This is a genomic window from Mitsuaria sp. GD03876 (assembly GCF_029840635.1).
Classification (GTDB): Bacteria; Pseudomonadota; Gammaproteobacteria; order Burkholderiales; family Burkholderiaceae_C; genus Roseateles.
The window spans coordinates 221,432-308,096 of sequence record NZ_JAOCCU010000001.1; the positions used below are offsets into that span (position 1 = coordinate 221,432).

The 86,665-nt window shown below is 68.1% G+C and carries 79 protein-coding genes (1 of these 79 only partly in view); 44 read left to right on the plus strand and 35 right to left on the minus strand.

The features are described 5' to 3' along the window. The 4 genes from N5D62_RS01035 to N5D62_RS01050 all read right to left on the minus strand — a co-directional run. On the minus strand, positions 1-763 hold the 5' portion of the coding sequence (locus N5D62_RS01035; RefSeq protein ID WP_279755487.1) for a sulfate ABC transporter ATP-binding protein. The gene continues 311 nt to the left of window position 1, outside the view; the window shows 763 of its 1,074 coding nt (coding positions 1-763); its start codon is at positions 761-763; its stop codon lies off the left edge, out of view. Then, a complete protein-coding gene (gene cysW, locus N5D62_RS01040) occupies positions 760-1,650 on the minus strand; it encodes a sulfate ABC transporter permease subunit CysW (RefSeq protein ID WP_279755488.1) in 891 nt (296 codons plus the stop codon). The genes N5D62_RS01035 and cysW overlap by 4 nt, the downstream gene beginning before the upstream one ends. Position 1,651: 1 nt before the next feature. Next, positions 1,652-2,533, minus strand: a complete 882-nt coding sequence (gene cysT / locus N5D62_RS01045) for a sulfate ABC transporter permease subunit CysT (RefSeq protein WP_279755489.1) — start codon at positions 2,531-2,533, stop codon at positions 1,652-1,654. 81 nt (positions 2,534-2,614) lie between these two features. Continuing rightward, the gene (locus tag N5D62_RS01050; protein ID WP_279755607.1) at positions 2,615-3,601 is read right to left on the minus strand and encodes a sulfate ABC transporter substrate-binding protein; all 987 of its coding nucleotides are present in this window, start codon (positions 3,599-3,601) and stop codon (positions 2,615-2,617) included. Positions 3,602-3,902: 301 nt separating this feature from the next. Here N5D62_RS01050 and N5D62_RS01055 point away from each other — a divergent pair, with 301 nt between their 5' ends. After that, positions 3,903-4,406 (plus strand): GAF domain-containing protein, encoded by a 504-nt coding sequence (locus N5D62_RS01055; protein ID WP_279755490.1) that lies wholly within the window; start codon positions 3,903-3,905, stop codon positions 4,404-4,406. Next, on the plus strand, positions 4,403-4,801 hold the full coding sequence (locus N5D62_RS01060) for a response regulator (protein WP_279755491.1): 399 nt from the start codon (positions 4,403-4,405) through the stop codon (positions 4,799-4,801). The genes N5D62_RS01055 and N5D62_RS01060 overlap by 4 nt, the downstream gene beginning before the upstream one ends. A 50-nt stretch (positions 4,802-4,851) precedes the next feature. Here N5D62_RS01060 and N5D62_RS01065 read toward each other — a convergent pair whose 3' ends face one another. Continuing rightward, entirely contained in the window at positions 4,852-5,664 is an 813-nt protein-coding gene (locus N5D62_RS01065; RefSeq protein WP_279755493.1) for a glycosyl transferase, read from the minus strand. Positions 5,665-5,892: 228 nt separating this feature from the next. Here N5D62_RS01065 and N5D62_RS01070 point away from each other — a divergent pair, with 228 nt between their 5' ends. The 4 genes from N5D62_RS01070 to N5D62_RS01085 are packed head-to-tail and all read left to right on the plus strand — an operon-like array spanning position 5,893 to position 9,657. After that, positions 5,893-6,846, plus strand: coding sequence for a TauD/TfdA family dioxygenase (locus N5D62_RS01070; RefSeq protein WP_279755494.1), 954 nt, complete (start codon positions 5,893-5,895; stop codon positions 6,844-6,846). A 44-nt stretch (positions 6,847-6,890) separates the two neighbouring features. Further along, positions 6,891-7,877 (plus strand): ABC transporter substrate-binding protein, encoded by a 987-nt coding sequence (locus tag N5D62_RS01075; protein ID WP_279755608.1) that lies wholly within the window; start codon positions 6,891-6,893, stop codon positions 7,875-7,877. Between the two features lie 2 nt (positions 7,878-7,879). Then, the gene (locus N5D62_RS01080) at positions 7,880-8,728 is read left to right on the plus strand and encodes an ABC transporter ATP-binding protein (protein ID WP_279755495.1); all 849 of its coding nucleotides are present in this window, start codon (positions 7,880-7,882) and stop codon (positions 8,726-8,728) included. Next, positions 8,725-9,657: an ABC transporter permease gene (locus tag N5D62_RS01085; RefSeq protein ID WP_279755496.1), complete on the plus strand. Its 933-nt coding sequence runs from the start codon at positions 8,725-8,727 to the stop codon at positions 9,655-9,657. Before N5D62_RS01080 ends, N5D62_RS01085 begins: the two co-directional genes overlap by 4 nt. On the opposite strand, the gene N5D62_RS01090 is transcribed toward N5D62_RS01085, so the two are convergent. After that, positions 9,632-10,066, minus strand: a complete 435-nt coding sequence (locus tag N5D62_RS01090) for a type II toxin-antitoxin system VapC family toxin (RefSeq protein WP_279755498.1) — start codon at positions 10,064-10,066, stop codon at positions 9,632-9,634. The two genes, N5D62_RS01085 and N5D62_RS01090, sit on opposite strands and share 26 nt — an antisense overlap. After that, positions 10,063-10,266, minus strand: a complete 204-nt coding sequence (locus N5D62_RS01095; protein ID WP_279755499.1) for a type II toxin-antitoxin system VapB family antitoxin — start codon at positions 10,264-10,266, stop codon at positions 10,063-10,065. The genes N5D62_RS01090 and N5D62_RS01095 overlap by 4 nt, the downstream gene beginning before the upstream one ends. A gap of 481 nt (positions 10,267-10,747) precedes the next feature. Here N5D62_RS01095 and N5D62_RS01100 point away from each other — a divergent pair, with 481 nt between their 5' ends. From N5D62_RS01100 to N5D62_RS01120, 5 genes are all read left to right on the plus strand, one after another. Continuing rightward, entirely contained in the window at positions 10,748-12,097 is a 1,350-nt protein-coding gene (locus N5D62_RS01100; protein WP_279755609.1) for a pyridoxal-phosphate dependent enzyme, read from the plus strand. After that, on the plus strand, positions 12,094-13,296 hold the full coding sequence (locus N5D62_RS01105) for a PLP-dependent aspartate aminotransferase family protein (RefSeq protein WP_279755500.1): 1,203 nt from the start codon (positions 12,094-12,096) through the stop codon (positions 13,294-13,296). The genes N5D62_RS01100 and N5D62_RS01105 overlap by 4 nt, the downstream gene beginning before the upstream one ends. A gap of 289 nt (positions 13,297-13,585) precedes the next feature. Beyond that, a complete protein-coding gene (locus N5D62_RS01110; RefSeq protein ID WP_279755501.1) occupies positions 13,586-14,524 on the plus strand; it encodes a LysR family transcriptional regulator in 939 nt (312 codons plus the stop codon). 108 nt (positions 14,525-14,632) lie between these two features. Beyond that, the gene (locus N5D62_RS01115; RefSeq protein WP_279755502.1) at positions 14,633-15,343 is read left to right on the plus strand and encodes a Bax inhibitor-1/YccA family protein; all 711 of its coding nucleotides are present in this window, start codon (positions 14,633-14,635) and stop codon (positions 15,341-15,343) included. A 27-nt stretch (positions 15,344-15,370) separates the two neighbouring features. After that, on the plus strand, positions 15,371-15,772 hold the full coding sequence (locus N5D62_RS01120) for a hypothetical protein (protein WP_279755503.1): 402 nt from the start codon (positions 15,371-15,373) through the stop codon (positions 15,770-15,772). A 7-nt stretch (positions 15,773-15,779) separates the two neighbouring features. Here the strand turns inward: N5D62_RS01120 and N5D62_RS01125 are convergent, their stop codons facing one another. Genes N5D62_RS01125 through N5D62_RS01135 form a run of 3 tightly spaced genes read right to left on the minus strand, consistent with a single transcriptional unit; the run spans position 15,780 to position 18,070 of the window. Then, entirely contained in the window at positions 15,780-16,421 is a 642-nt protein-coding gene (locus tag N5D62_RS01125) for a glutathione S-transferase (RefSeq protein ID WP_279755504.1), read from the minus strand. A 31-nt stretch (positions 16,422-16,452) separates the two neighbouring features. Beyond that, positions 16,453-17,013, minus strand: coding sequence for a GNAT family N-acetyltransferase (locus N5D62_RS01130; RefSeq protein ID WP_279755506.1), 561 nt, complete (start codon positions 17,011-17,013; stop codon positions 16,453-16,455). 13 nt (positions 17,014-17,026) lie between these two features. Then, the gene (locus N5D62_RS01135; protein WP_279755508.1) at positions 17,027-18,070 is read right to left on the minus strand and encodes a Gfo/Idh/MocA family oxidoreductase; all 1,044 of its coding nucleotides are present in this window, start codon (positions 18,068-18,070) and stop codon (positions 17,027-17,029) included. Positions 18,071-18,236: 166 nt separating this feature from the next. Between N5D62_RS01135 and N5D62_RS01140 the strand changes: the two genes are divergently transcribed. The 3 genes from N5D62_RS01140 (at position 18,237) to N5D62_RS01150 (ending at position 21,437) form a co-directional block, all read left to right on the plus strand. After that, positions 18,237-20,456 carry a M3 family metallopeptidase gene (locus tag N5D62_RS01140; RefSeq protein WP_279755510.1) on the plus strand — a complete coding sequence of 740 codons (2,220 nt, stop codon included), beginning with the start codon at positions 18,237-18,239 and terminating at the stop codon, positions 20,454-20,456. Between the two features lie 138 nt (positions 20,457-20,594). After that, positions 20,595-21,245, plus strand: coding sequence for a hypothetical protein (locus tag N5D62_RS01145; protein ID WP_279755512.1), 651 nt, complete (start codon positions 20,595-20,597; stop codon positions 21,243-21,245). A 9-nt stretch (positions 21,246-21,254) separates the two neighbouring features. Continuing rightward, positions 21,255-21,437 carry a hypothetical protein gene (locus N5D62_RS01150; protein WP_279755514.1) on the plus strand — a complete coding sequence of 61 codons (183 nt, stop codon included), beginning with the start codon at positions 21,255-21,257 and terminating at the stop codon, positions 21,435-21,437. A gap of 9 nt (positions 21,438-21,446) precedes the next feature. Here the strand turns inward: N5D62_RS01150 and N5D62_RS01155 are convergent, their stop codons facing one another. Both N5D62_RS01155 and N5D62_RS01160 read right to left on the minus strand, forming a co-directional pair. Continuing rightward, positions 21,447-22,067 (minus strand): DUF2242 domain-containing protein, encoded by a 621-nt coding sequence (locus tag N5D62_RS01155; RefSeq protein WP_279755516.1) that lies wholly within the window; start codon positions 22,065-22,067, stop codon positions 21,447-21,449. A 107-nt stretch (positions 22,068-22,174) separates the two neighbouring features. Next, positions 22,175-22,459: a hypothetical protein gene (locus N5D62_RS01160; RefSeq protein ID WP_279755518.1), complete on the minus strand. Its 285-nt coding sequence runs from the start codon at positions 22,457-22,459 to the stop codon at positions 22,175-22,177. A 201-nt stretch (positions 22,460-22,660) separates the two neighbouring features. Here N5D62_RS01160 and N5D62_RS01165 point away from each other — a divergent pair, with 201 nt between their 5' ends. The 3 genes from N5D62_RS01165 to N5D62_RS01175 all read left to right on the plus strand — a co-directional run bounded on the left by N5D62_RS01165 (position 22,661) and on the right by N5D62_RS01175 (position 23,764). Further along, positions 22,661-22,855 (plus strand): hypothetical protein, encoded by a 195-nt coding sequence (locus N5D62_RS01165; protein ID WP_279755520.1) that lies wholly within the window; start codon positions 22,661-22,663, stop codon positions 22,853-22,855. 37 nt (positions 22,856-22,892) lie between these two features. Then, positions 22,893-23,207, plus strand: a complete 315-nt coding sequence (locus tag N5D62_RS01170) for a BON domain-containing protein (RefSeq protein ID WP_279755610.1) — start codon at positions 22,893-22,895, stop codon at positions 23,205-23,207. A 140-nt stretch (positions 23,208-23,347) separates the two neighbouring features. Then, positions 23,348-23,764 (plus strand): response regulator transcription factor, encoded by a 417-nt coding sequence (locus tag N5D62_RS01175; protein ID WP_279755522.1) that lies wholly within the window; start codon positions 23,348-23,350, stop codon positions 23,762-23,764. Here the strand turns inward: N5D62_RS01175 and N5D62_RS01180 are convergent. Continuing rightward, positions 23,742-24,374 (minus strand): response regulator transcription factor, encoded by a 633-nt coding sequence (locus tag N5D62_RS01180; protein ID WP_279755524.1) that lies wholly within the window; start codon positions 24,372-24,374, stop codon positions 23,742-23,744. The two genes, N5D62_RS01175 and N5D62_RS01180, sit on opposite strands and share 23 nt — an antisense overlap. Before the next feature lie 45 nt (positions 24,375-24,419). Here N5D62_RS01180 and N5D62_RS01185 point away from each other — a divergent pair, with 45 nt between their 5' ends. From N5D62_RS01185 to N5D62_RS01215, 7 genes are all read left to right on the plus strand, one after another. Next, positions 24,420-25,916 carry a CHASE3 domain-containing protein gene (locus tag N5D62_RS01185; protein ID WP_279755526.1) on the plus strand — a complete coding sequence of 499 codons (1,497 nt, stop codon included), beginning with the start codon at positions 24,420-24,422 and terminating at the stop codon, positions 25,914-25,916. A gap of 163 nt (positions 25,917-26,079) precedes the next feature. Continuing rightward, complete coding sequence (locus N5D62_RS01190) at positions 26,080-26,526, plus strand: BON domain-containing protein (protein WP_279755528.1); 447 nt, start codon at positions 26,080-26,082, stop codon at positions 26,524-26,526. Positions 26,527-26,778: 252 nt separating this feature from the next. After that, positions 26,779-28,905 (plus strand): esterase-like activity of phytase family protein, encoded by a 2,127-nt coding sequence (locus N5D62_RS01195; protein WP_279755529.1) that lies wholly within the window; start codon positions 26,779-26,781, stop codon positions 28,903-28,905. A gap of 212 nt (positions 28,906-29,117) precedes the next feature. Beyond that, complete coding sequence (locus N5D62_RS01200) at positions 29,118-29,573, plus strand: universal stress protein (protein WP_279755530.1); 456 nt, start codon at positions 29,118-29,120, stop codon at positions 29,571-29,573. A gap of 108 nt (positions 29,574-29,681) precedes the next feature. Next, positions 29,682-30,500 carry a hypothetical protein gene (locus N5D62_RS01205; RefSeq protein ID WP_279755531.1) on the plus strand — a complete coding sequence of 273 codons (819 nt, stop codon included), beginning with the start codon at positions 29,682-29,684 and terminating at the stop codon, positions 30,498-30,500. Positions 30,501-30,608: 108 nt separating this feature from the next. Next, entirely contained in the window at positions 30,609-32,696 is a 2,088-nt protein-coding gene (locus tag N5D62_RS01210; RefSeq protein ID WP_279755532.1) for a M13 family metallopeptidase, read from the plus strand. Positions 32,697-32,989: 293 nt separating this feature from the next. Next, positions 32,990-33,679, plus strand: a complete 690-nt coding sequence (locus N5D62_RS01215) for a GntR family transcriptional regulator (protein WP_279755533.1) — start codon at positions 32,990-32,992, stop codon at positions 33,677-33,679. A gap of 7 nt (positions 33,680-33,686) precedes the next feature. Here the strand turns inward: N5D62_RS01215 and N5D62_RS01220 are convergent, their stop codons facing one another. Continuing rightward, positions 33,687-34,142 (minus strand): Lrp/AsnC family transcriptional regulator, encoded by a 456-nt coding sequence (locus tag N5D62_RS01220; protein ID WP_279755611.1) that lies wholly within the window; start codon positions 34,140-34,142, stop codon positions 33,687-33,689. 101 nt (positions 34,143-34,243) lie between these two features. Here N5D62_RS01220 and ilvB point away from each other — a divergent pair, with 101 nt between their 5' ends. From ilvB to N5D62_RS01275, 11 genes are all read left to right on the plus strand, one after another. Further along, positions 34,244-36,040: a biosynthetic-type acetolactate synthase large subunit gene (gene ilvB, locus N5D62_RS01225; RefSeq protein WP_279755534.1), complete on the plus strand. Its 1,797-nt coding sequence runs from the start codon at positions 34,244-34,246 to the stop codon at positions 36,038-36,040. An 89-nt stretch (positions 36,041-36,129) separates the two neighbouring features. Further along, positions 36,130-38,442: an ATP-binding protein gene (locus N5D62_RS01230; protein ID WP_279755535.1), complete on the plus strand. Its 2,313-nt coding sequence runs from the start codon at positions 36,130-36,132 to the stop codon at positions 38,440-38,442. Further along, entirely contained in the window at positions 38,429-39,367 is a 939-nt protein-coding gene (locus N5D62_RS01235; protein WP_279755536.1) for a hypothetical protein, read from the plus strand. The genes N5D62_RS01230 and N5D62_RS01235 overlap by 14 nt, the downstream gene beginning before the upstream one ends. 208 nt (positions 39,368-39,575) lie before the next feature. Then, on the plus strand, positions 39,576-42,719 hold the full coding sequence (locus N5D62_RS01240) for an FG-GAP-like repeat-containing protein (protein WP_279755537.1): 3,144 nt from the start codon (positions 39,576-39,578) through the stop codon (positions 42,717-42,719). 126 nt (positions 42,720-42,845) lie between these two features. Then, positions 42,846-46,427 carry an RHS repeat-associated core domain-containing protein gene (locus N5D62_RS01245; protein WP_279755538.1) on the plus strand — a complete coding sequence of 1,194 codons (3,582 nt, stop codon included), beginning with the start codon at positions 42,846-42,848 and terminating at the stop codon, positions 46,425-46,427. A gap of 6 nt (positions 46,428-46,433) precedes the next feature. Next, the gene (locus N5D62_RS01250) at positions 46,434-46,778 is read left to right on the plus strand and encodes a hypothetical protein (RefSeq protein ID WP_279755539.1); all 345 of its coding nucleotides are present in this window, start codon (positions 46,434-46,436) and stop codon (positions 46,776-46,778) included. A gap of 31 nt (positions 46,779-46,809) precedes the next feature. Next, positions 46,810-47,145: a hypothetical protein gene (locus N5D62_RS01255; RefSeq protein WP_279755540.1), complete on the plus strand. Its 336-nt coding sequence runs from the start codon at positions 46,810-46,812 to the stop codon at positions 47,143-47,145. Positions 47,146-47,149: 4 nt separating this feature from the next. Then, positions 47,150-47,605 carry a hypothetical protein gene (locus N5D62_RS01260; protein ID WP_279755541.1) on the plus strand — a complete coding sequence of 152 codons (456 nt, stop codon included), beginning with the start codon at positions 47,150-47,152 and terminating at the stop codon, positions 47,603-47,605. Positions 47,606-47,613: 8 nt separating this feature from the next. Continuing rightward, a complete protein-coding gene (locus tag N5D62_RS01265; protein WP_279755543.1) occupies positions 47,614-47,865 on the plus strand; it encodes a hypothetical protein in 252 nt (83 codons plus the stop codon). Between the two features lie 49 nt (positions 47,866-47,914). Further along, entirely contained in the window at positions 47,915-48,259 is a 345-nt protein-coding gene (locus N5D62_RS01270; RefSeq protein ID WP_279755544.1) for a hypothetical protein, read from the plus strand. Continuing rightward, positions 48,256-48,459 carry a hypothetical protein gene (locus N5D62_RS01275; RefSeq protein WP_279755545.1) on the plus strand — a complete coding sequence of 68 codons (204 nt, stop codon included), beginning with the start codon at positions 48,256-48,258 and terminating at the stop codon, positions 48,457-48,459. Before N5D62_RS01270 ends, N5D62_RS01275 begins: the two co-directional genes overlap by 4 nt. A gap of 75 nt (positions 48,460-48,534) precedes the next feature. Here the strand turns inward: N5D62_RS01275 and N5D62_RS01280 are convergent, their stop codons facing one another. The 4 genes from N5D62_RS01280 to N5D62_RS01295 form a co-directional block, all read right to left on the minus strand. Further along, positions 48,535-48,867 carry a hypothetical protein gene (locus tag N5D62_RS01280; protein WP_279755547.1) on the minus strand — a complete coding sequence of 111 codons (333 nt, stop codon included), beginning with the start codon at positions 48,865-48,867 and terminating at the stop codon, positions 48,535-48,537. A 70-nt stretch (positions 48,868-48,937) separates the two neighbouring features. Continuing rightward, positions 48,938-49,426, minus strand: coding sequence for a hypothetical protein (locus tag N5D62_RS01285; RefSeq protein ID WP_279755549.1), 489 nt, complete (start codon positions 49,424-49,426; stop codon positions 48,938-48,940). Further along, positions 49,427-50,482, minus strand: a complete 1,056-nt coding sequence (locus tag N5D62_RS01290) for an XRE family transcriptional regulator (RefSeq protein ID WP_279755552.1) — start codon at positions 50,480-50,482, stop codon at positions 49,427-49,429. A gap of 64 nt (positions 50,483-50,546) precedes the next feature. After that, positions 50,547-51,224 carry a GntR family transcriptional regulator gene (locus N5D62_RS01295; protein ID WP_279755554.1) on the minus strand — a complete coding sequence of 226 codons (678 nt, stop codon included), beginning with the start codon at positions 51,222-51,224 and terminating at the stop codon, positions 50,547-50,549. A gap of 212 nt (positions 51,225-51,436) precedes the next feature. On the opposite strand from N5D62_RS01295, the gene pcaC reads away from it, so the two are divergent. From pcaC to N5D62_RS01315, 4 genes are all read left to right on the plus strand, one after another. Continuing rightward, positions 51,437-51,835: a 4-carboxymuconolactone decarboxylase gene (pcaC, locus tag N5D62_RS01300; protein WP_279755557.1), complete on the plus strand. Its 399-nt coding sequence runs from the start codon at positions 51,437-51,439 to the stop codon at positions 51,833-51,835. A 9-nt stretch (positions 51,836-51,844) separates the two neighbouring features. Next, positions 51,845-52,732 (plus strand): NAD(P)-dependent oxidoreductase, encoded by an 888-nt coding sequence (locus tag N5D62_RS01305; RefSeq protein ID WP_279755558.1) that lies wholly within the window; start codon positions 51,845-51,847, stop codon positions 52,730-52,732. Positions 52,733-52,736: 4 nt separating this feature from the next. Then, positions 52,737-54,128, plus strand: a complete 1,392-nt coding sequence (locus N5D62_RS01310; protein WP_279755560.1) for an NAD-dependent succinate-semialdehyde dehydrogenase — start codon at positions 52,737-52,739, stop codon at positions 54,126-54,128. 89 nt (positions 54,129-54,217) lie between these two features. Then, the gene (locus N5D62_RS01315) at positions 54,218-55,201 is read left to right on the plus strand and encodes a tripartite tricarboxylate transporter substrate-binding protein (protein WP_279755564.1); all 984 of its coding nucleotides are present in this window, start codon (positions 54,218-54,220) and stop codon (positions 55,199-55,201) included. Positions 55,202-55,258: 57 nt separating this feature from the next. Here the strand turns inward: N5D62_RS01315 and mmsB are convergent, their stop codons facing one another. From mmsB to N5D62_RS01340, 5 genes are all read right to left on the minus strand, one after another. Continuing rightward, positions 55,259-56,167: a 3-hydroxyisobutyrate dehydrogenase gene (gene mmsB / locus N5D62_RS01320; protein ID WP_279755568.1), complete on the minus strand. Its 909-nt coding sequence runs from the start codon at positions 56,165-56,167 to the stop codon at positions 55,259-55,261. Positions 56,168-56,293: 126 nt separating this feature from the next. Then, positions 56,294-57,511, minus strand: coding sequence for an enoyl-CoA hydratase/isomerase family protein (locus N5D62_RS01325; protein WP_279755570.1), 1,218 nt, complete (start codon positions 57,509-57,511; stop codon positions 56,294-56,296). Positions 57,512-57,521: 10 nt separating this feature from the next. Then, positions 57,522-58,325, minus strand: coding sequence for an enoyl-CoA hydratase (locus N5D62_RS01330; RefSeq protein ID WP_279755571.1), 804 nt, complete (start codon positions 58,323-58,325; stop codon positions 57,522-57,524). 182 nt (positions 58,326-58,507) lie between these two features. After that, on the minus strand, positions 58,508-59,668 hold the full coding sequence (locus tag N5D62_RS01335; protein WP_279755572.1) for an acyl-CoA dehydrogenase family protein: 1,161 nt from the start codon (positions 59,666-59,668) through the stop codon (positions 58,508-58,510). Between the two features lie 7 nt (positions 59,669-59,675). Next, positions 59,676-61,184, minus strand: coding sequence for a CoA-acylating methylmalonate-semialdehyde dehydrogenase (locus N5D62_RS01340; protein ID WP_279755573.1), 1,509 nt, complete (start codon positions 61,182-61,184; stop codon positions 59,676-59,678). 171 nt (positions 61,185-61,355) lie between these two features. On the opposite strand from N5D62_RS01340, the gene N5D62_RS01345 reads away from it, so the two are divergent. Then, positions 61,356-62,870, plus strand: coding sequence for a short-chain fatty acyl-CoA regulator family protein (locus N5D62_RS01345; protein WP_279755575.1), 1,515 nt, complete (start codon positions 61,356-61,358; stop codon positions 62,868-62,870). Here N5D62_RS01345 and N5D62_RS01350 read toward each other — a convergent pair. The 7 genes from N5D62_RS01350 to N5D62_RS01380 all read right to left on the minus strand — a co-directional run bounded on the left by N5D62_RS01350 (position 62,860) and on the right by N5D62_RS01380 (position 71,896). Beyond that, on the minus strand, positions 62,860-64,797 hold the full coding sequence (locus tag N5D62_RS01350; RefSeq protein WP_279755576.1) for an AAA family ATPase: 1,938 nt from the start codon (positions 64,795-64,797) through the stop codon (positions 62,860-62,862). The two genes, N5D62_RS01345 and N5D62_RS01350, sit on opposite strands and share 11 nt — an antisense overlap. Next, a complete protein-coding gene (locus N5D62_RS01355) occupies positions 64,790-64,972 on the minus strand; it encodes a hypothetical protein (RefSeq protein ID WP_279755577.1) in 183 nt (60 codons plus the stop codon). Before N5D62_RS01355 ends, N5D62_RS01350 begins: the two co-directional genes overlap by 8 nt. Positions 64,973-65,340: 368 nt before the next feature. Further along, the gene (locus N5D62_RS01360; RefSeq protein WP_279755578.1) at positions 65,341-66,204 is read right to left on the minus strand and encodes an isocitrate lyase/PEP mutase family protein; all 864 of its coding nucleotides are present in this window, start codon (positions 66,202-66,204) and stop codon (positions 65,341-65,343) included. A 96-nt stretch (positions 66,205-66,300) separates the two neighbouring features. Beyond that, positions 66,301-67,512 carry a 2-methylaconitate cis-trans isomerase PrpF gene (gene prpF / locus N5D62_RS01365; RefSeq protein ID WP_279755579.1) on the minus strand — a complete coding sequence of 404 codons (1,212 nt, stop codon included), beginning with the start codon at positions 67,510-67,512 and terminating at the stop codon, positions 66,301-66,303. A gap of 34 nt (positions 67,513-67,546) precedes the next feature. After that, positions 67,547-70,192: a Fe/S-dependent 2-methylisocitrate dehydratase AcnD gene (gene acnD / locus N5D62_RS01370; protein ID WP_279755612.1), complete on the minus strand. Its 2,646-nt coding sequence runs from the start codon at positions 70,190-70,192 to the stop codon at positions 67,547-67,549. A 68-nt stretch (positions 70,193-70,260) separates the two neighbouring features. Further along, positions 70,261-71,433 carry a 2-methylcitrate synthase gene (gene prpC, locus N5D62_RS01375; protein ID WP_279755580.1) on the minus strand — a complete coding sequence of 391 codons (1,173 nt, stop codon included), beginning with the start codon at positions 71,431-71,433 and terminating at the stop codon, positions 70,261-70,263. A gap of 79 nt (positions 71,434-71,512) precedes the next feature. Beyond that, entirely contained in the window at positions 71,513-71,896 is a 384-nt protein-coding gene (locus N5D62_RS01380; protein ID WP_279755581.1) for an acyl-CoA thioesterase, read from the minus strand. A 275-nt stretch (positions 71,897-72,171) separates the two neighbouring features. Here N5D62_RS01380 and N5D62_RS01385 point away from each other — a divergent pair, with 275 nt between their 5' ends. From N5D62_RS01385 to N5D62_RS01400, 4 genes are all read left to right on the plus strand, one after another. Continuing rightward, entirely contained in the window at positions 72,172-72,693 is a 522-nt protein-coding gene (locus N5D62_RS01385) for a VOC family protein (protein ID WP_279755582.1), read from the plus strand. Between the two features lie 16 nt (positions 72,694-72,709). After that, positions 72,710-73,615 (plus strand): LysR family transcriptional regulator, encoded by a 906-nt coding sequence (locus tag N5D62_RS01390; protein ID WP_279755584.1) that lies wholly within the window; start codon positions 72,710-72,712, stop codon positions 73,613-73,615. Between the two features lie 91 nt (positions 73,616-73,706). Then, the gene (locus N5D62_RS01395; RefSeq protein ID WP_279755585.1) at positions 73,707-74,888 is read left to right on the plus strand and encodes a lipid-transfer protein; all 1,182 of its coding nucleotides are present in this window, start codon (positions 73,707-73,709) and stop codon (positions 74,886-74,888) included. Between the two features lie 179 nt (positions 74,889-75,067). Beyond that, a complete protein-coding gene (locus tag N5D62_RS01400) occupies positions 75,068-75,250 on the plus strand; it encodes a CsbD family protein (protein WP_279755586.1) in 183 nt (60 codons plus the stop codon). A gap of 297 nt (positions 75,251-75,547) precedes the next feature. Here N5D62_RS01400 and N5D62_RS01405 read toward each other — a convergent pair whose 3' ends face one another. From N5D62_RS01405 to dnaA, 5 genes are all read right to left on the minus strand, one after another. After that, complete coding sequence (locus N5D62_RS01405) at positions 75,548-75,934, minus strand: hypothetical protein (RefSeq protein WP_279755588.1); 387 nt, start codon at positions 75,932-75,934, stop codon at positions 75,548-75,550. A 437-nt stretch (positions 75,935-76,371) separates the two neighbouring features. Beyond that, a complete protein-coding gene (locus N5D62_RS01410; RefSeq protein ID WP_279755589.1) occupies positions 76,372-80,979 on the minus strand; it encodes an AAA family ATPase in 4,608 nt (1,535 codons plus the stop codon). A 762-nt stretch (positions 80,980-81,741) separates the two neighbouring features. Next, entirely contained in the window at positions 81,742-84,267 is a 2,526-nt protein-coding gene (gene gyrB, locus N5D62_RS01415; protein WP_279755590.1) for a DNA topoisomerase (ATP-hydrolyzing) subunit B, read from the minus strand. A gap of 106 nt (positions 84,268-84,373) precedes the next feature. Continuing rightward, positions 84,374-85,498, minus strand: a complete 1,125-nt coding sequence (gene dnaN / locus N5D62_RS01420) for a DNA polymerase III subunit beta (protein WP_279755591.1) — start codon at positions 85,496-85,498, stop codon at positions 84,374-84,376. Positions 85,499-85,568: 70 nt separating this feature from the next. Beyond that, the coding region (gene dnaA / locus N5D62_RS01425; protein ID WP_279755592.1) for a chromosomal replication initiator protein DnaA at positions 85,569-86,665 on the minus strand (1,097 nt) is incomplete at its 5' end.

Consider the following 86,665-nt stretch of genomic DNA (forward strand, 5'->3'; position numbering starts at 1 on the left):
CGACGCGCACGATGCCACTGTCGACGCGGCCCTCGAAGCGGTTGACCGCGCCGAGGAAGCCGTAGACGAAAGGCGTCGCCGGACGCTGGTAGACCTCGGTCGGCGAGCCGACCTGCTCCACGCGGCCGTGGTCCATCAGCACGACGCGATCGGCGACTTCCAGCGCCTCTTCCTGGTCGTGGGTGACGAAGATGCTGGTGATGTGCAGCTCGTCGTGCAGCCGGCGCAGCCAGCGGCGCAGCTCCTTGCGGACCTTGGCGTCGAGCGCGCCGAAGGGCTCGTCCAACAGCAGCACCCGCGGCTCCACCGCCAGCGCGCGGGCCAGCGCGATGCGCTGGCGCTGGCCGCCGGAGAGCTGCGGCGGATAGCGGTCGGCCAGCCAGTCCAGCTGCACCAGCTGCAGCAGCTCGTGCACCTTGCGCTTGATCTCCGATTCGGACGGGCGCTGCTTGCGCGGCTTGACCCGCAGGCCGAAGGCGACGTTGTCGAACACCGTCATGTGGCGGAACAGCGCGTAGTGCTGGAACACGAAACCGACCTCGCGCTCGCGCACGTGCGTGTCCGACGCGTCGGCGCCGTCCAGCAGCACCTGGCCGCGGTCGGCGGTCTCCAGCCCCGCGATGATGCGCAGCAGCGTCGTCTTGCCGCAGCCCGACGGGCCCAGCAGCGCGGTCAGCTCGCCGGTGGGGAAGTCCAGGCTGACGTCGCCCAGCGCGGTGAAGCTGCCGAAGGACTTGTGGATGTTGCGGACCTGGATGCTCATGCTTCTTCCTTCACGATGCTGCGCGTCGCTTGCCACTCGATGAACTGCTTCAGGCCGAGCGTGACCAGCGCCAGCAGCGCCAGCAGCGAGGCCACCGCGAAGGCGGCGGCGAACTGATATTCGTTGTAGAGGATCTCGACCTGCAGCGGCAGCGTGTTGGTCTGGCCGCGGATGTGACCCGAGACCACCGACACCGCGCCGAATTCGCCGAAGGCGCGCGCGTTGCACAGGATCACGCCGTAGAGCAGGCCCCACTTGATGTTGGGCAGCGTCACATGCCAGAAGGTGCGGAAGCCGCTGGCGCCGAGCACGGTGGCGGCCTCTTCCTCGTCGCGGCCTTGGGCCTGCATCAGCGGGATCAGCTCGCGCGCGACGAAGGGGAAGGTCACGAACACGGTGGCCAGCACGATGCCGGGCACGGCGAAGATGATCTTGATGTCGTGCTCGGCCAGCCAGGGGCCGAACCAGCCCTGCGCGCCGAAGATCAGCACGTAGATCAGGCCCGCGACCACCGGCGACACCGAGAACGGCAGGTCGATCAGCGTGATCAGCAGCTGCTTGCCGCGGAAGTCGTGCTTGGTGATGGCCCAGGCGGCGCTGACGCCGAAGACGATGTTCAGCGGCACCGAGATCGCCGCGGCCAGCAGCGTCAGCTTGATCGCGGAGACGGCGTCGGGCTCGATGAGCGAGGCCAGGTAGGTGTCCCAGCCCTTGCGCAGCGCCTCGGTGAAGACCGCGGCGAGCGGCATCAGCAGGAACAGCGCGAAGAACCCGAGGCCCAGCGTCAGCAGCGTCCAGCGCACCCAGCGCTTTTCCGCGGTGGCGGGGTTGCCCTGGTAGTGGCCGGCGCCGCGGGCGCGGCCGAGGGAAGCGGCGGATCCGGCCATCTCAGCGCCTCCCGTCCAGACCGTTGCGGCGCAGGCTCCAGGCCTGCAGGCCGTTGATGCCCAGCAGCAGCAGGAACGAGAACACCAGCATCACCACCGCGATCGCGGTGGCGCCGACGTAGTCGTACTGCTCGAGCTTGGTGATGATCATCAGCGGGGTGATCTCGCTGACCATCGGCATGTTGCCGGCGATGAAGATCACCGAGCCGTACTCGCCGACCGCGCGCGCGAAGGCCAGCGCGAAGCCGGTCAGCAGCGCCGGCGTCAGCATCGGCAGCACCACCAGGCGGAAGGCTTGCCAGCGGTGCGCGCCCAGCGAGGCGGCGGCTTCCTCCAGCTCGGTGTCCAGGTCCTCGAGCACCGGCTGCACCGTGCGCACGACGAAAGGCAGTCCGATGAAGATCAGCGCCACCAGCACGCCCAGCGGCGTGAACGCCACCTTGATGCCCAGCGGCTCCAGCCACTTGCCCATCCAGCCGTTGGGCGCGTACAGCGCGGTCAGCGCGATGCCGGCCACCGCGGTGGGCAGCGCGAAGGGCAGGTCGATCAGCGCGTCCACCAGCTTCTTGCCGAAGAAGTCGTAGCGCACCAGCGACCAGGCCAGGATGAAGCCGAAGATCACGTTGATGAACGCGCCCAGCAGCGCCGCGCCGAAGCTCAGCCGGTACGAGGCCAGCACGCGCGGCGAGGTCGCCGCGGCCCAGAAGGCCTCGGCGCCGTGGCCGGCGGACTTCAGGAACACCGCGCACAGCGGGATCAGCACCAGCAGCGACAGGTAGAAGAGCGTGAAGCCCAGCGTCGGCGCGAAGCCGGGCAGCACGCGGCGTCGCTTGCGGGCGGGCGCCGGGGCGGCCTGCGCGGCGGGGAGCACGGCGGTGTTCATTCGGGTCGGGGGGCGTGAAAGTCGGCGGGAATCGGGTCGGCGCAGCCTAGCAGCGCCGCCGGGGGCGGCGCATCGGCATCTTCAGCGGCGGGCGGCCATGATCTGGTCGTAGGTGCCGCCGTCGGCGAAGTGCGTCTTGCCGACCTTGGCCCAGCCGCCCAGCGTCTGGTCGACGCTGAACAGCTTGATCGGCGCGAAGCGCTTCTCGTGCTTCTTGAAGACCGCCGCGTCGCGCGGGCGGAAGTTGTTCTGGGCGATGATTTCCTGGCCTTCCGGCGTCCACAGGAAGTCCAGGTAGGCCTTGGCCAGCGCGGCCGAGCCCTTCTTGGCGACCACCTTGTCGACCACCGCCACCGGGGCGTCGGCCTCGATGGAGATGCTGGGCGCGACGACCTCGAAGTTGCCCTTGCCGAACTCGTTCTCGATCAGCTCGGCCTCGGACTCGAAGGTCAGCAGCACGTCGCCGATGCCACGCTGGGTGAAGGTGGTGGTGGCGCCGCGGCCGCCGCCGTCCAGCACCGGCACGTTGGCCAGCACCTTGGTGACGAAGTCCTTGGCCTGCGCGTCCGTGCCGCCCTTGGCGACGACGCTGCCCCAGGCGGCCAGGTAGCCGTAGCGGCCGTTGCCGGTGACCTTGGGGTTGGGAATGATCACCGAGACGCCGGGACGGGCCAGGTCGGCCCAGTCCTTGATGCCCTTCGGATTGCCCTTGCGGACCAGGAACAGCATCGTCGAGCTGTACGGCGCGGCGCCGTTGGGGAACTTGGTGCGCCAGTCGGCGCCGGTCAGGCCCTTCTCGGCCAGCGTGTCGACGTCGGTGGCCTGGTTCATCGTGACCACGTCCGCCTCCAGGCCGCCGATCACCGAGCCGATCTGCTTGGACGAGCCGCCGTGCGACTGGTTCACCGTGACGGTCTGGCCGGTCTTGGCCTTGTAGGCGGCGACGAAGGCGGGGTTGACCTGCTTGTAGAGCTCGCGCGCCACGTCGTACGAGACGTTCAGCAGCGTCGCCTGCTGCGCCGAGGCCAGTACCGGCATGCCCAGCAGCGGGACCGCGGCGGCCAGCATCAGCGCCTGGCGGCGGGAGACGGAGAACAGGGAGCGGGTCGTGGAAGCGGCGTTCTTGGACATGGCAGGCAGGGCAAGCAGGCGGGGGCCGGCGACGTTGGGGTCGGGCTGCGCAGCTTGCCAACAAGTCCTTATTCCAGGAACGATTGTTTGAGCATTTGCTTATTTCGCATAACGCATATGCAAAGAACGGGAACCGATGTCCGGCGCAGGACCACGCTCCCTCCGAAGGGCGGGCCGGGTGGCGAGCCGGGAGCAACTCCGCTAGGCTGCATCGGATCGAGTGGGAGGACCCGCGTCCATGATGACCGCCCAGATTCCCGGGAACGAGGCTGAACGGATCCAGGCGCTGCGCGAGCTGCTGATCCTGGACACGCCGCCGGAAGAGCGCTTCGACCGCATCGTCGAGTTCGCCGCCGAGGAGTTCGGCGTGCCGATCGCCTTGATCAGCCTGGTCGACGACCACCGCCAGTGGTTCAAGGCGCGCTTCGGCCTGGCGGTCTGCGAGACCGGCCGCGACGTCAGCTTCTGCGGGCACGCGATCCACGTCTCCGAGGTGATGGTGGTGAACGACGCGACGCAGGATCCGCGCTTCGCCGACAACCCGATGGTGCTGGGGCCGCCGCACATCCGCTTCTACGCGGGCGCGCCGCTGGAGGTGCGCCCCGGCGTGCGCATCGGCACGCTGTGCCTGATCGACCGCCGCCGCCGCGCGCTGGACGACACCGACCTGGCCATCCTGATGAGCCTGCGCGACCTGGTGGTGTCGGAACTGGTGGCCGACGTCGAGGAGCCCCGCGCATGACCGCCGCGACCCACCCCCAGCTGCTGCTGGTCGATCCGCATTCGTTGTTCCGGCGCACCGTCGCGATGGTCGCGCGCCAGCTGCAGATCGCCGAGGTCCACGAGTCCAGCAGCCTCGAGGCGGCGCACCGGCTGCTCGAGCACCAGCCGATGGACGGCCTGCTGCTGGACATCGGCCAGGGGCTGGACGCGCTGGCGCTGCTGCAGAGCGTGCGCGCCGGGGCGCTGCGCTGCCCGGCCGGCACGCCGGTGGCGCTGACGGCCGAGGCCTGCGACCTGTCCACCGCGCAGCTCTACAAGGAGCTCAACGTGCGGCGGATCATGCTCAAGCCGTTCAAGGTGAAGACGGCGCTGGAAGTGATCCAGGACCTGGCGCGGCCAGGCGTGCCGCAGTAGCGACGACCCTCAACCCTCCGGGCCCGCTCCCGCAAGCGGGAGCAGCGGGGTTACTCCACCCAGTGCTGGGCGACCCAGGCGGGCGGCAGCACGAAGCTGCGCAGGTGGCGCCAGCGGTGCTTGACGCCGCCGGCGAAGGCCGCGCGGAAGTGGTCCCAGGGCTTCTCGTGCGGCGGATCCTCGGTGTTCCAGCGGCCCAGCATCACGTCGGCCGGGTTCGGGCCGCCGGGGAAGGTCACGATGCGCGCGCCGGCCGGCAGCCGGGCGGTGCGGAAGTAGCGCAGCGGGAACGGCGGCAGGCAGTGCAGCCGGAAATGGCGCGTCCACAGGTGCGGCCAGAACTTGATGCCGCCGGGCACCGACGCGGTCACCCAGTGCTGCTCGAAGCCATGCTTGTCGGCCACGGCCTGCGGGTTGGCGCGGAATTTCTCGATGATGTGCGGGTACTTGCCGACCGGGAAGCGGAACACCGAGGTCTGGCCCAGGCGCTGCATCGGCTTGGCCCAGTTGCGGGCCAGGATCACGTCGTCGGGGTTGCCGTAGCTGAAGTAGCCGTCGATGTTGTCGACGATCACCGAGTCCAGGTCCACGAACAGCACCGGGCCGGACAGCCCGGTCTTCTCGCCCATGTCGGCGCTCCACATGACCAGCTTGCGCCACTTGCCCATCGACCGCTTGGGCCATTCGCAGCCCAGCTCGGGCAGGTCGTAGGCGTCGACCTCGGGGCGCAGGCCCTCGGCGTTGTCGGTCAGGCAGACCAGGCGGAAATCGCCGGTGATGTGCCGCCGCAGCATGCCGTACAGGCGGTTGACGTATTCAGGGCCGTAGGCGGTTCCCCACTTCACGCAGATCACTTGTTTCATTGGGGCTCCCGCTCCTTATTCGTTGTCCCTGCTTCCGATAGGGAAGGGCGTCACTATACGCAGGTGTGTGTAACTGAATTGCAAACAAGGCTATCCCCTGGGTGAGGAGCGGCGCGCAAGGCCGGATGGGCGAATGGCGGATGAACGGCCGGGATATGCGGAAAGCCTGCTAGGACATGCCAGGAGCTTCGTTCCGGCCTGCCAAGCCGCTGCCTAGAGTCGGCCGCCATGACCACCCTCGCCGCGCCCTCCTCCGCCTCGCCGTCCGCCGCGCCCGTCGTTCCCGTCGCGTCGTTCTCGGCCGCCCTGTCCGACGACGCCCCGCCGCAGGACTTCGAGATCCGCGCCTTCGACGCGCCGCTGGGCGCCGAGGTGCTGGGCCTCGATCTCGCCCGGCCGCTGGACGACCGGGACTTCGCCCGGCTGCACCGGGCGCACCTCGACCACCACGTGCTGGTGTTCCGCGACCAGCGCATCACCCCGGCCCAGCACATCGCGTTCAGCCGGCGCTGGGGCCCGCTGCAGATCCACGTGCTGCGCAACTTCCAGCTGCCCGGCCATCCGGAGATCCTGCAGGTCTCCAACGTTCGCGACGCCGAAGGCCGGCCGGTCGGCCTGGGCGACGCGGGCCAGTACTGGCATTCGGACCTCTCCTACAAGGAGCGCCCCAGCCTCGGCTCGCTGCTGCATGCGCAGGAGCTGCCGGCCGAGGGCGGCGACACGCTGTTCGCCAACCAACACCTGGCCTATGACGGCCTGCCGCTGGCGCTGAAGACGGCGATCGCCGGCAAGCGCGCCGAGCACAGCTACCTGGCCCGCTATGAGGAACTGCGCGCGCGCAACCCCTGGCGGCCGGCGCTGACGCCGGCGCAGATCGCCGAGGTGGCGCCGGTGTCGCAGCCGGTGGTGCGCACGCACCCGGAGACCGGGCGCCGCGCGCTGTTCGTCAGCGAGCACTTCACGACGCGCCTCCTGGACGTGCCCGAGGACGAAAGCCGCGACCTGCTCGCCCAGCTGTTCGAGCACTCGAGCCGCAAGAGCATCGTCTACCGCCACCGCTGGCTGCCGCACGACCTGGTGTTCTGGGACAACCGCTCGCTGCTGCACCTGGCCGCCGGCTGCCCGGAGCACCTGCGCCGCCACCTCCACCGCACCACCATCGAAGGCGACGTCCCCGCATGAAGCTCCTTGCTCACCCCACCCGGCGTTCCACGATCCAGGCGCTGATGAGCGGCGCGCTGGCCGGCGCCCTGGCGCTGTCGGCGCTGCCCGCCCGCGCCGAAGGCCGGATCCGCATCGCCGAGCAATTCGGCATCGTCTACCTGCTGCTCAACGTCGCGCAGGACCAGCAGCTGATCGAGAAACACGGCAAGGCCGCCGGCGTCGACATCCAGGTCGACCGCGTGCAGCTCTCCGGCGGCCCGGCGATCAACGAGGCGCTGCTGTCCGGCAGCATCGACATCGCCGGCGCGGGCGTCGGTCCGCTGCTGACGCTGTGGGACAAGACGCAGGGCCGCCAGAACGTGCGCGGCATCGCCTCGCTGGGCAACTTCCCCTATTACCTGACGAGCAGCAATCCGGCGGTCAAGACGATCGACGACTTCGGCGACAAGGACCGCATCGCGCTGCCGGCGGTGGGCGTGTCGGTGCAGTCGCGGATCCTGCAGCTGGCCTCGGCCAAGCGCTGGGGCGACGCGCAGTTCAACAAGCTCGACCGCCTGCAGGTCGCCCTGCCGCATCCCGAGGCGACCGCGGCACTGATCAAGGGCGGCACCGAGATCAACGCGCACTTCGGCAATCCGCCGTTCCAGGAACAGGGGCTGGCCGCCAACCCGAACGTGCACATCGTGCTCAACAGCTACGAGGTGCTGGGCGGGCCGGCGTCGGCGACGGTGCTGTACACGACCGAGAAGTTCCGGCGCGACAACCCGAAGACCTACCAGGCGTTCATCGGCGCGCTGGCGGAGGCGGCCGACTTCATCGCGAAGAACCCGGAGCGCGCGGCCGACATCTACATCCGCAACGAGAACTCCAAGGTGCCCAAGGAGCTGCTGCTGAAGGTGATCAGGAACCCGGAGGTGCAGTTCAAGATCACGCCGCAGAACACCTACGCGCTGGCGGCCTTCATGCACCGGATCGGCGCGATCAAGAACAAGCCGGCGTCGGCGCGGGATTACTTCTTCGACGACCCGCACAACGCGGGCGGGAGCTGAGCATGAGCGCGGTGCTGGAGCGGCTTGACGCGCAGGACACCGTGCCGGCCGCCGAGGCCTGCCTGGCCTGCGAGGGGGTGGATGCCCGGGTCGACGCGTCGCGGGTGCGGTTGCGGGTGGACGGCGTCAGCCTCGACTACCGCGGCGAGCGCGGCATCGTGCGCGCCACCCACCGGGTCGGCTTCGACGTGCTGCCGGCCGAGCGTTTCGTGCTGCTGGGCGCGTCGGGTTGCGGCAAGTCGTCGCTGCTGAAGGCGGTGGGCGGCTTCGTCGCGCCGGCGGAGGGCCGGATCCTCGTCGACGGCGTGCCGGTCAGCGGGCCGGGACCGGACCGCATCGCGGTGTTCCAGGAATTCGACCAGCTGCCGCCGTGGAAGACGGTGCTGGAGAACGTGGCTTTCCCGCAGGTTGCGTCGGGCTCGGCGCCGCGCCAGGAGGCGCTGGAGCGGGCGCGCGACTGGCTGGCGCGCGTGGGCCTGGCCGACTTCGCGTCGGCGTATCCGCACCAGCTGTCGGGCGGCATGAAGCAGCGCGTGGCGGTCGCGCGGGCGCTGGCGATGAAGCCGCGGGTGCTGCTGATGGACGAGCCCTTCGCGGCGCTCGACGCGCTGACGCGCCGGCGCATGCAGGACGAGTTGCTCGCGCTGTGGGAGCAGGAGCGCTTCACGCTGCTGTTCGTGACGCATTCGATCGAGGAAGCCTTGCTGGTGGGTCACCGGGTGCTGGTGCTGTCGCCGCATCCCGGCCGGGTGCGCGCCGAGCTGAATGCGCAAGGCCTGACGGCGGCGCAGCGCGCGGCGCAGGCACAGCGAATCGAACGGTTGCTGTTCGGCGAGGAGCGTGCCGCATGACCGTCACCGCGCTGCCGACGGCGCGGCCGCTGGAGCCGCCGCGGAATGGCGGTCCGTCGAGCGCCCTGCCGCTTGCCCCGCCGCCGCGTGAGGAGCGGGAGATCGCGCTCCCGGACTACGTGCCGCCCGAGGCCGCCTCGTCATCGCCGTGGCGTCGCGCGCTGGACTCGAGCGCCTGGCGCCAGGCGGCGTTGCTCGCGCTGCTGGCGGCGTCGTGGGAAACCGCCGCCCGGCTGGCTGACAACGACCTGCTGCTGCCCACCTTCGGCGCCGCGGCGCGGGCGCTGTGGGAAGGCCTGGCGGGCGGCGAGCTGCTGCTCCGGGCCGGCCTGTCGCTGAAGCTGCTGCTGCAGGGCTACGCGCTGGGCGTCGTGCTGGCGTTGGGGCTGACGGCGCTGGCGACCTCGTCGCGCTGGGGCCGGGACCTGCTGTCGAGCCTGACGGCGATGTTCAATCCGCTGCCGGCGATCGCGCTGCTGCCGCTGGCGCTGCTGTGGTTCGGGCTCGGCGCGGGGAGCCTGGTGTTCGTGCTCGTGCACGCGGTGCTGTGGCCGCTGGCGCTGGCGGCGTCGGCGGGCTTCGCGTCGGTGCCGGAGACGCTGCGGATGGCCGGCCGGAACTACGGCCTGACGGGACCGCGCTACGTCGCGCAGATCCTGCTGCCGGCGGCGCTGCCGTCGATCCTGTCGGGGCTGCGCGTGGGCTGGGCTTTCGCGTGGCGGACCCTGATCGCGGCGGAGCTGTTCTTCGGCGCCTCGTCGGGCCAGGGCGGGCTGGGCTGGTACATCTTCCAGAACCGCAATGAACTGCAGACCGATCGCGTCTTCGCCGGCCTGGCGCTGGTGATCCTGATCGGCTGGCTGGTCGAGCGGCTGGTCTTCAGCACCATCGAACGCGCGACGGTCAGGCGGTGGGGCATGCAGCGGTGAGCGCGGCGGGCGCCGGCCGAGCCCCTCTTGGCGGTGCCTCGACATACGCGACACCGAGTCGTCCGGCCAACGCCGCCAGTCGCCTGTCGGCTGCCCAGAGTTGTGCCCCCGGGGTCTTGAGGGTCGACATCAACAGCGAGAGGTCGACCAGTCCGCAACCCTTGCCGAAGATGCGCTGCTCCTCGATCAGATCGATGACCTCATCGACGTCGACAGGAGCGCTCAGTTCCAGATCCTCCAATGTGGCGAGCGCCGTGGCACGTGGCTCCGGCAGTGAGCCGCAGCGGAGCTCGCCAAGGATCATGGGATGAGCGAGGATCACGTCCAACTCGAGGAGCGCCAACAGCGATGGGTTGTGGCGACGGAAGTGGTCGATCCAGACGGAGGTGTCCACGACGACTTTCATCATTGCAGCGCTTCCTCGTCCGCTGGATCTTGGCGGCGGCGCGGAATGTCCGGCAAGTGGGGCGCGATGCCGCCCATGGCCGCGAGGCGCAGCTGGGCCTGGCGGGCGATGAACCAGCGCAACGCCGTATTGATGAGTTGCTCGCGACTCATCGGCTCGTCCGCCACCTCGAGGGCGCGTTGATAGAGGGCTTCGTTGACCATGACCGTCCTGTGGATGCGGTGGGAGGGGCGACAGATTGATCCTCGACACGCGGGTCGTCATTGACCCGTATCGATGCCGATCCCGTCGACGCCCACCGACTCCAGTCGTCGCGACCCCAAAAACAAACGCCCCGGCCGAAGCCGGGGCGCTGCTCGCATCGGATGACAAGGTTCAGTTCATGGCTGGGTCTTGAGGTCCCTCGTGCTAGACGACATGGACGAAGGGTAGGCCGCCCCCCGCGTCGCGGGAACGAATCGAAGCGGATAAGCTGCTGCGGCAACCGCGCTTGAGACTCTCCCTCGCCCGCCACCGCGGCGATAAGCTGCGCGGTTTGCCCGGCGCCGGCGCCATCCTTGCCGCGCCCGGGTCCGAGACCCACATCCCACCAGGATCGAAGGAGCGCGCATGAGTGCCACGGAGACGACTTCCACCGCCACCACCGCCGTCAACACCCCCCCGCGGTGGCCCGACCGCCCCGCCGTGCTGGACCTCATCGGCAACACGCCGCTGGTCCCCGTCAACCGGCTCGACACCGGCCCCTGCCAGCTGTTCCTCAAGCTCGAGTCGCAGAACCCCGGCGGCTCGATCAAGGACCGCATCGGCCTGTCGATGATCGAGGCCGCCGAACGCGACGGCCTGCTGCCGCCCGGCGGCACCGTCGTCGAGGCCACCGCCGGCAACACCGGCCTGGGCCTGGCGCTCGTCGCGCGCGCCAAGGGCTACCGCGTCGTGCTCGTCGTGCCCGACAAGATGTCCGCCGAGAAGGTGCTGCAGCTCAAGGCGCTCGGCGCCGAGGTGCACATCACCCGCTCCGACGTCGGCAAGGGCCATCCCGACTACTACCAGGACCGCGCCGCGCGCCTGGTGCAGGACCTGCCCGGCGCCTGGTACGCCGACCAGTTCAACAACCCCAACAACCCGCTCGCCCACGAGACCACCACCGGCCCCGAGATCTGGCAGCAGGTCGGCCACCGCGTCGACGCGCTGGTCTGCGGCGTCGGCTCCGGCGGCACGCTGACCGGGCTGTCGCGCTTCTTCGCCAAGGTGCGCCCGGGCCTGGACCTGGTGCTCGCCGATCCGGCCGGCTCCATCCTCAAGGACTTCGTCGAGAAGGGCAGCTACGGCGAGGCCGGCTCCTGGGCCGTCGAGGGCATCGGCGAGGACTTCGTGCCGCCGATCGCCGACCTCAGTGGCGTGCGCCACGCCTACGCGATCACCGACGAGGAAAGCTTCTCCACCGCCCGCGACCTCTACCGCGCCGAAGGCATCCTGGCGGGCTCGTCCACCGGCACGCTGCTGGCCGCGGCGCTGAAGTACTGCCGCGCGCAGACCACGCCCAAGCGCGTCGTCACCTTCGTCTGCGACACCGGCACCCGCTACCTGTCCAAGGTCTACAACGACCCGTGGATGTTCGACCAGGGCCTGCTCAAGCGCGCCACCAAGGGCGACCTGCGCGACCTGATCGCGCGCCGCGCCGAGGACGGCGCCGTCATCAGCGTCAGCCCCGACGACACGCTCGCCACCGCCTTCTCCCGCATGCGCCAGGCCGAGGTCTCGCAGCTGCCGGTGCTCAAGGACGGCAAGCTCGCCGGGCTGCTGGACGAGTCCGACCTGCTGGCCCAGATGCACATGGACGCGCGCCACTTCAAGGACAGCGTGGACAGCGCGATGAGTCATGATGTGCAGACCCTGCCTCCGGGCGCGCCGCTGTCCGAGCTGATCGCGCAGCTGCGCAAGGGCCTGGTGGCCGTGATCGCCGACGATCGCGGCTTCTACGGCCTCGTCACCCGATTCGACCTGTTGAACCACTTGCGAAAGGGCTTGTCATGAGCCAGTCCCCGAACAACGACAACCACCCCGACGACGCCGACCTGCGCTTCGACACGCGCGCGATCCACGGCGGCCAGCATCCCGACCCGCTGACCGGCGCGGTGATGCCGCCGATCTACGCGACCTCGACCTACCGCCAGCAGAGCCCCGGCGTGCACCAGGGCTACGAGTACGGCCGCACCCACAACCCGACGCGCCAGGCCTATGAGCGCGCGATCGCCAGCCTGGAAGGCGGCGTGCAGGGCTACGCCTTCTCGTCGGGCCTGGCCGCGATGGCCACGGTGCTGGACACGCTGGACGCGGGCTCGCACATCGTCGCGGGCGACGACCTCTACGGCGGCAGCTACCGGCTGTTCGAGCGCGTGCGCAAGCGCAGCGCCAACCTGCAGGTCACCTACGTCGACAGCAGCGACGCCGAGAACGTCCGCGCCGCGCTGCGTCCCGAGACCAAGATGATCTGGATCGAGACGCCCAGCAACCCGCTGCTGAAGCTGACCGACCTGGCCGCCGTCGCCAAGATCGCGCGCGAGCACGGCGCGCTCGCCATCGCCGACAACACCTTCGCCAGCCCGTGGTCGCAACGGCCGCTGGAACTGGGCTTCGACGCGGTGATGCATTCGGCCACCAAGTACCTGAACGGCCACAGCGACGTGATCTCGGGCGTGGTCGTCGTCGGCGGCGAGCCGCGCCAGGCGGCGCTGCGCGAGCAGCTCGAGTTCCTGCACAACGCCGTCGGCTCGATCGCCGGGCCCTTCGACAGCTTCCTCGCGCTGCGCGGCCTGAAGACGCTGGCGCTGCGCATGGCGCGCCACAACGAGAGCGCGCTGGAACTGGCCCGCTGGCTCGAGGCGCAGCCCAAGGTGCGCCGCGTCCACTACCCGGGCCTGGAAAGCCATCCGCAGCTCGCGCTGGCCCAGCGCCAGATGCGCGGCGGCGGCGGAATGATCAGCGTGCAGCTCGACACCGACCTGGCCGGCGCGCGCCGCTTCCTGGAACGCGTGAAGATCTTCTCGCTGGCCGAGAGCCTGGGCGGCGTCGAGAGCCTGATCTCGCTGCCCGCGCTGATGACGCATGCGTCGATCCCGGTGGAGACGCGGGCGCGGCTGGGCATCACCGATTCGCTGGTCCGGATCTCGGCCGGCATCGAGGACGTCGAGGACCTGCGCGACGACCTGAAGGCGGGCCTGGCCGCGATCTGATCCGACCCGCCGGACGAACCGGAGTCGCTCCGGATCGAACGCGCCGCGACCGGGAGGTCGGCGGCGCGTTCTGCTTTTCCGAACCGCTTTCCGCACAAGAAACGAAGTGACTCGTGAAGAATGCGTGAAGATGTGCGCGCCAAACGCGCGGCGAACCGAACCGGCAGGGGCATGGACTGCACCCGGACCGGTCGACTCGCTGTCGAAAAAACCTTCGCTGGGACGTCGTTAACTTCCGTTTAAGCGAAGCTGGTTATCATCCCGGTTCGTCTTTTTCGGAGGCCCTGCCATGTCCGCCCTCAATTACCGTCATCTGCATTACTTCTGGGTCGTCGCCAAGGAGGGCGGCTTCGCCCGGGCGGCGGACCGGCTGGGCATGGCCGTGCAGACGATCAGCGCGCAGGTGCGGGAGCTGGAGCGCTCGCTGGGTCACCAGCTGCTCAAGCCCGAGGGCCGCGGCCTGGTGCTGACCGAAGCCGGCCAGGCCGCCTTCGCCCGCGCCGAGGAGATCTTCCAGATCGGCCAGATGGTGCCGCACGAGGTCCACGAGGCCGCCACGCAGCGCGTGCAGCGGCTGTCGGTGGGGCTGTCGGACGGCCTGTCGAAGCTGGCCGCGCACGCGCTGCTGGCGCCGGTGCTGGACACCCCGCAGCTGCGCCTGGTGTGCCATGAGGGCGAGGTCGACCAGTTGATCGGCGAGCTCGCGCTGCATCACCTGGACCTGGTGCTGACCGACCAGCCGGCGCCGGTCAACCCGACGCTGCGCATCACCAGCCAGCTGCTGGCCAGCACGACCGTCGACTGGTACGGCCCGGCCGAGCTGATCGAACGCGCCCGGCGCGCGCCGAACAAGGGCTTCCCGTACGTGCTGGAGACGCTGCCGGTGCTGCTGCCCACGCGCCACGCCTCGCTGCGCGCGAGCCTGGAGCGCTGGTTCGAGCAGCACCACATCCGGCCGCAGATCGTCGGCGAGTTCGAGGACAGCGCGCTGATGAGCGTCTTCGCGGCCCGCGGGCTGGGCGTGTTCCCGGTCAGCCGCCTGGGCGCCGACGACCTGTCGGTGATGTCGGGCCTGCACCTGCTGGGCCAGACCGAGGTGGTGGAGGACGTGCACGCGATCTTCTCGCGCCGCGGCCAGAACCATCCCCTCGTCGCCAAGCTGCTGCAGCGACGCGGCATGCAAGTTCAGGGGATTGACAGCGAATCGGAAATTGCTTCAGCAGAATGAGCAAGAACCAGGTTTCTACGAAGTCAAAGCGGCGTTAAGGTCGACGCCTCGTGCGCGCGCGAGCGCGCTTGCCGTCCAACGGCTCACACGGATCCAGGAGCACCTCTCATGAGCGACACCCAACGACAAGCCACGTCCACGGCGTGGACGCCCGCCACCGGCCACGGCGGCGATTCGGTCTTCACCCAGCGCGCCGACGTGGCGCGCGTGCTGCGCAACACCTACGCGCTGCTGTCGATGACGCTGCTGTTCAGCGGCGCCGTCGCGGCGGCCGCGGTGGCGTACAACCTGCCCGGCCCGGGCATGATCCTGACGCTGATCGGCTACTTCGGCCTGCTGTTCGCGATCCACAAGACGCAGAACTCCGCGGCCTCGGTGCCGCTGGTGTTCGCGCTGACCGGCTTCATGGGCTACACGCTGGGCCCCTTGCTGAGCGCCATCCTGACGCTGCCCGGCGGCGGCACGACGATCGCCATGGCGCTGGGCACCACCGGCGCGACCTTCCTGGTGCTGTCGGCCTACGTGCTGGCCACGAAGAAGGACTTCAGCTTCATGGGCGGCTTCCTGTTCGCCGGCATGATCATCGCGATCCTGGCGTCGCTGGCCAACTTGTTCTTCCAACTGCCGATGCTGGCGATGGTGGTCTCGGGCGTCGTGGCGCTGCTGTCGGTGGGCATGATCCTGTTCCACACCAGCATGATCGTGAACGGCGGCGAGCGGAACTACGTGATGGCCACCGTCAGCCTGTTCGTCTCGCTGTTCAACCTGTTCACCAGCCTGCTGAGCATCTTCGGCTTCGCCGGCTCCAGCGACGACTGACGGTCGCCGGAACAAGAAGGACACGCGATGAAGACCTTCCTGTGGTCGGTGACCGGGTTCCTGGCGCTGATCTGGAGCGGGTTGGCCTGGGCCGCCGCCGGCCTGGTGCGCTGGACGGTGGAGGCCCTCTCCACCGGCCGCGCCGCCGAGCTCGGCAAGACGGCGGTCGAGTTCAAGTTCCCCGCCTGGCTCGAGCCCTTCCTCGACACCGGCCTGCTGGAGGCGGCGCAAGCCGTCGTCCAGTGGCTGCTGGAGATGGCGGGCACCGGCGCGCCGATGGCGGGCACCGCGATCGGCTGGCTGGTGCCGCTGGTGTGGATCGGCTGGGCCCTCGGGCTGACGGTGCTGGTCGTGATCGCGCTGGTGCTGCACCAGCTGATCAAGCGGCTGCCGGGCACCGGCGGGCCGGTCGCGCCGGCCTTGCGCTGAGCGCGGCTCAGCCCCCGCAGGGCTGGACGATGCCGTCGCCGTGAGGCGCGGCGCGGAACTCGGGCAGCTGCTCGACCTCGGTCGCATAGGCGATGAGCGTCTGCAGCTGCTCCGCCGGCGGCAGCAGCTCCGGCGTCATCTCCCGCACGAATTCCCACATCACCCCGATCGTGACGCCGGCCAGCCCGATCGCGTCGCGCTCCGCGGACAGCGGCGCCTTGCGCATCTCCGCGTCGAGCTCCAGCAGCGCCGCGCGCACCTGGCCGCCGACGCGGTCCAGCCACGGCGCATGCTGCTTGTCGTCGGGGCGCAGCTGCTGCTCGTAGACGGCCTGCACGCTCTTGTCGGTCGCGGCCAGCGCCAGCCCGGTCAGCCGCAGCGCGCGCTTGAGCGCCGGATCGCTGGGCGGCAGCAGCGCCCGGCCCGGCGACAGCGATTGCGCGTACTGCAGGATCAGCGTCGAGTCCATCAGCACCGTGCCGTCGTCGCAGACGAAGGTCGGCGCCTTGACGACCGGGTTGATGCGGCTGAACTCGTCGAAGGTGCGGAACACCGACAGCGAGCGGTGCTCGAAGCGCAGCCCGAGCAGCAGCATCGCGATCGCCGAGCGGCGGACGTAGGGGGAGTCGAGCATGCCGATGAGCTGCATGGCGGTTCCTTCGGTCAAGGGGACGTGGGGGTCAGGCGCCGGGCGGCAGCGCCACGGTGAAGCGGTAGAGGCAGCACTCGTCGCCGTGCAGCGTGCGGACCTCGCGGATGATCTCGCCGGCGGCGCGGCCGCGGATCACGCCGGGCCAGAACTGCGCGGCCGGCGTGTTGGCCATCAGGTGGTAGACCTCCCAGCGGCCGGGGAAACGCGCCAGCACCTCGCCGGCGGCGCGCGCCGCCAGGCCGTGTCCGCGGTAGCCGCGCGCCAGGAAGAAGTAGCCCATGTTGTGGTCGGCGTCCGGCGTCTCCCGGTCGCCGTCGACGACGGCGAAACCCGCCAGTTCCTCGCCGACCCAGATCACGAACGGATGCACGTCGGGCTGCGCCCAGTACGGCGCCTTGGGCCGCAGCTGGTAACGACCCTCCGGCGCGAACGCGACCGGCGTCCACTCGCTGAGGTCGTAGTTGTAGAACTGCATGAGGTTCTCGATGCGCGGCAGGTCGTCGGGCGCGGCGCGCTCGATCCGCAGCGGCGGGCTGTCGGGCAGCGGCACCGGGATCGATTCGGTGAAGTCGGCGGGTCGTGTCTCCATCGGGGGCTCTTTTCTAGTCGTTGCCGAACGCGTCGTCGAAGGGGTACCGCACGCCGGCCAGCGCGCGGATGCGGTCCATCCAGCCCAGCACCGCCAGCGTCTCCGCGTGCGACACCACCGGGCTCTCGATCTCGCCGGCGCGCGCGCACCGCATCGTCTCGCGGATCTCGTTCTCGAAGCCGTTGATCTCGAACGGGCGCTCGATCGTCTCGGGCGTGCCGCGCGCGGGCAGCCACTGCGCGCGGGTCGCTTCCCAGAAGGTCTCGGGCAGCACGATCGCGCCGGTCTCGCCGAGGATGTGCATCGTGTTGGGCGCGAAGGTGTCGATCGCGCACTGGAACTGCGAGACCAGCCCGTCGCCGAAGTCCAGCGTCACCGCCAGGCCGGCGTCGACGCCGGTCGGCGCGAGCCGCGCCTTCACCTGCAGGTCCGCCAGCGGCGGCACCTTGCCCAGCGCATGCTGCAGCACCCAGCGCGTGGCGGTCAGGTTGTAGATGCCGACGTCGAGCAGCGCGCCGCCGGCCAGCGCGGGATTGAAGATGCGGCCGTCGGGGTCGTAGGGCGCAGGGAAGCAGAAGCTCGACTGCATCCCGCGCAGCGCGCCGATGCGCCCGGCGCGCAGCCAGGCGGCCAGGTCCTGGTACAGCGGCAGGAAACGTGTCCAGACCGCCTCCATCAGGAAGGCGCGGTGCGTGCGCGCGGCCTCGACCAGCACGCGGCCCATCGCCTGGTTGGGCACCAGCGACTTCTCGCACAGCACCGCCTTGCCGGCCCGCAGCGCGGCGAGGACGTAATCGAAATGCTGGCCGTGCGGCGTCGCGACGTAGACGCCGTGGACGGCCGGGTCGTTCATCACCGCCGCGGGATCGGTGTGGGCGAGCACGGCGGGCTCGCCGGGCCGCGACCAGCGCTGCGCGAACTGCTGCGCGCGGTGGACGTCGCGGCCGCAGACCGCGTGCAGGCGACAGCCGTCCAGGCGCGCGACGGCGTCGGCGAAGCGGTGCGCGATCGAGCCGGGGCCGATCAGGGCCCAGTGGAAGGTGGTGGTGTCGGACATGGGGGAGGAAGGATCGGCGACGGCCGGCCGCCCCGCCCTCAGGGTTGTCCCGCATCGGGTTCCCCACAGGGGCGGACGGCGCCCGTGGCGACCGGCTTTCGGGGGCGCATCGGCTAAGGTGACGGCCTTGCACAACATGAGGCCCGTCCCAGGCGGGCTGTCTCCCATGAGGATTCCCTTCGTCCTGGCCGCCACCGTGGCCTTCGCCGCGCCGGCACTGGCCCAGACGGCCGCGCCCGCCGCCGCTCCCCTCGCTTCGGCCGCCCAGGCCGCCGAGCCCTCCGCCGTCAACCTGCTGCTCGCGCCCAGCACGCTGCCGCTGCAGTACCCGCCCTTCGACCGGATCCGCGATGCCGACATCGGTCCCGCGATCGACCAGGGCATGACCGAGCAGCTGGCCGAGGTCGCCGCGATCGTCGGCAACACGGCGGCGCCGAGCTTCGACAACACCATCGTGGCGCTGGAGCGCAGCGGCCGCACGCTGGGCCGCGCGACGACGCTGCTGATGAGCCTGACCGGCGCCGACGCCAATCCCGCGCGGCTGAAGCTGCAGGCCGACTACGCGACCCGGCTGGCCGCGCACCGCGACGCGATCCAGCTCGATCCGGCGCTGTTCGCGCGCATCGAGTCGCTGTACCAGCGCCGCGCGTCGCTGGGACTGGGCGCGCAGGAGCAGCGCCTGGTCGAGCGCCAGTACAACCAGTTCCTGCGCGCCGGCGCGAAGCTGGACGAGGCCGGCAAGGCCCGTATGAAGGCGATCAACGCCGAGCTCGCGCAACTGGGCGCGCGCTTCAACCAGAACGTGCTGGCGGAGGTGAACGACTCGGCGGTGGTCGTCGACAGCGCCGACGAGCTCAAGGGCCTGGGCGACGAGCAGATCGCCGCCGCCGCGGCCGCCGCGAAGGAGCGGGGCCAGGACGGCAAGTACCTGATCGCGTTGCTGAACACGACCGGCCAGCCGGTGCTGTCGCAGCTGGAGAACCGGGCGCTGAGACAGCGGATCTACGAAGCCTCGGTGGCGCGCGGCTCGCGCGGCAACGCCTACGACAACACCGCGCTGGTCTCGCGCGTGGTCACGCTGCGCGCCGAGCGCGCGGCGCTGCTGGGCTTCGCCACGCATGCGGACTTCGTGCTCAAGGACGAGACGGCCAAGAACCAGCAGGCCGTCAACGGCATGCTGCGCCAGCTGGCGCCGGCGGCGGTCGGCGCGGCGCGTCGCGAGGGCGCGGAGCTGCAGGCGATCGTCGATCGGGAGCAGGCGGCCCGGCACCAGCCGGCGTTCAAGCTGGCGGCCTGGGACTGGAGCTTCTACAGCGAGAAGCTGCGGGCCGAGAAGTACGGCTTCGACGAGTCGCAGCTCAAGCCCTACCTCGAGATGAAGAACGTGCTGGAGAACGGCGTGTTCTACGCGGCGGGCCAGCTGTACGGGCTGAAGTTCAAGCAGCGCCGCGACCTGCCGGTCTACCAGCCCGACGTGCTGGTCTACGACGTGTTCAATGCCGACGGCTCGCAGCTGGCGATCTTCATCGCCGACATGTACGCGCGGCCGTCCAAGCGCGGCGGCGCGTGGATGAACGCCTACGTCGACCAGAGCGGGCTGCTGAACCAGAAGCCGGTGGTGGCCAATCACCTGAACATCCCCAAGCCGGCGCAGGGCAAGCCGACGCTGCTGACCTGGGACGAGGTGACGACGATGTTCCATGAGTTCGGGCATGCGCTGCACGGCATGTTCTCGAACGTGAAGTACCCGAGCATGGCCGGCACGAAGGTGCCGCGCGACTTCGTCGAGTACCCGTCGCAGGTCAACGAGATGTGGGCGGACTGGCCGAGCGTGCTGGCGAACTACGCGAAGCACTACAAGACCGGCGAGCCGATGCCGCGCGCGTTGCTGGACAAGGTGCTGGCGGCCAAGCAGTTCAACCAGGGCTTCGCGACGACCGAGTACCTGAGCGCCGCGAGCCTGGACCAGCGCTGGCACCAGCTGCCGCTGGCGCAGATCCCGGACGCGGACGGCGTGATGGCCTTCGAGGCCAAGGCGCTGCGCGAGGAGGGCTACGACTACGACGCGGTGCCGCCGCGGTACCGCACGCCCTACTTCAGCCACATCATGGGCGGCTACGCGGCGGGGTACTACGCGTACGTGTGGTCGGAGGTGCTGGACGCCAACACGGTGCAGTGGTTCCGGGCCAACGGCGGCCTCAAGCGCGAGCTGGGCGACGCGTTCCGCGCGAAGCTGCTGTCGCAGGGCGGGAGCCAGGACGCGCTGACGCTGTTCCGCGGCGTGGTCGGCCACGAGCCGCAGATCCAGCCGCTGCTGGAACGCCGCGGGCTGGCGATCGACAAGACCCGCACCGCGGCGAAGCCGCAGGGGGAGACGTCGCAGTGATCGCGGCGTAACCCACCCTTCGGTGGGTTGTCGGTTGTAGTTCGTCAAAGGGCGCCCATCGAGGCGCCCTCTTTCGTTTTTGGGAGGAACCCGCGGCACCAGACTTTCCGCCTCGTTGTCGAGGTGGAGCAGTACCGCATGGATGAGATCACGAGGAAGTGGTTCGATGCATCGACGGTCCAGGTGCGTCGCGCGCCGGAGTTGCACGGCTGGTATTCGGATGAGGAGTTGATCCGCTTGTCCGGTGCGCCGATAGGAAGCCGATTGGATGTGGAGCCGTCTCCTGACGGAGCGATTGATCTACGTGTCGTCAACCAGGACTTGCTTTGCGAACCTTTGGTCCGACGGATCAGCCAGGACGAGAGCGGCGACTATGTCTTCGAAATCCACAATGCGGCCTTTGTTCTCCGACCGCAGTTCCGTCGGCAGGGCATAGGGACACGAAGCGTGGCCATCGAGTTGCATGAGGCCCTGCGGCTTGGGCATTTCTCCAAGGTGACAACGAGCGCGGTCGGAGACTGGAGCAGCAGGAGTGGGCCGCTCGCCATGGTTGGCTACTTTGCCTGGGCCCGAATGGGATTTAATGCTCGCTTGCCCGCCGATGTGCGGCAACACAACGAACTCCCGGCAAGCTGTCGCATGTGCGAAGACCTGATTTCACTGTTGGCTTCCCGAGAAGGCGAAGCGTTCTGGTTGCGCCATGGTCATTCTCTCGACATGGAGTTCCACGTGGTTGAACCATCTTCCAGCTGGGAGCACTTTCGTCGCTACGCAGGACCGGAACATTGAGGTGACCCCATGAACCCTCGGGAAATTGCCGCGCGGATTTGTCGTCCGATGTCTACCGAAGAAGCCGTCAGGCTGACCAGGGAGCGGTACGGCGTCAGTGAGTTTCCAGACATCGATCCATTGATCGAGGCTCAGGTCCGCTCGCTGACGGAAAAGATTCAGCGCGAGGAGGCGGTACTGAAGGCGAAGTAGCGGACGCGATCACCCGCCGGTCTTGTCCTCGGCCGGCGATTCCACGGCGCCCTGATCCTTCAGCAGGCGCTGCATCAGCGCGAAGAACCGGTCGTAGAACTGCCCGGCCGGGATGGTCTCCGAGGCGATCTTCACCAGCGATTCCGACGTCGACGACAGCGGCACCGAGATCGAGCCGATCGCGCTCACGCCCAGGCTGGTCGAGTTGGCGCTGCGCTTGACGTTGTAGCGGTCCTGCAGCGCCGACACATACGCCGTCGCCACGCGCCCGCTGCCGCCCTCGGGCACGCACACCACCGTGAAGCTGATCTCCACGTGCTCCTCGCCGCCGGGCTGGAAACGCTTGGCGCCGGTGATCGAGTCCGGCATCGCCGTGTTGATCACGTAACCCTGGCTCAGCAGCGCGCGCCGCGCCGCCTCGCAGGTGTCCTGCACGCTCGCGTCGAACAGCCGCGAGAAAGTCTCGTCCGCCGCGAAGCGTTCGTTCTGGTAGACGGAGTTCTTGCGCGCGGCACTGGACCCGAAGGTGCCGCAGCCGGCCATCAGGGCCGTGGCGGCGGCGATCGCCAGGATCGCGGCCAGGCGCGCGCGGGGGAATTCGGAGAGGGCGGGAGTGGGGCGTCGGATCATCGTCGTCATCGGGCCGTGTCGGCCAGCGACGGATTATCCGCGCCCGCTCCTGGAGGACGTTGAGGCTTGCGTTAAGCCGAAGGTCGCGGAAGCGGTCAGCGCCCCGCTCAGAGCGTCGATTGCGCGGTCAGCAGCGTGCGCCACTCGCCGTCGATGCAGATCTCCAGCGCGCGCGCGCAGCCGGGGCAGCGATGCCAGTGCTCGCTCGCCGCGGCCATCAGCGCCGGCCAGGACGGGCGGTCGCCGACGCAGCGGCTGCGCGGGATCACCAGCGCGAGTTCTTCCTCCCGCGCGGTGCCGTCGGCATCGACGAAATCCAGGCGCCCCCGCACGACCACCGTCAGCGGCGTCGACAGCAGGAGCTCGGCATTGACTCGTTCCAGCGTTTCCATGGCCGGCATCCTAGGCAGGCCTCGTGCCCGGCGATGTCGGGAGGCCCCGCCACCCCGTGTAGGACAACGCCCCATGCGACCCCCCCGGATCGCCATCTCCGCTTGTCCTACAACACGTCGCGGACGCGGACGACAGGGCCCCCTGTTCGGCATGCGTAGAGTCAATTCCAGCGCGCCACGGGGCGCACAAGGAGCCGACAGATGGGTATCGCCGACCACCATTCCCTCGCCCTTCACGTGCATGAGATCGCCTGCCAGGTCCAGTGGACCGCGGTCGGCGACCATGAATCGGTGCTGGGATGCGAAGCGGCGCTGCCCTATCTGCTGGACCACGCCCCCGCGACGTTCGCCGAGCCGGCCCCTGCCGTCGTGTCGACAGACCGCCACGCCGCGTGAGTCCGAGCCCTGTCATCAATCCAAGGAGATCAACATGATGATTCGAGCCACCGTTCTCGCCCTGGCCACCGCTGTGGGCGCCATCACGATGCTGCCGGGTTGCGCGGTCACGCGCGGCCAGTCCTCGGTCGGCGAGTACGTCGACGACGCGGCCGTCACCACCGCGGTGAAGTCCAAGTTCGTCGAGGCCAAGAGCGTCGACGCCAGCTCCATCCACGTCGAGACGCTGCAGGGCGAGGTGATGCTGTCGGGCTTCGCCAAGAGCGCCACCGAGAAGGCCGATGCCGAGCGCCTGGCCCGCGAGGTCAAGGGCGTGAAGCGCGTGAAGAACGAGATCGCGATCCGCAACTGACGCGCTTTCCCGATCCGCGCCCGCCGGCGGCTTGACCGACCGCCCCAGGGCGCCCCGCGCGAACGGACGGCGTGCGCACGCATCCCGTCCGTTCGCGCGCACCCGCCTGTGGTTTCGTTTCGAGCAGTACGCGAGCCCCCATGGACGCCCATCCCGCCAGCGCCGCCCTCACCTGCTTCCTCGTCGAGGACAACGCCGTCATCCGGGAGAACCTGGTGGCGACGCTCGAGGAGATGGTGGACCTGCGGGTGCTGGGCCACGCGGTCGACGAGCCCGGCGCGCTGCGCTGGCTCTCGGGCGAGCACCCGGGCTGCGACCTGGTGATCATCGACATCTTCCTGGCGCAGGGCACCGGGCTGAACGTGCTGCGCGCGGCCCAGGAGCGGCTGCCCGGCGCGCGCCGCGTCGTGCTCAGCAACTACGCCACGCCCGACATGCGCCAGCGCTGCCTGGCGCTGGGGGCGGACAAGGTGTTCGACAAGTCGGCCGAGCTCGAGGACCTGCTGGCCTACTGCGGCGGACTGGCCGATGCGGCTACTCGATCAGCCCGTTCTTGAGGGCGTAATACGTCAGCTCGCTGTTGGTGTTCAACGCGAGCTTCTCCAGCACGCGCGACCGGTACGTGGACACGGTCTTGACGCTCAGCGACATGCCGTCGGCGATGTGGCCGACCGTCTCGCCGCGCGCCAGGCGCAGGAAGACCTGCAACTCGCGCTCGGACAGCGTGTCGTGCGGGGCCTGGTCGGCCGGGGCGCCCAGGCCCTCGGCCAGCAGCTCGGCCACGGCGGGGGTGATGTACTTGCGGCCGCGGAACACGGTCCGGATCGCCGTGGCGATCTCCTCGGGGTCGCATTCCTTGTTCAGGTAGCCGCTGGCGCCCTGGCGCAGCAGCGTGGTCGCGTAGTGGGTCTCGGGGAAGCCGCTGAGGATCAGCACCGGCAGTTCGGGCTTGCGGGCCTTGATGGCGGCCAGCGTCTCCACGCCGCTCTGGTCGGGCAGCGAGAGGTCCATCAGCATCACGTCGAGCTCGCCGGCGCGGACCAGGTCCAGCGCCTCGCGGCCGGAGCTGGCCTCGCCGGTGACGCGCAGGTCGACTTGTTCGGAGAGGAATTGCCGCAGCCCGGCGCGGACAATCGCGTGGTCGTCGACGATGGCGATTCGGATCATGGTGGCGATGGTCAAGTGAGCGAAATCGCTCGGGGAGTGTAGAGGATGAGCCTGAAGGACACCGTCACGAACCTGGGTCGCAAGACCTGGGCGATGCCGCTGGGTGTGTTCGTGGCCCTGTTGATGATCCTGATCAGCGAGCTGGCCTACTTCGGCGCCGTCTCGCAGATGGACCGCCTGGACACGCTGGGCCGGGCCCGGATGGAACTGCTCCGGCTGATGGCCCGCGTGACCGACGCGGAGTCAGGGCAACGGGGATACCTGATCACCCGCCGCCCCGAGTACCTGGACCCCTACCGCTTCGCCGCCGAGGACGCCTCCCAGGGCCTGAGCGCGCTGCAGCGCATGTACGCGCAGGTCGGCGCCGCGGACGCCGAGCACCGCAGCCAGGAGATCGCCGGCGCCGTCGGCGCCAAGCTCAGCGAGCTGCAGGAGGTGCTCAAGCTCTACGAGAACGGCCGCGAGTCCGCCGGCCGCGAGCTGATGATGACCGACATCGGCCGCGACCAGATGGAGCAGATCCGGCGCCGCTCGGCCGAGCTGCTGGCCGATGAGAACCGCCGCATCGCGCTGGGCACCGGCCAGGTCTATGACACGCTGATGCTCAGCCGCATCGGCGTGGCCGGCATGACGCTGCTGAGCCTGATCGTGTTCGTGCTGTTCGTGCGCAAGAGCCGCGCGCTGGACGAGCAGCGCGCCGAGCAGGCCCAGGAGGTGCGCGCCGAGCGCGACCGGCTCGAGGTCGAGGTCGCGCGCCGCACGGCCGAGCTGACGCAGCTCGCCCGCCACCTGCAGACCGCGCGCGAGGACGAGCGCGCGCGCCTGGCCCGCGACCTGCACGACGAGCTCGGCGCGCTGCTGACCGCGGCCAAGCTCGACGTCGCGCGGCTGCGGCCCAAGCTGCAGGCCGGGGCGCCCGAGCTGATGCAGCGCCTGACCCACCTGACCGAGACCCTCAACAGCGGCATCGCGCTCAAGCGCCGGATCATCGAGGACCTGCGGCCGTCCACGCTCGACCAGCTCGGCCTGGTGCCGGCGCTGGAGATCCTGTGCCGCGAGACGGCCGAGCGCCTGGGCGTGCCGATCCACCTGGCGCTGGACCCGGCGGTGGCGCTGCCGCCCAGCGCGCAGCTGACCGCCTTCCGCCTGGTGCAGGAGGCGCTGACCAACATGGCCAAGTACGCGCAGGCGACCGAGGCCACCGTGTCGCTGCAGCGCGAGTACGCGCAGGCGATGGTCACCGTGACCGACAACGGCTGCGGCTTCGATCCGGAGCGGCTCTCGCTGGGCTCGCACGGGCTGCTGGGCATGCGTTTCCGCGTCGAGGCCGAGCGCGGCCAGCTGCGGCTGCGCAGCGCGCCGGGGCAGGGCACCGAGGTGCGCGCCTGGCTGCCGCTGCAGCGCGACGAGCCGGAGATCCCGCGCATCGACTTCCCGATCCCCGGCATGCCGGGCACGGGCCAGCCGGGGGCGGGCGGCCCCGCGCCTTCGCCCTCGCCGGCGGAAGGCGGCGGCACGCCACCGGCCGGCGGCGGGCTGTAGGCCCGTTCCTACGCCGGGCCGGGACGGCGGGCGACCGGCGCTTCCGGCGGCCACCGACCCGCGGCGAGCGAGGCGCTGCCTAGAGTGGTTGTCATGGTCCGCGGCCCACCCGCGGAATTCCGCGACACCCGCGCATCTCGCGAACCCGCGAAAGGAGCTCGTCATGAAGCACGCTTCCCGCCCCACTTCCCTGGTCCTGATCCTGCCGGCCGTGGTCGCCGCCGTCGCGCTGGCCGCCTGCGGCCGCGAGGACGATGACCGCACCGCCGGCCAGCGCCTGGACGACGGCATCTCCAAGATGGAGCAGAAGTCCGACCAGGCCCGCCAGGACACGCGCCAGGCCGTGGACAACATGGGCAACAAGATGGAACGCACCGCCGACAAGGTGGGCGCGGCCGTCGACGACGCCCAGATCACCACCTCGATCAAGACCGCGCTGGCGGGCGACCCCAAGCTCAGCGCGCTGGACGTGAAGGTCGAGACCGAACACGGCCACGTGACGCTGGACGGCACGGCGCCGGACCTGGCGGCGCGCGACCGCGCCGGCTCGATGGCGCTGGCCGCCAAGGGTGTCCAGTCGGTCAACAACCGCATCAAGGTCAACGGCTGACCGACCTTGTCGGCTGATCAAGGTCGGCGGCTGATCTCCTCCTCTGCAGCCGGCCGACCGAGCCCCGGCCCGCGTTCGACGCGGTGCCGGGGCTTTCTTCATCCCGGTCTTGTCATGTCCGTGTCGCTTTCTTGCCGATGCGTGAACGGTCTTCACGCCGTTGTCACGCCCGCTGCCTAGCGTGCCGCCCTGTTCCGCCGCGGGGCTCGCGGGAAGCGCCGGGCGGAACGATCCGAGACCAGAAAGATCGACATGACGCACACGACCGTCCGTTCCGCCACCGGCCTGCGCCGCCTGGGCCTGTTCCTGATGACCGCCACCGCGATCGCGGCGCTGAGCGCCTGCGGCAGCGACGACGACACGCCCGCGGCGCCGACGATCCAGTCGCGCCTGGTGGACGCGCCGGTGGAAGGCGTCAGCTACGCGCTCGCGCCCAGCGGCCAGTCCGGCAAGACCGGCGCCAACGGCGCGTTCCCCTGCGTCACCGGCGACACGGTGACCTTCACCGTCGGCGGCGTGACCGTGGGCGCGGCCAAGTGCGGCGAGACCATCTCCGTCGGCGACCTGGCCGGCACCGCGACGCTGACCGACGACAAGCTGCAGAACCGCCTGGTGTTCCTGCAGGCGCTGGACGAGGACGACGATCCCACCAACGGCATCAAGATCGCAGCCGGCGTGCACGACGCGTTCGCCGGCAAGACGCTGGACTTCGCCGCCGTCGCCGCCGAGTTCGACAAGGCCTTCGCCGCGCTGCTGCCGGCCGGCCAGACCGACGTCTACGGCCAGCCCTACGCGGGCCGCGCGATGAGCGCCGGCCGCCGCCACGCCGCCGTCGACCACTACGAATCGACGCTGTCCACGCTGCTGGGCAAGAGCGAGACGAGCAGCTCGACGCAGGCCACCGCCGGCGGCGCCGTCGCGATCACCAAGTTCCAGGTCAAGGCCGCGGACAACCAGTTCGTCCCCTACGAGGGCAGCAACGCCGACGCCAAGAAGGACTTCCCCAAGGGCTTCTATCCGGCGGTCGGCTCGGGCCTGGCCTACAAGGGCAAGAACGCCGCGGGCGCGCTGGAGTTCTGGGGCATCACCGACCGCGGTCCCAACGGCGACAGCCCGAACGCGCCGCGTCCGGACAACGGCGCGATCGTCACCACCAAGATGTTCCCGGCGCCGAGCTTCTCGCCGTCCATCGGCGTGATCACGCTGGGCAAGGACGGCGCGGTCATCTCCGCGCTGAACCCGCTGAAGAACGCCGACGGCTCCGCCGTCACCGGCCGCCCGCTGCCCTTCGGCGCGGTCGGCAACAGCGCCGAGGTGCCGCTGTCCGACACGCTGAAGTACGACGCCGCCAAGGGCGCCTTCGACGCCAACGGCCTGGACAGCGAGACGCTGATCTACGACGAGGCCAACAAGGCGTTCTGGACCTCGGACGAATACGGCCCGTTCATCGTGAAGATCGACGCCGCCACCTTCAAGGTCATCAAGCGCTATGCGCCGGGCACCGCCGCGGGCAGCCTGCCCGACGTGCTGAAGAACCGCCGTCCGAACCGCGGCATGGAAGGCCTGGCGCTGGACACCGCCGCGGGCAAGCTGCACGGCTTCCTGCAAAGCCCGATCGATCCGGTCGACGGCGCCGGCAAGAGCGTCGAGGTCGTCGACACCAGCGACCTGGACCAGGACGGCAAGACCAACGACAAGGTCAAGGTGCGCGACTTCGCCCAGTTCGCCCGCTGGATCGAGTTCGATCCGAAGACCGAGACCTCCAAGCTGTACGCCTATCCGCTGAGCTACCCGCTGGCCGCCAAGAACGAGAAGTGGGACCGCAACCGCACCGGCAGCGCCAAGCTGGGCGACCTGGTGGCGCTGGGCAACGGCAAGTTCATCGTGATCGAGCAGGGCGCGGACGGCGCCGGCGTGGTCCGCAACTTCCTGATGCTGGTGGAGCTGCCGGCCGGCGCCACCGACATCGCGGGCATCGGCATCGAGCTGGAGAAGAACAGCATCGACGGCGTGACCGCGTCGTCGGTGAGCTGGGCCAACGTGGTGAAGCTCAAGAAGACGGTGCTGCTGGACCTGAACGCCGCCGGCTGGAAGGCCGAGAAGGCCGAGGGGCTGGCGATCGTCGACGGCAACACGCTGGCGCTGATCAACGACAACGACTTCGGCCTGAAGACGATCCTGGTGGACGCCAAGGGCAAGGCCGTCGCCGGCGACCCGACCGAGTGCACCGTCGATGCCAACGGCGTGATCGTCCAGGACGGCACCTGCGCCGCCGGCGCGGTGACCTCGCGCGTGACGCGCGGCAACGAGGTGGACCGCCTGACGCACCTGTGGCTGTTCAAGTTCCCCAAGGCGCTCAACACCTACGGCGCCCAGTGATCGGGAAAGCCGAGGCCTCGCCTCGGCGGGTCTTCCACTGACAAGCTGCCATCCCACATCGCGCAAGCCGCCGCCGCGATCGCCCTTCAGCGCCGCGCGAACTGACGCGCGCCTCGTCGGTCCGCGTGTCGCCCCGCGCGCCGGCCGCTGGCTGGCAAGGCGGCCCGGAGCACGGCTAGCATGGGCTCATCCCATCCGATGGAGTTCCGACCATGTACGCCAAGATCCTGGTGCCCGTCGACGGCAGCCCGACCTCCAACGCCGGCCTGGCGGAGGCGGTCCGGCTGGCCAAGCTCAGCGGCGGCGAGATCCGCCTGCTGCACGCGCTGGACCTGCAAGCCTTCGCCATGATGTCCAGCGCCGGCCTGGGCATCACGCCCGACAACTTCGAGCAGATCCGCGCCGGCGGCCAGAAGGTGCTCGACGACGCGTCGGCCGTGGTGAGCGCCGCCGGCATCCGCGTCACGACCCACCTCAGCGAGAGCCTGGCCTCGCGCGTCAGCGATCTCGTCGGCGAGGAAGGCAAGGCCTGGGGCGCCGAGGTCATCGTGCTGGGCACGCACGGCCGGCGCGGTCTTTCGCGCGCGCTGCTCGGCAGCGACGCCGAACTGATCGTGCGTTACGCCACCGTGCCGGTGCTGCTGGTGCGCGGCCCCGAGCCGGCGTGATCCAGCGCGCGCGGCATCGGAAAACCGATGGCCCGCGCGGCGGGGTTCTCCACTGACGGTCCCGCGGGCGCAACGGGCGCCCGCGCCTGGCCCACCTGGAGATCGAGGATGTATTCCCGCCTGAACCATTCACCGCCACAACCTCTGTACGACGCGATGTCCCCGGCGGATCCGCCCGCCGGGGATGCCGACTACGTCAACATGTCGCCGAGGCGGGCGCGCCCCGGCGATGCCGGCGCGGCCTCCGGGCCCGACGCGCGGACGCCGGCGGCGCGCGGCCCCGTGAGCAGCCACCACGCGGCGATGCTCGAGATCCAACAGGCGGCACGGGACGCGCGCGAGGCGAAGAAGAAGTTCGTGGACGCCGGGGGGCTCGAGGCATGGACGAACCCTCGCACCCCGTGGGGCGCGGCGTTGCAGGACCTGCAGCGGCGTCAGGTCGAGCTCATGACCGCCGACTACGACGCGGGGCCGCTCAAGCCGCTCCGGAGCTGGACGTCCTACGGCGCGGGCAAGGCCATCACGGCCTTCGTCGAGGAGCCTTTCCGCCACGCGCACCGGACGCTGCTGGAGGACATCGAGGGCGAAGCCCGGTTGGCGCACGATCGACACGGCCTGGAAAGCGCGACGGCGCGCGCCCTGATCCTGGACGCGGGCATGGCGACGATCGTGGCGGCACTTGAACCCGGGCAACGGGACAAGTGGCTCAAGCGCGCGACGCCGGCGAACTTCGGCAGGGCCTACGAGTGGCTGACGGACAGGACGCCGCATCGCGAGGACTACCGCGCGACGATGGTCGGGCACCTGCATCGCGTCACCCAGCGGATCTCGAGAGACGCCCAGGCGCAGGCCCAGGCCCGGCATGAGGCACAGGTGCCGGCAAGCGTCGCGCCGCCGCCGAACGACTACGAGCCGATCGGTGCCTGAAGCCGGGCGCCGCTGACCAGACGGGTCAACCCGAGGTGTCGTCCGGCACCTCGCGGCGCGGGGGCGCTGGCGGAGAATGCCCGCCAGCAATTACTTCCGTCGTCGAGCATGACCCGTCACCTCCTCGCCCGCACCGCCGCGGCCGCGCTCGTCGCGGCCGCGTCCCTTGGCGCCGCCTCGTCCGTCCTCGCGCAGGCCGCGACGGAGGGACCGCTCGAGCGCCTGCCCTACACCCCCAGCCTGGACACGGCGGCGATGGACCGCTCGGCCGATCCGTGCGAGGACCTCTACCAATACGCCTGCGGCGGCTGGATGGCGGCCAATCCGATCCCGCCGGACCAGGCGCGCTGGTCGGTCTACGCCAAGATGGCCAACGAGAACCAGCGCTATCTGTGGGGCATCCTGGACAAGTTCTCGGCCGCCGATCCGGCGCGCAGCGCCAGCCAGGCGCGCATGGGCGACTACTTCGCCGCCTGCATGGACGAGGCCGCCGCCGACCGCCAGGCGCTGGCGCCGCTGCGTCCGCTGCTGTCGCGCATCGACGCGCTGTCCGACCGCAAGCAACTGCCCGAGCTGCTGGCCGCGCTGCACCTGGCCACCAACAACGAGCGCGTGCTGTTCCGCTTCGCCTCGGGCCAGGACATGGCCGATTCGACGCGGGTGATCGCCTTCGCCTACGCCGGCGGCCTGAGCCTGCCGGACCGCGAGTACTACTTCAAGACCGACGAGAAATCGCGCACGCTGCGCGACCAGTTCGTCGCGCACGTGGCGCGCAGCTTCGAGCTGCTGGGCGACGCGCCCGACGCGGCGCGCACGCAGGCCAAGCAGGTGCTGGCGATGGAGACCGCGCTGGCGCGCGCCTCGCTGAGCCGCGTCGACAAGCGCGATCCGTACAAGGGTTTCCATCCGATGAAGGCCGCGGGGCTGCAGGCGCTGACGCCGGGCTTCGACTGGACCGCCTACCAGCGCGCGCTGGGCGTGGCGCCGCTGGCGGCGTTCAATGTCACCGAGCCGGCGTTCTTCAAGGCCTTCGCCCGGGAACTGCGCCAGCGCGACCTGGCGCAGCTGCGCAACTACCTGCGCTGGCAGCTGCTGAGCAGCCAGGCGCCGACGCTGGCCGCCCCGGTGGTGCAGGCCAACTTCGAGTTCTTCGGCCAGACGCTGCAGGGCGTGCCGCAGCTCAAGGCGCGCTGGAAGCGCTGCGTCGAGCTGGTGGACGCGCAGCTGGGCGAGGCGCTCGGCCGGGAATTCGTCGAGCGCAACTTCAGCCCCGACCTGAAGGACAAGACGCTGACGATGACGCGGCAGATCGAGGACGCGATGGCCGCGCGCATCCAGTCGCTGAGCTGGATGAGCGACACCACCAAGCAGCGCGCGCAGGAGAAGCTGCATGCGATCGTCAACAAGGTCGGCTACCCGGACCGCTGGCGCGACTACGGGGCGCTGACGGTGGCGCGGGACGACTTCGCCGGCAACGTGATGCGCGGCAACGCCTTCGAGCTCCAGCGGCAACTGGCCAAGATCGGCAAGCCGCTGGACCGCGGCGAATGGGGCATGACGCCGCAGACGGTCAACGCGTATTACGACGCGCAGATGAACGACATCAACTTCCCCGCCGGCGTGCTGCAGCCGCCGCTGTTCGATCCGAAGCTGGACGACGCGCCGAACTACGGCAACACCGGCGGCACGATCGGCCATGAGCTGATCCACGGCTTCGACGACGAGGGCCGGCAGTTCGATGCCAAGGGCAACCTGCGCGACTGGTGGACGAAGAAGGACGGCAAGTCCTTCGAGCAGCGCGCGGCCTGCGTGACCAAGCAGTACGCGCAGTACGTGGTCGTCGACGACCTGCGCATCAACAGCAAGCTGACGCTGGGCGAGGACCTGGCCGACCTGGGTGGCCTGGTGCTGGCGCATGCGGCCTGGAAGGCGCAGATCGCGGACCTGCAGCCCAAGCCGGCGGACCGCGACGGCCTGACGCCGGAGCAGCGTTTCTTCGTCGGCTTCGCCCAGTGGGACTGCAGCCACGCGCGACCCGAGTACGCGCGGGTGCATGCGTTGACCGACCCGCATTCGCCGGGGCGCTACCGGATCAACGGCGTCGCGGTGAACATGCCGGAATTCGAGCAGGCCTTCCACTGCAAGCCCGGCCAGAAGATGGTGAAGCCGGACGCGGAGCGCTGCCGGATCTGGTGAGCGGGACGGTGGAGGAAGCGCGGCGGCTCGCGTGAACTGCCGCGCGCGCCGCCTGGGACTGACCGGCCGACCGACGCGGAAACGACACACCCGTTGCCTCGGGCGAGGCAGCCTATCGACCGATTCCAGTAGGGCATCGCGCGACATACACGTCGATTGACGAGGCGATTCGCCGGTGATCGGCGTGTTCATTGCGCTTGGGCAAGAACCGCCCCGATGGCCCCGCGGGAGCGGGAGCCGCGCGGGGCCGTCTCCGTAGAGTGACGGCTTCCCTGCCCGGACGGAGCGCCGCGATGGCTCGTTTCCCTTACCCGATCAACACGCCGACCTACCTGCGGCTGCGCGACCAGATCCGCGACGACATCGAGGACGGCTGCTGGCAGCTCGGCCAGCACCTGACGCTGCAGGAGCTGAGCGCGCATTACGAGGTCAGCAACGTGCCGGTGCGCGAGGCGCTGCTGCAGCTGCAAGGCGAAGGCATGGTCGACATGCGGATGAACCGGGGCGCGGTGGTGCGGGAGGTCGACGCGCGCTTCATCGGGGAGTACTTCGACGTGCGCGAGGCGCTGTGGTCGATGCTGATCGCGCAGGCCTGCCGCAACCCGGCGCTGCGCGACGGCCAGCCGTTCCAGCGCGCGTGGGCGCTGCTGCCGCCGGTCGAGGAGGCCGCCCGCGCCGGCCGCGTGCATGACCTGATGGCGGCGGACGAGCTGCTGCAGCAGGAGCTCGGGCGGCTCGCCGACCACGGCCTGGCCTTCGACCTGCAGGCCTCGCGCGGCCGGCTGCTGGAGGCGCTGCGGCGCACCCGGCTGGAGCTGTGGGCGCCGGAACTTGAGGCGCTGCCGGTACAGGGCCGGGCGATGCTGCAGGCGATCGCGCATGGCGACCCGGCCACCGGCGTCGAGGCGGTGCGCCGGCATGTGGCGGCCTTGCGGACCTACGCCTTGCGGCTGCTGAAGCTGCCGTCGGTGCCGCGGCCCTGAACCCGGATCACAGCGGCAGCGAGCTCGCCTTCAGGCAGCGCAGCACGAAGCTGGACTTGCTGTGGCGCACGCCGGGGATCTTGTAGAGCTTTTCGCGCAGCAGGCGCTCGTAGTCGCGGGTGTCGCGCACGGACAGCCGCAGCACGTAGTCGTAGTCGCCCGAGACCAGGTAGGCATCGATGACCTCGGGGATCGCCTCGAGGTGGCGCGCGAACTCCGCCATCGCCGCGTCGGTGTGCTTGTTCAGCGTGAGCTGGACGATCAGCTGCTCGGGCCGGCCGATCTTCTCGGCGTTGACCTTGACGGTGTAGCCCTCGATCACGCCGGATTCCTCCAGCCGCTTGATGCGCGTCCAGCACGGCGAGGTGGTCAGGCCGACCTCCTCGCTGACCTCCTGCAGGCTCGCGCGGGCATTGCGCTGCAGGGCACGCAGGATGGCGCGGTCGAACTTGTCGAGGTTGATTTGCTGGTCCATGGCTGATTGGCAGGAAGATTTGCTGCGAGCGAGATTCTATGAGGCAAGAACGGCAACCCTTTCCGAGGGGGCGCCGGGATACTGCCCGCATGAACGCATTGATCGACGGCGCCGAGCTGGGCGCCCTGAGCACCGCCACGCGGGCGGCTTCGACGAACGCCGCGCCGGCCGCGCGCAACGGCGCGCAGACGCTGCTGGACACGCTGGTCGAGTGCGGCGTGGACACCGTCTTCGGCTACCCCGGCGGCGCGGTGCTGCCGCTGTACGACGCGCTGCACGGCGAGCCGCGGCTGCGCCACATCCTGGTCCGGCATGAGCAGGCGGCGGTGCATGCCGCCGAGGGTTACGCGCGCAGCACCGGCCGGCTGGGCGTGGTGCTGGTGACCTCGGGGCCGGGCATGAGCAACACGACCACCGGGCTGCTGGACGCGCTGTGCGACTCGGTGCCGGTGCTGTGCCTGAGCGGGCAGGTGAACAGCGCGTCGATCGGCACCGATGCCTTCCAGGAATGCGATGCGCTGGGCATCTCGCGGCCGGTGACGAAATGGAACGCCCAGCTGCGGCCCGGCGGCGATGTCGCGGCGATGGTGCGCAAGGCGGTGGCGCTGGCGCAGGGCGGGCGGCCCGGGCCGGTGCTGCTGGACGTGCCCAAGGATGTGCAGCTGGCGGTGGTGCCGCCTCGGACGGTGGTGCGGGCCGCGCAGGAGCGGCTGCCGACGCCGCCGGTGGCGAACGGGCCGGACGCGCGAACGATCGAGCAGGCGGCGGACTGGATCGCCGCGGCGCGCCGGCCGGTGTTCTACGGCGGCGGCGGGCTGGTCAACGCGGGCGACGCGGCCTGCGCGGACTTCGCCGCGGCGGTCGCGCTGAGCGGCGCGCCCTGCACGCTGACGTTGATGGGGCTGGGCTCGTTGCCGGCGTCGTCGCCGCAATGGCTGGGGATGCTGGGCATGCACGGCACGCTCGAGGCCAACCTGGCGATGCACCACGCCGACCTGATCGTGTGCGCGGGCGCGCGTTTCGACGACCGGGTGACGGGTCGCCTGGACAGCTTCGCGCCTGGCGCGCGGGTGATCCATCTGGACATCGATCCGGCGTCGATCGACAAGGTGCGCCGGGCGGACCTCGCGCTGTGCGGCGACGCGCTCGCCGTGCTGCCGCGCCTGCGCCGCGCGCTGGAGCGGCGGGCGATGCCGGCGGCGCGCCTGGCCGACTGGTGGTCGACGATCGACGGCTGGCGGGCGCGGCGCTCGCTGGCCTTCGAGGACACGCCGGAGGTGATCGCGCCGCAGGCGCTGATGACGCGGCTGCGGGCGCAGCTGGCAAGCCGCGACGCGATCGTGTCGACGGACGTGGGCCAGCACCAGATGTGGGCGGCGCAGCACCTGGCTTTCGAGCAGCCGCGGCGCTGGCTGACCTCCGGGGGCGCGGGGACGATGGGCTACGGGCTGCCGGCGGCGATCGGCGCGCAGGTGGCGCATCCGGACCGGCTGGTCGTGTGCGTCAGCGGGGACGCGTCGATCCTGATGAACATCCAGGAGCTGGCGACGGCGCGGCAGCACCGGGCGGCGGTGAAGGTCGTGCTGTGCAACAACGGCCACATGGGCATGGTGCGGCAGTGGCAGGAGCTGCACCATGGCGAGCGCTACAGCCACAGCTACAACGCGTGCATGCCGGACTTCGTGGCGGTGGCGAAAGGCTTCGGCTGGGGGGCGGCGCGGGTGACGCGGCGGGAGGAGCTGGATGCCGCGCTGGCGGAGTGCCTGGCCAGCGACGGGCCGTTCTTCCTGGACGTGGCGGTGGCGCCGGCGGAGAACTGCTTCCCGATGATTCCGGCGGGGAAGGGGCATCAGGAGGTGATGCTGGCGGCGCCTCCTCAACCCTGAGGATGCGCCGAGCGGCGCGGCCGCCTTTCCGTCCGATTCCGACGGCTCGCGCGCCGCAGAATCCCTCGGACGACATCGAGGGACAGGACATGCAGAGATTCAATCGCGGCGACGTGCAACCGCCCCCCGCACTTCAAAAGGGCTGGGTCTCGTCGAGCCGGAGGGAGTTGGTGGACTTCATGCGATCGAAGAACGTCGTTCGCCGTCAGACCTCCGCGCCACGCCTCGGCGACATCCGGGGCCTTGAGCCCGGAGAGGGCATGAACGAGGCGCTCGGCGCGCTGTTCCGCCGGCGATGCGCCTTCTGCGAGGCAGCGGTACCCGTCCGGGCTTATCACTTCCGTCCCGTGAGCGAGGCGTTGCCGGCCCAGGGACAACCGTTGGACCATCTCTACTACGCTTGGCTGGCTACCGCGTGGGAGAACATCTACGCGATCTGCGAGTCCTGCACGCCGTCCAGGCCAGAGTATTTTCCGGTCCAGGGCGCTCGATCCCCGATACCCCGACTGACGCAGCTCAGGAAGTTCGCCGAAGCGAACTCGGGGCTTTGGGGGCAATCCATCGAAGAGAAACCGCTTCTGCTGGACCCGTGCAGTCGGGTGAACTTCCACCTGCATCTGCTTTCGCGCTGGGACGGTCATTTGAAGGGGCAGAGCCGGCGAGGCGAAGAAACGATCGAGCACTTCAACCTCAATGCGATGGAACGCGTCGCATCGCGCGCCATCCATTACCGCGAACGTGTCTCTGCCTTGATCTCCCACGCCGCGCGGGCGACTGGCGAGATCGACCATCTGTTTGACTTCCCGTCGCTGGAGTACGGCGGCACTTGGTATTTCCAGTTGCGGCGACTCGCCCTGGCGACGAGTCGAGGAAGGGTGACGCCATCGGACCTGACGCCAAGCCAGATCGGGAGCTTCTTCAAAAAGCACGTGTTGGTGAGAGGGGGAGCAGAACGCATCCAGGAGGCCTGGCAAGGGTTGATCGCAATTGATGCCGACACCGCCGTGCGGGAGCGCGCGGCGGGAGCAGAAGGTCCCCGCATCGGCCCATCGCCATCGACGATCAAATCGGTCCGCCTCTCCAACTTCAAGGCCATCGAGGACCTGACCCTGGACATGCCCGCCAGCCCGTCCGGCACGACAGAGGGCACCGTACCGTCGCTGCTGATCCTTGGCGAGAACGCTGCCGGCAAGAGTTCGATCCTGGAAGCCATCGCGCTCGCCCTGGTCGATGACGCAGCCCGCGAGGGCTTGCAGGCCGGACAACGCTGGGTGCTCGATCCCGGCTACATGGGAAAGCCGTCGAGCCAGAAGCGCAAGGCGCAGATCACGATCGAGGCCACGCGTGGCAAGCGGCGGCTGACCATCGGTTCCGACGGTTCGTTCAAGGCAACGCAGGACAAGACGTGGCAAGCGTTGCCGGTCTTCGCCTATGGCGCGTTTCGCCACTATCGCTCGGCCGGTCGCGCACGACCGGAAGACGAACACGATCACGTTCGCAATCTGTTCGACGCTGGCGACCTGGCCAATCCCGAGCAATGGCTGCTGAGCCTCGCCGAGGATCGGTTCAGCATGGTCATCCGCGCCCTGCGCGGCATCCTGTCGATCGAAGGCAAGTTCGATGTCGTCCAGCGTGACCGCAAGACGGCCACCTGCTACGTGGTGACGCGCGTCGACGCTGATGGCCAACCGATGCGGACACCGCTTCACGCGGTCTCCTCCGGCTTCCGGTCCGTGCTCGCGATGGCGTGCGACGTGATGCGTGGGCTCATGGACGCCCGCAGATTCCCGGCCTTCGAGTCGTTGGTGACCGCGCACGGCCTCGTGTTGATCGATGAGGTCGAGGCCCACCTCCATCCCCGCTGGAAGATGCGGATCATGGACGGCCTGCGGGAGGCATTCCCGCGGATGACCTTCATCGCGACGACGCATGACCCGCTCTGTCTGCGGGGCATGAACGACGGGGAGGTCGTGGTGCTTCAGCGGATCGCGGGCGAGCACGCTTCATCTTCCGGGCTCCCCGTCTTCGTGGAGCGGGTGGTCCAACTGCCCGACGTGTCTCAGTTGCGGGTCGACCAGTTGCTCACGTCGGACTTCTTCCAGCTTCACTCCACCGACTCCGCGCGGATGGAGAAGGACATGGCGCACATGGCGGATCTGCTGGGGACCCCGGAGGGCACTTTGAGTGACGCCGATCGGGCGACGCTCGAAGCGTTCCGACGCGACGTGGCCGAGGCGTTGCCGGTCGGCAGCAGCGAAGTTCACCGCGTGGCACAGGAAGCGCTCGCCGAGTATCTCCAGCAGCGGCGTCAAGCCTCGGCGCAGCGGATGCAAGAGCTCAAGGGCGAGACGCGGCTGCGCATCGTCCAGGCGCTTGGCGGGCAGCGTCATGCGCAAAGTTGATCGGGGTGCCGGCGCGCCCGGCGCGTTGAGCGCGAAGGATCGGCAAGGGCTCACCGAACTGGATCGCGTCCGCAAGCATCGAAGCACCCCTTCAGCAGGCGGCTTCGAGTTCGCGGCCTACAAGCATGCCGACGTGAAGCGAAGGCTCGACGATCTCTTTCACGGCAAGTGCGCGTACTGCGAGACCTTCTACGCCGCATCGGCGCCGGTCGATGTGGAGCACTATCGCCCGAAGGGCGCGGTCAGCGAGGATCAGACGCACCCCGGCTATTGGTGGCTCGCGATGGCCTGGGACAACTTGCTGCCCAGTTGCATCGACTGCAATCGCCGGCGGGAACAGCTCGCGCCCGATGCCTCGACCAGTCTCAAGCAGCTCGCGGTCGATGCCACCGGTCACAACGGATTCCAGCGGGTGCTCTCGGGGAAGAAGGACAGTTTTCCCCTCGCGTCCGGGGGGCGTCGATTGCTGGCGGAGAGCCAGTCCTACGCTGAGGAGCAGGCGCTGTTGCTGGATCCGACCCGAGACGATCCGATGGAGCATCTGCGGTTCCATGTTCAATCGCCCATCGGGCTCGTGCTCCCCGCTCGCTCGGGCGGCCGCCCCAGCCAGCGCGGCGCCATGTCCATCCAGATCTATGGGCTCAATCGGCTGGGATTGGTGCAGGACCGAACGCGGGTGCTCCGCCACCTGGAGTTCCTCGGGGACCTGGCGGTCGACCTGAGCGCAATGGCGCAGGAACTCGACACCCCTGCGGCTCGGCAGGCGCTGGCCCAGGCAGGCGTTCTTCTGGTCCCTGAACGCCTGGCGCTGCTGCTGGATCGAACCCTGGCAGAGATGAAGGGCATGGCGGAGCCGAAGGCGCCGTACTCGACCATGGTTCAAGCGTGGCTCGCCGCCTTTCAAGATCGCCTGATGCAGGCCTGACGGAGGCGTGATGATGTCGTGATGAATTCGTGCGCTGTTCGCCATGTCGACGTGAAACCGTCGTCAAGAAATCGGGAGGACGCCGCATAGAATCCGCGCCGATCGCGGGCCCGACAACAACTCCTCGGTGAAGGAAGGGTCCGCACCGGACCGCCGCGTGGCGTCCGCCAGATGAATCGGCGCCGGCTCCCGGCGTCCGGGAGGAAAGATGACGAAGTGGATCGTGGCCCGCCAGGGCGCTCTGGCGGCAATGGCCGTGTTCGCGCCGTTCGCGGCAGTCGCGGCGACGCTGGCCGGCTCGACGCCGGCAACGCTGACCGTGTCGGATGCCGGGGCGGCGATCTACCAGATGCCCATCCAGGTGCCGCCTGGGGTGGCGGGGTTGCAGCCCCAACTCGCGCTCAAGTTCGACAGCCAGGGCACGCGCGGCATCGCCGGGGCGTTCTGGTCGCTGGACGGTGTCCCCGCGGTGCGGCGCTGCCCCAGGACCAAGGCGCAGGACGGCGAGCGCGGCGGCATCGGCCTGAACGGCAACGACCGGTTCTGCTTCGAAGGCCAGCGGCTGACGCTGGAGAGCGGCGCCTACGGCGCCAATGGCGCGGTCTACCGGCCGGAGATCGACAACTTCTCGCGGATCAAGTCCTTGGGCGCCGCCGGCAACGGCCCGCAGTCCTTCACCGTGGAGGACAAGAACGGCCTGAAGCTGGAGTTCGGCAACACCGCGGACTCGCGCCTGGTGCCGCCACTGGGCTCGGGCGCGGCGCAGTCGACGGTGCTGACCTGGTATGTGAACCGGATCTCGGACCGCAGCGGCAACACCATCGATTTCAGCTACGACACGGTCGACGGCGAGATCACCTTGAAGGACGTCGTGTATGCCGGCGGCAAGGTCAAGGTGTCCATGGGCTACGAGGCCGACTGGAACCCGCGGTCGCTTTATGTCGCGGGCACGCGCGTCAAGTACACCAAGCTGCTGAGCCGGGTCACCACCCTGCTCGTCGGCGCGGGCACGAACGGCGCGGACCGCGCGGTGAAGCAATACCGCCTGGCCTACGAGTACGGCGACGCCCGTGGCACCACGCAGGACCGTCAGCCGATCGCGCGACTGACGTCGGTGAAGGAATGCGTGTCGGGCGACGAGGCGGCCGATTGCCTCTCGCCGCTGAGCTTTACCTGGCCAAACTGGACGATCCCGGCGAACTGGAAGATGTACGACCCCACGATGGTCGGCAACCCTTCCGATCCAAAGCTCAAGTTCACCGACTCCACGGGCTTCGGCAATGAGGGCGCACACCGCCTGCGCCGCCTCGTCGACATGAACGGTGACGGCTACCTGGACGTGGTGGCCTTCGGCGACGGCGGCGTCTATGTCTACCTGTCCGGCCCCAACGGCCTCTATCCGGCCGAGCCCAAGCTGGTGACCCGCGCCTTCACCGCCTCCGGGGACAGCTCGGGCTGGTATGACAACCCCATCCGTTCCGGCTCCGGCGGTTATCGCTACCGGACGCTGGTGGACATGAACGGCGACGGTTATCCCGACATCCTCGGCTTCTCCAACCTGGGGCAGGGCAACTTCGGATCGAACGTCCCGGCGGCCGGCGGCTACGTGGCGTACTGGGACCCGGTGCGCCAGGTGTTCGACGACACCCCCACCAACGTCATGCCCTCCAACCAGCTGGCGGGCGGCGGCCATTACTGCAGCGACCGAACCTGGGTCGACGACATCGGCGCCCCTCGCTACATCCTGGACATGAACGGCGACGGTTATCCCGACGTCCTGCGCTTCACCGCGGACGGCGGCTTCGTGGGCTACTGGAATCCGCAGACCCGGCAGTTCAACGCGCCGGTGCAGGTGAGCAACCTGAAGATGAACGCGGACGGCTGGTACGGCTCCGGCTGCGCGGGCTACCTGTTCTATCAACCGCTGTTCCTGGAAGACATGAACGGCGACGGCTATCCCGACATGGTGGGCGTCAATTACGGCGGCATCCACGTGGCTTATTGGGATCCCGCCGCGGGCAAGTTCGGCGACCTGTCCCAAGTCAGCTCGACGATGTACGCGCGCCCCAACGTGTCCGCCCAGATCCGCATGGCCGACATGAACGGCGACGGCTATCCGGACCTGGTCGAGTTCAAGCCCGAGGGCGTCCGCGTCGCGATCTGGACCGGGACGACCTTCCTGGATGCCAGCGTGTGGACGACGGAGATGTCGGGAAGCTACTGGGATTCGGACGCGTCCAAGAACCCGCGGCTGCTGGCCGACGTGGACGGCGACGGCCTGCCCGACCTGGTCGGCTTCAACGGCAGCGGCATGAACGTGGCGATCTCCAACGGCTCGAGCTTCGGCACGAGCGCGCTGTGGACATCGGTCTTCCGCACGACCGCCTCCGGTACCGACATCTTCGGCAATACCTGGTACGAGACCACCAAGACGCCGCGCTTCTTCCAGGACGTGAACGGCGACGGCTACGCGGACGTCGTGGGCTTCGGCGGCAAGTCGATCGCCATCGCGAGCCCGACGACGCGCGCCATGCGACCGCCCCGGCTGTTCACCGACGGTTTCGGCTCGACGACGCTGGTGGAGTACATGTACATGCAACCCACCGCGGGCTACGACATCTACAGCGGCCCAGCGACGCAGCCGACCTTCCCCAAGCGTCAGGCGAATGGCCCGACGAAGCTGGTGCTCAGCGTCAGCAAGCCCGACGGCGTCGGCGGCACGCGCACGTGGAGCTACCAGTACAAGGAACGCGTGGCGGACTTCTTCCGCGGTGACCTCGGCTTCAAGTCCCGCACCATCTACGACGAGAACACCAAGACGCAGACCCTGCGGGTGTTCGACAACATGAGCTACCCGGCCAACCTGCTGCAGGAGCAGCAGACGACGGATGGCGTAGTGGTCGCGCGGACCGACTACACGCCGCTGACCGTGACGCTGGGCTACGCGGCGGAGTACCCGACCAATCCCCGGCGGATGCTGGCGACCGAGCAGATGGTGACGCAGCGCTGGGGCCTGGACCAGAAGCGGGTGAGCAGCGTCACGACGCGCAACGAATACGGCGGCACGCAGGAAGGGGACGTGTCCTCGCCGTACGTGCAGTGGGGCGACCTGACCAAGCAGACGGTCACCGACGACGTCGGCACGACGACCACGGCCACGGTCTACAAGGCGGACCGCACCAACTGGCTGATCGGCAAGCCGACTTCCCAGTCGGTGACCACGGCGCGCGGCGCCGTGACGGCCTCGGCGACCGCGGTGGACGCCGCGCCGGCAAAGGACGTGAAGGCGCTGCCCAAGCCGATCTCGACGGAAGCGCTGTCGGCCATCCTCAGCATCCTGCTCGACGACTGAACGCAGCGACGCGATGACGGGGGCCTCGGCCCCCGACGAAGAACAAGGACCGCGCGGTGCGCGGCATCAATCCGGGGACAGCGGGCCGCAGAACGGCCGGAGCCTGTCCAAGAGGGAGAGAGTCAGATGAAGAACATCGATGCGATGCGCGGTCGCGTCCTGAGCACGCGCCGAGCGATCGGCCTGGCGGCGAAGCTCGTGATGGCGTCGCTGGCCGGCTCGGCGCTCACCGCGGGCGCGGCGACCTTGAACGTCGACGCCCAGAGCGCGACCAGGGAAATCAGCCTGGAGTACTACGCCGACACCGGTCTGCTGAAGAAGCGCGTCGACCAGCCCAACGGGGGCCAGAGCCAGAAGCTGGTCACCGAGTACGAGTACAAGAAGGGCAATCCGACGCTGGAGAGCCGGACCGGTTGGGCCGGCCCCGTCGGGCAGCAGACGCGCAAGAGCGGCACGGCGTGGAGCGCCGACGACCGCTTCCCGAGCGAGCGGTCGAACGGCGTGTGGACGCAGCCGGAGAAGGTCACCTTCGATCCGGCCTTCGGTGGCATGACGATGCGCGTCGACCCCAATGGCTGGGTCACGCGCTGGGAGTACGACGGCCTGGGACGCAAGACGGTCGAGCGTCGCGGGTATGCGAGCGAGACCGCCACCACCTACACCGACTACACGCAGTGGACGTATGAGGCCTGCACGGCCGGATGCACCACGCCGGGCAGCCAGGAGGCGGTGCTGATCGTCACCGCGACCATCCGTTCCAGCGCGGGCGCGCAGATCGGGCCGGTGGTCAAGTCCTACGTCGACCGCCTGAATCGCGAGATCCGCAGCGAGACGCAGGGCCTGGACGGGACCGGGCAGGTCGCGGCGATCTACAAGGACACGCTGCACGACCGGCGCGGCCAGGTGACGATGGTGTCGCAGCCGTACTTCGCGACGGCCACGCCGTCCCGGAACTGGACCTACATCGACACCGACGACCTCGGCCGGGTCTCTCGCGAGACGACGCCCAACAACGCGATCACGGACGTGAGCTACGACGGTCGCGAGACGACGACGCGGCAGACCGTGCGCGGCGTGGAGCGTCTGCGCAAGAGCGTCTCCGATGGACGCGGACGGCCGGTGTCGACGACCGACGCGCGGGGCAACTCCTCGGGCTTCATCTACGACGCGCAGGGCAGCATGGGCCGCGTGCTCGGGCCCTATGGCGACGTGATGTCGGTGGCGTACGACGCGCTGGGCCGCAAGACCAGCCAGAACGACCCCGACCTGGGCGACTGGAGCTACGGCTACAACGCGTTCGGCGAAGTGATCTCGCAGACCAACGCGCTGAACAAGACGTCGAAGATGACGTACGACGCGCTGGGCCGCCTGGTCCTGCGGGAGGACAACGACCTGTCGACGACCTTCGTCTACGACACGGCCACGTCGGGCCTGGGCCGGCTGGCGAAGGTGTATTCGGACAACGGCTACTGCCGCGAGCATGGCTACGACGGCCTGGGCCGCCCGACCACGACGCTCATGAAGCTGGGCAGCAGCGCCTGCGGCAACGGCACGGAGTCGCTCGGCGGCCGCGTGGACTACGACGCGTCCGGCCGCGTGGCGACGCAGACCTTCCCGACCGGCTTCACGGTCACGCGCGGGTATCACGACACGCTGGGCATCCTGACCTCGCTGTCCAGCGCGCAACTGGGCGGCACGGTGCTGTGGAGCAAGACCGGCGGCGAGCCGGGCGGACAGCCGACGGCGTTCAGCTACGGCAACGGCGTCGCGACCAAGGTGGACTACGTCGGGACCGGCATGGGCTGGGTGAGCGGCATCTCGGCGGGTCCGAGCAACGCGGTCCAGTTCTCGCAGTACGCGCGGGACGAGATCGGCCAGGTCGTGCGTCGCGATGACAGCTTCGACGTGCCGGTCGGCCTGTCCGAGTGGACCGAGGTCGACGAGCTGGGCCGGTTGAAGGCGTACTACCGCAAGTCGCTGGTCGACCAGACAGTGGTCCCGGGCAGCCGCATCACGGTGGGCTACGACGCGGTCGGCCGGATCGTCAGCAAGAGCGACGTCGGCACGTACTACTACGCGCAGCCCAACGGCCAGCGCCCGCACGCGGTGACCGCGGTGCGCGGCGCGGCGAACGTCGACTACGAGTACGACGCCATCGGGCAGATGAAGGTCCGCAACTTCGCGGACTACCTGTACACGGATGCCGGCTTCCTGCGAATGGCCGGGGCGACGCGCAAGTGCCATGAGTTCCTGTACCAGGGCGAAGGCCTGCGGGTGCAGCAGACGATCTTCGATTCGAACTGCCGGCAGGGCAATGGACAGCCGCAGAACGGGAGCTACCCGGTCGCGCGCACGCTGTACATGCACCCGGACGCGAGCAACGGCCTGAGCTTCGAGCGCGAGACCAAGGGCGGGGCTACGCAGTACAAGCATTACGTGGAGGCGGACGGCCGCCCGATCGTCGAGGTGGTGAGCACGTCCGGCTCGGTGGGGGTCGGCACGCCGGTCACGCTGAACTACTTCCATTACGACCACCTGGGCTCCGTGGTGGCGGTCACGAACGCCGGCGGCGGTGTGGTCGAGCGTCGCAGCTTCGACCCGTGGGGCCGGGTGCGCCAGACCAACGGCACGGCCACCGCGAACGGTGACCTGCCGAGCGGCATGAACGCCGCGACCGATCGTGGCTTCACGCTGCACGAGCATCTGGAGGGGCTGGACCTCATCCACATGAACGGCCGCGCGTTCGACCCGCTGCTGGCGCGGTTCACGAGTGGGGATCCGAAGATCGCCGATCCGCTCGACGCGCAGAGCTACGACCGCTACGCGTATGTCTCGAACAAGCCGCTGGATGCGAGCGATCCGACGGGCTACCAAGCGAGCTACGCGTTCTCGTGGGGCGCTGCTGGGGGTGGTGATTCGATGCTCCGAAGCATCGGTGCGTATATCGGGATCAACTTCAGCTTCGGCGGCGGACAAGGCGCCGCGGCTTCTTCAGGCAATGGACAGACGACGGTCGCGGTTGGCGGTGGACAGGCTGCCGGACCGTCTGCCTATCCCAAGGCCATGGAATCGAATGGCGAGCAGAGTGCTCGCGCGCCGAAGACGGGGACGAAGGAGTGGTACTACGCTGCCGCCGCTGACTTTGAAGAGAGTGCCATCCAGTACCGGAGAGACCATCCGATCCTGGACATGTTCACCAACAACAGCGCAATACAGTTCCAGAATGCCGAAGACTCGCGGCTCATGGGAGACCTTGCGGACGGCACGCTCTCGAAGCAATCGCAGGCCCACATCGGTATTGCTGTCCTGAGCATGCTCGCCGGGCGCGCAGTCGCCGGAGCCAATCGAGGTGGACCGGTCGTTGCCTATGAGGTCGGCGTCTACAGGGACCTGAAGCGTCGCTCGAAGCCTGGCGACGGGCTCGACGTTCACCATGTCGGCCAAGCGCATGCGGCACAGCAGGTCATTCCCAATTACGACCGTCAGAATGCGCCGGCCATCACGCTGCCGGAGCGGGAGCACGGGCAGATTCCAAATATCAAGGGCATCTTCACGGCAGCGACGGCACAGGAGCGACGCAGTTTCCTCGCCAACGACATCAGGAATCTGAGAAATTACACCGCTGCGCCAAACAGCTCGCTGCAGAAGCTGATCGAGCTGAACAAGTCGATGTATCCGATGTCTTTCGCCAAGCCTCCCAAGGAGTAGCCCAGCATGAATAGCGAAGCTTTTGTCGAAGCGATTCAAAAGTTCGTGAGGGATTCGGCCGTTGAGTCGACGGTCAGTCTGCATCAGGCACCTCCCGGAAGGCGGCCCGCAGCGGATCTGGTCGCGAGGTCGAATTGGTTCAACGCGTTGTCGGCCGACGACGTGGCACGCGTTGAAGAAATGATGGCGCAGGCAGCTCATGCTGCCGTGTTTGGATTCTTGGCGGTCTTGGATGGTGTCCGGACGATCGACACCGAGAATGGCCGCTTCGAGTTGTTCTACGTTGGCGATGAGCGTTCCCTGCTCAATCCGCCAGACCGTGATCTTCACGATCTGCTCGATCGTCCGTAGTCCTGAATACGGTTAACTGCTCAAAGCGCTCATGAACGTGTTTGCCAAGACCTTTGTCGCTTTGACCGCGGCCATTTCATGGACCTCGAGTTTTGGCGGAACCGCCAGCGGCCGCGTCTCCGCCCCCAACTTCATGCCCAACGGCGCGGTGATCTTCTACGTCGAAGGCAGCCGGAATTCCCCGCCCGCCTGCGCGACCGAATCCCGCCGCTTCGCGCTCAACGGCGCGACGCCTCAAGGCAAGACACAGCTATCCGGTTTGCTGCTCGCCTACTCGCAAGGCAAGACGGTGAATGTCTACGGCACCAACAGCTGTTCGGTGTGGGGTGATACCGAGACGCTGGACTTCTTCGCCATCGTGGATTGAAGACGTGAAAGGGAAGAAGCAGGTCTTCAACCTTTACGTCCGCGACGGCGTCGCCTACCTGCCCGTCACGGCACGCACCACGGCGGGCTACTACCTCGATGTCGACCCGGTCGTGACGCTCGATCCACCCGACGCGGCATCCCTGGAAGCCGCCTTGCGACGCGTGATGACCGCGGGAAATCCTGAGCGACCGACGCCTTCGCGCGCGAGCTTTCCAGCTCCTGTAGTTCTCGCTCCCGCAGGCGTGAAGAGTTGGGGGACCTTTGTCAAGCGCGCCGCGAATTTCTCAATCGTGCTCAGAGACGCCGAGGTCGAGATCAATGAAAGCGGTCCTGCTCTGGACGGGGATTGGACCGAGGGGCGCATGGATCGATTGGCTTGTCCGCCCGAGGAGGCGGCTCGCGCGATCGCGATTCATGTGCTGACGCGGATTGCGGCGCGTGACGACATTCGGGCTTGAACATGTCCATGCGAGACCTGCCGCGTTCAAATGGGGCCGGAATGATGAAGCAGCTTTGCCCCAGGTGTGAACAAGGCGTGATCGACAAGGCGCGCGTCCGCATCAATTCAACGGTGCTTTTCGTCTGCGCGGAATGCGAGGCAACCTGGTTTTCGCTCGAGGCGATCGGCAACGAGCCCTGGGTCGATTTCGGCACCTATTTGAAGTCGATCGGCGGGCGTTCTGTTTGGGCCGAGGTCGACGTCATGGAAGCCGACTGAACCGGCTCCAAGGAACTCGCATGTGGTGGACAACTGAAGGAGGCATGGCGTGAAGACCGAAGACTTCGTGCAGGCCATTCAAGAGCATGTGCGCGACGCCGCCGTGCAATCGACGATCGATCTTCACAAGAGCCCGCCGGGTCGAAAACCCGATGTCGACCTCGTGGCGAGGTCCGCGTGGTTCAACGGGCTATCGCCGGACGATGCGGCCCGTGTGGAGCAGATGGTGGCCCAGGCCGCTCATGCGGCGGTGTTCGGATTCCTGGCCGTGCTCGATGGCGTTCGGACGATCGATACGGAGAACGGCCGCTTCGAGCTTTTCCATGAGGGGCGCGAGCGGGTGCTGTTGAATCCACCGGATCGTGATCTGCATGACTTGCTGGATCGCCCATGAGCAACATGTCATCGCCCTCCCAAACGACGCCACGGTTGTATGAGGCCATCGTCTGGAAACAGGCCGGCGCGCAGCCCGGCGAGAGAACGTCGCTGCTCGCGACCAGCCTGGAAGACGCGAAGCGGCAATTGAGGGCGCGCTTTGGCGAGGACCTCGTCTTCACCCTGTACAACCAGGACGACGCTGACCAGGCGCGCTAGCCAACGACGCTTGAAAACAGAAACGCCCGGTCAAGCCGGGCGTTTTCATTTCCGCTCGGAGATCCGAGCCATCGCTCACTGCACCACGAGTTCCACGATCCGGCAGTACCCGGCGCCGTCTTCCTCGACATACAGCGAGACATTGCGGCCCTGCGCGTACGCCATCAGCATCGTCGCGATCTTGCCCTTCGCGCCCGAGTCGGCCTCGTTGACGAAGGCCCAGTTCTGCAGGCAACCCGCCGAGTCCGGCAGCCCCTGCACGCGGAAGTAGTAGTTGTTCCCGCCGGACACATACGGCCCGGCCGGCTTGAACGCGCCGGTGAAACGGCCCGGCGCGGCGGTCGCCACCATCGGCAGCGTCATCGCCGCCAGTGCCACCACGGCCAAGCCTCGCGTCATCTTGCTCATCGTGTTTCCTCCCTGGATTGGAGCGGCGGATGTTAGCGGGGCGGAATGACGGGCGTCTTGCTCCGGATCCTCAAGCCGCCCACGCCTTCAATCGCCGTTCGCACTCGTCCGCCGGGAATCGAGCTCCGGCAGTCAGCATGCGTTCAAGCCCCGCGGCAAGGGCTGCTTCATCGACGACGCCATGCGCCAGCAACTGGTCGAGCAGCCACAGGGCGCCATGCACGGTCATCCCGTCCTTCTGCGCCTGCTTGCGCAAGCGCCCATCCCCCGTGAGGAGGGGAAGGCCGGTCCGCCGCGCCAGGAAGTAGCACGACACATCCGCCAGGGAACTGTTGTTGTGATCCGCGGAGAGCCGCAGCAACTCGGTGATCGCGTCGCCGTCGAGCGATTCGACGGTCAAGCCTCGCCGGATCAGGTCCTCGTGAGCGAGGTCTTCAAGCTCGTGGAGAACGAAGTCCGTGCAGCACAGGATGAAGGGCAGGCGAAACAGCTCATCCAGCAGACCAGCATTCCGGAAGTCGATCCAGATGTTGGTGTCGCTGACATAGACGCGTGGCATTCATGCTCCCGCCGCCGGTGCCAGGGCCGGTTCCAACGCCCCCAGCGGGCGCTGCAGGAACTCCGCCGCGCGCGACGCGCTGAACAGTCCCTCGGCCAGGCCCCAGAACACCAGCGACTCGAACCGTCGCGGCTGTTCGGGCAGCAGCGGCTCCGGCTCCGCGGTGCGCCACCCCGACTTCGAGAACTGGATCACCGCGGACATGTAGCCGCTCTCGCTCAGCAGATCGAGGTCCTTCAGGCGGCGCAGGGCGACCTGCATGGAGACGCCGTACCGCCGTTTCGCATTCAGCAGTTCGCCAGGATGCACACGGGAACGTCGATGGGCACCGAAGTCCAGGAGCACTTGCTCGTCCGGATATAGGAAGGCACCGGCGAACCGATGACAGCATCGCTCCTTGTCGGCCTCCGACATGCCGTCAGGCAGGGCCATCACCCAATGGCCGAGCTCATGGGCCGCGGTGAACCGCACCCGCTCGCCCGGGCGCGTGGTGTTCAACGCGATCAGGACATGCTGGCCATCCTCCGTCGCCGCGCACGCGCCGTCGAAGTCGTCTCGCGCCTCGATCAGCGCGACCTTGATGCCGCGCTCTTCCAGCAGCTGCGTCAGGTTGGCGATGGCGTCCCGGCCGATGCCCCAGTCCTGTCGCAGCTGCCGCGCCGCGCGCTCCGCGTCGTCGACCGCCAACACGCGCAGGACCTGGGGATCGGTCGGTGGAATGCGGAGATCGATCGAGTCGAAGCAGCGCTCCAGCGCGATGTAGCGCTCGAGGTGGTCCCGCATCTGCTCGCCGACCTGTTGCTGCCGGTACTTCGGCATGCGGGCCAGCTTGCGAAACTCGAGCGGCGCGAGCGTCACCGCGTCGGCACGGAAGAAGTATTCAGGCCGGACGCCCAAGGCCTTGGCGAACTGAAGCAGGCGCGTGGAATTCGGGACGGCGTCGCCCCGTTCGAACTTGCTCAGCGCCTGCTTGGTGATATCGCCGACGGCCTGGGCCAGTTCATCGAGGCTGAGCCCCTTCAGGACGCGGGCCCGCCGGAGTCGGTCGTGGATCATCGCGTGCTCCTTGGTTGACGATCATTCTATTTCCGATGAGATCGTCAACCAATGACCGATTCGCTCACATCCCCTCGCCGGCCGCCACCATGCTCCTCAACACGTTCTCCACCGCCTGCCTCACATGCTCGCCGCACAGCCGCGCGGCCAGCGCGCTGTCGCGCTGCTCGATCGCCGTGACGATCGCATCGAGCTCCCGCAGCGTGTTGGGCAGCCGCCCCGGCTGCGCCATCGAGATGCGGCGCAGCACCGTCACCCGGTTGTTGAGCTGGCGCAGCATCTGCCCCGCCACCGCGTTGCCGCAACCCTCGACCAGGATGTCGTAGAACTGGTTCTTCAGCGCCAGGATCCCCGCGCGGTCGCCGGCCTCGTGCGCCCGCGCCAGCTCCGTCAGCTTCGCCCGCAGCGCCGCCCGCTGCGCCTCCGACGCGTTCCCCGCGAACCCGCCGCCGGCCAGGCTCTCCAGCGCCGCGCGCACCTCGTAGATCTCGCGCACCTCGTCGCGCGAGATGCTCGTCACCTCCGGCCCGCGGTGCGGAATGATCGTGATCAGCCCCTCGGCCTGCAGGTGCTGCAGCGACTCCCGCACGCAGGAACGGCTGACGTCCAGGCTCTCGCACAACTCCCGCTCGGACAGCTTCTGGCCCGGCGCCAGCACCCCGTCCAGGATCGCGGTGCGCAAGGCCTGCGTCGCGCGCTGGCGCAGGGAGGTCTCTTCTCGGGCGACTTTCAACAGGCTCATGGGGCGGCATCCTAGCTGCGGCTGGGCGATGTCCGGACATCCGGGCGGACGGATGTTCAGAACGTCCGATTGTCATACACCGCCCACTCGCCGCTTTCAATCCAGGAAATCGCGATGTCGGATTGTCGGACAATCTGACTACATTGAATCCCATGGACGGCGGTCCCCCGACCGGCGGTCTTTCCACCCCCCAACATCCCCAGGAGTTTCCGATGACCCGTGCGTACGCCCCGAAGAACCAGGCCCTGTTCGACCAGGGGCTCTCGACCCGGCGCGAGGTGCTGGGCGCCGAGTACGTCGACGCCTCGATCAAGAACGCCACGGACTTCAACATCGACATGCAGGAGCTGGTCACGCAGTACTGCTGGGGCGATGTCTGGAACCGTCCGGGCCTGGACCGTCGCACCCGCTCGTTCCTGAACCTGGCGATGATCACCGCGCTGAACCGCCCGCACGAACTCAAGCTGCATGTCCGCGGCGCGATCAACAACGGCCTGACGCGCGACGAGATCAAGGAAGTCTTCCTGCAGACGGCGATCTACTGCGGCGTGCCGGCGGCGATCGACTCGTTCCGGGTCGCGGCCGAGGTGTTCAAAGAGATGGACGCCTGAGGAGCCGCCATGAGCCACGCTGTCGCCGACCCCAAGCTGCGCATCGGTTTCATCGGGCTGGGCATGATGGGCACGCCCATGGCCCACCTGCTGCACGCCGCCGGCCACGCGCTGGTGGTGCAGGACGCCCGTCCCGAGGTCACCGCCGCCTTCTCGCAGGCCCATGCCGGCGCGCTGGTCGCCGCGTCCGCCGCGGACTTCGCCGCCTGCGACGTGCTGATCACGATGCTGCCCAACTCCGACATCGTCGACGCGGTGCTCGCGCCGATGGCCGCGCGGCTCAAGCCCGGCGCGGCGGTGATCGAGATGAGCTCCGCCGACCCGAGCCGCACCCGCGCGCTGGCCCAGCGGCTGGCCGAGCACGGCGTCTCGCTGATCGACGCGCCGGTCTCCGGCGGCGTGAAGAAGGCCGTGGCCGGCACGCTGGCCATCATGGTCGGCGGCGACCCGGCGGTGTTCGAGCAGATGAAGCCGGTGCTCGCGACGATGGGCCAATCGATCTCGCACGTCGGTCCGGTCGGCGCCGGCCATGCGCTCAAGGCGCTGAACAACTACGTCTCCGCCGCCGCGCTGATCGCCACCGCCGAGGCCATCCATGTCGGCGCCGCCTTCGGCATCGATCCCGCGACCATCGTCGACGTGATCCAGGCCTCCACCGGCCGCAACAACACGACCGAGAACAAGGCCCACCAGTTCATGCTGAACGGCGCCTTCAACTCGGGCTTCTCGCTGGCGCTGCAGGCCAAGGACGTCGGCATCGCCGCGTCGCTGGGCCGCGCGATGGGCCTGCCGATGGCGTTGGCCCAGGACGTCCACGGCATGACCGCCGCGGCGTCCGAGGCGCTCGGCCCCGGCGCGGACCACACCGAGCTGTACCGCTTCGTCGGCAAGGCCTGAGGCGATGCGCGCGTCCTTCGACGTCCTCAACCCCGCCACCGGCGAGCGCGTCGCGCAGGTGCCGAAGGCGTCGGCCCAGGAGGCGCTGGCCGCCGTCGAGGCGGCGCGCCTGGCGCAGGCCGGCTGGCGGCGCCTCGGCGGCCACGCCCGCGCGGACGTGCTGCAACGCTGGTTCGAGCGGGTCGTCGCGAACACCGAGCAGCTCGCGCGCCTGATGGTCTCGGAGCAGGGCAAGCCGCTGGCGGAAGCGCGCGGCGAGATCGGCTACGCGGCCAGCTACATCCGCTTCTACGCCGAGGAAGCGCGGCGGCTGCACGGCGAGACGATCCCGTCGGCCTCGCCGGACCGACGCCAGCTGGTGATCCGCGAGCCGGTGGGCGTCTGCGCCGCGATCACGCCGTGGAACTTCCCGGCCGCGATGGTGACGCGCAAGGTCGCTCCCGCGCTGGCGGCGGGATGCGCGATGGTGCTCAAGCCGTCGGAACTGACACCGCTGACCGCGTCCCGCCTGGCCGAACTGGCGCTCGAGGCCGGCGTGCCGCGCGGCGTGTTCCAGGTGGTCGTCGGTGACGCGGCCGAGATCGGCGCGGTGCTCACCGCGTCGCCGACGGTGCGCCTGCTCAGCTTCACCGGCTCGACGCCGGTGGGCCGGTTGCTGATGGCGCAATGCGCGCCGACGGTGAAGAAGCTCGGCCTGGAGCTCGGCGGCAACGCGCCCTTCATCGTGTTCGACGACGCGGACCTGGACGCCGCGGTCGAGGGCGCGATCGTCTCCAAGTTCCGCAACGCCGGCCAGACTTGCGTCTGCGCCAACCGCTTCTTCGTGCAGCGCGGTGTCTACGACGATTTCGCCGCGCGGCTGACCGAGCGCGTCCGCGCGCTGCGCACCGGCCATGGGCTCGATGACGGCGTGACGCAGGGGCCGCTGATCAACGAGGCGGCGCGGCGCAAGGCGCTCTCGCACGTGCGGGACGCGGTCGAGCGTGGCGCCCGCGTGGCCACCGGCGGCGAGGCGGTCGACGGACCGGGCTGGTTCATGCAGCCGACGGTGCTGCTGGACGTGGCGCCGGGCATGCGCTGCCTGGACGAGGAGACCTTCGGCCCGGTGGCGCCGCTGGTCCCCTTCGACGACGAGGCCGAGGCCATCGCCTGGGCCAACGCCAGCGAGTTCGGGCTGGCGAGCTACTTCTACTCGCGCGACGTCGCGCGCTGCTTCCGCGTCGCGGAGGCGATCGAGTCCGGGATGGTCGGCATCAACACCGGCGCGATCTCGAGCGAGACGGTGCCCTTCGGCGGCATCAAGCAATCCGGGCTGGGGCGGGAAGGCTCCCGCCACGGGCTGGACGAATACACCGAGCTGAAGCTGATGAGCTTCGGCGGCATCGGCGCGACCTGACGCGCCGCGGTTCCCTTCCTGCATCCCCCATACACGCAGCGGCCGGCGACGGACCGGGCCGCGCAGCCCTTACCCCTTTGGAGAGAGACATGCGACAGATGGTGAAGAAGGTCCTGGGCGCCGCGTTGGCGGCGGCGTCGATGACGACGGCCACGGCGGCGCTGGCCGCCTATCCGGACAAGCCGGTGACGATGGTGATCCCCTACGCGACGGGCGGCTCGACCGACGTGATCGGCCGTCTGATCGCCGAGGCGATGACGCGCGACCTGGGCCAGCAGGTGATCGTCGAGAACGCCGGCGGCGCGGGCGGCACGATCGGCACCGGCAAGGTGGCGCGCGCGGCGGCCGACGGCTACACGATCCTGCTGCACAACATGGGCATCGCGACGGCGCCGGCGCTGTATCCGAAGCTCACGTTCGATGCCAACAAGGACCTGGCGCCGATCGGCCTGGCCGGGGACGTGCCGATGATCCTGGTGCGCAACAAGGACTTCGCGCCGGCCACCGTCGCCGACATGATCCGGCACATGAAGGCCAAGCCCGGCGAGGTGCGCTTCGCGCATGCGGGCGTCGGGGCGACCTCGCACCTGTGCGCGATGCTGTTCACGCAGACGACCAAGACCACGGTGACGATGGTTCCGTACCGCGGCACCGGCCCGGCGCTGCAGGACGTGATCGCGGGCAACGTCGACCTGATCTGCGACCAGCCGGTGGCGACCGGACCGCACGTGGCCTCCGGCGCGCTGAAGGCCTACGCGATGGCGACCAAGGCGCGCGTGCCGCAACTGCCGGACGTGCCGACCTTCGCCGAGAGCGGCCTGCCCGGCTTCGAGCTGGCGGTGTGGCACGGCGTGTACGCGCCCAAGGGAACGCCGGCGGCGGTGCTGACGCGGCTGAACACGGCGCTGCGCCACGCGCTGGCCGATCCGAACGTGGTCAAGCGCTACCAGGAGATGGGCGTCGTCGCGCCCCAGGCCGACCGGCTCAAGCCGCAGGTGCTGGGCGCGCAGACCTCCGCCGAGATCAAGAAGTGGGATCCGGTGATCAAGGCGGCGGGGGCGAAGGCGGAGTGAGCGAGGCCGCTCAGGCGGCCCTCACTGTCCTCACGGCCCTCACGACGCTCAGGGCGCTCAGGGCTTGAGCAACAGCTGCTGGACGCTGGAGAAGTCCAGCCCGCCGCGGCCGGCGCGGCTGTTGAGCGCGTAGAGGTTGCGCGCCAGCTCGCCCAGCGGCACCGCGGCGCCGACGCCCAGCGCCGCCTCCACCGCCAGGCCCAGGTCCTTGAGCATCAGGTCGTTGCCGAAACCGCCGCTGTACGCGCGCGACGCGGGCGCCTCCGGCTTCACGCCGGGCCAGGGGTTGCAGACCTCGGTGGCCCAGCTGCGGCCGGTGCTGACGGCCATCATGGCCGACAGGGCCTGCGGATCCAGCCCGTGCGCGACGCCCAGCGCTAGCGCCTCGCCGGTGACCGCCATGATCACGCCCAGCGCCATGTTGTTGCACAGCTTGGCGACCTGGCCGGCGCCGGACGCGCCCATGTGGAAGATGTTCTTCCCCATCGCCGACAGCACCGGCCGGGCGCGCTCGAGCGCCTCGGCCTCGCCGCCGACGATGAAGGTCAGCGTGCCCGCCGCCGCGCCGGCGGTGCCGCCGGAGACCGGCGCATCCACCATCGCCAGGCCCCGCGCGCGGGCCGCCTCGGCGACGCGCTGGGCGCTGGCCGGCGCGATGGTGCTGCAGTCGATGACCAGCGCGCCCGCGGCGATGCGCGCGAGCAGGCCGTCGTCGCCGAGGTACAGCGCCTCGACGTGCCGGCTCGCCGGCAGCATCGAGATCACCACCGACGCGCCCTCCACCGCGGCGGCCGCCGACGGCGCGATCGTCACGCCGGCCTCGCGGGCCTTGGCCAGCGCCGCCTCGCTCAGGTCGAAGGCGGCCACGGCGTGCCCCGCCTTCGCGAGGTTGGCCGCCATCGGGCCGCCCATGTGGCCCAGGCCGATGAAGGCGATGCGTTCGCAGCCGGTGCTCGTCGTGCTCATGGTGTCGTCTCCTTGTGATCGATGAATCGATGAACCGACGGATCGCGTGCCCTGCGATCCGTGATCGTTGATCGGGGGTGAGGCCGGCGTGGTGACCCTGTCAGCGCCGCCGGTGCGGCGCGCGGGTCAGCGCAGGTCCGCCAGCGGGTGCTCGCCGCTGAAGCGCGGCGCCAGCAGCTCGTTCACGTGCGCGTCGCCATCCTCGATCGCGGCGCCCAGCCAGCGCGGCGTCTTGTCCTTGTCGATCAGCAGCGCGCGCACGCCCTCGGCGAAGTCCGGGAACACGCAGCAGCCGACGGCGGCCTGGTACTCCATCCGGAACACCTCCGCGAGCGACGCGTGCTTCAGGCGGCGTTGCAGCGCGATGGCGAGCGCCGCGGAGGTCGGCGATCCCTTCTGGAAGGTCGCGCCCGCGGCGGCGAGCCACGGGTCCTCGTCGCAGGCCAGCGAGCGCAGCCGCGGCGCGAGCGTCGCCAGCGTGTCGTGCGGGCCGATCAGCGCGTCGATCCGGGCGCGGTGCGCGGCCAGCGGCGACGGCGCCAGGTCCGGCGCCGGCAGGCGGCGCAGCAGGTCGTCGAGACCCTCGGCGTCCGTGGCGTTGTCGCCGCTCCAGCGCGCGTTGGCCACGGCCTCGAGCAGCGCGCCATGGTCCTCGGCGCGCGCGGCGCGGTCCGCCAGACCGGCCCACAGCGCGTCGGCGGCGTTCAGCGGCGCGCCGGTCAGCGCGAGGAAGAGGCCGGCGCGGCCGGGCAGCCGGGACAGGAACCAGCTGCCGCCGACGTCGGGATAGAGGCCGAGCGTGATCTCCGGCATCGCCAGCTTGCTGCGCGGCGTGACCACGCGGTGCGACGCGCCCGCCATCAGGCCGATGCCGCCGCCCATCACGATGCCGTGGCCCCAGACCAGCAGCGGCTTGGCGTAGCGATGGATCGCGTGGTCGAGGCGGTACTCGCGCTCGAAGAAATCGGCGGCGTCGCGCGGCACCTGGCCGGCGCCGGCCGCGCGCATCGCGCGGTACAGGCCGACGACGTCACCGCCGGCGCAGAAGGCCTTCTCGCTGTTGCCGTCGAGGACCACGCCGGCGATCTGCGGGTCCTGCTCCCAGGCGGCCAGCTGCGCGTGCAGCAGATCGACCATCTCCAGCGTCAGCGCGTTCAGGCTGGCCGGCGCGTTCAGCGTCGCGTGGCCGAAGCGATGGCCAGAGGCAGTCAGGATCGTGCGGAACAGCACCGGTGCGTCGGATCCGGAGGTGGCCGCGGCCGCGGCGCCGGCAGCGCTGCCGGTGCCGGTGCCGGTGCCGGTGCCGGTGCCGGTGTTGGCGGGCGTCTTGAGGGAAGCGGTCATCGGTCGATCCTCAGGCGTTGCGCCACTGCGGGCTGCGCTTGCCGAGGAAGGCCTGCACGCCTTCGCGCTGGTCCTCGGTGTCGAACAGCGCGACGAAGGCCTCGCGTTCCATCACCAGCTGCGACCACGGCGTCGCCGTCCGCGCGCCCTGGATCAGGCGCTTGCAGGCGGTGACGCTGGTCGGGCTCTGGGCCTGGACGCGTTCGGCCCACTGCAGCGCGCGGGCCAGGCCCTCGCCCTTGGCGACGAGGTCGTCCGCCAGCCCGATGCGCAGCGCGGTCTCCGCGTCGACGCGCTCGCCCAGCAGCACCATGCGCTTGGCCCAGCTCTCGCCGACGGTCCAGCTCAGCCATTGCGTGCCGCCGGCGCAGGGCAGCAGGCCCACCGTCGCTTCCGGCAGCGCCATCACCGCATGCGCCTCCGCGATGCGCAGGTCACAGGCCAGCGCGCATTCCAGCCCGCCGCCCATCGCGTAGCCGTTGATCGCCGCGATGCTCACGCCGCGGAAGCCGGCCAGCGCCTCGAAGGCCTCGCCGAAGCGGCGCGCCATCGTGGCCGCGACGCCCTTGTCGCCGTCCGCGAAGACCTTCAGGTCGGCGCCGGCGCTGAAGAACTTCTGGCCGTCGCCGGTGATCACCAGTGCGTAGATGTCGCGATCGCGGTTGAGATCGCCGACCAGGCGCGTCAGCGCCGAGAGGCTGTCCGCCGTCCAGGTGTGGGCCGGCGGGTTGGTCAGCGTGACGATCGCGGTGTGGCCGCGGCGCTCCAGGCGCAGGCCGGCGTAGTCGGCGCCGTTGTCGGTGGGATGGGTCATGGGTGATGGATGAATGTGCGTTGAAGGGAGACCCTCACCCCTGCCCTCTCCCGCAAGCGGGAGAGGGAGTTCGAGAAGGCGAGGGCGTGAGATCGGGCTTGGGCTTGGGCTTGGGCTTGGGCTTGGGCTTGGACTTGAGCGTCAGGCGTCGGGCGATGGGCGATGGGCACGAGAACAGGCGGTCATCGGATCGTGTCGGTCGCCTGCTCCTGCAGCATCCGGCGCGCGACGATGACCCGCATGATTTCGTTGGTGCCTTCGAGGATCTGGTGCACCCGCGCGTCGCGCAGGTAGCGCTCCAGCGGGTACTCGCGCGTGTAGCCGTAGCCGCCGTGGATCTGCAGCGCCTCGTTGCACACCGCGAAGCCGATGTCGGTCGCCAGCCGCTTGGCCATCGCGCAATACACCTGCGCCTCGGGCGAATCGGCGTCGAGCTTGGACGCGGCCAGCCGCACCATCTGCCGCGCCGCGACCAGGTCGGTGGCCATGTCGGCCAGCTTGAACTGCAGCGCCTGCATGTCCGCCAGCGGCCGGCCGAACTGGCGGCGCTCGTGCATGTAGCGCTGCGCCGCGGCCAGCGCGCCCTGCGCCGCGCCGACCGAGCAGGTCGCGATGTTGATGCGGCCGCCGTCCAGCCCCTTCATCGCGAGCCGGAAACCCTGGCCCTCCTCGCCAAGGCGGTGGACCGCCGGCACCCGCACGCCGTCGAAGGCGATGGCGCGCGTGGGCTGGCTGTTCCAGCCCATCTTGTCTTCCTTGCGGCCGTACTGGATGCCCGGCGCGTCGGCCTCGACGAGGAAGGCGGAGATGCCGTCCGCGCCCGGACCGCCGGTGCGGGCCATCACGACCAGCGCGTCGGTCGCGCCGGCGCCGGAGATGAAGGCCTTGCCGCCGTCGATGACGTACGCGTCGCCGTCGCGCCGCGCGGTCGTGCGCAGCGAGGCGGCGTCCGAGCCCGCGCCCGGCTCGGTCAGGCAGTACGACGCCAGCTTCGCGCCACTGCACAAGGCCGGACCCCACGCGGCGGCCACCTCGGGCCGCGCGAAGGCCGCGACCATCCAGGCCGCCATGTTGTGGATGCTGAGGAAGGCGGTGGTCGACGGACAGGCGGCCGCGAGCTCTTCGAGCACGATGGTGGCGTCCAGCCGCGGCAGGCCCAGGCCGCCGGCGGACTCGGGCGCGTACAGGCCGCACAGGCCGAGCTCGCCGGCATGCCGCAGCGTGTCGCGCGGGAAGATCGCCCGCGCGTCCCACTCCGCCGCGAACGGCGCCATCTCGTCGCGAGCGAAGTCGCGCGCCGCCTGCTGGAAGGCGCGCTGCTGCTCGTTCAGCTCGAAGTCCATCGCGGCCTCACTTCAGGCTGATCGTCGTGTTGACGCCTCCGACCGAGGCGTCGTCGAACCAGCGCGCGGTCACCGTCTTGGTCTGCGTGTAGAAGAGCACGACCTGCTTGCCGTAGGGGCCGAGGTCGCCGAGCTTGGACGCGCGCGAGCCGGTGAACGAGAACAGCGGCACCGGCACCGGGATCGGCACGTTGATGCCGACCTGGCCGACGTCGATCTCGTCCTCGAAGCGGCGCGCGGCGGCGCCCGACTGCGTGAACAGCGCGGTGCCGTTGCCGTTGGGGTTGGCGTTGATCATCGCGATCGCCTCGTCCAGCGTGGCCGCCTCGGCGATGCACAGCACCGGGCCGAAGACCTCCTGGTCGTAGACGGTCATGCCGGGCTTGACGCCGCTGAAGATCGTCGGGCCGACGAAGTTGCCTTCCTTCAACTGGCCGCTGAGCGGCGGCAGCCGGCCGTCCAGCGCCAGCGTCACGCCTTCCTCGACGCCGCGGGCGATCAGGCGCTCGACGCGGTCGCGCGCCGCGCAGGAGATCAGCGGGCCGACGTCGGTCGTGGCGGAATCGCCGGCGCCCACGCTCAGGCCCTTGGCCTTCTCGACCAGCTCCGGCAGCCAGTCGCGCGCGGCGCCCACCAGCACCGCCACCGACACCGCCATGCAGCGCTGCCCGGCCGCGCCGAAGGCGGCGCCCACCAGCGCGTTGAGGGTCTGTTCCTTGTGCGCGTCGGGCAGCACGACGGCGTGGTTCTTCGCGCCCATCATGCATTGCACGCGCTTGCCGGCCTTGGTCGCGCGGTCGTGCACCAGCGTGCCGACGCGGGTCGAGCCGACGAAGGACACCGCCTTGATGTCGGCGTGGTCGCACAGCGCGTTGACGACGTCCTCGCCGCCGTGGACCACGTTGAGCACGCCCTTGGGGATGCCGGCCTCGAGCGCCAGTTCCACCAGCCGCATCGTGACCATCGGGTCCTGCTCGGACGGCTTGAGCACGAAGGTGTTGCCGCAGGCGATGGCCATCGGGAACATCCACAGCGGGATCATCGCGGGGAAGTTGAACGGCGTGATGCCGGCGCACACGCCCAGCGGCTGCAGCAGCGTGTAGGTGTCGACGCCGCCGGCGACGTTGTGGGCGCGCTCGCCCATCTGCAGCGAGCCGATGTTGGCCGCGTGCTCCACGACCTCCAGGCCGCGGAACACGTCGCCCTCGGCGTCCGCCAGCGTCTTGCCCTGCTCGGCGGTCAGCGTCGCGGCCAGCGACTTGATGTTGTCGCGGATCAGCTGCTGGTACTTCAGGAAGATCCGCGCGCGCTGCCCGATGGGCACCTTGCGCCAGGTCTTGAAGGCCTCGCGGGCCGCGGCGATCGCGGCCTCGACCTCGTCGGGCGTGGCCATCGGCACGCGCGCCAGGCGCTGCTGCGTGGCCGGGTTGACGACGTCGCGCCACTCGGTCGCGCGGGACTGGACGTACTCGCCGTTGATCAGCAGCGGGATGCGGGGCAGGTCGTTCTGGCTCATCGGAAAGCTCTCCTGGATCGGGTCCGAGACGCCGTCGCGGGACGGGCTCGACGCTGGGTTGAATTTCACAGAGAATCTATCCACAACATTCGCAATGCACCACGCTTTCCTCTTGTGAAGCGGCATTCCTGCGAATCACTGCGCAAGAAAATTGTGAAATCAGCGAACCCTGTGAACCCCCGCGAGCCCCTTCGCGCGGCCGGCCCCGGCCCGTCGCGCAAGCTGTTCATCGGCCCCCGGATCCGCCGCCTGCGCGAGCAGATGCAGTGGAACCAGGCGGAGCTGGCGAGCCGGCTGGCGCTGTCGCTGAGCTACGTGTCGCAGATCGAGACCAACCAGCGGCCGGTCACGGCGAGCGTGCTGATCAAGCTGGCCGAGGTCTTCGGCGGCGGCATCGGGCAGTTCTCGGAGGAGCAGGACCAGCAGCTGCTGCACGACCTGGACGCCGCGTTGCGCGACCGCTCGCTGACGCCGATGGCGCTCGCGCCGACGCAGGTCGCTCGGCTCGTCGAGCAGGCGCCCGAGCTGGCCGAGGCCTACGTCGCGCTGCACCAGCGCTACCTGCGGCTGCAGGACGAGCACTCGCAGATGATCGACCGCTTCTACGGCGAGCAGGGGCCGGAGCCGGCGGTGGTGCCGGTGTCCTCGCGCGGCGAGCCACTGCCGCACGAGGCGGTGCGCGATCACCTGAACCGCCGCAACAACCACCTCGACGAGTTGGACCTGCGCGGCGAGCAGCTGGCCGAGGCGCTCGGCCTGACGCCGGGCCAGCGGGCGCGCGCGCTGCGCGAGTTGCTGCAGCAGCGCTACGGGATCAAGACGGAAGTGGCCGACGAGGACGAGGGCCGCGGCGCGGCGGCGGGCGCCTTCCTGCGGCAGTACGACGCGCGCCGCCGGGTGCTGCGGCTGCCGCGTTTCCTGAGCGACGCGCAGCAGGCGTTCCAGCTGGCGACGCAGTACGCGCTGATCGCCGAGGCCGATGCCATCGAGGCCGAGCTCCGAGCCGGCGCCTTCGTCGACGACGCGACGCGGGCGCTGGCGAAACAGGGCTTCGCGCACTACTTCGCCGGCGCGACGCTGCTGCCCTACGTGCCCTTCCTCGAGGCCGCGCGCCAGGTGCGCTACGACGTCGAGCTGCTGCAGCAGCGTTTCCAGGTCAGCGTGGAGACGATCTGCCACCGCCTGTCGACGCTGCAGCGCAATGGCAACCGCGGCGTGCCGTTCTATTTCGTCCGGGTGGACCAGGCGGGCAACATCTCCAAGCGCCAGAGCGCGACGAGCTTCCACTTCGCGCGCCACGGCGGCGCGTGCCCGCTGTGGCACGTGCACGAGGCCTTCGCGCAGCCGGGCCGCTTCCTGCGCCAGATCGCGGAGATGCCGGACGGCAGCCGCTTCTTCGGCATCGCGCGGACGATCGAGCGGCACGGCGGCGGCGGCTACCAGTCGCGGCGCAAGCTGTTCGCGGTCGGACTGGGTTGCGACCTGGCGCATGCGCGCGAGCTGGTCTACGCGGATGGACTGGCGCTGGACCCGGAGACGGTGAGCCGGCGGGCGGTGCCCATCGGCCCGGGCTGCCGCGTCTGCCCGCGCGAGCACTGCGTGCAGCGCGCGTTCCCGCCGGCGGGCAAGGCGCTCGTGGCGGACAGCGACAGCGAGTCGCTGGTGTCCTACCGGTTCACGGGGTGACGAGCGACAGGTCCTGACGGCGGAGATCGGCGCCGCGCGCGTGCGTGGCGGGGCGTTCGGATCGGAACGCCGCCAGCCGTTGCGCGTACGGATCCAGCGCGTCCTCCGCTTGAGCCAGCGGCAGCCCGACCACGGCGGCGAAGCGCGCGGGGGTCACCTGCCCGTGCGCGATCAACTCGTCCACCACCGCCAGCAGCGCGTCGCGATGCGATGCGATCAGCGCGGTGGCACGCGCATGCTCGGCCTGCAGCAGCGCTTCGATCGACGCGTTGCTGAGCTCCACGTCGGTGCAGACATGCTCCTCGCTGTCGGTCGACACGTCGGTGCGGGCGATGCGATCGCCGTGTCCCAGGTAGCGCAGCATGCGCGCGGCCGTCCGCGTCGCCTTGCGCAGGTCGCTCGAGGCGCCGCTCGAACTCAGGTCGCCGCCGAAGACCAGCAGCTCCGCCGCGCGGCCGGCCAGGCTCGTGCAGATCGAATCGAGCAGGTTCTGGCGCGACCACACCTTGCGCGAGGCATAGGCGTTGTAGCCGCCCTCGAAGCTGGCCACGTGGATCTTGATCTCCTGCGGCGCGCGCCCGAACAGCAGCGCATGCACCAGGCCATGACCCGCCTCGTGCACGGCCAGCAGCGCGCGGAAGTCCGCGTTGGTGCGCTGGCGCAGGCGATCGAGCTCGAAGGGCGCGGCGATATCGGCCGATTGGTCCCGCCAGTGCGCGACCAGGCTGCGGCCGTCGGCGACGAGGCGGACCTCGTCGCCCGCGGCCGCGCCGCGCCCGATCGCCCAGAGCGCGGCCTTCGCCAGGCTCGCGCCGAGGATCGCGTGCAGCGACGAGAACAGCGGCCGCGTGCCCTGCGCCGGGAAGACGGCGTTCGCGTAGATCTGCGCGCGCACGCTGTCGGCCAGCGCGAAGCGCAGGCCGCAGCGGGACTCGGTCTCGCGGGCGTAGCGCTCGCAGCCTTGCGCGATCAGCTGTTCGTACGCGCGGCGCGACAGCGACGGGTAGATCACATGCTCGTTGCCCAGCCGCGCGACTTGCTCCGGCTTGAAGCGCTGGTTCAGCGCCTGCTTGACGTCGATGACGCTGAGCTTGCCGGTGAGCGCGTGGAAGATGTCGGCATCGCTGTCGCAATCGTCCACGCTGGTGGCGAGCTCCTCGTACATCTCGTCGAGATTCCCGCAGACGAAGACGAGCAGCCGGCTGTAGTCGGTGCCCCAACGCTGCTGGCCGCTCTCGCGGAACTCGCGCAGGCGCTCCTGGATCTGCTCGGGCGTCCAGGCCATGATCTCCATCAGCGGCGCGTCGATCTTGAGGTTGCGCTGCAGCTCCTGCGCCTCCCAGCTCCGCAGCTTGAAACGCCGCTTCGCGTCGTCGGCATCGGAGCGCTCCGCGTCGAAGGCCGCATCGGCGATGGACGACTCGATGTCGCCCAGCAGCGAGAGCGCCGGCGGCAGCCGGCCGTCGGAGAGCAGCGCCCAGACGTCCTGGTAGCGCTCGACGCGCATCTCGCCGCGCTTCGAATCGATCGTGCGGAAGCGCTGGAACTCGTCGAGCGCGAGGATGCCGGGTTCGCCCTCGCGCACGCCGGACTGCGCGAGCATGCCCGAGATGCTCTGCGCGCCGCGCCAGCCCGCGCCATTGGAGAAGCCGTCCATCTGGACCTCCACGAAGCGGTCGTAGAAGCCCAGCAGTTGCGCCAGGCGGCGCACGAGCTGGGTCTTGCCGGTGCCGGTCAGGCCCCAGAGGCAGACGATGACGGGCCGCGAGACGAGCTCGGGCAGCACGTACCAGGCGCGCACCGCGTCGATGACGCGGTCGATGATGGGATCGATGCCGAACAGCTCGGTCTTGAGCTGGACGGCGATCTCCTGCAGCTGCGTGTTTCTCCGCACCAGCTGCTCACGCAGGTCGAGGGACTCATTCATCCCAATCCTCCCTCCGCAGCAGCGCCTGCAGCGCCATGCGGTCTGCGCGGCGCTGCGCGCCGCGGCCTTGGATGTGTTGGCCGGCGCCTCGCATGCCGCGCTGGGCCAGCGCGCGCGCCACGGGGTCGCGCGCGCCGGGGCTCGTCTCGAGCACCAGCGTCATCGGTTGTTTCATGCGGCGCAGGGCCTTGACCCGGCCCTCTTGAAGGGCGCGGGAACGGAGTTGTGCACTCATTCGGTTTCCGAAAAGCAAAAGCCCCGGCTCGATGGCGGCGGGGCTTTGCATGCCGCGCGGTCTGAGGCCGTATCTGGGAACAGACACGGTTCAGCCGGGGCTCGGGAACCGTGTTCAGTCGATCGTCGAGATGAACAGGGAGGACATAGGGGGTTTCTCCGTCATGCGGGCGCTGTCGTGGGCGCCTTCTGCAATGGGCGCGAATGATGGGGGCCTGGCGGCGCGCGTGCGAATCGTCATGGGGCGCGGCGTTGCGCCGCGCCAACGCGGGTTGGGGTCGGACCCGCGTGGCCGAGGCGTGTCAGCCCTCAGGTGTACTTCTTCTCCAGCGCATCCCACTCCGGCTTGCCGACCAGCCGCTGGCGCTCGGCGAACGGGATCACCAGGTTGGGGTCCTCGTCCATGCGGCGCTGCGTCTTCAGCAGCCCCAGCGCCTTCTGCATGCCGGCCACCGCGCTCTGCAGCGCGGCGTTGGCGTACAGCACCACGCCATAGCCCAGCTGCTGCAGCTCGTCCGCGTCGGTGATCGGCGTCTTGCCCCCGATGACCATGTTCATCAGCTGCGGCGTCGACAGCCGCTTCGGCAAGGACCGGATCTCCTCCGGCTTGGTCACCGCCTCGACGAACAGGATGTCCGCGCCCGCTTCGGCGAAGCGCTGCGCGCGCTCGATCGCGGCCTCGAAGCCCTGCGTCGCGCAGGCATCGGTGCGGGCCATGATCAGGAAGTCCGGATCCTGGCGCGCATCCACCGCCGCCTTGATCTTGCTGACGGCTTCCTCGGTGGAGATCACTTCCTTGCCGGTGAAGTGGCCGCAACGCTTGGGCGCGACCTGGTCCTCCAGCTGGATGCAGTCGGCGCCGGCGCGCTCCAGCACCTTCACCGTGTGGCGCACGTTCAGCGCGTTGCCGAAGCCCGTGTCGGCATCGACGATCAGCGGCAGGTTGACCGCGTCGCGGATGCGCGCGGTGTGGTCCGCGATCTCGTGCAGGCCCATGAAGCCCTGGTCCGGCAGCCCGAACCACATGTTGGTCACGCCGGCGCCGGTCACGTAGATCGCCTCGAAGCCGAGGTCCTCGATCACCTTGGCGGACAGCGCGTTGAAGGCGCCGGGCACGAGCACGCCGCGGCGTTCGTTCACCAGCGCGCGCAGCGTCTTGCGGGTCGATGTCATGTCAGTTCTCTTCGCTTGTCTGGGATGGCACCCGGGCGCTCATGGCGCCCTTCGTGGCCATCGGGGTTGTCGTCGTGTCCGGCGTGCCCGCCGCGCTCACAGCGCCTCGGCCGGCACGCGGACGTGGCCTTCCATCAGGATGCGGGCGCTGCGGCTCATCACCGCCTGCGTCACGCGCCACGCGCCGCCTTCCTGGACCGCCTCCGCGCCGACGCGCAAGGTGCCCGACGGATGGCCGAAGCGCACCGCCGGCAGCGGCTGGCCGCCTGCGGCCTCGCACACCACCGTGCCGGGGATCGCCGCCGCGGTGCCGATGGCCACGGCCGCCGTGCCCATCATCGCGTGGTGCAGCTTGCCCATCGACATCGCGCGCACCAGCACGTCGATGTCGCCGGCCTCGACGGTCTTGCCGCTCGAGGCGCGATACGTCGCCGGCGGCGCGACGAAGGCCAGCTTCGGCGTGTGCTGCCGCGTCTTCGCCTCGTCCAGCGTCTTGATCAGGCCCATGTGCAGCGCCGCGTGCGCGCGGATCGCCTCCAGGCGCTTGAGCGCCGCGGCGTCGCCGTTGATCGCGTCCTGCAGCTCGGTGCCCGAGTAGCCCAGGTCCTTCGCGTCGACGAACACCGCCGGGATGCCGGCGTTGATCAGCGTCGCGCGCAACTGGCCGCCGGGCACGAGGTCCTCGGGCATCGACAGCACGTCCACGACATTGCCGGTCGGGAACAGCGCGCCGCCGGCGTCGTCGCCGTCCGCGTCGTCATTGCCCGGATCGACGAAGGCCAGCTCGACCTCCGCGGCCGGGAAGGTGACGCCGTCCAGCTCGAAGTCGCCGCTCTCCTGCACCTGGCCGTCGCGCATCGGCACCTTGGCGACGATGGTCTTGCCGATGTTGGCCTGCCAGATGCGCACGGTGGCGATGCCGTCGCGCGGCAGCGTGGCCGCGTCGATCAGGCCGGCCTGGATCGCGAACGGACCGACCGCCGCGGACAGGTTGCCGCAGTTGCCGGACCAGTCGACCAGCGCCGTGTCGATCGCGACCTGGCCGAACAGGTAGTCCACGTCATGACCGGGCCGCGTGCTGCGCGAAATGATCACCGTCTTGCTGGTGCTCGAGGTCGCGCCGCCCATGCCGTCGATCTGCTTGCCGTAGGGATCGGGGCTGCCGATCACGCGCATCAGCAGCCGGTCGCGCGCGGCGCCGGGCACGCGCGCCGCCTCGGGCAGGTCGTCCAGGCGGAAGAACACGCCCTTGCTGGTGCCGCCCCGCAGGTAGGTGGCGGGGATCTTCACTTGAGGGAGAAAGCTCATCGTCGTTTCCAGGTGATGCCCGAGGCCCGCGGGCTCAGGCGGCCTCGCCGGCCAGGAAGTCCTGCGCGAAGCGCTGCAGCACGCCGCCGGCCTGGTAGACCTCGACCTCCTCGGCGGTGTCCAGGCGGCAACGCACCGGCACCTCGAGGCGCTCGCCGTCGCGGCGGTGGACGATCAGCGTGACCGTGGCGCGCGGCGACAGCGCGCCGACGACGTCATAGGTCTCCGAGCCGTCGAGGCCCAGCGTCAGCCGCGTCGTGCCGGGCTGGAACTCCAGCGGCAGCACGCCCATGCCGATCAGGTTGGTGCGGTGGATGCGCTCGAAGCCCTCGGCCGCGATCGCCTCGACGCCGGCCAGCCGCACGCCCTTGGCCGCCCAGTCGCGCGACGAGCCCTGGCCGTAGTCGGCGCCGGCGATCACGATCAGCGGCTGGCCGCGGTCCATGTAGGTCTCGATCGCCTCCCACATGCGCATCACCTGGCCTTCGGGCTCCAGCCGCGCGAGCGAACCGGCGACCACGCCGCCGTCGGCGTCGCGGACCATCTCGTTCTTCAGCGTCGGATTCGCGAAGGTCGCGCGCTGCGCGGTCAGGTGGTCGCCGCGGTGGGTGGCGTAGGAGTTGAAGTCCTCCTCCGGCAGGCCCATCTTCGCGAGGTACTCGCCGGCGGCCGAGTCCAACATGATCGCGTTGGACGGCGACAGGTGGTCGGTGGTGATGTTGTCCGGCAGCACCGCCAGCGCGCGCATGCCACGCAGCGTGCGTTCGCCGGCCAGCGCGCCTTCCCAGTAGGGCGGACGGCGGATGTAGGTCGATTGCGCGCGCCAGTCGTAGAGGGGCTCCGTCGCCTCGGCCGTGGCCGGCACGATCGCGAACATCGGGTCGTAGACCTGGCGGAACTGCTCGGGCTTGACGCTCGCGCGCACCAGCGCGTCGATCTCGTCGTCCTCGGGCCAGAGGTCCTTCAGGCGGATCTCGCGGCCCTCGACGACGCCCAGCACGTCGCGCTCGATGTCGAAGCGGATCGTCCCCGCGATCGCGTAGGCGACCACCAGCGGCGGCGAGGCCAGGAAGGCCTGCTTGGCGCGCGGATGGATGCGGCCGTCGAAGTTGCGGTTGCCCGAGAGCACGGCGGTCGCATAGAGGTCGCGCTCGACGATCTCGCGGTCGATGGCGGGGTCCAGCGCGCCGGACATGCCGTTGCACGAGGTGCAGGCATACGCGACCACGCCGAAGCCCAGCGCCTCCAGGTCGCCGAGCAGGCCGGCTTCCTCCAGGTACAGCGTGACCGCGCGCGAGCCGGGCGCCAGCGAGGTCTTGACCCACGGCTTGCGGGTCAGGCCCAGGCGGCGCGCGTTGCGCGCCAGCAGCGCCGCGGCGATGACGTTGCGCGGGTTGCTGGTGTTCGTGCAGCTGGTGATGGCCGCGATGATCACGGCGCCGTCGGGCATGCGGCCCGGTTCCTCGGTCCAGGCGCCGGCGATGCCGCGCTCGGTCAGCGCCGAGGTCGGCAGGCGGCGGTGCGGGTTCGACGGGCCGGCCATGTTGCGCACGACCGTGCCCAGGTCGAAGCGCAGCACGCGCGGATAGACCGCGCCGGCCAGCGTGTCGCCGGCGCCGCCCCACAGGCCGGCGGCCTTGGCGTAGGTCTCGACCAGCTGGACCTGCGCTTCCTCGCGGCCGGTCAGGCGCAGGTAGGTCAGGGTCTGCTCGTCGATCGAGAACAGCGCGGCGGTCGCGCCGTATTCGGGCGCCATGTTGGAGATGGTGGCGCGGTCGCCCAGCGTCAGGCCGGCCACGCCTTCGCCGTGGAACTCCAGGTAGGCGCCGACGACCTTCTCCTTGCGCAGGAACTCGGTCAGCGCCAGCACCAGGTCGGTGGCGGTGATGCCGGGCTGGCGGCGGCCGGTGAGCTCGACGCCGACGATGTCGGGCAGCCGCATCCACGAGGCGCGGCCGAGCATCACGTTCTCCGCCTCCAGGCCGCCGACGCCCACGGCGATCACGCCCAGCGCGTCGACGTGCGGCGTGTGGCTGTCGGTGCCGACGCAGGTGTCGGGGTAGGCGACGCCGCGGTCCACGTGCACCACCGGCGACATCCGCTCCAGGTTGATCTGATGCATGATCCCGTTCCCCGGCGGGATCACGTCGACGTTGCGGAACGCCGTGCGGCACCAGTCGATGAAGTGGAAGCGGTCCTCGTTGCGCCGGTCCTCGATCGCGCGGTTCTTCTCGAACGCCTGCGGATCGAAGCCGCCGCACTCGACGGCCAGCGAGTGGTCGACGATCAGCTGCACCGGCACGACCGGGTTCACCTTGGCGGGATCGCCGCCCTGGTCGGCGATCGCGTCGCGCAGGCCGGCCAGGTCCACGAGCGCGGTCTGGCCCAGGATGTCGTGGCAGACGACGCGCGCGGGATACCAGGGGAAGTCGCGATCGGCCTTGGCGTCGGCGAGCTGCAGCAGGCACTCGTCGAGCATGGCGGGATCGCAGCGGCGCACCAGGTTCTCGGCGTGCACGCGGGCGGTGTAGGGCATGCGCTCCCACGCGCCCGGGCGCAGCGCCTCAACGGCGGCGCGGGCGTCGAACCAGTCCAGCGAGGTGCCCGGCAGCGGCTTGCGCCAGGCGTCGTTGAGCGGGATGGTGGAGGCGATGGTCGGGGCGAGCGGCGTGGCTGGCATGGCGTTCACTTCTTTCATGCGGTCTTCATGGGCGGCGGCGGCCGCGGGGGGCCGCCGCGCCTGCGCGTTCAGGGACGCTGGGCCAGCGGCACGAAGGCCTGGTCTTCAGGGCCGGTGTAGACGGCGCTCGGGCGGATGATCTTGTTGTCCTGGCGCTGCTCGACGACGTGGGCGGCCCAGCCGCTGGTGCGGGCGATCACGAACAGCGGGGTGAACATCGCGGTGGGCACGCCCATCATGTGATAGCTGACGGCGCTGAACCAGTCCAGGTTGGGGAACATCTTCTTGGCGTCCCACATGGTCTTCTCGAGGCGCTCGGCGATGTCGAACATCTTGGTCGAGCCGGCTTCCTTGGACAGCTCGCGGGCGACCTTCTTGATGACCTCGTTGCGGGGATCGCTGACGGTGTAGACCGGATGGCCAAAGCCGATGACGACTTCCTTGGCCTCGACGCGGCGGCGGATGTCGGCCTCGGCCTCGTCGGGGGTCTCGTAGCGCTTCTGCACCTCGAAGGCGACCTCGTTGGCGCCGCCGTGCTTGGGACCGCGCAGCGCGCCGATCGCGCCGGCGATGGCCGAGTGCATGTCCGAGCCCGTGCCGGCGATGACGCGGGCGGTGAAGGTGGAGGCGTTGAACTCGTGCTCCGCGTACAGGATCAGCGAGGTGTGCATCGCGCGTTCCCAGCTCTCCGACGGCGGCTCGCCGTGCAGCAGGTGCAGGAAGTGGGCGCCGATGGAGTCGTCGTCGGTCTCGACCTCGATGGAGCGGCCGTTGTGGCTGTAGTGGTACCAGTACAGCAGCATCGAGCCGAGCGAGGCCATCAGCTTGTCGGCGATGTCGCGGGCGCCGGGCAGGTTGTGGTCGTCCTTCTCGGGCAGCGAGCAGCCCAGCGCGGAGACGCCGGTGCGCATCACGTCCATCGGATGGGCGGCGGCGGGCAGGGTCTCGAGCGCGTCCATCACGGCCGCGGGCAGGCCGCGCAGCGACTTCAGCTTCGTCTTGTAGGCGCGCAGTTCGGCGGCGTTGGGCAGCTTGCCGTGGACCAGCAGGTGGGCGATCTCCTCGAACTCGCAGCGTTCGGCCAGGTCGAGGATGTCGTAGCCGCGGTAATGCAGGTCGTTGCCGGAGCGGCCGACGGTGCACAGCGCGGTGGTGCCGGCGGCGACGCCGGACAGGGCGACGGATTTCTTGGGCTTGAAGCCGGGGGCGGCTGCCGCGTTCGCGGTCGTTGCGTCGCTCATGGGGATGTCTCCTGGAAAGAAAGAAGCGGAATCGGAAAGGCGGGAGGGACAGGCGGAACAGGTCGGGCGGAACGCGGGGCTAGCCGGCGCTGGCCGGCGCCGCCGAGGCGTCGCGCGGCTGGATGCGCACGGGGCGGCCCTGCTTGTCGACGGCGACCATCTCGAAGCTGGCGCGCAGCGCGTCGGCGTTGGCGCCGTCCACGCGGGCGCGGACCTCCACCGTCATCGAACTGCGCCCGACCCGCGCGATGCGCGCGTGCAGGTGCAGGACCGAGCCGACCGGCACCGGCGCGAGGAAGGCGACGTCCTTGGCGGCGGCCATGACGATGTCCTCGTGACAGTAGCGGCTGGCGGCGAGGTAGGCGACCTGGCCGAGCCAGGACAGCCCTTCCGGGCCGAAGAGGGTGCCGTAGTGGTTCGCGTGCCGCGGCAGGACGAGGTCGCTGCGGACGAATTCATTCAAGGGGACGCCCGCGGGCGCGTTCTGCCAGTCCATCGCGGTTGTGAAATATAGCGGTTCACAATGTTCGCAGGCTCGGGCGGGCCATTCAACGGCTGAAGTTGCGATGCTTGGTGAAGTGAAACTGCGAAGGTTGTGAAGGTTGTGGAATCGGGCGGGAATCGGGCGGTGGACGAAGCTGGTCGGCAGGGCTGAACACCGCGGTTGAAAACGAGCGATTTACGCCGGAGAGGGCCTCTCCCTATGCTCGGCCGTCCCCAATCGAAATGCTTCCTCCCATGACGACTTCCCTGTCCCCATCGGCCGCATCGCTTGAGCGGCCTGCGCACGCCGAGGCCCCGCGCGGCCTCAATCACCTGGTGCTGACGGTGTCCGACATCGAGGCCTCGCACCGCTTCTACACGGAGCTGATCGGCTTCCGCCACGTGGCGACCTCGAACCGCGTGCGCGCCGACGGCCTGCCGCCGATGCGCTTCTACAGCGGCCATCGCGACGGCAAGGACACGCACCACGACCTGGCGCTGTACCAGCTGGCCGAGGTCAACGTCGCGGACGGCCAACGGCTGGATCACCTGGCCATCGAGTACGCGAGCGAGGCCAGCTGGCGCGAGCAGATCCGGTTCCTCCAATCGCGTGGCGTCACGCTGCACGACCTGGTCGAGCGCGGCGCGACCTGGAGCATCCACGCGCGCGATCCGGACGGCCTGGAGATCGAACTGGTGTTCGAGCGTCCCCGGTCCGAGTGGGAGGACGACATCCAGGCCGCGGTGAACCGGGCCCAGCGCCATCCGCTGCCATGACGGGCGCGTGCCAGGCATGAGACGGATCGCGTGGCAATTCCTGCCGACGTTCGTGTGCGTCGCGGAGAGCGGCAGCCTGCGGCAGGCGGCGCAATCGCTGCACCTGAGCCACAGCGCGGTCAGCCAGCAGATCGCCGAGCTGGAGCGCGGATTGGGCTTCCCGCTGTTCGATCGACAGGCCGGTCGACTCGTGCTGAACGCGGCCGGCGAGATCATGCTGCGCAGCGCGCGCGACGCGCTGATCCGCGTGGACGAGGCGGCGCGCATCGCCGAGGAGACGATGAGCCGGACCACGCCGGTCCTGCGCCTGACGATGCCGGTGGCGTTCGCGCAGCGCTGGTTCCTGCCGCGGCTGTCGTCCTGGTATCGCGAGCATCCCGACATCAGCATCGACGTGGACGCGTCGCCGGCGGTGCGCGACCTGGAGCGCAGCGGCATCGACGCGGCGATCCGCGCGGTCGAGGTGACGGACCCGGCGTTGGCGAAGCTGCCGCTGCAGCCGGCGCCGAGCCGGCTGCTGGCGGTCGCCACGCCGGCGATCGCGCAGCGGCTGCGGCCGCTGGGACCGGCGGCGCTGTCGGGCGAGCCGTTGATCGGCGATCGTGACGAGTGGACGCGTTGGTTCGCCGCCGCCGGGATCGCGGAGGCGGCCTCGCCGCGGGCGGGATTCAACAGCCTGTCGCTGCGGCTGGATGCCGCGGAGCGGGGGCTGGGCATCGCGCTGGCGCGGGACGTGCTGGTCGCCGACGCGTTCCGCGCGGGGACGCTGCAGTCGGTGGTCGACCTCGACCTGCCGGGCGACACGGTGGCGCCGTACCAGCTGGTCTGGCGCCGGTCGTCCGCCTGCGCGGACGTGATGCCGCTGCTGGGCGAGTGGCTGGCGCGGGAGCTGGAGGCGTCGTCGATGGAGGAGGGGCTCTAGTCCGCGCGCCTCGCGTGGGCGGCGCGTTGTCTCTACCATTCGGCCGCCGTCGCAGAACGGCGAGTCAGACGGAACACCTCAGGAGACAGCGATGAGCCAGGATGTCCACGTGGTCGGGGTCGGCATGATCCCGTTTTGCAAGCCGGGCGCGCACGAGCCGTATCCCCAGATGGCGGCCGATGCGACGCGGGCCGCGCTGGCTGATGCGGGCCTGGACTACGCGGACGTGCAGCAGGCCTACGTCGGCTACGTCTACGGCGATTCCACCGCTGGGCAGCGCGCGCTCTACGACGTCGGCATGACCGGCATCCCGGTCATCAACGTCAACAACAACTGCTCCACGGGCTCGACGGCGCTGTACCTGGCGCGCCAGGCGGTGGCGAGCGGCGCGGTCGACTGCGCGCTGGCGCTCGGCTTCGAGCACATGAACCCCGGCGCGATCGGCGAGGTCTTCAAGGATCGCCCGAGCCCGTTCCAGCCCTTCAACGACGCGACCGACGAGCTGGTCGATGTGGACCTGCCGCTGGCGCTGCGGTACTTCGGCGGCGCGGGGCTGGCGCACATGAAGGAGTTCGGCACGCCGGTGGAGACCTTCGCCAAGATCCGCGCGAAGGCGAGCCGGCATGCGGCCAACAACCCGCTGGCGTTGCTGCGCAAGGTGGTGACCGAAGAGGACGTGATGGCCGCGCCGATGCTGTGGCCCGGCGTGATGACGCGGCTGATGGCCTGCCCGCCGACCTGCGGCGCGGCGGCGGCGATCGTGTGCTCGGAGGACTTCGCGCGTCGACATGGCCTGGCGCGCACGGTCCGTATCCGGGCGCAGGCGATGACCACGGATCGCCCGGTCGCCTTCGAGGCGCGCGACATGCGCGAGGTCGTGGGATTCAGCATGTCGCGGGAGGCGGCACGGATGGTCTACGAGGCGGCGGGCGTGGCGCCGGAGGACCTGGATGTCGTCGAGCTGCATGACTGCTTCGCGCACAACGAGCTGATCACGTATGAGGCGCTCGGCCTGTGCGGCGTTGGCGGCGCGCAAGGCTTCGTCGAGAACGGCGACAACACGTATGGCGGACGGGTCGTCACGAATCCGTCGGGTGGGTTGCTCAGCAAGGGGCATCCGCTCGGCGCGACCGGGCTGGCGCAGTGCTTCGAGCTGACCCATCAGTTGCGCGGCACCGCGGAGCAGCGGCAGGTCGAGGGCGCTCGCATGGCGCTGCAGCACAACCTGGGCCTCGGCGGCGCGTGCGTGGTGACGCTGTACGAGCGCGTGTGAGCGCGCGGCTGAGCGCATGTCAGCGCGCTTAAAGGCGGCGTTCGCATTCGGTACTTCTGCGTAAGAACAGACCGACAAGGAATCGCTGCCTAGACCTGCACTCGAGCCGCGCGCGTCGTCCTAACCTAGTCCTGCGTCGCGACATCCGTCGCTGCGATCAACAACTTCTGGAGATCGTCATGAACAAGGACCAAGTGAAGGGAACGGTGAAGGACGTGGCCGGCAAGGCTCAAGAGAAGGTCGGCCAGGCCGTGGGCAGCACCGAGCAGCAGGCCAAGGGCCTGGCCCGCCAGGCGGAAGGCAAGGTGCAGAAGACCTATGGCGATGCGAAGGAAGCCGCGAAGGATTCCCAGAAGCACTAAGACCTGCGCACTTCTCAAGGTCTGCCAATCGGTGCCGGTCAAAGCTGACACCATCGTTGAACGGAAGAGCCAGCTCGGTGGCGTACGTCATCGAGCTGCTGTCCGTGAACATCGCTGCATCGCCGAGCAGCGAGACCGCTTTACAGGCGACGTGCGGCCCATGCAACGCGGTGGTCGACTAGTGTTACTCGAGAAACTGAGGTGAAGTTAGGCGGCCACTGTACGGACGGCTGTGACGCGGTAGATTTCCTGAAACCGCGCACCTGCGATATCACCCGCTCGGTTATCCCCGCTCCGTCACGAATGAATTACCGCTGCTGTAGGAACATTTTCAAGAAGTGGCCAAGCTAGATTGAAAGGTGAAAGATCGGCGTCGTCTATTGCTTGCGTTAATAAATCAAAGGAAAGAGCCACGAAGCTACAGCGTGCTTGGAGCAATGCGCAAGCATTCTTATGCGCCTGCTCAACAGCAGAACCGCTATTGCCCTTTATTGCTTCTCTCAGGGCTACAATTTTTTCGTGAACTGTTTCTTGATAATGATCCTCACGTAGCTCGCGCATTTCATTTCTATTCATCCCACATACCACGATTGTCTCGTTTCCAATCACGCTACCATTTCTAGGCCGCGCATATACTGTCATTGCATTTCCTAGCTTCATGCGTCGAAAGATGATGTGTGACATGGGATTTATCTTTCCGCTCGGATCCAGTAGCAAGGCCTGTTCAAATCCAGGCGGATCTTCTCCGGCTAACAGTGTTATTCCTCCCGAAGCAAGTGGGAACTTGATCCGCTTTTCAGAGCGGTTACATGTGGCGCACGATAGGAGGAGATTTTCCCATGTAAACGCAAGCCACCAATAGCCTCCGGTTGTCAAACATCCAGGTCGCCGGTCAGCTTTTGCCTTGGGTCTGTAATGCTCTACATCGTTATAACTCAGGGATATTTTCCGTTCACAGTAGCAACACTTATGGTATTGATCTCGCCATAATTGTTCGCCCACCACGTCATAACCAAAAATCTCCTTAGATTCGGGTGGCCGCCCTAGCTTATTAAACTTTGCAAGTGCTGCGGCCCGTATGGTAGGAAGTGCAGCGGGCTCCGCGGAGCGGATGATGTTTATCATTGGTCGGCACCGTCTAAAGTGTCTCGCCCAACAATCTCCCAATCAGGATAGGCCCCAGAAGACTTCAGCTCTTGAATAAGGACATTGAGTTCTAGTTCTTCCGAATCTGAGCGGCCATTGAAGCCGGATAGGTATTCAAATCTTTTTAGTTGTCGGCCGACCCTCGAAGGAAAGATGTCCTCGATGTCAAAATATTGTTGATAGATTTGGGCTCCACTTAACGTGGCCGGGGAATCTAGATTTGTTTGAACAGAGCAGGCTCCCTCATCGTTTCGAAGTATGAAAACCTCTTCCGGACGTGCTCCGACTAGAGTTAGCGGGTTATGAGTTGTGACGATGAACGAAAGTGAAGGGAGTATTCTTCGTGTTCTATCAATGACTTCTGTCTGCCATTTTGGATGGAGATGGAGATCAATTTCGTCGATCAAGACAAGGCCGCGTATACGATCCATGAATTCAGCATCAAGTTGCTCGTGATCTTGAAATAGTTGCAACCATCGCGCTATCAAGTCAAGGAACCACCCAGCCGACGCTAAATAGCCATCACTCAAGTATTTGAAAGGCACCGATCGGCCCGAATCAAAATGAGCGATCAAGGTTTGGTCTCTCACCGAGATCTGCGACACCTCTAGAAGCTTTGCAAGGGCACCAGTCGCCACATCATAAATAATTCTGCTGCGTGGATTTTTTTGGGCGTCACCCTCAAGCTTTATTAACCACGTCTCGGCATGAATCAAGTATGCCGATGGATCAAATAGGGTGGCAATCTCAGGGCCATCGTTAAGAGAGAGGTCAACATCCCGAGCAATTCCACCGAGGGCAGACCCTCGTCGGCAACCGTATGCGAATAGAGGAACTGCTTGGGGTCGGTCCATTGCAGGCTGTTGCTGCACCCTAAGCGATTCTCCTGATCTTTTGGAAAGAATAGTTTCAAACGTCACACCAGAAAGCCCAATTTCAATTTTTGAGTTTCCATCGCTTCCCAGTTCCCCGATGTGTGGGCGAATACCGTCTGAAAATGCGTTCTTAGGCCAAATTCCTGGATCCTTGGAATTTCTCAAGGCAATTGCGATGGATTTTAGAAGAGTCGTTTTTCCCGCCCCATTGGCGCCGAGAATTACGATCCATTGGCCTTTTCCTTCGTCGGCCGGCTTCGGCTCCAGCACCAAAGACCTAATCCCGCCCACATCAGAGATCTGAATTCGCTCGAGATTGACGGGCAGGTGTGGTAGTTGCGCGAGCCCGCACGAAATGTCCAGACCGACCGGGTGCGGTCTTGGCAACTGAAGTTCAGACCAAACAATCGGATTAGATAGATCGGAAGCGTTAGTTTGGTAGATCTGACGGATGAGATTTATCGTCGGGGTCGGGAGGCCCGTCCTCCTCTCTTGCTCTCGATACATCCAAGTGACCATTGAGATCATTTGAGATTTCGGTAGCTGCAGCAGACGTAGGGCGTTCAGGAATGATGAGGTCAATTCGTACTCGCCTCGATCAAGAACAAGCTTGACTGCCAACGTGGAATCCTCAGATCTCAGGCTCCCCATAAACACCTGAAGTACTGCATCTTCTGCGGTTGTGGGCCGCTCAGCGCTCACCAACGTATCTATTTGAGCTTGGCAGAATTTAATTAGCTCTGGCGCCAACGAATCGGCACTAGCGTAGGAGAGGGATAATGCAGCCTGCCGCTTAAATAGGTGCCGTTTTGCCGCCGGTACCTCGCGAAGAGCGTTGCTTACTTCCTCTAGGTCGTAATAGAAGCTGTCTTCAGCTAGGGCCTCTACTACCTTGTACCAGTCCCGCTTCCCCAAAAACGCCGGGCGAGGAATGATCGGTGTCGCTTCCGCGCCATTGATCAACCACTCTGGTATCTGACTCCCAAAGACGGACAACATCGATTTGGGTAGTTGACCTATTGCCGTACAGCAGACGGCCGCCAGTTGGGTCTTAATTGCCGGCTGTTGGATCTCTTCATAATATCGGGCAGCAGAAACTAGGGCTTGGTAGAGATCTGATCGCGAGGTTCGCTCGCCCAGCCGGGAGATGCTCCAGGCGTTCATGACAAGAATGGGGAGCGAGGTCTGAATCGTGTCCTTGTCCCACGGTTTCACCGCGTCCGCATTCACCAAATCTCGCAAGGTGAATTCTTGCTCCCACCTTTCCTGGCTTGCCAACCATAGCTCGGTATCGCCAAGGTCTCCCTTTTCCGCCGCCACAGCGTACTTTGCCACTTCGGCGGCGTCGATCTCCGATCTCACAAGCGACGATAGGGGCCAACCACTGTTGAAGGTCGCAGTCCACCAGTAGTCAGAAGAGCAATCTGCCAGAGCGCGAAGAGCTCGCGCAAGTTGTTCGGCGGTCGGGCTATACCAAAACTTGGCCGCCTCAGTCCACGGTAGCCAAGCGGAGGGAGGCTCGTACTGAGGGGGGCGCAATTGTTCATCGGCCGAATGATCGACAAGAAACTCGAAATCTGTTCGACTTCTACGTTTGGAAGTCAATCGCCTATGGCGAATTCTGGTAAGCCAGCCTGCCCACGAGTCACTGGCACTATAGCTGGTACTATGAATGAAGCTACTTGGCAAAATGCTTTGCTCCTCGAGCTTCGCGCATAGCCAATCTCCGAAGGGTACGCTCCTCAGCAGCCGCGGCGACGATGCGCCATGGAGAATCTGATCATTCCAATGAGAATCTCGTATATCGATTGCCCATCTATCACCCCTGTCGGAAAGAGTTAAGGTGACAGCCCAAGCGGCCAAATAGCCAGCAGAAGATGGCTTTTGTACTTCAGCGCGTACTATGCGCTCGAGAACCGGAAGTGTGTCCGCGTTTACAACCTTAATGATCCGACTAATCTCATCAGGCTGTGCGACCTGAAGAAGTGCACTAGCCTGCTCCATAAGCGCTCGGGCGTGCCTAGGCTGATTTTGCACTGAGCCCTCTTCAAGTGTCTCCAGTGCCAATAGCGCGGACTGATGACTAATCCGCGCCAATTCTGTCCCTCCGCTTTCAAGCGAAGGACATATTTGCTCGATGAACAAGTCACGCAATTCCGAGCCTTCGCTGAATAAGCGACTCGAAGCGAAATGTGTGACGTTTCGGAACATCGAAGCAGGCGCGATCTTCGAAAGGCGTTGTAGTACTACAGAGTCGCGCCCCGACGTGAGGGCCCATGCGGCCATGAACTCCTGAAGTGAGCGGATCTCGAAACCAAATTGATTTGGCTCGGGTTCAACAAGAAAAACAAGCCGCTGCTCAGCGGCGAGTGCAATATCCCGTTGTAGTTCATCAATGGCGTCATCACGAATCTCGTCCTCTTCAAGGACCGCTCGTACTACCTGCTCTAGTTGTTTCCTCGGCATGCGAGCCGACCCACCGCCGTCGCGTTCCGCGCCTACCTGTAGAAGTAATGCAACTCGCGAATGGATTCGTTCGATATGAATACGATGTTGGGCGAGTAGAGCCGACGCATATGTGCCGCGTTCCACCTCCCTATCGTATGTGTACAGGAAATACCTGTAGAACAGATTCCATCGCTCCCGCGGGGCACGTCCTAGTTGCTGAACGAGTGCTGCAAGGATGGTGACTTGCAATGGAGTTGTCATGAGCCGTTCTGTCGACGGCTCGTTTGCGGCATCCTGAAGGCGATTAAACATCGCTGACTGAGCGTCCGCCCCTGAAATCTTTGCCTTGACCAGCTTGTTTGCGTAGTCGAGAGCTTCTTCCTTAACTAAGGACGATAGACGACATTCAAGTAGAGGAACGCCTATATGCGACAGTTCACCGGTGTACCCCTGTGGCCTAGTCGTTGCGACAACTTTAATTCTAGTTTGCGTAAGGGAGCACCAATGAATGAACTCGCGAGAGGCATCGACAATGCGTTGGCGATCTCGTTTGGCGCCAACCTCGTCGAAACCATCGAGCACCAAAAATACGGGAAGATGCCCAATTGCCGCGGTCAGATCGGAATACGCTAACGAAGTTGAGCGAGCAGCCGCTTGGTCTAAGATGAATGCGAGCAAACTTGGAAGGTTTGCGCCCTCCGACAGCACGGATTCTCGTTTCAACAGCCACGTTGCCAGATCTGGGAGGGAAATATGGATCGGAAAAAGCTTTTCCGCCGGTGAGAAGCGGTTATCCGCACAATTCAGATCTTGGGAGAAGGAACTAAGTGTTTCCTGCTGATGTAGCGGCAAAACGGATGCGTAGGGACGGAGTAACTCCGCGCGATATAGTTGGGCAGCTAATTGACATAGCGTAGACTTCCCTTGACCGGGGCCCCCGACCAATAAGGTCCAACTGAAAGAAGTACTATGCTTTAAATATTGGCGCGGATGGTATTCAGCAAAAGTTGTTGCTCGCCCCTCTACTGACATGCGTTTTGGAGGTGTGGCCGCTTCCGAAGAAATAAGTCGATGGAGGAGCGGGATCCTCTCGTTTGCCAAAGATTCGATTTCGCTGATCGAAACGGGTAGATCCACAAAAACGTGGCGAAGACGGATTCGCGCGCTTGTATGTCCGCCCTGTTCTAGCTTAGCGAATTCGTGTGCGGTAAATTGTTCGCAAAGCCAATTTATTAGTTGAGCGGAGGGTTGGAACGCCATGACGTTTAAGGTCAGTTTGTGTTAATACACGTGATTGCCGCTAGCCGGATTTAACCTGAGCTCAGACAAGTCACGTATTGCGATTCTCTTCCCGGGCGATTCGCCCGAGAGCAATGATAGTGGTGCATGCTTGGGAACATCGTCATCGAAATCCATAGGGATATACGTTGGGTTCCGCATCGGCTGTATGCCACACCCGTCGTTGATGTGGGCCCAACATGCGAGCCTCTTGGACAATGAGCAAGGCCTCACCTTGATCCGAGGTTAATCCGGCTCAGTGATGATCTCAAGACATATGGTGTGAACGGAAGAATAACGTCCTAGTCCCCAAGGGTTTCTCTGGCCACCGCGAAGGATCCGTCGGAGACGAGACTAGTCCCTCCCAACCTCATCGATCGTCGCCGCGTCTATCGTTGGCGCCCGATGAACTGGTAGGGTGATGCGAGCAACGCCACTGAAGTCTTGGAAAGGACGTCGGTCGATCGATAGGGAGACCGGAGGTGGCGGGAGCGAAGCTGATGCACTGGCGAAAAAACCTTCAGATCCTTATTGCTGCGGCGGTAAGCAACAGAGAAGTCGATGTATTGATCACATGCTTTGGACCGCCATTGAGGAATCTGCTGTGGCCTTCATCCAGCTCTGTTGAGAAGCGGAGACGGGCGCTCGTGGCGAAAAAAAACGCCCGGGGTTGCCGGGCGCTTGGATTTGGGGGCGCTGTGACCACCCCAGACGGACTTGGCGACGACGCCGGCTTGTCGTTCTTTAAACGTCGATGTTGGCCGCGCGCAGCGCGTTGCTCTCGATGAACTCCCGCCGCGGCTCCACCTCGTCGCCCATCAGCATCGTGAACACGCGGTCCGCCTCGATCGCGTCCTCGATCTGCACGCGCAGCAGGCGGCGGACCGTCGGGTCCATCGTCGTTTCCCACAGCTGCTCGGGGTTCATCTCGCCCAGGCCCTTGTAGCGCTGGCGACCGACGCTCGACTCCGCCTGCGTCATCAGCCAGGCCATCGCGCCCCGGAAGTCCGCGACCTTGCTTTCCTTGGCCTTGTCGCCCTCGCCCTTGCGGATCACGGCTTCCTCGCCCACCAGGCCCTTGAAGGCCGCGCCGGCCTCGGACAGGACCTCATAGTCCGCCCCGTGCACGAAGTCCGCCGTGATGATGCTCGACCGCACGTTGCCGTGATGGCGACGGCTGATGCGCAGCAGCTGCTTGTCCGTGCGCGGATCCGTCTCCGCCGTCACCACCGCGTCGTGCAGCGAGGTCTGCAGCGCCAGCGCCGCGATCTCCGCCGACTCCTTCGTGTCCAGCCCGATCGACAGCCCCGACGCCAGCAGGTGCAGCGCCTCGCCGTCCATCCACGCCGACAGGCGCTCGATCACGTTCTGCGCCGCCACGTACAGCCGCGCCTTCGTCTCGAGCTCCTCGCCCTTGAGCACCGGACCCGCGCCCACGCCCGTCGTGTGCAGCTCCGCGTCGTTCAGCGCGACCTTCAGCAGGAAACCGTCCAGCTCGTGGCCGTCCTTCAGGTACTGCTCCTGCTTGCCGACCTTGACCTTGTACAGCGGCGGCTGCGCGATGTAGATGTGGCCGCGCTCCACCAGCTCCGGCATCTGCCGGTAGAAGAAGGTCAGCAGCAGCGTCCGGATGTGCGCACCGTCCACGTCCGCGTCGGTCATGATGATGATGCGGTGGTAACGCAGCTTCTCCGGATTGAAGTCGTCGCTGCCGGCCCCACGGCCGATGCCGGTGCCCAGCGCCGTGATCAGCGTGATGATTTCATTGCTGGTCAGCAGCTTCTCGTAGCGCGCCTTCTCCACGTTCAGGATCTTGCCGCGCAGCGGCAGGATCGCCTGGAACTTGCGGTCCCGGCCCTGCTTCGCGGAGCCACCGGCGGAGTCGCCCTCCACGATGTAGATCTCGCACAGCGCCGGATCCTTCTCCTGGCAGTCCGCCAGCTTGCCCGGCAGGCCCATGCCGTCCAGCACGCCCTTGCGACGCGTCATCTCGCGCGCCTTGCGCGCCGCTTCCCGCGCCCGCGCCGCCTCGACGATCTTGCCGCACACGATCTTGGCGTCGACCGGGTTCTCCAGCAGCCAGTCCGTCAGCTTGCTCGCGACGATGTCCTCCACCGGGCCGCGCACCTCGCTCGACACCAGCTTGTCCTTGGTCTGCGAGCTGAACTTGGGCTCCGGCACCTTCACGCTGATCACGCAGGCCAGGCCCTCGCGCATGTCGTCGCCGGTGACGTCGACCTTGGCCTTCTTGGCCAGCTCGTTGTCCTCGATGTACTTGTTGATCACCCGCGTCATCGCCGCGCGCAGACCCGTCAAATGGGTGCCGCCATCCCGCTGGGGGATATTGTTGGTGAAGCACAGGACGCTCTCGTTGAAGCCGTCGTTCCACTGCATCGAGACCTCGACACCGACGTTGGTGTTCTGGTCCGACATCTTGTCGCCCTGCGCGTGGAAGATGTTCGGGTGCAGCGCCGTCTTGCCCTTGTTGATGAACTCGACGAAGCCCCGCACGCCGCCCGCGAAGGCGAAGTTGTCTTCCTTGTTGTTGCGCTCGTCGACCAGGCGGATCTTCACGCCGTTGTTCAGGAACGAGAGCTCGCGCAGCCGCTTGGCCAGGATGTCGTAATGGAACTCGGAGTTCTGCGTGAAGATCTCCGTGTCCGGCAGGAAGTGCACCTCGGTGCCGCGCTTGTCGGTCTCGCCGACGATCTTCATCGGGCTGGTCTCGAAGCCGTCGCGCAGCTCGATCAGGCGGTCCTGCGGCACGCCCTTCTTGAACTCGAGCTGATGGACCTTGCCCTCGCGCCGGATCGTCAGGCGCAGCGTCTTGGACAGCGCGTTCACGCAGGACACGCCCACGCCGTGCAGGCCGCCCGAGACCTTGTAGCTGTTCTGGTTGAACTTGCCGCCCGCGTGCAGCTCCGTCAGCGCGATCTCGGCCGCCGAGCGCTTGGGCTCGTGCTTGTCGTCCATCTTCACGCCGGTCGGGATGCCCCGGCCGTTGTCGATCACCGAGATCGAGTTGTCCGTGTGGATCGTGATGACGATGTCGTCGCAGTAGCCGGCCAGCGCCTCGTCGATCGAGTTGTCCACGACCTCGAACACCAGGTGGTGCAGGCCAGTGCCGTCCGAGGTGTCGCCGATGTACATGCCGGGGCGCTTGCGCACCGCCTCCAGGCCTTCCAGGATCTGGATGCTGGACTCGCCGTACCCCGCGCCGTCGTTCTGCTGCTGCGGCTGCTGGTCGGGATTCTGCTGAGGATCGGTCATCGAAAAACTCTCTCTTCTCACTGCTGGCCGCGGCTGCCGGGTCGGCATCGCGCACCTTCAAAAGCGCTGAAGCGGGCCGAGGCCCGCTTGTTCATCTCTCGTGGCGTCAGATACGCATGGGCATGACGACGTACTTGAAGCCGGTCTGTTCAGGGATGCTGAGCAGCGCGCTCGAGGAACTGTCGTTGAGATCGACGCGCACCATGTCCTGCGACATGTTGGACAGCACGTCCATCAGGTAGGTGACGTTGAAGCCGGTCTCGATCTGGTCGCCGCCGTAGTCGATCTCCAACTCTTCCTTGGCTTCCTCCTGCTCGGCGTTGCTCGAGGCGATCGACAGCAGGCCCGGCTCGAAGGACAGGCGCACCGCCTTGAACTTCTCGCTGGTCAGGATCGCCGCGCGCTGCAGCGCGGCCAGCAACGGCTGGCGGCCCAGGATCACGTGGAAGCGGTGGTTCTTGGGGATGACGCGGTTGTAGTCGGGGAACTTGCCCTCGACCAGCTTGGTCACGAACTCCATCCCGCTGAAGCCGAACTTGGCCTGGTTGCCGGCGAAGCGCATCTCGATCGGCGCGCTTTCGTCCTCGCCCTTGCCGCCGTCCTTGAGCAGCCGCATCAGCTCCAGCACCGTCTTGCGCGGGAGGATCACCTCCTGCTTGGGCATCTCGGTGTCGGTCTCGGCCTGCGCCAGCGCCAGGCGGTGGCCGTCGGTGGCCACCAGCGTCAGCATCTTGCCTTCGGCGACGAACAGGATGCCGTTGAGGTAGTAGCGGATGTCGTGCACCGCCATCGCGAAGTGCACCTGGTTGATCAGGCCCTTGAGCGTCTTCTGCGGCACGCTGAACACGGGCCCGAAGTCGGCGGCTTCCTGCACCAGCGGGAAATCGTCCGCCGGCAGCGTCTGCAGCGTGAAGCGGCTCTTGCCGCCCTGCAGCGTCATCTTGCTCTGGTTGGACGTCAGGCTCACCGTCTGGTCCGACGGCATCGAGCGCAGGATGTCGATCAGCTTGCGCGCGCCGATCGTCGTGGAGAAATCGCCGTCGTCGCCGTCGAACTCGACCGTGGTGCGGACCTGGATCTCCAGGTCGCTCGTGGTCAGCTCCACCTGCTTGCCCTGCTTGCGCACCAGCACGTTGGCCAGGATGGGCAGGGTGTGGCGTCGCTCCACGATGCCGGACACCGCCTGCAACGCGGCAAGCACTTTGTCCTGGCTGTCTTTCAACACGATCATGTCAACCTCTCTCCACTGTTGGCTGTTCGGGCGAACGCGGCATTTTCGCTCAGCGCGAAGGCCTTTTTCCTCATCCCTTCAGCGTTTGCTCCAGCACATGCAACTGCTGGTTCAACTCGGTGTTCTTCTGGCGCTCGCCGCCGATCTTGCGCACCGCGTGCAGCACCGTCGTATGGTCCCGGCCGCCGAACAGCTCGCCGATCTCCGGCAGGCTCTTCTGCGTCAGTTCCTTGGCCAGGTACATCGCGATCTGGCGCGGCCGCGCGATGCTCGCCGGCCGCTTCTTCGAATACATGTCCGCGACCTTGATCTTGTAGAAGTCGGCCACGGTCTTCTGGATGTTCTCGACCGAGATCTGCCGGTTCTGGATCGACAGCAGGTCCTTGAGCGCCTCGCGCGCCAGCTGGATGTTGATTTCCTTGTGCGAGAACCGGCTGTACGCCAGCACCTTGCGCAGCGCGCCTTCGAGCTCCCGGACGTTGGCCCGGACGTTCTTGGCGATGAAGAAGGCCACGTCCTCGGGCATCGGCGCGTTCTCGGCCTCCGCCTTCTTGATCAGGATCGCGACCCGCATCTCCAGCTCCGGCGGCTCGATCGCCACCGTCAGGCCGGCGTCGAAGCGGCTGGTCAGGCGCTCGTCGATGTCCACCAGGCCCTTCGGATAGGTGTCCGAGGTCATGATGATGTGCGCCCGCTTGGCCAGCAGCGCCTCGAACGCATTGAAGAACTCTTCCTGCGTCCGGTCCTTGCCGGCGAAGAACTGCACGTCGTCGATCAGCAGCAGGTCCAGCGAGTGGTACTTGGCCTTGAGCTCGTCGAAGGTCTTGCGCTGGTAGTTCTTGACCACGTCCGAGATGAACTGCTCGGCATGCAGGTACAGCACGCGGGCGTCCGGACGGTCCTTCAGCAGCGCGTTGCCGACCGCGTGGATCAGGTGGGTCTTGCCCAGGCCGACGCCGCCGTAGATGAACAGCGGGTTGTACATCTGGCCCGGGGCGCCCGCGACGTGCAGCGCCGCGGTGCGCGCCATCTGGTTGGCGCGGCCGGGGACCAGCGTGTCGAAGGTCAGCGAGGTGTTGATGCGATGCCGCGTGGCGCTGGGCGGCAGGTTGGCCGCCGCCGGCGCGGCGCCGGACTGGATCAGGCTGGCGGCGGTGACCGGCGCGG

Bases quoted from the DNA above. Each gene is read 5' to 3' on its own strand.
- N5D62_RS01125 (WP_279755504.1), bottom strand. From the start codon at position 16,421: ATGCAGCTCATCGGCATGCTCGACTCCCCCTACGTCCGCCGCTCGGCG.
- N5D62_RS01080 (WP_279755495.1), top strand. From the start codon at position 7,880: ATGAGCGCGGTGCTGGAGCGGCTTGACGCGCAGGACACCGTGCCGGCC.
- N5D62_RS01340 (WP_279755573.1), bottom strand. From the start codon at position 61,184: ATGAGCCAGAACGACCTGCCCCGCATCCCGCTGCTGATCAACGGCGAG.
- cysW (WP_279755488.1), bottom strand. From the start codon at position 1,650: ATGGCCGGATCCGCCGCTTCCCTCGGCCGCGCCCGCGGCGCCGGCCAC.
- N5D62_RS01205 (WP_279755531.1), top strand. From the start codon at position 29,682: ATGTATTCCCGCCTGAACCATTCACCGCCACAACCTCTGTACGACGCG.
- N5D62_RS01090 (WP_279755498.1), bottom strand. From the start codon at position 10,066: ATGATGAAAGTCGTCGTGGACACCTCCGTCTGGATCGACCACTTCCGT.
- N5D62_RS01145 (WP_279755512.1), top strand. From the start codon at position 20,595: ATGGATGAGATCACGAGGAAGTGGTTCGATGCATCGACGGTCCAGGTG.
- N5D62_RS01315 (WP_279755564.1), top strand. From the start codon at position 54,218: ATGCGACAGATGGTGAAGAAGGTCCTGGGCGCCGCGTTGGCGGCGGCG.
- N5D62_RS01235 (WP_279755536.1), top strand. From the start codon at position 38,429: ATGCGCAAAGTTGATCGGGGTGCCGGCGCGCCCGGCGCGTTGAGCGCG.
- N5D62_RS01305 (WP_279755558.1), top strand. From the start codon at position 51,845: ATGAGCCACGCTGTCGCCGACCCCAAGCTGCGCATCGGTTTCATCGGG.
- N5D62_RS01330 (WP_279755571.1), bottom strand. From the start codon at position 58,325: ATGACCCATCCCACCGACAACGGCGCCGACTACGCCGGCCTGCGCCTG.
- N5D62_RS01400 (WP_279755586.1), top strand. From the start codon at position 75,068: ATGAACAAGGACCAAGTGAAGGGAACGGTGAAGGACGTGGCCGGCAAG.
- N5D62_RS01065 (WP_279755493.1), bottom strand. From the start codon at position 5,664: ATGAAACAAGTGATCTGCGTGAAGTGGGGAACCGCCTACGGCCCTGAA.
- N5D62_RS01285 (WP_279755549.1), bottom strand. From the start codon at position 49,426: ATGCCACGCGTCTATGTCAGCGACACCAACATCTGGATCGACTTCCGG.
- N5D62_RS01325 (WP_279755570.1), bottom strand. From the start codon at position 57,511: ATGACCGCTTCCCTCAAGACGCCCGCCAACACCGGCACCGGCACCGGC.
- gyrB (WP_279755590.1), bottom strand. From the start codon at position 84,267: ATGACCGATCCTCAGCAGAATCCCGACCAGCAGCCGCAGCAGCAGAAC.
- N5D62_RS01240 (WP_279755537.1), top strand. From the start codon at position 39,576: ATGACGAAGTGGATCGTGGCCCGCCAGGGCGCTCTGGCGGCAATGGCC.
- dnaN (WP_279755591.1), bottom strand. From the start codon at position 85,498: ATGATCGTGTTGAAAGACAGCCAGGACAAAGTGCTTGCCGCGTTGCAG.
- N5D62_RS01155 (WP_279755516.1), bottom strand. From the start codon at position 22,067: ATGATCCGACGCCCCACTCCCGCCCTCTCCGAATTCCCCCGCGCGCGC.
- N5D62_RS01135 (WP_279755508.1), bottom strand. From the start codon at position 18,070: ATGTCCGACACCACCACCTTCCACTGGGCCCTGATCGGCCCCGGCTCG.
- cysT (WP_279755489.1), bottom strand. From the start codon at position 2,533: ATGAACACCGCCGTGCTCCCCGCCGCGCAGGCCGCCCCGGCGCCCGCC.
- N5D62_RS01290 (WP_279755552.1), bottom strand. From the start codon at position 50,482: ATGATCCACGACCGACTCCGGCGGGCCCGCGTCCTGAAGGGGCTCAGC.
- N5D62_RS01385 (WP_279755582.1), top strand. From the start codon at position 72,172: ATGACGACTTCCCTGTCCCCATCGGCCGCATCGCTTGAGCGGCCTGCG.
- N5D62_RS01140 (WP_279755510.1), top strand. From the start codon at position 18,237: ATGAGGATTCCCTTCGTCCTGGCCGCCACCGTGGCCTTCGCCGCGCCG.
- mmsB (WP_279755568.1), bottom strand. From the start codon at position 56,167: ATGAGCACGACGAGCACCGGCTGCGAACGCATCGCCTTCATCGGCCTG.
- N5D62_RS01350 (WP_279755576.1), bottom strand. From the start codon at position 64,797: ATGAATGAGTCCCTCGACCTGCGTGAGCAGCTGGTGCGGAGAAACACG.
- N5D62_RS01110 (WP_279755501.1), top strand. From the start codon at position 13,586: ATGTCCGCCCTCAATTACCGTCATCTGCATTACTTCTGGGTCGTCGCC.
- N5D62_RS01170 (WP_279755610.1), top strand. From the start codon at position 22,893: ATGATTCGAGCCACCGTTCTCGCCCTGGCCACCGCTGTGGGCGCCATC.
- N5D62_RS01050 (WP_279755607.1), bottom strand. From the start codon at position 3,601: ATGCTGGCCGCCGCGGTCCCGCTGCTGGGCATGCCGGTACTGGCCTCG.
- N5D62_RS01360 (WP_279755578.1), bottom strand. From the start codon at position 66,204: ATGACATCGACCCGCAAGACGCTGCGCGCGCTGGTGAACGAACGCCGC.
- N5D62_RS01295 (WP_279755554.1), bottom strand. From the start codon at position 51,224: ATGAGCCTGTTGAAAGTCGCCCGAGAAGAGACCTCCCTGCGCCAGCGC.
- N5D62_RS01160 (WP_279755518.1), bottom strand. From the start codon at position 22,459: ATGGAAACGCTGGAACGAGTCAATGCCGAGCTCCTGCTGTCGACGCCG.
- N5D62_RS01390 (WP_279755584.1), top strand. From the start codon at position 72,710: ATGAGACGGATCGCGTGGCAATTCCTGCCGACGTTCGTGTGCGTCGCG.
- N5D62_RS01055 (WP_279755490.1), top strand. From the start codon at position 3,903: ATGATGACCGCCCAGATTCCCGGGAACGAGGCTGAACGGATCCAGGCG.
- N5D62_RS01275 (WP_279755545.1), top strand. From the start codon at position 48,256: ATGAGCAACATGTCATCGCCCTCCCAAACGACGCCACGGTTGTATGAG.
- N5D62_RS01215 (WP_279755533.1), top strand. From the start codon at position 32,990: ATGGCTCGTTTCCCTTACCCGATCAACACGCCGACCTACCTGCGGCTG.
- N5D62_RS01210 (WP_279755532.1), top strand. From the start codon at position 30,609: ATGACCCGTCACCTCCTCGCCCGCACCGCCGCGGCCGCGCTCGTCGCG.
- N5D62_RS01130 (WP_279755506.1), bottom strand. From the start codon at position 17,013: ATGGAGACACGACCCGCCGACTTCACCGAATCGATCCCGGTGCCGCTG.
- N5D62_RS01230 (WP_279755535.1), top strand. From the start codon at position 36,130: ATGCAGAGATTCAATCGCGGCGACGTGCAACCGCCCCCCGCACTTCAA.
- ilvB (WP_279755534.1), top strand. From the start codon at position 34,244: ATGAACGCATTGATCGACGGCGCCGAGCTGGGCGCCCTGAGCACCGCC.
- N5D62_RS01190 (WP_279755528.1), top strand. From the start codon at position 26,080: ATGAAGCACGCTTCCCGCCCCACTTCCCTGGTCCTGATCCTGCCGGCC.
- N5D62_RS01150 (WP_279755514.1), top strand. From the start codon at position 21,255: ATGAACCCTCGGGAAATTGCCGCGCGGATTTGTCGTCCGATGTCTACC.
- N5D62_RS01195 (WP_279755529.1), top strand. From the start codon at position 26,779: ATGACGCACACGACCGTCCGTTCCGCCACCGGCCTGCGCCGCCTGGGC.
- N5D62_RS01335 (WP_279755572.1), bottom strand. From the start codon at position 59,668: ATGGACTTCGAGCTGAACGAGCAGCAGCGCGCCTTCCAGCAGGCGGCG.
- N5D62_RS01120 (WP_279755503.1), top strand. From the start codon at position 15,371: ATGAAGACCTTCCTGTGGTCGGTGACCGGGTTCCTGGCGCTGATCTGG.
- N5D62_RS01085 (WP_279755496.1), top strand. From the start codon at position 8,725: ATGACCGTCACCGCGCTGCCGACGGCGCGGCCGCTGGAGCCGCCGCGG.
- acnD (WP_279755612.1), bottom strand. From the start codon at position 70,192: ATGCCAGCCACGCCGCTCGCCCCGACCATCGCCTCCACCATCCCGCTC.
- pcaC (WP_279755557.1), top strand. From the start codon at position 51,437: ATGACCCGTGCGTACGCCCCGAAGAACCAGGCCCTGTTCGACCAGGGG.
- N5D62_RS01410 (WP_279755589.1), bottom strand. From the start codon at position 80,979: ATGGCGTTCCAACCCTCCGCTCAACTAATAAATTGGCTTTGCGAACAA.
- N5D62_RS01255 (WP_279755540.1), top strand. From the start codon at position 46,810: ATGAACGTGTTTGCCAAGACCTTTGTCGCTTTGACCGCGGCCATTTCA.
- N5D62_RS01200 (WP_279755530.1), top strand. From the start codon at position 29,118: ATGTACGCCAAGATCCTGGTGCCCGTCGACGGCAGCCCGACCTCCAAC.
- N5D62_RS01175 (WP_279755522.1), top strand. From the start codon at position 23,348: ATGGACGCCCATCCCGCCAGCGCCGCCCTCACCTGCTTCCTCGTCGAG.
- N5D62_RS01185 (WP_279755526.1), top strand. From the start codon at position 24,420: ATGAGCCTGAAGGACACCGTCACGAACCTGGGTCGCAAGACCTGGGCG.
- N5D62_RS01105 (WP_279755500.1), top strand. From the start codon at position 12,094: ATGAGCCAGTCCCCGAACAACGACAACCACCCCGACGACGCCGACCTG.
- N5D62_RS01095 (WP_279755499.1), bottom strand. From the start codon at position 10,266: ATGGTCAACGAAGCCCTCTATCAACGCGCCCTCGAGGTGGCGGACGAG.
- N5D62_RS01060 (WP_279755491.1), top strand. From the start codon at position 4,403: ATGACCGCCGCGACCCACCCCCAGCTGCTGCTGGTCGATCCGCATTCG.
- N5D62_RS01310 (WP_279755560.1), top strand. From the start codon at position 52,737: ATGCGCGCGTCCTTCGACGTCCTCAACCCCGCCACCGGCGAGCGCGTC.
- N5D62_RS01245 (WP_279755538.1), top strand. From the start codon at position 42,846: ATGAAGAACATCGATGCGATGCGCGGTCGCGTCCTGAGCACGCGCCGA.
- N5D62_RS01070 (WP_279755494.1), top strand. From the start codon at position 5,893: ATGACCACCCTCGCCGCGCCCTCCTCCGCCTCGCCGTCCGCCGCGCCC.
- N5D62_RS01180 (WP_279755524.1), bottom strand. From the start codon at position 24,374: ATGATCCGAATCGCCATCGTCGACGACCACGCGATTGTCCGCGCCGGG.
- prpF (WP_279755579.1), bottom strand. From the start codon at position 67,512: ATGAGCTTTCTCCCTCAAGTGAAGATCCCCGCCACCTACCTGCGGGGC.
- N5D62_RS01250 (WP_279755539.1), top strand. From the start codon at position 46,434: ATGAATAGCGAAGCTTTTGTCGAAGCGATTCAAAAGTTCGTGAGGGAT.
- prpC (WP_279755580.1), bottom strand. From the start codon at position 71,433: ATGAGCGACGCAACGACCGCGAACGCGGCAGCCGCCCCCGGCTTCAAG.
- N5D62_RS01280 (WP_279755547.1), bottom strand. From the start codon at position 48,867: ATGAGCAAGATGACGCGAGGCTTGGCCGTGGTGGCACTGGCGGCGATG.
- N5D62_RS01265 (WP_279755543.1), top strand. From the start codon at position 47,614: ATGCGAGACCTGCCGCGTTCAAATGGGGCCGGAATGATGAAGCAGCTT.
- N5D62_RS01165 (WP_279755520.1), top strand. From the start codon at position 22,661: ATGGGTATCGCCGACCACCATTCCCTCGCCCTTCACGTGCATGAGATC.
- N5D62_RS01115 (WP_279755502.1), top strand. From the start codon at position 14,633: ATGAGCGACACCCAACGACAAGCCACGTCCACGGCGTGGACGCCCGCC.
- N5D62_RS01395 (WP_279755585.1), top strand. From the start codon at position 73,707: ATGAGCCAGGATGTCCACGTGGTCGGGGTCGGCATGATCCCGTTTTGC.
- N5D62_RS01355 (WP_279755577.1), bottom strand. From the start codon at position 64,972: ATGAAACAACCGATGACGCTGGTGCTCGAGACGAGCCCCGGCGCGCGC.
- N5D62_RS01405 (WP_279755588.1), bottom strand. From the start codon at position 75,934: ATGTCACACATCATCTTTCGACGCATGAAGCTAGGAAATGCAATGACA.
- N5D62_RS01075 (WP_279755608.1), top strand. From the start codon at position 6,891: ATGAGCGGCGCGCTGGCCGGCGCCCTGGCGCTGTCGGCGCTGCCCGCC.